Origin of the sequence: Clostridioides sp. ES-S-0010-02 (assembly GCA_020641055.1) — a bacterium.
Classification (GTDB): domain Bacteria; phylum Bacillota; class Clostridia; order Peptostreptococcales; family Peptostreptococcaceae; genus Clostridioides.
Window position 1 is genome coordinate 4,003,426 of the sequence record CP067345.1, and the last position, 115,343, is coordinate 4,118,768.

Sequence of the window (115,343 nt, forward strand, 5' to 3'; positions counted from 1 at the left end):
TTTCCACATTTTTATACAAAACCACATATGAATATATCCAAATATATTTTTTATTTATCATGTTTTTTAAACGTCTTGTATAAAATATCTTTTAATATGAGTACATTATTCTCATTGCTCATCCTGTATTCCTTTTCAAATCTTGAATATAATTCTTCAATAGCTATTTGATACTTTTCTATCCCTTCTATGTCAACATATGTTTCTAAAATAGGATACTTAGAGCTCCATGCTTTTGTCCAGTCAACATCCTTACTAATATTATCAGTTACATCTTTAGAACATAAATTACTTTCATCGATTAAGTAATCATAAGTAATATTAAATAGCTTTGATATATTTTTTATATTTTCTAAGTCTGGCTTAGCTTGCCCTAATTCCCACTTGCTAATAGTTTGTCTAGATACATTTAGTCTTTCAGCCAACAATTCTTGAGAATAATTATATTTCTTTCTTAGTTTTGTAATCTTGTCTCCTAAATTCATATATTAAACTCCTTTCAAGGTAAAAATAATTATATTTCAATTATAAAGTATTAAACTCAATGATTCTACAAAGCAAAGTTTGAAATATGTAAACTTTAATTTACATACATGATGAATCATTCTATATGAACAATACTAATATTAATATTTAATTATAGATTTTTTAATAAAAATTAATTATTTATTCTTAAATAATAAAAAAGGCTTGTGTTGTAGTTAACTCCAAGTAGTATACTCTATTTAAGAATTGAGTAAAACATAATGAGTTTTATGTAGAGATATTGTACAGTTTATAAATCATATCATACTAAAAAGGAAATAAGGGAATTGTTTTCTAAACTTACAGGTGTTAATGTTGATGAAAGCCTATATTTAATACCACCATTTTATACAGATTTTGGAGAAAATATAAGAGTTGGAAAGGATGTATTTATTAACCATGCTTGTACATTCATGGATAGAAGTGGAATTACGATTGCAGATGATGTACTGATTGGACCTTAAGGTAAATCTTATAACAATAAACCCTCCTTTAGAGCCCTCAGAAAGACATTCCACTGTGTCTACACCCATAGTTATAAAGAGGAATGCTTGGTTAAGTGCAGGAGCAATGATTATGCCAGGTATTACAGTAGGTGAAAATACTGTTGTTTCTGCAGGAGCAGTAGTCACAAAGGATGTACCTCCAAATACTGTGGTTGCAGGTGTCCCTGATAAGATAATAAAGACTGTATGTTAGATTCTAAATTGAAGTTTTGTTATTAGTTCAATAGAATATTATTATAGTATTTCAATAAAAAAGACATTCTTAATTTAATTAAGTTTGTCTTTTTTTATTGATTTTTATTATACTCATTTCAAGTTTTATTGTCAAAGTTCTTGACAAGTAAACTTGTCATAAGTATAATAAAAGTACCAAGTAAACTTGGCATCCAAATAGGAGGTATCTTACATGAATAAAGAAGAAATTTTAAGTAAGAGTCGTCAATCTACTAAAGACGAAGGATTAGAGTATATTGAAAATAAAGGCAGAAAAATAGGATATTCAATTTTCATATGTGTCTTCGCTTTCATTGTAATATTTAACGCCTTTATTGGACAAAAGAGTGATGCAGTATCTGCTTTATTTTGGACATTTGGCCTTGCTGAAAATATAGCAAAATACCAATTCACACATGAAAAAAAGAATTTAATTTTGGCTATTGGTTTCTTAATTACAACTATATTCTCATTAGCTAATTTTGTTTTATCATCATTAAGGTAAGCAATATGAATGAAGAATTAATATTAAAAAATCACTTAAAAATAGCAAGAACAGAGAAAAAATTATCTCAAAGTCAGCTAGCTGAAATGGTCGGCGTGTCAAGAAACACTATTAGTTCAATAGAAACAGGTCAGTTTAATCCAACAGCAAAATTAGCACTTATTTTATGTATAGCTCTAGATAAAAAATTTGAAGATTTATTTTACTTTGAATAAAATGTATTGTAGTCATAAAATATAAAAGAAACCATAGTTATTGTATATTTTATTCACTTCTAAAACTCAAAATAAAAAGAGGTAAATAAATAAAACAAAAAGAGTAAATGGTTAGATATTTATTATCTTATCACTTTACTCTTTTATTTATTTTAAAGTCTTATACATCTCTTTAATACCCTACATTCCATATTCATTAAAATAACTCCTATTTTCAAAAACCTCATTTTTAAATCCATATGTTGTCTAAATATAAAATAAATATACAGGTACCTTAATAAATATGTTGCAAAATTATTAAGGTACCTGTATAATATATTTCGTAAGGTGCCTTATCATTATAAATCATATTATTTAGGAGGATAACATGGAAAATGAAAAATCAAACATTAAATATTTAAAAGAAGAACCAATAAAAAAAACTATTCTTTATTTATCTATTCCTATGATGATAGGAATGTCAGCTGGAACTATCTATAATGTAATTAATGCCTACTTTATAGGTTTAGTTCATGACACAGCTATGCTTAGTGCAATAACATTGGGACTCCCTATATTTACAATTCTAATGGCTTTTGGAAATATGTTTGGCGTTGGTGGTAGTACATTCATAACTAGGCTAATTGCACAAAATAATAGTGATGAAGCCAAGAAAATTGCTGGATATACTTTTTATGCAAGTATTATAACAGGTCTATTGATAGGTCTAATTGGCTACTTACTAATGAATCCTATTATTAGATTATTAGGTTCCGATATGACTACATTTGAATATACAAAACAATATGCAATTACACTATTTGTTGGCGGATTTTCTATTATATTGAACTTCTCTCTTGAACAAATTGTAAGGTCTGAAGGTGCATCAAAAGAATCTATGTATGGTATGTTTGTAAGTGTAATAGTTAGTATCATATTAGATGTTTTATTTATACTAGTTCTTAATATGCATGTGTATGGTGCTGCATTATCAATGATACTTTCTAACATTGCATCTAGTGCTTATTATGTTTGGTATTTAAATGTTAAAAGCGAGAACCTTAGAGGGTTTTTACATTACATAAAAATCAGCATAAACAGTCAAGTTGAAATATATAAAGTTGGTGTATCCCAATTAATCCAATGCTCTTTCTTAATTGTGACTACATTATTATCCAATAACTACTCTATGCAATATGGAAATAACATAGTTGCTAGTTTTGGTATAGCACTTAGAATTGCTCAAATTCCAGAATTCTTTGTTATGGGTATTGTTTTAGGTGTAATGCCACTTATAGCATATAATTTTTCTAATAAGAATATACCTCGTTTAAAGGAAAGTATAAAGTATTCTGCTTTATTCATATTTGTAATCGCAGTTGTATTTTCAGGAGTTGTTTATATATTTAGAACCCAAGTAATACAAACATTCTCAGTTGATACGTCAGTTATTGAAATAGGAACGTATGTATTGGTAGCTATGTTAGTATCTGCCTTATTCAATGGAGTTACATCTTTATTTATGACAATATATCAAGCATCAGGAAAAGGCATTGAAACAGGTATAATGTCTATAAGCCAAGGTGGATTGTATATACCTATAGTAATATTGCTTAATTATTTTTATGGACTTGATGGGCTAATATGGTCTATGACAGTAACAGAAATTATAACATTTTTAATAGGTGCAGTTTTATATATACCCTATAGTATAAAACTTAAAAAGGCATCAACTAAAAATAAAGTAAGTCTTATATAAGATTTACTTTATTTTTAATTTTAATGTTAGTCAATACAAATTATTTTATTATATGTAATTATTAATATATTAATCAATTTTATTAAAAATAACAGACTTCTCTTTTAAAGAGATTTTTCCTACTTGATATCCATATTCATTTAATTCTTTTTTATATTTTAAAAACGAATGGTCTATCTCTATTCCTGCAATATCTTTTATTTCTTCAAAAGTTAATTTAAATGATTGATTACCATTTTTCTTGACATATTCCCATAAAGAACTATATTTGCTCATTTTATATCACTCCTTTTAAAATTATATCTTATCTATTAGTTTATATTCTATCACTATTAATTTATAAAGTTATGCTACTTATTATTTATATGAAAAAATATACAAATAATAAGTAGCAATTTTTTATAATTATCATATTTTCTTCATATTTAAGAAAAGTCACTCGTAGTTAAAATATTTTTTTAAAGAAAGTTTACTTCATCAGAAAACAAATTTTAATTGTTCTTATTTTTATTATGTAATTATTCAAGACAATATGTCATTGTTGAAATACAACTCTAATAACTAAATATTTTTATACATTCACTATTTAAAAATCTTTTTTATTGAATTTAAGTTAAATTTATCGACATTTCAGTAATATCGTTTTCTTTATTTTCAATATGAATGTCGATTCTATTATAATTAAAGCTCTACATCAATCTTTTTACCACTCATTGAATAACAACTAACTTTTGCCTTATCAATAGAGAATATTTCAAACTTACCGTCTCCTACAGAGTACATCTGACCTAAACTTGGCATTATTTCAAGTGCCTTAGCTTGTGTTTCTTTTGATGTAACAAATACTGCTTCACCCAAAATACGTAGAGTATTAAGTTTTTGGTCTATACAGCAAAGTTCAACCTTTGGATTAAAAATAAGTTGCTTAAACATATCTTTTTGATTAGATGTGCAAAATGTAAGTTTGCCATCATATTCCATAACAAATCCTAGAGGACGCACATGTGCTTGATTGTTCTCATCAACTGTTGCTAAATAATAAACTCCTGCTTTGTTCAAAAATTCTAATACTTTCATAATTACTACACCCCTTTTAAATACTTGTATTAAGGATTATCCTTTGATATAATTTTAATATAAAATAAGAAAAAAACAAGTATGCAGTTTTTTCTGATAAAGTATAAAAAAGATACTATTGGAATTGAGGAGTGAATTAAAATGAGTTTGGATAATAAAAATAATATAACTGAAAATGCTGAAGGATTAACTTGCCCTATACGTTACGCATTAGATATTGTTGGTGGAAAGTGGAAATTGCCTATTATATGTATGTTAGCAGTTGATAATCCAATTAGGTATAGTAGTATAAAAAGAAAATTAGATGGAATTACAAATACTATGCTAGCTCAATCATTAAAAGATTTAGAGTCTGATGGTATTGTTCATCGTAAACAATACAATGAAATTCCTCCAAAAGTTGAATATACATTAACAGATAAAGGTAAAAGTATTGTACCTATTTTGCGACAGTTTGCTAATTGGGGCGCTATTAATATGCAGGAGAAAAACACATGCGGACTTAATTGTAAAGAATGCAGAAAAATAACTTAATCATATAATATACAATCATTACAAACTTTTTTTTAGTTCTTTAATAATATATAAAAATATTTTTGTTAGTTTTCAATATTTGCTACATATATTTATTTCTATATAAAATTTGTTATTATATATAATTTTAAAATTTAAGATAAGGGGAATTAATATGTCAAATAATATCAAGATAATAAAAAAAGAAATAAACTATTTCTTATTAATAAATTTTTTACTGATTGCTTTTACATCAATATTTTTATTTTGGTCAATATCAAAACCAAATAATAGTGAACTTATATCAAGCTTCTCTGTATTATTTATGTATATTCCTGCATTTTCAGCAATTGTTGTCCTAAAAAAAGTTTCTAATTACAAGTTTGATTCAACAGTGGATAAATTTTTAAAGTTTTTTGCTATAACTACAATTGTGAGAATAGTAATATCTATAGCTGAAACATTTTTAATCCATAGTAGTATTATTTCTTCAACAATAGATACATTAACATCTTTTTATCTTTTAGCGGTTGTTCTTTACAATGAATTTCAATTTGAAGTTTTAAATTTATCTTTAAGTAAAAATTTCAAAAAAGTTTTAGGCATTCTATTAATATTCTTGATATTAATTATAGTTAGAAATATTATTGATAAAGAAAGTTTATCAATTAATGTTGTAAATAAATTTGTCACAGTATTTATAAATATAATTATAAATTTATGTTTTGGTTTTAATTTATTTTTTGGAGAAGAATTTGGATGGAGATACTTTCTTCAACCTAGACTACAAAAGATTTATGGCAAAAAATTTGGTGTATTAATTTTAGGTTTTATATGGGGAATTTGGCATTTGCCTCTTTGTGTCACTTTGTACAGTCCCGAAACCCCATTTTATTGTGTTATTTCTCAGATAGCATATTGTACCTTTATAGGAATATTTTTAGGATATACCTATATTAAGACCAAAAACCTTTGGGCGCCAATATTAATCCACTTAGTAAATAACACTGTTTCTATTATACTTGGAGGAAGTATTGAGTCTATATTTACATTAGAATCACTATTATGGAGTATTCTAGTTGATGCTATATTGTTTTTACCATTCTTATTTACTAGAGAGTACAAAACTAATAACTATGATGAAAGTTCTAACTAGTCTATAAATACATAAATCTCTAGACATAGAGGCTTTTTATATTTGTCCATAATATTGATAAAATACCTGTTTTAATATATAGAAGAATAGTCCTTATGGTATTAAGTAAAATAAAATTACTTTTTATGTAAATTTTAATAATTTACTCATTTTAAAAACCACTTTTCATTAGATGTAAAAAAGTGGTTTTTAAAATAATATTTCTACATTTAATTTTTAGTTCATTCTTATCTAAAACAGATTATTATATATTTATATCAATCTAAAAATATCCATTTTATGTTTTATGGTATAATAAAAATAATACATATCTTACTTTATTTTAAGTAAAATAATTTCTTAGTTTAATTTATATAGAACAGTTAAATTGGCAAAAATCAATCTAATAAAGGACTTCATAAATTTAAATATGGATATAGAAGTAGTTCTTCAAAATCTAGTCGTTATTTTACATTGCTCAAATGATGAAATCTCAATCAACTGGGCAACAAAAGAATTATCTGGATACAATAAAGACGATAGCCTTCCTAAATACAGAACATTATCACTTATTACAAAAACCTGGTACACATATAAAGGCTACAGTAAATATTGATTTAACTGATGTTAATGATATAATATCAAAAGTAAAAGTAAATATTTTAGATATACTATTACTTATTGAAAAAAAATTTGGAAATTTATATGACCTCGATATTGATATATCAGAAACAAATGGAAAAGAGCCAGAAAATATAATTCAATATATTCAAGTTAAGCTATATGATAATAGTATAAGTATAGGAGATAACAATAAAATCAAGAAATCTAATATAACAACCAATGAAGGAAATTCAATATCAATGCTTAAAAAACTAATTCATTTAAAAAAACATACTAAGAATTAATAAAAAGATATAAATTTGTATCAAATCCACATTTTGTGGTGTAATGAAAAGCAAGAAGGACTATACTTTATCGCTGTAGAGTATAGTCCAGAAATTATTGATTATTTTTTTTGAACTTAACTTTTAGTTCAAAACTAAAGCTACTCTTTCGTGAACTGTACCCACTGTTTTATACAGTTAAACCATATAAAAATAGGTTTTGCATTTGGATATAGTTCTATTGCTTTATCAAAAGTTTCGAACACCAAGTTATTGTTATTTGATTTTCCAATAACATATGAAATTATACTTCTATCGCCTAAATCTAGAATTGCACTTAAATAGGCCTTCGTCCCATTGGTTAATTTAAATTCAGTTACATCTGTTAACCATTTTTGATAGGTTTTATCTGCACTAAATTTTCTACTTAATACATTTCCAGCGATTACTTCTGATTTACATTTAACATAACTGAATTTCTTTTTTCTACAAACAGACCTTAAACCTACGCCTCTCATTAGTCTGTACACTCTCTTGTGATTGACATTAAGTTTATACTCTCAGTTTAACTGCATAGTCATCCTTAAAGAGTCAAAAAAAACCATTCTTTTCTTCATATATCTTAGTTATCAAAGCTGCTAATTTAATGTTTTCAAGTTCTAAATTACTTTTATATTGATTGAGCCATTTATAGTATGTTTACAAAAATTTTTAGTTTAAATTATAATTTTATAAAAAACTAAATAATTTCAATATTACAATTAATAGATGATAAAATTAAAACTATATTGCTTAGAAAAATAATTAAGAATTTGAAATGGTGTATCTACCATATTATATTTTAAATATTTTTTAAAAGTTAATATATAAAAACAGGATGAGTATATAAGTCACCCTGTTTTATATATTAAACTCTAAATTTAATAAGCTCAAGTGTGTCATTTAATGCTGACATACTATCTATTTGAATCATTAACCACTTACTTCCATTAAAGAATTTTATCTCATTATACAATTGCTTTATATAATCACAACAAGTATTAATAAATAAGTCAACCTCAACTCTATTACTTTCATTTACAATGACTAAAGCTTTGAAGGAACCTTCTTGAGGATATAAGGTACATAATGACTTTCCTCTTTTTTTGTATTTTACATTCCAACCTCTTTGCATTGAACATTTGCTATACTCGAGTTTTGGTTCCACACTATATGTTGAACTTAATATACTATTTAGCTTGTCCCACAATGGACTATTAATAAATTCTTTGATTTGTTCAAAGGTTGGTTTATTATCTTGAAAAAACATATCTTGCCAATCCATATTCATCACCCTTTCTATTGTTCAATAGACACTGGAATAGTCCAATGTTCCATATATGCCACTTCAGGTGTAGTAGGATAATACATTTCAATCGCAAAATCAGTGGCTATTAAATTATGATTCTTCATCCATCTTTCCATAAACTTATCCGCTTTAAAAACAGCTGAATCAACTAACTCATTAAAATTTTCTGCTTCAAATCCACACACTAAATATTCTTTAGCAGGTAACTCAAAAATACTATATCCTTCCACCAATGTACCTGGCTCCACTTCTATACCTGCCATATACATACAATTACCTTCTTTTGCACTTCCCATATAAAGAGCAGCAAATTCATTTCCACCTGGGATTTTATTTGGTATATTGTGTTTTTGACTTCCAAGTTTCATCCATAATTCCTTTGCTATCGCTATGCCAGTTGTCTCACCACCCATCAACTGGCAAATAGGTATTTCTTTTTCTATTCCAATAAAAGTCCTTGAGTTACTCAATCTTCTGCGAGTTACTTCAATCACTATATCATCGGCAATCAGTGGCACACCTTCATCAACCATAACATAATTTAAAATTAATTCTGGCTTAACAAATTGATTAAGTTTTACTGGATTTGCTCTATATTCCTCTGGAGTTAATCCATATGCTTTTTTAAAAGCACGTGTAAATGTCTCATGGCTATCAAATCCAAAATTTAAAGCTACATCAAGTATACGATTTTTATTTTCTGCTAAGTATTCTGAAGCTTTTGCAAGGCGACGAAGCTTTATATATTCCATTACGGTCTTATTAACTAACCTTTTAAATAATCGTTGATAATAAAATGGTGATAAATTAGCTGCATTTGCTAAATCATCAATAGATATTTCTTCTGATAACCTTTCTTCTATCAAGTCTAGTGTAGTTTGAATGGATTCCCATGCATGCATATTATAATTCCTCCTTATAGTTATCTTAAGCTTCTATATTTATATTATCAAAATCATAAAAATTCTTCTTGATATACAGTGCCTTTTTTAATCTTTACAATACTTACCAACAAGATTATTTAAACTTATTTAACTTGTCTTTAGACAAGTATTCTCCCACTTCTAAGTAATATCATAAGTGGTTATTAGTTCTCTACTCTATGTTAAATATTGTAATATTAATAATAGGCTATATGACAATTACAATATTTTATTGTAAACATAAAGTATTGCAGTAAAAATAAAATATAGCAAATCTTATTTGAAGATTTGCTATATTATATATTTTATTAAATTGTTTTTAAACACTGTATTTATTTCTTTACTAAAAAATTCCTTCATATCATCCAACTGCTCTTTAGTATATACATATTTTCCATATCCAAATTGACCATATTTAAACTTTCTATCATCATTTTCCATTGGCAATAATGTGTCTGGATAAATTTCTAATATTCTATTTTTAGCTTTAGTTGTATATCTATGAGATATAACTTCAAATATAATTTTTCTATCAAAATCTTTTGGAAGAGCTTCTTTTATACTTCTAATCAGACTTCTATACTCCTCTTCCCAACCTTCATATAAAAACACAGGAGCTATTATAAATCCAATCTGATATCCAACTTTTGCAAGCTTTACAGCTGATTCTATTCTTTTCTTTGCAGAAGCTGTATAATGCTCATGTCCATCTATAATTCTAGGTGTATTTATGCTAAATCTTATCTCTGTATGGTTATTATGCTCAGCATCCAACAAGCTATCTACATCACTGTATTTAGTAACAAATCTAAATCTTCCCTTTTCTTCTTTTCCAAAAAACTCTATTGTCTTTTTCAATGAATTAGTATATGGCTCTACTGGAACAGGGTCTGATGTAGCTGCTCCTTCAAATATGGTTACCTGTGGTTTTCTATCTTCAATATACTTCTTTGTTTGTTCAAGTATCTCATCTATATTTACAAACACCCTTATAAAGGGTTTATCACCTAGTTGTGTGTTTAAATAACAATATTCACATCTTCCCATACATCCACTGACAAGTGGTAGTTGATAATTAGCAGAAGGTTTACATGTTTGAAATTTTAAGCTTTTCCTAGTGCTAACTACCATTGTTTGTTTTCCATTTCTATATTGTTCATATAGATTTTCTCCTGGGATATGTTCCTTAACCCTATTTGATGATATCTTAATTATTTCTACATCTTTTTTATCCTTAAATTTATCATATATGTTTTTCCCAATATCAGTATCTAAGCTACCCTTTTCAAATATTATTCTTTTAGGATTAAACATTTATTTCACCTCTACTTAAAGTTTTTAAAATGAAGATTTTTATAAAATATTACTTAGTTAATCTTCCCCTTTTTAAGTTTCTTTATTTATCAGAAAGTAAAATAAACATTTGAGATAAATTTATTTTTTTGCATTAACTAATTACAAGTTTATTTACTTATAACAACTAACACAACCAATTTTTATCTAAAATTTAATTTATAAATTTAATTTACAAAGATTTATAGTATATTTCTCTTATTTGTTCCTTATTAAAAGTCTTTGGATGTCTCTTAATATTTGCAGCAGATATTTTCATACAGTTATCAGTTAACCAATCAATATCTGATTTTACAATACCTAAGTCACTTAGCTTTATATCTAAATCTATCTTTTTAAGGAAATTTTTAACTGCACCTGAACAATCTTCTGCACAAGTTCCACCCAATAGTTTTGATATATTTCCAAACCTTTCAATATCACTATCCCATGAACTTTCTACAATAGTTGGTGTTAAAGCTGCAAGACCTTTTCCATGCATTACATCTCTAAGACCACTTACAGGATGCTCCATTCCATGTTGAAGAGTTGTTCCAGCTGTACCAATTGTCATCCCACCAATAGTGCTTGCAAGTGTTATTTTCTCCCAAGCTTCTAAATCATCAGAATTATTGTATACATTTACTAAGCTTTCTGATATAAGTTCAATCCCATAGATAGCCTGTACATCTGAAAGAGGATTTCTTCCATTAGAAAGATATGCTTCTATGTTGTGAGCAAGTGCATCAAATCCAACTGATGCAATTATATGTTTTGGCATTGTTACCATAAGCTCTGGGTCAATTATTGAGGCTTTTGCATACATGCTATTCTTTTTTATAGATTTTTTATCTTTAGTATCTGAATTTGTAAGCACTGCAAAACAATTCCCTTCACTACCTGTGCCTGATGTTGTTGGAACTAAAACTATAGGTAGGGCCTCTTCACCTTGTTTAATTCCAAATATGTAATCATTTAAATCACCTGGATTTTTATAAGAAAAAGCTATACTTTTAGCTGCATCCATTATACTTCCACCACCAAGACCTAAAACACAATCACAACCAGTTTCTTTTATAGCTTCTACGCCTGCATATATAGTAGTTATAAGAGGATTTTGCTCTACTCTATCAAAAACTTCATATTCTACTTTAGCACCTTTTAGCAAATCTATTGTCTTATCAAGTAACCCTGTTTTCTTTGTACTGTTTTTCCCAGTTACAATTAATACTTTTTTACCATATTTAGATACTTCTATTCCTACATCATTAATTCTTCCTCTTCCAAATAAAATATTTACTGGCAAACTATAATTAAAATTCATGCTAAAACCTCCTATTTTTCTACTTTAGTAATAACTTTATTTTTTAATAAAAGTATAATTATGTATTGAAACATAATTTATAAAATAATCTTTTACTTAATTATATGTATTATTTTATTTCATATCAAGTTAACTCTATTTAATCAAATATATTTCTTGCTGAAGTACCGTTAAATGATTAAAACTTAACTAAAAATTATAAAAATAAAAAAGAGTTATCTAAAGATAATTTCAATCATCTTAAGACAACTCTTTTCATTTTTGTATCATACAAATTTTTTAAACTTTATTTTCCTATATTTTAAGTCTATAACTCTATTAACATATTCATAAGTTTATTACTTCTTTGTACAAATGAATCTAATTCTCCTGGCTTTAATTCTTTATTAGAAAGTAAAGCTAAATCAGCTATTTGATTACATATAAGTGCTACTTTATCTTTCTTTTCTTCATCATCTTTAAGAGAAACTAATTTTTTGATAATCGGGCTGTTTTCATTTATTACAAGAGTCTTTTCTTCCTCAAAGCTCATTCCTAAATCCATTCCAGCAAATCTTGACTGCATTTCTGCCATTCTAATAGATTGTTCAGATACTAAAATCATAGCTGGAGTTTCTTCGTTTTTTAATCCCTCTACAGAATAATTTTTCACTCTTTCTCCGACAGCTTCTTTAAATAACCCTTCTATCTTAGCTATCTCTTCTTTATTTTCTTCACTATCTTTATTTTCATTTTTGTCTTTTAATACATCAGAAAGGTCTGCATCTATTCTGTTGAATTTAACACCATTTTCTTTGTATTCCATAAATGAAATAAAATGAGTATCTATTGATGAATTTAATACCACAGCATTTAGGTCATATTCCTTAAATAATTTTATATATTGTGATTGTTGCTCTTTATCACTTACATAGAATACTTTATTTTCATGTTTTTCTTTACATTTTTCTAAATAATCTTGAAGTGTTATATACTCATCATCAATAGTTTTAAATAATATACATTCTTTCACTTTTTCATAGAAGCTCTCATCTTTTAAACAACCATATTTAATGAATATTTGTATATCATCCCAAAACTTGTTGTATTCTTCCCTTTGATTTTTACAAAGAGATTTTAACTTATCTGCTACTTTTTTAATTATATGTTTAGAAATTTTACTTACATCTCTATCATTTTGTAAGAAGCTTCTTGATACATTTAGTGGTAAATCTGGGCAATCTATTACACCTTTTAATAAAAGTAAAAACTCTGGTATAACTTCTTTTATGTTGTCAGCTACAAAGACCTGATTGTTATATAATTTTACTTTTCCTTCTGTCAATTCAAATTCATTTTTTAATTTAGGGAAATAAAGTATACCCTTTAAATTGAAAGGATAATCAACATTTAGATGTATCCAAAACAAAGGTTCATCAAATACATTGAATACTTTTCTATAAAACTCTTTATACTCATCATCAGTACAATCCTTTGGAGATTTAAGCCATAAAGGATTAGTATCATTTAATGGTTCAATTACCTTTGCATCTATAACTTCTTCTTCTTTTCCATCTTCTTTTTGCTTTTTAGCTTTTTCTTCATCTTCCTTAGCTTCTCTTTCTAATCTTTCAACATCTTCTAAATATATCTCTACTGGTAGGAAAGAACAGTATTTGTTTATTATTCCTCTTACAGTAAATTCATCTAAAAATTCCTTACTATCATCATCAATAAATAGTGTTATCGTAGTTCCTCTGTCATGTCTACTATCTGATTCAGATATTTCATATTCTGTACCACCTTCAGATATCCATCTTACAGGAGTTGCTCCTTCCATATATGAAAGTGTATCTATTTGTACTTTTTTAGACACCATAAATGCAGAATAAAATCCTAACCCAAAATGACCTATTATGTCATTTGACTCTTCCATTTTATCCTTATATTTATTAAAGAAATCTTCTGCACCTGAAAAGGCAACTTGGTTTATGTATTTTTTTATTTCTTCCTCAGTCATACCTATTCCATTATCAATAAATTTAAGTGTACCCTCACCTTTATTTACAGATACAGTAATTTTATAATCTGATGGATTATTTTCTGATATTTCTCCTAATGATATAAGTCTTTTGTGTTTACTTACTGCATCACATGCATTACTGATAAGCTCCCTTATAAATATGTCCTTATCAGAATATAACCATTTTTTAATTATAGGAAAAATATTTTCTGTATGAATTGAAATACTTCCTTTTTCAAACTCCATTTTTATCCCTCCTCATTTTATAATTACTATTTTAAATTTTTTAAAATAGTATGTCAATATATTATAAATAAATTATTTTAAAATAAAATAATTTATTTTTCTTAGTTATTTTTTTATTCCTCTTTTAAAATTTCCTTTACCTTTGAGTTATTATACATACTATTAGGAACCTTATTAGCTAGTTTTTTTAATGTCAATTTAGAGTTTTTTAAATCACCTTTATTATAATACATCATACCTAAATTATAATACGATTCATCAAAATAGGCATCTTCTTCTGAGTAATTTTCTACATACATTTTATAATATTCTTCAGCAGTATTATAGTCTTTTAATTTTTCACTAAGAATAGCTACTTGATAAGTTGCCTCTGATATATTGCCTTTATTTTCACCAGTATCTACTACCTCTTTATATAATTGTATAGACGACTTGGTTTTCTTTTCCTTCTTTAAATTATTCGCTTTAGACATCAATTCATCTTCTGTAAATAAATCAGTATTTTTATCACTTTCATTGTCTACAGTATTTTTTTCAGAATTTACATCTTCTTTGTCATTACCTCTATCATTATTATTTGCATTAGAAGTCTTATCCTTATTTTCTTTATCATTTAAGCTAGAATTTAATTTTTCTTCATTTTTAACACTAGTGTTTTCAGACATCTGATTTTTTAAATTATTCATCTTATAAGAGCTATATATATTTTGTCCTATTAATAATATACCTAATATTATTGCTAAATGTAGATATTTATTTTTTTTAATATTTTTTTTCTCATTAGAAGCTAAGTTTTTCTGTTTTTCTGTTATATTATCTTTCTTAACAACATCTTTAGTTCCATCAAATTTAGAGTGTTTAATATTTTTATGTGAAAATTCACTTTCATAAATATCTACGTCTGCATTACTTTTAATTTTTTTATTATATGTATCTAATATATTATTCTCTTGGTTTAATAAATGATTTTCTTTATCAATTCTTTTTAAAACTTCTAAACATTCATCAAATTTTATGTAATCTTCTTCTTTATCATAAATCAAAGCAAGTAACTCATAAGGCTCTATTAAGTCACTATATTGCTCAGTTATAAATTTAAAACCTTGTATAGCTTCTTTGTACATTCCTTTATTTATGAATCTTATAAGCTGATTATATTTTTCAAAGAAAATTAAAAACTCCTCAGATGTAAGCATATTTATATACTTTTCACACAGAGCAGTTTTTTCGCAAAGGGAACTCTTATAGAAACTTTCTACAGCCTCATCAAAATTACATTTTAGTAGGTTTACAAGACCTATAAGATTTAAAATATCTACATCATTTGGGCTTAAATCTCTTGCTTCTTTTAAAAAGTTTAATCCACTTGATATACAATTATTATTTATATTATCGATAGATTCATTATATAGAACACATGAGTCTTTTTTATTGAGTTTTAATATATCTTTCTTTACATCATTTAAGTTTAAAATAAATACCACCTCATGCCATAAGTATTAATTGATTTTGTTTCTAAACAAGAGATTTTACCATGTCCTCTTCACTTACTATACTTGTTACTTTTACACCAAAGTTTAAGTCTACCACTACCACTTTTCCATAAGCCAGTACTTTATTGTCTATTAGTATTTCTACATCTTGGTCTGCTAAAGTATCAAGTTCAATAAGAGAACCTTTATTTAGATTTAAAATATCTCTCAAACTCATCTTAGTTCTTCCTATAACTACAGATAACTCTAACTTAAGGTCAAGTATTCTATCTATATTATTTCTATTAGTTTCAGAAATTTCTAAAGCTAATTCATCATCTCCACTAATTTCTTTTTCAATTTTATCATTCAGTAACATTTTTGCTTCTTCATCTGAAATAAGATTACTATTATCCATAACTACACCTCTTTTTTGACAGCATCATTTATTTTCACACCCTTTTTACTTGATATAAATCCTGGTGTTGCTGTGTATGATTTTGAATTTTCTACATATACATCTATATAATCATTTATCTTTTTATTTGTTACTATTACATCTCCAACTTCTAGTTTAAGTAAATCCTCAACATTAATTGATACTTTACCTATCTCTGCAATAACTGATAATTCTATATTAGATACACTATCATAGATTTTCTTAGTGAATTCCTCTGAATTATCCCCTGCATCCATATCTAAAAATTCTACTACAGAAATATTTTCCAAAACGGCCTCTAAAGCATTGTATGGGAAACAAAGTGAAACATTACCAATATGCTTATTATCATTTAGCACTTTTAAATCTACAACACATACAGGTGCAGTTGGTGAACACAATTGTGGTAAATTAATATGTGTATGTGTATCTAACACTTGTATGTTTTCAAAGCCTTCAAATAAATGCATATTTCTTACTAAATCCTCCATAAGATGTAAAAGTAATTTCTTATCAAGTTCTGTAAGTTCTCTGTTAGTATCTATTGTAACTCCATTTCCTCCAGATGTTATATCAATCCACATATCAGCTACACTTCTATCTATTCTAAAAGAAAAGTTTTTCATAATAGGTTCCATCGAATTTTGTACTACTAAACACGAAGATGTCACTTTATCTAAAAAAGTTTGATAATTTACTTGGTCTATATTCTCAACCACCATACTAGAATTACACTTAAGTTCATAAACTATATAGTTTTTATATTTTTTACAGAATTCAGCTAATAAAAAATTTAAGCAAGTTAAATTTTCTCTTGAATAACTCTGAGGTTTGCCGAAATCATAATCTTTCATATCATACATGAATATTCCTCACCTTACATAATTATTTAGCTCTTAAATTATTAGCTATTTGCCACATTTCATCAGCTGTCTTTATTCCTTTTGAATTCATTTGAAATGCTCTTTGAGTAGCTATTAAATCAACAAATTCTTCTTGTAAAGAAACATTTGACCTTTCTCTGTAGCCTTGAACTATATCAACTTTTCCAACTTGTTTGACTTCTCCTGCATCAGTTGCAACAAATAGGCTATCTCCTTCAGATATAAAATTTTGAGTTCCTGTAGGCTCATACAAATTTATCGTTCCTATTTTTTTATTATCTACAAATAAATCTCCATTTCTTGAAACGGTTAAGTTTGTATCAGTTATATTTGTATTATTGTAGTTATAACCTGCATCAAATTGGACATCTAGTATATTTCCACTATCATCTACAATCTTACCTAAAGCATCTACATTAAATCCACCATTTCTTGTATATGCATATGTCCCATCATTTCTTATGACTCTAAAGAATCCTTCTCCATCTATTGCCAAATCACTTTTACTATTTGTTGGAGCTAATGCTCCTTGTTCATAATTTCTCATAGGAGCTGAGGCTTTAGAGCCAGTTCCAGTTGATATGTCTTTACCATTTGTCGGGTAAGATGGTCTATTTAGTACTTCATCTACTAAATCAGAATATTCCATATTTAGCTTTTTATATCCTGTGGAATCAGTATTTGCTATATTATTAGATATTATATCTAGTTTACTTTGATTTGCTGATAAAGCTGTTTTACTAGTATAAAACATTGTGTACATAAAAATTCACCTCCTATTATCTATCTTACTGAACCAATCTCGCTTGCTATTTTTGCTAATTTAGAATCCATAGCTTGAATTATTTTTTGATTTGCTTCATATTCTCTTGAAATTGTCATCATATTATTGATTTCAGATACCATATCTACATTAGATGACTCTATAGCATTTTGTATTGTATATGCATTATTTGCTTTTATAGCTCCTTCTCCAGAATACAGGTTATCGCCTTCTTTTTTTAGCTTATTATAGTCATTAAAATCTACCATATTAAATTTGTACATAGCATTTCCGTCCAGTGATATTGTATTATCATTTGCTACTTCAAATTTCTTATTTCCTACATTTATATGACCCACAGCACCAGTTACAGTATTTGTTCCAAGAACATAGTATCCTTCACTAGTTATAAGGTCTCCTTGATTATCTGTCCTAAAATTACCATTTCTAGTATAAAACTGATTCCCAGCTGCATCACTAACCAAAAAGAACCCCTTACCTTGAATAGCTACATCCATTTTATTATCAGTCTGCTTTATAGGACCTTGGTTAAAATTTGTAATAGTTTCATCCATGGAAATACCTGGACTTATTTCACCTATCTCTTGCTTTTGTTTAGTTCCATTTGCGTAGTTATTGTAAGCTTCTAATTTCAATGAATCAAAACTCTTGGTTAAAAGCTGTTTACTTTTATATCCATTAGTGTCCATATTGGCTAGGTTATTGACAACAACATTTTGCTTTTGTTGATTTGTTATCATAGCCGAAACTGCTGTATATAATCCTCTTATCACATTATGACCTCCTTTTTCGTAAATTGTTTAACAAGATTATTTATTCTAAAACTTTCATCTCACTTGAATATTTCATCCCTAATGCTCTGGCCTTTTTTTCTATCTCTGCTTTGCTCATATCATTATTACTAAAAAGCATTATACATAAAGTCGATATTAATATACCAATTCCTATTCCTAAAAGTACTTTTTTATCAAATAATAATATTCTTATATTTTGTAACAACTCTTTATTAATGACAGCTCACCCTTTCCAATATGTAGCATCTTGCATATTTCCACATCATCATAACCAGAATTTATAAGATGTTTCACTTTAAGAGATAGCTCATTTTCTTGTTTTATTTCCTGTCTTGATTCTATAAAGATACTGTCTTTTTTTTCTTCATTAGTTTTTATTAAGTTATAATTTTCATAAACTTTTATATGATTATTACTTCTTATTTCAGCAAGTACTTTATCTAAAAAGAATCTTCTTTTTTCTGCAACTATCAATCTATCATTTGCCTCATATTCCTGTTCAAATATTTTGTCAAAGTACCTGTTATCTTTGTTTTTCGATTCCTTATGTAAATTTGCTATTATAGTTACTATTATCAAAATAGACACTACTATTAATATAATTTGTATCATCACATCAATCACCATCTATATAGAATATTTAAGTTCTTTTATTTTGCTTCTCAAGTTTCTTATTGATTTTCTGTGGAGTTGTGAAACTCTTGATTCTGAAACACCTAGCACTTTTCCTATTTCCTTTAGATTTAAATCTTCATAATAGTACAGTGAAAGTATTAATTTTTCCTTTTCCTTTAAATTACAAATTGCTTGAGATAAAATTTCTAGTTTTTCTTCTTCCTCTATTACATTTGCTGGAATATCTTCATCTCTGTCACTTATTGTATCTTGTACAGTTTCATTTGTATCTTCAAAGATTACATGGTTTAATGATACAATATTTAGCATGTCTATATTATTTTCGATATCATAAAGTTCCTTTTCTGAAATATTTAATTCATTCGCAATTTCATATGAAGTTGGCTCTCTTAATAACTCAGCCTGCAATTTTTCTACTACTCTATTATATTTATTTACTTTAGTTAAATTATGCTTAGAGATTGGACTTTGATTTCTAATTTCATCTAATATAGCTGATTTTATTTTTATATAAGAGTAACTAGAAAATTTTGCTCCTTTTTCAACATCAAACTTATTTATTGCATCAATCAATCCAATAACTCCACTATTTACTAAATCTTGATATTCAAAGCCTTTCCCAGGTATAAAAAATTTTCTTGCTATACTCTTTACAAGAGGCATATTCTCTTTTATTAATTCTTCTCTATTCATTAACTACGCCTCCTTAGCTTTTAAATATACTAAACATTTTTCTTAGTAGACCCTTATTCTCATCAATATCTTCTCTTGACTGACTTACCATTCTCTTTGCTATAGATATAATACACTTTGAAGCGCTACTTGTAGGATATTCCAGAATAAATGGTATCTGCTTTTTTACACATATTCCTACTTTTTTATCATCTATTATATATCCATATAACTCTAAATTAAGATTTAAAAATTTGTCTACAACCATCTTTATTCTGTTGTATGTAGATTTTGCTTCTTCTAAATTTATTACCCTGTTGATTATTATGTTTGCACTTCTCTTTATCCCAAAATTACTTATGGCCTTTAGTAAGCTATATGCATCAGTTAATGATGTTGGTTCTGGAGTTGTTATTAAGAAAAATTCAGTACTACAATATATAAATGACAATAGACTTTTACTCATACCAGCACCTGTGTCAATTATTATAAAATCGACATCATGAATCTGTTCTATGCTATGTATAAACTTATTTCTTTGAGCTTCTGTAAAATCTTCTATATGATTAAGTGCAGAACCTCCAGAAATTATATTCACACCATATTTAGTACGTGAAATTATATCTTCTATATTTTTTTCTCCATTAATTACATCAATTATCGTACCTTTTACATTTACACCCATTATTATATCTATATTTGACATTCCTATATCTGCATCTAATATAAGAACTTTTTTATTAAGCCTAGTCAAACAGATAGACAAATTTGTAGCGAGATTACTCTTTCCAACACCACCTTTCCCAGAAGCTATTGTAATTATCTTAGGTGCATTCCCATTCTCCACTATAAATTCATCAAGTCCTCTTTTTTCTATTGCCATCTTTCTCAAGATTTGAGCTTGGTCAATCATATACTTTCAACTCCTAATAGTAATCTTATAATCTTATCTTCATTAGGTTTTATAATGTCATCAGGAACACTTTGCCCTATTGTAATATACGATATTGGTTTTTGTGCATAATTCACTATGTTAAAGATGGAACCATATGTGATTGTTTCATCCAGCTTTGTAATTATTAAGCTTTTAAAGTTCACATTTCTATATGAATCTATAATTGCTTTTGTATCATTTTCTCTTGTTGTGCAATTCAAAACTAAGTGTATATTATCAGTTTCAGCTTTATCTATGAGATTTTTGATTTCTAATATTTGCATAGAATTTTTATATCCTCTACCTGTAGTATCTATTAATACAACATCACAATCTTTCATCTCATCAAGTGCCAACTCCATCTCATCAGGGCTTATTACTCCTTTAAAAGGAATATTCATTATGTCAGTATATATCTTTAACTGCTCCACAGCGCCAATTCTATAGGTATCTATAGTTATTACACCTACTTTTTTATTTTCCTCAAATACTAATTTTGCGGCTAACTTTGCTATTGTAGTTGTCTTACCTACTCCTGGTGGTCCAACTAGAGCGATTTTCCCATTTATCGTTGGATTTTCTATTTTAATCTTTTTCTTTAGACTTTCCACTAAATTTTTACTTGTATCAATTCCATTGAACTTCATCTCTTGTAAGTCAGTTCTTATGGACTCTACAATTTCTTCATTTAACTCTAGATTTAGTAGGTTCTTACATATTTTATCTATATCATTGTCATTCTTATTATCAAACCCCATATTACTTATAATTGACTTTAATTGTTCTACCTCTCGTTTCAAGTCATTTTGTTCTACATTATCTCTCTTTTCCCATCCGACAGTTAATTCGATATCTCTCTTTGAAAAAATACCTCGTATTCCAGATTTTCTTACTTCTTTTTTATCTATTAATGTAATATTGTCACCCAATTCCATTTTGGCTAGATTCATAGCATCCTGAATTGTATTAGCTGTATACTTTTTCGTCATCATATATGCTCACCACACCTTCTGCTTTGATTTTAACATCATTAGGTATTTCATTTAATGATAGTACAGTCAAATTAGGATATACAATCTCAACTAGTTTTCTAAATGGTGCTCTTATCTTTGGTGATACTACTATTACTGGTATATTATGATTGAAATATACATTACCTATTACATCTTGTATACTCTCAAATATTTTGTTTGTGTTTTCTGGGTCAACAGCTGGATAAGTTCCATTTACAGACCTTTGTAAATTATTAGATACCAATTCCTCTGTTTCTGGAGATAATGTAGCCACTACAATTGACTTATCTTCATCCACCAAATTCGTACAAATACTTCTAGCTAAAGCTATTCTCACATATTCAGTAAGAAGCTCTATGTCTTTTGTGTTTCTGGACTGGTCTGCAAGTGTTTCAAGGATTGTAACCCTATCCTTTATATTTACTTTTTCTCTCAACAGATTTTTAAGTACTTTTTGAACTTCACCAAGTGTCATTAAGTCTGGTATCAACTCATCAACTACAGCACTATAATTTTCTCTTGCTGCATCTATAATAGTCTTAACTTCTTGTCTTCCCAGTAACTCATGTGCATTGGATTTTATTATATCTAGTAAATGGGTTATAAGTATTGTGGATGAATCTACAACTGTATAACCTTTTAACTCTGCATCTTCTACCTTATCACTTTCTATCCAAAGTGCCTCTATTCCAAAAGTAGGCTCAATTGTCTTTATTCCAAATATATTAAAACCTTGATTCATAGGGTCCATACATAAAACCATATTAGGCATTATCTCATATCCACCAACTACATTACCTTTTATCTTTATGTTATATTGGTTTGGATTTAGTTGTAAATTATCTCTTATTCTTATAGGTTGTACAACTATACCCATGTCTATGGCACATTGTCTTCTTATTGATGCTATTCTCTGAAGTAAATCTCCTCCTGCTGATTCATCAGCTAAAGATATTAAGCCATATCCAATTTCTACTTCTATAGCTTCTACATTTATTAAGTTTGTTACATCTTCTACTTCGTTTTTGTCTGGATTTACCATATCAGGTTTTTCAAAATCTAAATCTTCTAAGGTATCCTTCTTTTCTCTTCCTAAGAAGTAACCTGCTGCTATTGCACCTATTCCCAGTGAAAAAAACGCTGGCTTGGGTAATCCAGGCATCATACCAAGTATAATTAAAACACAACCAGTCATCATTACTGCTTTTGGTATTGCTGTTAATTGCTTACCTACTAAGTCACCAAAGTTTTCATCAGTCGAAGCTCTTGTTACGATTATACCAGCTGATGTGGATATTAGTAGAGCTGGTATCTGGCTTACAAGTCCATCACCTATAGTAAGTCTTACATAAGTCTGAGCTGCACCCATAAGAGTCATGTTTAGCATTACAGCTCCTATTACAATTCCTCCTATTATATTTATTGCTGTTACTATAAGACCTGCTATAGCATCTCCTTTTACAAACTTATTTGCACCATCCATAGAACCATAAAAATCAGCTTCTTGTTGGAGTTCTTTTCTTCTTTTTCTAGCAGTTTTGTCATCTATAACTCCTGCATTTAAATCTGCATCTATACTCATCTGCTTCCCTGGCATGGCATCTAACGTAAATCTAGCTGTTACTTCAGATACTCTTCCAGAACCATTAGTTATAACGACAAATTGAACAATTAATATAATTAGGAATATAATTATCCCTACTACGTAATTTCCACCTACAACAAAACTTCCAAATGCCTCTATAACTTCACCTGCGTATCCTTGAGTTAAAATTAATCTAGTTGATGAAAGATTTAATCCCAATCTAAATAGTGTTGTAACAAGTAACACTGTTGGAAATATAGATAAATCAAGTACATTTGTTGTAAATAATGTCATTAATAAAATTAGCACAGATAAACTTATGTTAATTGCCAGTAAAATATCTAATATAAATGTAGGTAATGGCACTATCATCATAAGAACAATTCCTACAACACCAAAAGCCACTATTACGTCCATATGTTCTTTTAGATTAAACTTATTCATTACTTATCCTACCTTTTTGGGACTTTGTATCTATTTTTGATTTTATATACTGCTACTAAGATCTCTGCAAAAGCTTGATACATGTCCTCTGGAATTTCTTGGTCTATTTCTACTTGCTTATATAACAACCTAGCAATGGGTTTATTTTCTATTATTGGGATGTCATTTCCCTTTGCGATTTCCCTTATTTTAAAAGCTAAATAATCTGCACCTTTTGCCACTACTACTGGAGCTTGGTCCTTCCCTTTTTCATATCTCACTGCTATAGATAAGTGAGTTGGATTGGTTACTATTACAGTAGCGCTTGGTACTGCTTGCATAGTCCTTTGAGATGAGATTTGTCTTTGTTTTTGTTTTATCTTAGCTTTTATTTCTGGGTCTCCTTCTGAGTTTTTATATTCATCTTTAACTTCTTGTTTTGTCATTCTTAGTTGTTTTTTATGACTATACCTTTGATAAAAATAATCTGCAACTGCTATAACTATCATAGCTATACAAATTTTACTTAATATGGAATATACTAAGTCTTTAACTGTATACATTAAAGTTGGTAAGTATATATTCCCTAGTTTTAAGATATCTAAATAATTATCTTGAAAAAATTTATATCCTATGTAAGCTAAGACAGATATAATTGCTGTATCCTTTATTAAAGTTGATAAACTTCTCATAGAAAACATGTTTTTGAATCCACTAATTGGATTTAATTTTGATAAATTTGGTTTCAAAGTTTCCCCAGTAAATAATATTCCCACTTGAAATAGGTTAGCTACTACACCTAAGACCAAAAATGGAATAGCTATTGGCAAAAATATCTTGAAAAAATCCATTAATCCTACTATAATTAAGTTTTCTAGGTTTGAATAATTTATGTTCATATAAAAATTCACGCTTAAAAAATGATTGAGTGAAGATTTAAGTGTGTCCACTACATATGAAAATAATGTAGGGACTAACAAAGTGAATGCAAATAAGGTCATTGCAACAGGTAATTCTCTACTTTTTGCTATATTACCTTTTTTTCTTTGTTCTCCCCTTTTCTTTGGAGTAGCGTCTTCTGTTTTGTCTGTTGAACCCATAAAAAACATAGGGGCTAGTGCAAAAGTTCCCTCATACATCTTTGGTATTTGACTCAATAAATGACTTATTTGGTTGACAATTAAAGGTATTGATATGATAAATAATGCTATACCAACCAATATTTTTAATGGCATACCAACTATCATTACGTTTAGTTGAGGTACACTTCTTGATATAAGACCTAATATAAAATCTGCCATAAGCAGACAAAGTACAATAGGTATTGCTATTTTAAACCCAGTTATAAAGCACTGCACAAATATGTTTATTATATAATCTATATTATTATCTACAAATGATTTTCCTATTGGAATTAACTCAAAACTATACCTTATACCTCGAATTAAAATATGGTGACCATCCATGCTAAAAAATATCATAATTGCTGTCCAGTTCATAAGATTATCAATTAGAGTTGTTTGAGTCATTGAATTTGGGTCAAACATATTAATCATTGATAATCCCATCTGTTGGTCCATCATAGAACCTGCCATTCTGATACTGTAAAAACATAGATTCGTTATATATCCAAGAATAATCCCTGTTATAGTCTCATTTATACCATATAAAGTAAACATTACAATATTGTCTATATTTGTTACATATTCAATTTGCATAGTACTTGAAATCAATATTGATATAATGATTGCAAAGAGTGACTTAAATAAAGCAGGTGTACCAGCTGGAAATAGCATTCTCAATGTTCCAAAGAAGGCTACTATTCTAATAAATACAAAAATCATATGTATCCTACTTACTTAGTTATAAGAGACATCATATTGAATATCTCAGAAGTAAAACTAATAAGAGTATGTAACATCCAGCTTCCACCAATAGCTACTACCAAAAGAATTGCTATTAGTTTTGGTACAAATGTCAAAGTTTGCTCTTGGATTTGAGTTGTAGCTTGAAATACACTTATTAAAAGTCCAACTACAAGAGAAACAATAAGTACTGGAGCTGCAATCATAGCTCCTGTAAACATACCATTTTTAAGAACACTCATTATCATAAATTCACTCATATTATTTTTCTCCTATCCAAATCCCAATATCAATGTTTTTACTATCAAGTTCCATCCATCCACCATTACAAATAATAACAACTTAAATGGTAATGATATCATAACTGGAGGTAACATAAACATTCCCATAGACATTAAAACACTTGCTACAACAAGGTCTATTATCAAAAATGGTATGTATATTAAAAAACCTATTTGAAAAGCAGTTTTTAGTTCACTTATCGCAAAAGCTGGAACTACAACAGATAAGGGTATATTTTCACGAGTTAATTTTTTTTCTTTTAACCCTGCTTGTTCTACAAATAAATCTAAGTCAGTTTGTCTAGTTTGCTTTAGTAAAAACTCTTTAATAGGCACTTCTGCTTCTTTCATGGCTTTTTCCATAGTAATATCTTCTTTCATATATGGTTGTAATGCCTTTTCGTTTATTTCATTTAATACTGGTCTCATTATAAATATTGTCAATACTATCGCAAGCCCTACCAAAACTTGACTTGGAATTGCTTGTTGTGCTCCTAATGCTGATTTCAAAAATGATAAACTTATGACTATTCTAACAAAGCTTGTCATCATGAACATTACAAATGGCAAAAACATTAATGCCGTTAGAAATAAAAACAATTGCATTGAACTTGTATATGGTACGTCAGACAAAGGTAATTTTGATAATAGTTCCATTTACTTATCTTCCTTTTTTGTAAATTTTCCAATATATCTACTGAAATCATATTTTGCTTTGATTTTTTCCATTTTAAAATCTTGGATTTTAAAATTTCTCTCTTTAATGTCATCTTCTATTTTTGATATTTCTTCTTTGGTCAAATCTTTTATCTTATTCATACTAGCTGAAGAAGATGCAATAATACATCCTTCTTCACCTACTTTTAAAATTATTATGCTATTGTTTTTATTTATACTTACAATGTCTAGTATTTTTACATATTTGTCATTGTATTTTTTTAATAAAGTTCCCTGGCTAATTTTTAAAGATAAGACTATCAATATTAAAATTATTGGAATACATATTAATATCTTTAATAAATAAAGTATCATGTCTTACCATCCTTTTATTGTACTACTATATTTGTGAAATATATGTTTTGTATTACATTCCCACCTAAATTTGTATTTAAAGTATTTTTTATTTCATCTTTTATATTATTTAGATTTTCAGCAGAAAAATCATCTGCTCTTTTTGCCATAAGGCAATTTATAATATTATCTCTAATTAAAGGTGTATTTTTTTCTATATCTTTATATGAAGCATCATAAGATACAGTTATTGACACCTTTAAATATCTTACACCTTCATCAGCTAGCTTCAATACCATTTCTTCTAAATCAAGATTTTCTGTCTTTATTTCATCTTTAGCTTTTCCTGTTGGAATAAACAAACCTATAATCTTATCAATTTGTCCACTTCCACCTTTACCTAATATAAAAAACCCTGCTCCTGCTGAGAAAACAATCAGTATCAAAATAATTAGAATAATTTTTTTATTTTTGAACAAAACTCTTCCTCCTAGTCGATAGTTATAAGTATATTAACTCTTCTATTTTCAGCTCTTCCCTTTGCTGTATCATTTGAAACTAAAGGTTGATACTCTCCACATCCTGTTGCTGAAAACAATTTAGGGTCCATGCCCTTTTCTTCTACAAAGTATCTTACAACACTTACTGCTCTACTAGAAGATAAATCCCAATTGGACTCATGTGTACTTGATTTTACAGGTACATTATCAGTATGACCTTCTATAACTATCTTATTTTTCATCATTTTTATCATGTCATATACTTTATTTAGAGTAGCTTTACTATCAACTTTTAACTCCGAACTCCCAGAGTCAAATAATATTGAGTCATCTAACTCTAATAAAATCCCTCTACTATCATCCTTAACTGTTACACTATTTTGCAAGTTAGAATTATTAACCTTATCTTTTAAATCTTGTTCTAAATCTGACTTATCATTTTTATCCACTAAACCACTATCTATTGGAGACTTCGCACTTGTACTTGAACCTGTGTTAAACATACTTACTCCAGAAAACTGACCTTTTAATGCATCTGATATATTTTTAAATTTTTCCATATCTACAACTGATGTTGCATATAGAAGTACAAAAAATGTAAGAATTAGAGTTATTGTGTCTGCATAAGTGGCCAACCATGCATCTGGATTTATCTCATCTTTTTTTTTATTTTTTCTACGCGCCATTACTCATTGCTCTTTCTGTATTTTTATTGGATTTCATAAACTGTAATTTTTCAGTTTTTGAAAGGTATGTCGCTAAACGTTCCTCAACTACTATACTGCTTTCACCAGATTGTATGCTTATTATACCTTCCAGCATCATCTCTTTTATGTAAACTTCTTTTTCCGTTTTTTCATCTATGTTATATGCAATTGGATTTAAAGCAATATTTGCAAGTAGAGAACCATAAAATGTTGTAATTAACGCCTTTCCCATACCAGAAGCAATCAAATCTGGTGATGTAAGGTCAGATAGCATTTGTATAAGACCGATTAGAGTCCCCAACATTCCAAATGCAGGTGCGAATGTTCCCCAAGTTTTAAATATCTTTGAATATCTGTTATTTGTATCTTCAACAGAATCTATCTCTAATTCTAATATAGACCTTATTTCATTGACTTCCAGACCATCAATACATAACTCTAATCCTTTTTTCATAAATGGGTCTTGTATTTTCATTACATCACTTTCTATTGACAAAAGACCTTCTCTTCTTGCTTTTTTTGAAAGTGCTTTAAATTGATTCAATAAGTCTAATCTTGATATACTCGTTGTTTTAAATGAGTATTGTAATGCATTTTTTATAAGTTTCATGTCATCAATAGTAAATGTAATCATCAACGCTCCAAATGACCCAAATACTGTTATTAATATTGATGAAAAATCAAAGAAACTTTTTAATCCTGAACTACTTCCTTTTACTGCTCCAAATAAAACTAATACTGTAGATAATATTAGTCCAATGAATGTCAGTGAATCTGTTTTTTTCATTACTTTTCGCTCCTAATATAACCTACATTTATTTTCCTTTTATACTTTATCACTTTATCTACTATCTCATCTACAGACTCTTTTACAAGATTTTTTTCTCCTGTTGTAAGTAATATTCTACTTTCTGGAACGGAGTCAATTCTTACTATAAGGTCTGAGTTTAATATGTAGCTTCTTCCGTTTAAGTCTGTTACTCTTATCATACTATGTACCTACTATCTCTTAAGACTTATTATTTCTTGAAGTATCTCATCTGATGTAGATATTATTTTACTGTTTGCTTGGAAAGACCTACTTGCTATTATCATTTCTGTAAATTCTTCTGCTATGTCTACATTGGAAGCTTCTATTGCTCCTTGTATTATTGTTCCTGTAGCTCCTGCTATTTGTGGGTCTCCTGAGTTTGCTGATGGCTTGTACAAGTTTCCTCCTTCTGCATCTAGTCCTGCTGGATTTTGAAATGCATATGTTTGTACTTTTTGAATCCTTCCATCAGCATCAGTTAAGCCAGATGCATCTCCTACTTTTTTACCATCAGGTATAGGATATACAAACTGAGTTCTTTGACCATCACTTAATAAAAATTCTACTGTTCCATCCTTAGAGATATTGTATTCTAATACATTTTGAACAGTTCCATCCTTAGGACTTACGCTTTGAAGAGGTATTACAAGAGGTTCTTTTCCTTCTGCAGTAGCATTTTTAGTAAATTCACCAGTAGTAGCATTATATGTACCCTTATAAACCTCTCCTTGTAACATATACCCATCTCCATTTACAAGTCTTCCACCTTTGACACCGTTCAGAGGTCCAGCTGTTGCTTTAAATCCTGTATCTAAGTTAAAAGAACCATCTCTTGTATACATAACTGTACCTTGCCTTACTACTGGAAGATACCCATCTCCATCTATCATTAAATCTGATGGTCTATTAGTTGGCTGTACATTTCCTTGTGTCATATCTTTATTTATACTTGATATCTTACTACCTACACCTACTTGTCCTAAGTTTGTTCCCCCTAATGCAGCTGTTGGAGCACTTGCATATAGTACAGTTTGATAAAATGAATCTGTTATTCTAGCTGAACTTTTCTTAAAAGCAGTAGTCCCAGCATTTGCTACATTGTTACCTATTACATCTAGTTTAGTTTGATTTGCTTTCATTCCACTTACACCTGAATACATCGCTTTTATCATGAATTTACCTCTTTTCTAATTTAATATTATTCTTGTTCAGGAGATTCTTGCTCTGGTGGGTTATTTTCTTCTCCTGAAGTTGTATCTACTTCTCCTATTTTAAGTAATTTTTCATATTTAACATCTACAGTTTTATCACTACCATCTACTTTCAGTTCTAAGTGTACCTCTCCATCTTTTATATATGTAGACTTTACTACACCTACAATGTTTTCATCTTCCTTCTCTTCTCCGGATACTTCTACTTCTTTACCAATTAATGACGTTGCCATACTCAAAGCAGAGTTTATTAGAGTAGAGTTACTTAAAGCTAAGAGTATATCTAGCTTGTCGTTCATAGCTGACATCTTTTCTAAAGTTGCAAACTGAGCTAATTGTGATACATACTCTGTTGGGTCTTGTGGATTCATTGGGTCTTGATTACCCATTTGTGCTACAAGTATTTTCATAAACAAGTCTTTATCAGCATCATCACCCTGTCCTATAATTGGAGTTCCATTATCTGTTACTGTCTGATTTCCTTTACTTCTAACTTGTTTATTAGCAATATCATTAATATTTCTTTCAAGTTGGCTCAAGTTATTTGACCTATAGTTTCCTTGAGCCCCTGCTAAAGCTGTTGCCACTCCATACATACAGTATTTCCCCCTTATTAAGCTAATAAATCTACTCTATCATCATCAATATTTTCTTTAATTTCATCTTCTATGACCATATTGCTACGCTTATTATTTGTATCCTGCTTATTCATATTTTCTTGGTTATTTTGTCTATTTTGTTGTTCAAATGCTTTATCAAAAGTATCTGATGTACTTCTATTATCACTATGCATTTGCACGGATACATCTTTTATATTTACATTTGTAAGTTCAAGATGTTGCTTTAAATCTGTTATATTTTTATTTATAGAGTCAAAAACATCTTTATTAAAAACAGTCACAACAGCTTTCATACTTTCGTTATCTTTCAATAATTGTATGTTCATATCTCCCAATTCTTTTGGCCTTAATCTAATTGTTAATTCTTGGATGTCATTTGTTTTCATATGTTTAATAGCTTTGATAGAATCGTCCATAACATTTGATTCTATATATTTTAAGTCAACATTATCATTTTTAACTTTGTTTATATCCATGCTTTTATTTATTACTTGACCAAAGTTTCCACTTTTATTTTCATTAATACCTGCTAGTTTTTCCAAAATATCAGAGTTATCATCTCTTTTCTTATTTGAATTAAGGTTATCCATTCTATTACTATCAAAATTATATAAATCTATGCTTTTATTATCATCCTCTGTAGTTTTACTAATTACTTCAAAGTTTTCATTAACATTATTATCTAAAAACTCTCTTAACTTCATCATGTCTAAATTTTGCATATCATTAGAGTTATTCATGTCAGCCTTATTTAACTCTGCATTTTGCTTTACAATATTATTCAATATATTTTTATTAAGTTTAAGCTCTTGTTTCAACTCATCCGATATATTTAGTTTTTCCATACCATTCAATATAGAATTTATATCTTTATCTTTTTCAGTATTATTTTTTAAAAGATTCAATAATTGTTGTAAAATCTCATTATTCTTACTACAATCTTTTTCATATGTACTTTCATCCTCTAAGTGATTACTTTTATCTACATCTGAATGACACTCATTATCACTATCTTCTGATTTATTTGAACTGATATTTTGATCACTTGTTTCTTTTTTGTCTTTAACTTGTCCATTATCTGTTGCCTTATATAGATTATCCTCAAATTTATTATTTTTCACATCTTTATTCTTAGATGAACTCTTTTTATTCCCAATATCTTTAATAACATTATAAGAATCTGCTTGTATCTTCATACAATAATATCCTCACTTCCTACTCTTCTTATAGAACTTGTCTTTTTCTCAAATAACTCATGCTTGCAAACTCATCATTAGTTTTTTGTTCTTTTAAATTTTCTTCTTTATAATATTGACCATATTTTTTTTCTTTTAGTTTTTCTAATGATTTTCTTTCTATCTGCTTATCTATGAGTTGTTTTCTAGCCTTTTCAAGTTCATTTGTTGACTTGTCCAATTCCTCTGATAAATCTTTTATAGAGTTATTTAAAGCTAACAAATAGTTAATAGTTATTTTTTGATTTTGAATACTATCATTATTTTTACTTATTGAATACTTGTTATAATTACTTTCCAGGTTTTCTAAATTATTTTCTATATCTATTTTTTTTTGTTGAATCTTAGCAAATTCCATTTTTATCTTCTCTTCATCTTTCATTTTTAAGTCTAAAACCTTCTGTAATCTAAACTTAAAGTTCTTATCCAACTCTATCACAACCTATTCAAATATTTTTTTAATTATTTATTCAAATATTCTTTTCAAACTACTTATAGTTTCGTTAAAAGAACTCTTTTCATTTATCCCTTGTTTTAAAAAATTGATAATATGCTCATGATAATAGATTGCTTCATCTATTTTTTTATTGGTCCCTGAAGCATATGCACCTATATTTATCAAATCTTCTGCCTCCCTATATTCAGAGAGCATATCTCTTGCAAAAGATGCTACTTTTATATCTTCTTTTGAAGCAATTTCATTCATAAGTCTACTTAAACTATTTAAAACATCTATAGAAGGATAATGATTCTTGTTAGCTAAATCTCTAGATAGAACTATATGACCATCAAGTATTCCTCTTGTAGTATCTGCTATTGGCTCATTAAAATCATCTCCATCAACTAATACTGTATAAAAAGCGGTTATAGAGCCTTTATCTGATGTCCCTGTTCTCTCCATGAGTTTTGGTAAAATTGCAAATACAGATGGTGTGTATCCTTTTTGTGCTGGTGGCTCTCCTATAGCTATTCCAACTTCTCTTTGCGCCATAGCAAATCTAGTCACAGAATCCATCATAAGTATTACCTTTTTCCCTTGGTCTCTAAAGTATTCGGCTATTGCAGTGGCTGTAAGGGCACCTTTAAGTCTAACTAATGGTGCTTTATCTGATGTTGCGCATACAACAACAGATTTTTTCATTCCCTCTTCACCTAAGTCTTTATCAATAAAGTCTAATACTTCTCTTCCTCTTTCTCCAACAAGGGCAATTACATTTACATCTGCTTTTGCATTTCTAGCAATCATACCTAGCGTTGTACTCTTACCTACTCCACTTCCTGCAAATATTCCTATTCTCTGTCCTTCACCACAAGTAGTAAATGCGTCTATTGCTCTTACACCTGTTTCCATTATATTTCGTATCTTTTTTCTCTTCATTGGGTCAGGAGGTTCATTATTCAAGTTGTATCTATCTCCTAAAACAATTTCTGAGTTATCTATAGGATTTCCAAGACCATCAAGTACTTTACCTAGTAAATTATCACTACACATAACACTTAGAGGTATCCCCTTAGAAATAACTTTACAACCAGGTGATATTAATGTTAACTCTCCTAATGCCATTAATATTACTTCTTTATCTTTAAATCCTACTACCTCACAATTCACTGGCTTATTGACTTGATTATATATAACACATAACTCGCCAACAAAAGCTTTTATTCCTTCAACTTCTACAGTAAGTCCTATTATCTTTTTAACTCTACCTTCTGATATAGTGAGTTCTAAATTTTCTATTTTCTTATTTATTTTGTCAAAATCTATAGAGATATCAGTTTTATACATATTTTATTCACCAAGCAATTCTTCTTTTAGTTTTTCCATAGCACAATCAATACCAACTATTATTCTTCCATTTTCCTTTTGTATAATAGCATTTCCTTTATCTATACTATCATCTGCGATAACAAATACACTTGATTTTAATGATGTTTCTTCTTTAAATAATTCAAACTCTTTCTCTATATTGTCTTTATAGAAAGAATTACATCTTACTATGAATGAACTACTTCCTTCATAATCTTGAATAATTTGTTTTAACAAATCGCTCATAGAGTCTTCATCTTCAAAGTGATTTTTTAGCACAGAACTAGCCATATTAATAGCAAGTCTTATAATCTCTTTATTTTTTTCTTTTATGTACTCAGTCATTTTCTCATTAGCTTGTAATAAGATTAAATTTGCCTGATTTCTTATAGAATCTGCTTCATCTTTAGCTTTTTGGGTATACTCATTATACGACTCTTTATATCCATCCTCATATCCATTTTTCTGGCCTTGACTATATCCTTTTTCATATGCTTGCTTTTCTATATTTTGTGCGTTTATTTTTGCTTCTTCCAATATCTCATTCTTTTTTATCTCAGCAGATTCTATAGCTTCTTTTATTACTTCATCTCTAAATCTACAATCATTATCCTCGTTTATATTTGATTCTCCCAATCTAGCTTTATCTATTATAGATAAGTCCAGAACTCCTTTATATGATGCTTTTTTACTTTTAATAATTTTATTATTCAACAAAGTCATCACCAAAATTCCTTACAATAGTTATGGCACCTTCTCTTTCAAGTTTCCTTACAATACTTACTATTTTTTGTTGAGCACCTTCAACCTGAGTAACCTTTATGACACCAACCATTTCCATTTCTTCTTTAAGTGCTTCTGCTGCTCTAGAAGATTGGTTTCTATATATAGCATCTGATATTTCATCATCCACACCTTTTAAAGCATATACTAAATCCTTCATAGTTACTTCTTTCAGTACTTTCTGTATGCTTATATCATCTAACTTGACAATATCTTCAAATACAAATATATTAGATTTAATTTGAGCTGCTAAGGCTGGGTCTTTTTCTTCAATAGTATTCAAAATATTCTTTTCTGTTTTTCTATCAGAATTAAGTAATATTTGAACTAAGGTAGCTATTCCTCCATAGTCTTTAAAATCTTCACCACTTATTGAATGCAATTTATCCTCTAATGAGCTTTCAATTACACTTATAACATCTGGAGATATTGAACCCATTGAACTTATTCTCATAGCTACTTCATTTTGTAAATCAAAATCTAAATAAGCTAAAACTTCTGCACCATTTTCAGGTTCCATATGTGCAAGTAAAATGGCTATAGTCTGTGCACTTTCATTTCTAAGTATTTCTAATATCTTCTTTACATCTAGTTTTATAATATGTTTAAAAGGTTTTGTACTTGTATCTATTGATATACCTTCAAGTAATTTACTTGCTTTGGCATTTCCCAGAGCATTACTTAACAATTCTTTGGCATATTCAAGCCCGCCTTCTATAACATAATCTTTCGCTTTATTTATTTCTACAAACTCTTTTAATATTTCTCTTCTTTCTTTTGAAGCTATTGAAGAAATATTTGCAATTTCCAAACCTATTTTTTGAACTTGTTTATCTGGTAGACTTTTTATTATATCACTAGCCACAGTTGGACCTAATGTCATTAACAGTACAGCGGCTTTTTTTAAACCTTCACCTTCTACCTTCTCTTTCTTATCATTTTCACTTATATCACTTAAATCAAACGCATTAACATTTGTAATTTCCGCGGACACTTTCTATCCCCCTTACTCATTTAACCAAGTTTTTATTATCTCTGTGACTTGGTCTGGTTTTTCTTCTGCATACATTTTAACAGCTTCCTCTAATGTCAATTCTGGGTCATCCCCTAATAGAGGATTGTCTTTCTTATCAATAGAATTAGAATTAGTACTATAAACTTCATCTTCATAATCCATATCTTCTTGTTCACTTCTCTTTTTATATATTAAGTATCCAATAACACCTACTGCAACAACTGCTACTACTCCAACAACCGCTTTTATTATATTGTTTTTGAATCCTTCTTTTTCAATATCTTCCATTTCTTGTTTAGCTTCTGCCTTACCTTTAGGGTCAAATACCATTGAAACAACGCTAAGAGTATCTCCCCTAGCTCCATCCATGCCTATAGCATTATTAACAATATCTTCCACATCAGCTTGAACACCTTTAGCTATTTTTCCATCTATAGCAACAGAAGCTGTCAATCTTTTAAGTTCTCCAGGCGCAACTATAGTGTGAGTTTCAATCTTACCTGTTTCATATTCAAAACTCTCATCTAAACTATCTTCTGTATTAGTACCATTTTTATTTCCTTGGTTATTCATATTAGCATCTACACCTTGGACATTATTTGTTGCAGATTTAGATGAATTTTTTGACCTTGTTTCCTTTATAGCAACTTTATCAGGGTCAATTTTTATTTCAGTTTTTTCAGCTGTATCAAAACTCAAATCAGCATTTACTGTAGCTTTTACTTTTCCTGTACCAAATATTGGTTCTAACATATCTAAAATAGATTTTTCTAATTGTTTATTCAACGCCTGCTCAGATGCCTTATTTTTATCAATACTAATAGCACCATTTATCGGTTGATTGTTTTCATCAACTTCTTCATCATCTAAGATGCCTTCAGATAATAAGTTCATTTTGTTATCAATAACTTGAACATTTTTCTCTGGTATATTTGTAACACTTCCTGATACAAGTGCCATAACAGATTTTATTTGATTTTTCTCTAAAGTAGTTCCTGGCTTTAGCATCAAATAAACTGCTGCACTTCCTGGAACAGCTTCCTTCTCAAATACAGAAGACTCACCAAATGTTATATGTACTCTAGTATCTTCCACCTGAGGAAAACTCTTGATTGTTTTTTCTATTTCTCCTTGTATCATTCGTTGCTTCTTAATTTGAAACTCTTCATCAGTAAGACCTATTGATGAACTATCATCCATAAGTGCAAATCCTTTAGAACCACTTGTCAAACTTGGAGCTAACTCTAATCTCAACTTATCAACTTCTGTTCTAGGAACATAAATTGTACTTCCTTTTACCTTGGTATCTATCTTTCTAGACTCTAATTCTGCTGATATATCTGCAGCATCTTGAACATCTAGTTCTGAAAATAAGACTGCATACTTATTTTTGCTTGCAGATATTGCTGTAAATACTAGCGCTAAACATATAGCAACAATCCCTATACCTAATGCTATCTTAGTTCCCTTTTTTAGAGAACTTATTTTTGTCCTAGATTTAGCAACTTGCTCCTTAATCTTATTTTTAAAACTGGCTATCATTGATTATTACTCCTGTTCAAAAGGCTAAATTTGTACTTTATTCATTTCTTGATATGCATCATGAATCTTATTTCTAACTTCTATTAAATATTGCATAGATAGTTGTGCTTCTTGACCTTTTAACATAACTTCATGCATAGAAACATCTTCGCCTTTTATAAATTTTTCTTTCATATTATCTGCTGTAACTTGCTGAAAATTGACTTTATCTATAGTATCCATTATTACATCTTCGAAATTCTTTTTTTCTTCTTTATTATTAAAATTTAATGGTTTTGTTTCTCCAATTAAATTATCTAACTTTGCACCTTGCATTAAATTGTTAATTTGTGTAATTGGCATAATTTATCCCTACTTTCCTATTTCCAGTGCTTTTGCTATCATAGACTTCTGAGCATTTAATGTATCTATATTAGACTCATATGCTCGTGAAGCTGTTATTAAATCTGTCATTTCAACCAATATATTTACATTTGGATATTCTACGTATCCATTTGGCTTTGCATCTGGATGAGATGGGTCATATACTTCTTTAAGAGGTGATTTATCATCTTCAACAGATGTGACTTTTACTCCTAGCATACCTAATTTGTTATCATAGTTTTCTTCAAAGGAAACAATTTTTCTTCTGTATGCTTCTCCATTTGGACCTCTTGTAGCGTTTATGTTAGCTACATTAGATGATATGATATCCATTTTCAAGCTTTCTGCTGTTAAACCACTAGCAGAGATCTCCATTCCACTGAACACACTCATCTTCTAATTACCTCCCACTTATTATTGATTTAGTCATTGCTATTTTACCATTTGCAAAACCTATCAAAGCATTGTATTGTAACGTTGTCATTGCTTGATTTACCTTTTCTTCTTCTATATCTACATTATTACCATCCACTCTTAATCCCTTGGAATTGTCTGTTTTTTCTTCTATTTTAGGCATGGCATCATTTAATGTTTCTTCAAAAGTTACATAGTGTTTCTTATAGCCCTCAGTATTTATATTTGCTATATTATTTGCTATTGTCTGACTTCTTAAATTAGTTGCATCTAATCCCATTTTTATAATGTCATATGTATTCATACTCACTCCTCCTTAAAATATTTTCATCTACTCTATTTATTAATTAAAAACAGAGTTGCTATATTACAAAAAAATGACTTCTTTATTTATTCAAATTAATTACATTTCTATTACATTAATATAATAATGTATCATTTTAGTAAGAAAACAAATTTTTTCTCAGTAAACTCCAGTGAAAATAAAAAAAAAATTTAATATATATTTAATTTTTTCTACGCAAAGTTGCCTTTTTTTGTAAAATAGTCACTTTTTTATACGCTTTATCTTTATTTTAAATTATAAATCGGTAAAATTTGTTATTATATATACTTTCTACTGTAATAAAGTAATATTTTCATAATAAAATGACCGCCAAAAAGGCAGTCAATTCGACTAATCCTACGCATACAGTATACTTAGGACTCTTTTTGGCAACTGGCTAGCATAGTTTGTTATACAAACCTTAGCCCCTATAGCTTTGCGTCGCTAGATTTCTCTAGTTTTGCCTATTTAGTTTTAACTTAAGTATACAATAAATAACAATTTTTTTAAACATTTTTTACTTATATTTTTAATATTTCAATTAATATTCGATATTTATAGCTAAATATCCAGCATAAATTAAGAATTTGTTATTACAAAAAATAAAACAGCTTAAAATATTCATTCTAAGCTGTTTTTATTTTTTATATAAATATCTATAATGTAACTAGATGAGATTCTTCTTTATCCCATTCAGGAGAAAACTTATTTCCTATTTGTATGAAAGAAGACTTTTTATTCCAATTAGCAAATGAAGATTGATAGCACACCTTACATGAATCATTCATATTTACAGTATTAATATTTTTTCTAAACTTTTTATATTCCAAAGAATTCCACATTTCTTCAAAAGTTTTATATTTGTCAATATGAAACAACTTTATAGGTGTAGACATACATGAACGTACAAATCCATCTGACCCTAAAAAAAAGTCTCTCCATGCTGTAAAACAATCCTTATGTAGTTTTTCACATGCACTATCTTCACCTTGTATATGAGGTAACTTAAGAATAATATTTAACTCATCTGCTAAAACCTCTGCTTCCTCAAATACTTTTTTAACCTCATCTTGGCAATCATATAAACTTTCATCATGCATATTTTCATCAAATACAGTTAGATACACTACCTTAAGCTCTTGTAAACCTATTTTTTCAGCTAATCTAACCATTTTTGGTATCTCATACAAATTAGACTTCATTGCTGTGAAAACAAAATTCATATATGGCCAATTTATACCTCTTTTACTCTTTTCATCTGCTATATGTTTAATGTTTTTTATGATATGATTAAAATCAGCTCCTGATCTTATATTATCATTAATCTCTTTAGATGCCCCATCTAAACTTATAGCTATAATGTCAGTTTCTGTATTGAAGATATCATCAAATAATTTATCCAATTTCATACCGTTTGTACAAAAATATTTTCTAAGACCATTTTTTTTTGCCCAATATAAGAAATCAACAAAATTTGGATGTACTGTTGGTTCTCCCCAGCCCATTAAGGTTACTTCTTCTACTTCATTTAATATATTCTCAAATTTTTCAGTCCATTTAAAATCAAAAATTGTTGCTTTGAATTCTGCTGAATTTCTTCCACACATAATGCAATTTAAATTGCAAGCATTCGTAAGTTCAAATACTAATCTTCTGGGTTTCGCTTCTAGAATGATAGTCTGATTATATGACTCACTTTCATTCAAATTGCTATTCTTTTGTTGTAACTCTGTCAAAGAGTTAGTTTGTTTTAAATCAATTGTTTTAGCTCTCAATATACTCATATTGATATCCCTCTTATTTCTATGTATTTTACCATATTTTCCAAAAAGCTTTATTTTCTTTCCAAAGAGAATTAAGATTGTTCATATCTCTTTCATTGTCCATACATGCCCATAAACCTTCATGCTTATATACTGCTATTTCTCCTTTTTTAGCTAGATTTTCAAATAGACCATATTCCAAATCACACTCATTATCTTCTGTGAGATATCTTAATAGTTTTTTATTAAATACCATATACCCACCATTTATTAACCCCTTTGATGTTTGTGATTTTTCTTCAAATGATTTAAGTACCTCACCATCTGCAATAAGTTCTCCAAATCTAGCAGGAGGTCTTACACCAGATATTGTAAGTAACTTACCAACTTTATTATGAAAGTGTATTAATTTATTTATATTTATATTTGCTAATCCGTCTCCATATGTTAATAAATTTATATCTTCTTCAAGATATTTCTCTATTTTCTTTAATCGCGCTCCTTTTTGAGACTCTATACCTGTATCAACTAATGTTACTTTCCATTCACTTTCATCATGATTATTATGAAATTCTATTGAATTACTTCCTATATTAATCGTAAAATCATTATTTTTACTATCGTAATGCAGAAAATAATCTTTTATAACATTTGCTTTGTATCCAAGGCATATGATAAATTCTTTTACTCCATAATAAGAATATATTTTCATTATATGCCATAATATTGGCTTCCCTCCTATTTCAACCATAGGCTTGGGAACTATACTAGTAATATCTCCAAGTCTACTTCCATATCCTCCTGCTAAAATCACTACTTTCATATTAAAATGCCTCACTTAATTATAGTATATAAAAATTTAAGAATAGAATTTTTTATCAAAGATAGATATCATAGATAAGTAGAATTTCTCTATGATAATGTTAAAACTTGTATTTTTGTTCTCCATTTATTAGACTTACTTTAATCTTATGTTTGTCCAACAAATCCTTTATTTCATCCTCATAGTTCCAATTCATTACTATAATCTTATCGATTCCTCTCATACATATATCTTTAAAAGAAACTATCTCATGTCCAGTTCCTGGTATAAATTTATTTTGTTTATTTTCATTTATATCAATCACACAATCAATAAATTTATGTTGTGGATCTATATTATTCAAAAATGTAACTCCCTTAGCTCCTGCACCCCATATTGCTATCTTACTCTTTTCTGATTCTAAGTAATGTTTCCATCTTTCTGCCTGTATTCTTATATTTTCAGCATAATCAATAACTATATTTAAAATACTTTTTTTTATATTCTCGCCATTTACCTTGCATATAGCATATAAATATTGTCCTTTAAAGGTATGGTTTATCTCTAATATATCAAATCCACATTCCTGTAATAACAAATTTAGTGACTTTTTATTAAAATATGAGCAATGCTCATAAAAAAAGTCATACATTATATTATTCTTTAGTATCCACTCTACACATGGTGTTTCAATATAAAGTATAGAGTTTGGAGAGTTTACTAGCGCCTTCTTTATTGATTTCATTATATCTTTAGGGTTTTGCATATGCTCTATGACATGTCTTATAAAAACGCAATCTGCAGATATATCTGTACATGTATCATCATAGTATTTTTTTTCAAATAGTAAGCTTCCATCTAACATGACAGTTTCTCCTACATAACTTGGGTCAAATCCATATCCTTTTCCTTTGGACCTTTGTATGAAAGTTTTGAGAAACTCTCCTTTCCCACATCCAACTTCTACAACGACTTTTTTACTTAAATTATATTCTTTAATTAAATATGATATTATTTCATTAATATGACTTTGAAATCTAAATGAATGATTCTGTGTATTATCATAAAAATCATCATATTGTATTTTACTTGTGTCAAAACTAGTATTAAAAATAAACTCACAATGACTACATAAACCTACTATTAAATCACCCTTTACATCATTTATAGCAACTTCTCTGTTACTAAATATAAAATTTTGATGTATAGGAACATTTTTTCTACTAAGAAAAATATTAATATTTTCTGATCCACATATAGGACATCTCATAACAATTTACCCCACTAAAGTTTTGTATACTACCTAGATTATTATACTTATTTATACTTATTTTTCATATTCATATAAAATTACATTACTCATTAATTGGATAATGCAATATATTCATCAAATGTTTGAAGTTCATTATCTTTGCTGGATATAATTGGACTAATTTTATTCCAATTTATATCCATAGAGTCCCATTTTATTCCACCTTCATTATTTGGAGAATACGGAGATGATAATTTATAAATAACTATTGTATTCTCTTCTAGAGCTTGATATCCATGAGCAAACCCATTAGGTATATATGCTATATTTCTTTTTCTAGAATCTATATTAAAACAAACATGTTCACCATAGGTAGGAGAATCTTTTCTGATATCAACTGCTACATCTAAGATACTTCCTGAAACACAATAGATAAGTTTGCTCTGTACAAAAGGTTCTTTTTGAAAGTGTAACCCTCTTATAGTACCTTTCTTGGATGTTACAAATAAATCTTCATTAAAGAATTCATCTATCCCTAGTTTTTTAAAAGTTGGATAATGATATGGTTTTATTGTTATCCCCCTACTATCTTCAAATATATTTGGTACTATTTCAACACAATCCTTTAGTTTAGTTTTTATGATGTTATACATAATTAAACCTCCTAATAATCAGTTCTTTCTACTTCTAACATACTCTTTATTCCTTCATATAATCCTATTATATCTTCATTTTCTAAAATATTTTCATCATTAATATGAACTTTCATCATCTCTCGTTTTCTATATGGTCTTTTTCCCCAATTTATATCCAATTTTTCACCCACAACACACTGAAATATGTCCACAACTTCTCTTAATGAATATATCTCTTTTGGTAGTGCAAAAAAAGTTCTACATTCTTTGGGACTCATCTTTTGTATTTTTTCCATTGCAATTAGATATGCTTTTATAACATCTTCTATGTAAAGTAAACCCAATTCTTGCTCTCCATTAGACATATCTAGTGTTTTGTTATTGAAGTATATATCCTTTAGTAAATTCATAATTTTAGGTCTTGGATCATAAGGTCCATATGTGTCAATCAATTTTATTGTTATAATACTCATGTTCGTTGCCTCAGCATAATACTTGCATATATCTTGAAAGGCTTCTTTAGTTGCTGCATATAAATTTACAGGATTATAATTTTCCCCATTATAATTTTGCCAGTGTGTTCCTGTGTTTATAAAATACTTCACATTTGCTTTTGAAGCTACATCCAATACTTGAGTGGAAAATAGAATATTACTATTTATAATTTCATCTAATTGTGAAGGTAAGTGCTCACCTAAGAATAATGATGCTAGATGTATAACTATATCCGGTTTTATATTATTTATAATTTCAGATAAATTGGATATTCCTCCCTTGAATCTATATATATTTATATAATCGTTAAATTCATCTATCAAATTTAGATCAGAATCTACTCTTACTATAACATGAACATCATACCCTAATTCATATAGTTTTTTTGCTAGACAGGACCCAATATATCCACTAGCACCTGTCAAAAAAATTTTCTTCAATTCGTTGCTCATAACTGACTATATCCTTTTTCAAATTTATTAATATCAATAATAAGTTAAATAAAGTATAAATTTTTATTTAATATTATTTTATTTAGATATCTTTTTTATCTTTAATATATATTCACTAATATATAGTTTATCTCTTTGGTCTGTTGAGATATTACTGTCATCTAGTAATTCTTTAACTTTTTCTTCTATATCATTATTAAAATTATATGAGTTAAAGTTTATACTTTCTATATACAGACCACAATTATTTAATTTATTATTAAATATTTCTATATTAATATTTTTCATATCCTCATTCCATGAGTTAGAAATGACATTTTTAATTCTTAAAAATTCATTTATATCACAATTATTCTTTAACTTCAGAATAATCGTTCCTTTATCATTTAATACTTCATACAGGTTATTAAGCAAGTCATACATATCTTTGTATGAGTTTAATACTTTTCCTACTACAATATAATCAAAATTTTTACGTCTATAGTGTTTATGAAAATATTCTATACGATCAACAACTACATTTTCACATATAGTTTTTAAATCTAGCCAATACTTCGCCTCTTCTGAAAAAGCTGCTAGACTTACATTAGAAGCTCCTTTTTCCAATAATTTATTCTTTATTTGTAATATAGTTACTCCACAACTCGTATCTATCCCTAAAACACTATATTTTTTATTGACTATTGTATCTGATTTAACCATTGAAACCATTGCATAATCAAAGCTAATAGCATCTACTATATCAATGTGATATTTCTCCTTAAAAAACTTTGGACCTTTTATTCTAGATATATTATCAAAATCACTACCTTTATCTGCTTTTTCCCCAATATTGCATACAAATGTATCTGTGCAAGCAATTACTTTATAACCACCTCTTCTTGCCCTAAATGAAATATCAACATCTGATGTGTGATGAACATATCCATAATCATATATACCAATAATATCCAAGCATTCTCTTTTAAATAATGTTGCTACTGTATATAAATCAAATATTTCATACCATTTCCTAGGATTAGAAATATTATATAACTCTGCTTTACTTTGCATATCATCCAAGTCTTTATACTCTACTTCCATTTTATACTCTAAAGGTGCATGATTACAAGCAGGATGAACTATTCCTATTTTAGAATCCGATTCTGCACATTTTATCATATTTGAAAGCCAATTTGTTGTGACAACTACATCATTACACACAAAAACAATATATCTGCCATTCATCTCTCTAAATGCTGTTGAAAAAGAATATCCAACTCCAAAATTCTTAATGACCTTAATTATTTTTTTTCTAGGATAATTTATTGACTTAAAATATTCATATGTTCCATCGCTAGAACCATTATCAAACAATATTAGTTCATAATCTATATCATTAGTATATTTCAAAATGCTTTCAACACATCTTTTAGTATATTTTTCTAGATTATTATATCCCAATACCCATATACTTACTAGTGGGTTATCTCCTTCCTTTAATTTGTTTATATTTTCTCTAACTTCATACATACTATCAAAATCTTCTAATTTTTTTGGTAGTTTTTTATGAAAATTATCATCCAATATTACTTTTCCATATTTATCTTCAATAAATATGTTATCTTTTTTATAGCTTTTTTCAAATTCTATATTTCTGGAATTATATACTTCAGTTATTAAATCTTTTATATGTGACTCTTCATCTCTATCAATAATGTCCAAAAGATGATTGTACTCATCAATTGATTTGTCCCAATCATGATTTTTATAATATGCATATGCTAAATTATAATATATGTCTATATTATCTTCTTTTACCATTGATTTTGCATATTCTAATAAATTTATAGCTATATTGTATTCATTCATTTGCATAGCCAGTATAGACTTCATATTAATAAACTCTATATTATTACAAAATCTATCATTATAATAATATAGTAAATCTAATGCTTCTTCCAGCGAATTATTTTCTATTAATTCCTCTATACTACTTAGTACATCTACATCACTCTTAGAATATTTTATTAACATATTTCTAATGTCAAGCATAAAATTTTCGATATCTATTTTTGATTTATTTATAATATTTATAGTTAATTCATTTTCTCCATACTCATATGTAAAGTTATTTATTTTTTCTTCCAAAGTACTATTATAATCATAACTTTGAAGACTCCTCTCAAATATAGAAACAATTATAGTTTTTTTTATTTCTAACTCTGAAATTAGTAGTTTTGATAACACCTTTAAATTTTCGTCTTTTACTATGAACAAAATATCTGCAAACCCAATACTATTTATTATGTTTTTATACTCTCTAATTAAATCAAGCTTGCTATTTAATAAATAATGCTCAGCTTCTAAAAACTCTTCCTTACAACTCAAACTTGTATTATCACAAACTTGTAAAATACGAATATTATTACCACTTGTTTTTAAATCTCTATTAATTTGTTTTACAATATCATTAAAAATATCATTTTTAGATAATTCTCCTATTACTATATCTATAACCATATAGTTTAATTCTCCTAACATTATAATTTAATCAAGTATTTTTATTATATCTCCCAAATTAGATGTATATTTTTAGAGATTCTATTTAAAGTAATGTCTCTAAGGAATGATAAAGTAATAATCTATACCAATTGTAAAGTATATTTTTATCTTCCTTTATTATATACTCATATTTATTAGTCATTATTATAAATGCTTGTATAGCTTTTTGAGGTTGTTTTGAAATGCTGTCATTTTGAACATATGTTTTAACTAAAATTTTATCTACAAATGACACTTTATAATTTATAGCCATTCTTATCATTAAATCCCAATCTTGAAATCTAGGCAAATGTTCATCAAATTTTTGTCTTTCAAAACACTCTCTTCTTCCAAATATTGTAGATGTGCCAATAAAATTACCACACATAAGTTCATATAACATCATGTCTTTATTTATATCTCTTCCAGGAAATACGCCTGATAACTCATTATTATCAATATAGGAAGAACATCCTATTATATCCACACCTAAGTTCTCTAGATACTTAATTTGTGTTTCAAGTTTATCCAGCATCCATTCGTCATCACTATCCTGGAATGCAATATATTTACCCATACTATTTGAAATACCTGTGTTCCTAGCTATATTGGCGCCTAAATTTTTATTATGTTTTATGTATCTTATCCTTTTATCATCTATATATTCTATTATTTTTTGTGTATTGTCCGAAGAATTATCATCAACTATAATTACTTCTATATTTTTATATGTCTGATTCAAAACACTATTTACAGAACGATAAATTGTTTGTTCTCTATTGTAAGTTGGTATTATTACTGAAATTAATGAATGATGATATTGTTCACTTTCAATAAAAACATCATCAGAATTATTATTTTTTTCTAATAATAGATTTATTTTATTTATCAATTCATCTTTTTCTCTATTACTTGAAAGATGTATGATTTTTTCATATATTTTTATAGCATTATCAATTCTATTAACTTGTTCATATACATATACTAAGTTATAGTATATATCTAAACTTTCTTCATCAGAAATCTGTAATGCATATTCCAAATTGCTTATTGCTATATCGTACTCTTTCATCTTAATAGCTAAAATTGATTTCAAATTTATAAATTCTATATCATTTTTAAATCTATCATCATAATACTGAATAACTTCAAGTGCATGTTCTATATTATCCTCATGTAATAAACTTTTTATTTTTTTCATTATTACACCTTTTTTATCAGAGAATTTTAGAACAATACTTTCAAACTTATCAACAACATTTTTTACTTTGAACTTATTAACTGAATTTACACATACATCCTTTGATGGTATCTTTATTCTTCCTTGTTGTAAGTCATTCAATATACTATATAGTTCACTATAATTATCTTTATCAAATAACCATCCATTAATTCCATCTTTAATTATATCTTTTGGACCATCACATTTACTAGAAATTACAGGTATGCCTCTTCCCAATGCCTCTACTAAGACTAAACCAAACCCTTCTTCATTTGATGTTAAAACCAATGCTGTCACTGAGTCTATATAATCCCAAGGCTTATCTAACCATCCGCACCATTCTATACAATCATCTATATTTAAATCTTTGCATAACTGTTTCAATTTCTTTTCATCTGGTCCATTTCCTATAATTTTCAGCGTCCATGACTTGTCTAACAATGAAAGAGCCCTAAATAATATATCAATTCTTTTTTGATTATTTTCAAGCCTACCTATATACACTAATTCTAATTTTTCTTTATTTGAGCTAATTACATTAAAAGTATCTATATTAACTGGATTTCCTACATAATACACTTGACCTGTAACATAATTTTTTATTTTCTCTTCTATGTATTCAGAAATGGCAAGATGAGCATTACTATAATTAAGATTTTCTCCTCCACCATAATATTCTGGTGCCCCATGAATCCAAGATATAATAGATGGTTTACTATCTCCCAAATGCATTACTGCTATATTACTTATTAAACTTAATACTGGAGCATGAGTTGCAATTATAACATCAGGAATTCCTATACTATCAATTATACGTCTATACCCTAATGCTAAACTAAATTCATCATCTTCTTCTATATTGTTATTAATACCATAAATATACATTTCTGGTATAGTCTTTTTCCATTCTATATATTTGGGTTCATAAGCTTGAAACACTCTTACTCTATATCCCTTATTTATTAACTCATTGCTGATAGATGTTATAACTTCTTCCAATCCACCTCTTCCATTTGCATAAGCTAAAACTATATCTATAATCATATTCTAGTACTCCTTATCAGGTTAATTATAAGTCAAAGGTTTCTTCCATTTTATCCAAAATAATATTTGTAGAATAGCAATAAACTGATTTTATAGCATTCTTTTGCATTTCACATAATTCATAATAAGATAAATTTAATAATTGTGTAATTTCTTTATAAAGTGACTCTGAGTTACACTCCCTTGCTAAATATCCATTGCATCCACATTCTATAATTTCTCCTATGCCTCCACAATCAGTGGCTACAACTGGTATCCCTCTATTTAATGCTTCTAAAATAACCATTGGAAATGCCTCGTATTCTGAACTAAGTAATAATGCTTTTTTATAATTTATATACTTCCATGGATTTCTTACATATCCTTTCATCTTCACTTTATCATTAAGGTTTAATTCGTTTATTATACATTCTATATATTTTTTATCTGGCCCATCTCCATAAACATCTAAAGTCCATTCAGCCCCTAATTTAGAAAGAGAAGTAAATAGTATGTCAAATCTCTTTGTATAATTTTCTAGCCTTCCGATATACACAAAATTATTTTCAAGTGATATATCAAGCATATCTACATTTATATCTATGGGATTTGGAATAGAATAAATATCTTTCTTGTTAATTAGTCTTTCTAATTCATATGTTAAATTAGTGGAAATAGACCAATGTATGTCTGCATACTTTAAATATTTAGAAGAATCTCCGAACAATTCCAAGGAACTATGCATCCAAGAAATTACTTTTATATCTTCATACCCAACAGTCAATCTAGAATATAAAACAGTTATTGGCATGTGAGTTCCTATTATTATATCTGGTTTACCTAAATCTATTAAGATTCTGTTTATTCCTTTTACTTTTGACAATATTAAATCAAAGCCATTCATACTCTTACAGTCTTCATAATTATTATAATAATAGACATTATGTAAATTAAGTTCCCATGTATAATCATCGCTTCTATTGGGTAGCAAAACTATTACGATATACCCTCTTTTTTCTAATTCATTCACAACTTTAGTTACTACTGTTTCAACTCCTCCTTGGCCACTTAAATGCTCAAGAACGAAAAATATTTTTTTTATCTTAGATAAACTATACATATTCCCTCCAAATACACTAAAATATATGCTTCTATTTTTATATATATTAATTTATAATTAACCTTATTAAAGTTAGAAAGTGCAATTAAATTTTTTAATACTTATAATGTAAATATTATTTTTCATAACTACTCACTTCTTTTAAATACTTTATATTATACATAATATCACCATTACTTATATCTAATGAAAGTGCTTTTTTCAAATAAAAATCTGCCTCTGCATACTCTCCAGACATTATATGTATTATTCCCTTTATATTTAATATTTCAGAGTCCTCTCTAAATGACTTCAAATACTTGTCAATTAAATCTCTCGCATCACTTATATTTCCTTTTTCTATAACTTGCTTTATACTATCTATAAAATTTACTCTTAGTACATTAAGTTCTATATTTTGATTCAATTCATATTCAAAATCTTTTATTATAAGTTTTATAATTCTATGGTAATATGGATATTCATTTAATAGTTCTTTTAACTTTCTTAAATAAATTATTTTATCGCTATCCTTATAGTCCATAATACTATTAAATTTTATAACAAATTTATCCATTTCATTAGACATATATGTTAATAAATCTGTATAGTCCAAATTTGCATATATATTTTTTATATATATACTAGAATACATAATATAGATATAAAACAACTCTTTATATTTATCATCATTTAAAATGTTATTTTCTAAAATTATTTTAGTAAATACTCTGTATACTTTTACCTCATGTATCTCAAAAGTATTCTTTTGTCTTAAAATATACTTATATAATTTCAAACTAAATTCTCTATCATACATAACACAGTATCTTACATATCTCTCAATCCATGAGTAATCCATATTCAAAAATATATCCAATAAATCTATATTATTTAAGTATGCAATATTTATAATAGGTGCATATATATCATTTTTTTCTTTTTTTAAAATATCTTTACATTCATCTGAAGATATTTGATTTAATAATCTTATATTATTAAATCTTCCATATACCCCTTTTATAGAACTTAGTATTTTATAAATATCACTTTTTTCATCTTCTCTTATATTATTCAAAAAAAGTTCTAAACTATTATAAAAACTATTTTTTTCAATTGCTGATTTTTTTAGCTTATCATGATACTCATTTATTAAACTAAATTTATTTAGTTTATACAATGACATAAACAAGCTAAAATAGACATCTTTCCTTTTTTCGTAATCTATAATATTTTCAAACTCTTTTATAACTAAATCATATTTCTCCAGCTTATAGTAGATTTTTATTAGGGTTACAGTTGCACTATCTTTCAAACTTACAGTATCTGTATCTGAGAATAGACTATTAGCTTGAGTGCTCATTTCATAATTGTCAATTAAGTAAATATATCTTTTATATGAATCTAAAGCATACTCATACTTCCCTAAACTAACTTGGGTTTGAGCTAAGTAGTAATATATATCTATATTATTTAAATCTTTCTCTATATATTTTAAACATAATTTTTCACACTTTTTATTCTTTCCCAAAAACAAATATACTTTTGCCAAATTGGTTATTAAATAACCTGGCATTAATCCTATTTTTTTATACAAAATAATACTTTTTTCCAAATAAAATAATGCATCCTGATACTTTTCCAATATAATAAAATTCTTACCAAGCTGATAATTAGTATATGGATTTTCATTATTTTCACTTAATTGTTGAAATAGAAGTTTTTCATTTCTTTTAACTTTATATAATCTAACTTCTTCATCTTCAAACATATACCCATAGTGATCAAATTGAGCTACATTATGAAATACAGGTTCTTTATATAATGGTTGTTCATGAACTTTACCAATAAATTTAAAACCATTATTTTTAAATAGCCTTAATACAGATCCATATCCATAAGAATCTTTTTCTATAGAGTATATATTTTTTAATTGTATTGATGCTGAATTAAAAGTTTTATGTAAATCACTATCAAAAAACTCAATTAGTTTTGTACAATCTGTTAGTATTTCATCAGCATCTAATACAAAGACCCAATCCCCTTTAGAATATGATATAGACTTATTCCTCATACTAGAAAAATCATCATCCCATTTGTGAAAATAAACATTTTTAGTATAATTTTTTGCTATATTGATAGTATTATCAGCTGACCCAGTATCTATTATTATAAGTTCACTATCTATTGAATCCATTAGTACTTTTAGAGATTCTAACATCTTTACTAATATCTTTTCTTCATTTTTGACAATCATTACTATACTCAACAACATAATTATTTTCCTTTCAGTATACCTTTATTATAAAATTATAAAAAGCAAAGCAGTGCTTTGCTCTTTATAATTAAAATATTTATAAACTTTATCCTAATAATTGTAATACTCCTTGTGGTTGCTGATTAGCTTGAGCAAGCATTGATTGTGATGCTTGTACCAATATATTCATTTTAGATAGTGTAACCATTTCTGAAGCAACATCTGTATCTCTTATTCTTGACTCTGCTGCTGTGACATTTTCTATAGTATTATTTAAGTTATTTTGAGTTGATTCTAATCTATTTTGTTGTGCTCCTAACTTTGCTCTTGATGTATTTACTTCTTTTAATGCTACATCTAAACTAGATGCCATTTGTTTAGCTGCATCTGTCCCTGATGAACCAGCAGTCTTCATGTTGCCAATTGTTGTACTTGTTATATTTGCCTTACTCATTACATTAGAAGTGTTGACTAACTCTACAGTTATTTCATTGTTATTGTTACTTGTTCCAGCTACATTTGTTCCATAATTAGCTCCAACTTGTAATCTTACGTTTGAAGAACTTCCATCTAATAATTTCTTTCCATTAAACTCAGTTGAACTTGAAATTCTTTCAATCTCATCTTTTAATTGAGATAACTCATCTGCTATCTTTTGTCTTTCTTCATTAGTGTTAGTTTCATTTGCAGATTGTATTGATAAAGTTCTCATTCTTTGTAATATATTTCCAGTTTCTTCTAGAGCACCTTCTGCTGTTTGTACAACAGATATACCATCTTGAACGTTTCTACCAGCTTGGTCTAAACCTTTAATTTGTGCTCTCATTTTTTCAGATATTGCAAGACCAGCAGCATCATCAGCAGCTCTCTTTATTCTAACCCCAGAAGATAACTTCTCCATAGATTTACTTTGAGCACTTACGTTTCTTCCCATTTGATTATTTGCTATTAAAGCACTTACATTTGTATTAACTCTCATTAATTTACCCTCCTTAGTATGGTTGACATCCTTGTCATTTCTACTTTTAATTTTTATATTAATCCTTCATCTATATAATCGGACAAGTTAATCTATAACTTTATACTTTTTTACTAAAAATATTTACTTTTTCTCTATTTAACTTAGAGTACATTGTATTTACTTGTTTTGTTAACTTATATTCGTGTAGCTCTTTTTTAACTTCTAATAAGTTTTTTTGTAAAGTATTTTGTATTTTACTATCAATATCAATTAACTTCATATCACTATAAATACTTATGAAACTTTCTTTATCTTTTTCATCTACGCTATTTATAATTTCTTGTCTATCATCTAGCTTATCGCTTATGTATTTATACTCTTCTTTATCAATAAGGTTTATAATCTGTAGAGATATCTCTTTATATAAATCTAATTTATCTTCTAATATTCCCATTATTAGTTACCTTGTGAAAAATAATTCATTTGAGAACTATATTGATTTAACAAAGATTCTAAAGCTGAATATTTTGCATAAAGTCTTTTCTCTTTATCATTCATTTTTTCAACCAATCTATTTATATTTTTTTCTTGCTCTGCAATTTGTTTAGAATATATATTTTCACTTGCAGAAGCTGTTTTTTCTATACCAGCCTTCTCTGCAAATTTAGAACCTGAACTCCCTGAATATTCATATATTATATCTTTTAGTTTTTCAAGCATACCTTTATCATCACTATTTGAAGAATATCCAGCTAAAATTTTATAAACTTTATCACTATCTTCTATAATAGCCTTTGAAAAAACATCTTCCTTAAATGCTATTTGTCCTTTTTTATTATAATTCTCAGATTCATTAATACCTAGCTTTTTTAAAGTCTCAATACTTTCTGCATCTCCAAAAAACATAGATTGAATATCTTCAACAAATGATCTTAATTCATCATCATTTCTAAGTATACCTTCTTTGGCTTTTTTATCCCATTTTTCTATTTCCTCAGTTGTCATATCTTCTTTTTGAGCTTCTGTAAGAGGTGGATAATCTTTTTGCTTTTTAGTAGTTACTAATCCGTAAACTTTATCCATCAATTTATTATAATCCTCTACAAATGCTTTCATATTTTTAGTAGCTTCTTCGGTATCAGTGACAGAAACTAATTTAGCTGTTCCCTTTGAATTAACATTATAGGAAATATTATCTATTACAAACGAGTTTGATTCTTTATTTATATGTACTGTTCTTCCATTTTCATCAGTTATATCAGCTTCTAAATTTTTCCCATGCGTTGATGCAACTTTATTACCAGCAGTATCAGTTGTAAATGTAATGCCATTATCATTAGCAATTTGCGCAGCTAAATTATCATTACCACTTACTTTTAAATTAAGTTCTGATGATGTTCCAGTTTGCTTTCTAGAAATCATTAATTCACCTGTTAGCTCACTATATGAAGCTCTTATATCCTTATCTTCACAAAGAGCATTTATTTTACTAACAATAGTACTTGTAGTATCCTGTTCAGAAATTGGTATGTTTACATCACCAATAGTCAATGAACTTGCACCACTAGCATTTGGTGGAAATTGTTTAACAATAGGAGTACTTGCATTTAACTTAATTGTTACTTTTGCTGGTTCTGCCATTTGTGATACAGCAAACTGATAGTTTATTTTATTTGCACCAGCTGATCCACTTGCAACTATAACACTCTCATCAGAACTTTTTATATTTAAAGATGAATATGCATTTTTACTTATTATATTGCTTTTAGAATCAAGTCCAAAATATTTATCATACATATCTTTTGATTCTTTAATAATATCTCTGTATATTTCTTGTTTCCATTTTACTATTTGTTGAGCTTGCTTAGCTTTGTCGACCTTTTCTTTGTCTTTGGTCATACTAGCCTCTATTATCCCTTCCATATCAAAATTTCCTGAAAGACCTGTAACTCTTATAGGACTTATATTTGACATAATCATTCCTCCTGTCTGTTATTTATTGATTTATTATTAGCTTCATACCACACGGTTCTAATTTGTTGTATTATTGGCAGTACTTCATCTATTATTTTTATATCATTTGTTATATTTGCTTTTGATAATTCATATCTTATAAAATCATAGACATTATACATATCTTTTGCCCATTTACCTGCATTTTGATCTAGTGTAAGCATTAATTCTGTAAATATATCTTGTACTCTTATAAGTTCTTTGTGCGATTTTTGCATATCTCCATCTATGATTGCTATTTTTGATATCTTCGTGGATTCTACAGCTCCATCCAAAAGTACCAACAACAATTCCTCTTGAGAAAGTTTATTTAATTCATCTAAATTTAATTTCATTGCTTATCCCCTATTTCTTTCTTCTTTACTTTTTTTATCAGCTTCATGCCATGTATCTTTAATTTGCTCTATTATAGGTAACACATTATCTATTATTTGTACATCTTTTCTTATATTTGCTCTTGATAATTCATATCTCACAAAATCATAAACTCTATACATATCTTTTGCCCATTGACCTGCATTTTGATCCAATGTGACCATCAATTCTGTAAATATATCTTGTACTCTTATAAGCTCTTTATGTGCTCTTTGCATATTCTTATCTATAATAGATAATCTAGCTATCTTTGTATATTTTACTGCTCCATCTACAAGCATTAATAACAATTGTTCTTTTGATGCCATAAATACTGAATTTTGCTTATAAGAATTATAAGGATTTTCTCCATACATCTATTGTTTCCTCCATACACTTTTATTTTAAATTACTCAAAATATCTATATTTTTATTTGTTGCTTTTATATTTTCTTCTTTTATCTTTTCATAAATTTCTTTTCTTAATATTCCTATATTATTTGGAGCTGACATAGCTAATTTAACATTATTTCCATCAACACCTACTACCTTGACTTCAATATTTTCTCCTATAAGTATTGACTCTCCCTTTTTTCTAGAAATAACTAACATCCATCATCACCTCTCAATAATGGATGTCTTATACTGTATTTTTCTTCTTGTAAGATTATTTGCATTCCATAATTATTTTTTATATTTATTACTATAGGAGCTTTCATGTTTACAGTTGATTCTTCTAAAGTTTGGCCAAGAGTTATTATATTAAATATCATAATATCATTAGGAGACTCTATTTCAAGATTTTCTATTATATCTTTATTCAGAACAATTTCATATTCCTTAATTATCTCAAATGGTGATACAATAATAAATCCTATACAATCCTCTTCAGTAGAATTAAATTCTTTTAAAGTATCATTATTTTCTATATCTAAAAGTTCATATTCTCTTAGATTTTCAAATCCTAGTATACCTTTTTTCAATGTAACCTTCATAATATGTGCGTTATTTTACTATATGTAATCTAATATAGATACATTAAATAACTTTCCTCCTGTTTGTAGAGAAGCTTGATAAGTTAATTCTGCAGCCTTTAATTGAACAAGTTTTTCTCCATAATCTATCTCTTCATTTTGTGATAGAACATCCTTTAACTGTATCAAACTATCATCGTTTTTTTCCTTCATAGCATCTACTGTATTTGCTTTTGTCCCATATATAGACCTAACATTTACTGTATTTTCTATTAGTTTATCCATATCTCCTAAGCAAGTTGTCGTCAATTCTTTTATAGCCGCATCAGTTGGATTTGCTAGTTTCTTTGATATATTATTTAGCTCCTCAAATGAATCAGTCTTTGTTGGGTCAAATCCAAGACTACTCAACTTAACATTATAATCTACACTTATTCCTTGAGCTACATCCATACTCAAAGAATCCTTTAATTTGTTAAGATTTAAACTAGAATTAAACTTTAAGCTTACTGAGCCATCAGCATTCTCTATACAATCAACAGGTGGTATACCTGTATTTGAACCTGAAAATATATACTTACCTTCATGCGTTGCATTTAAAGCATTTGCGATTTCTTTCATTTTTTCATTAGTTGAGTTGCTGAGAGTCTTTAGCTCATCCTCTGAATATGCTCCATCACCACTTGCCACTAAATTTTTCTTTATATCTGACAACAACTTTCCAAGCTGATCTAATGAAGTATCAGTAGTCTCTAACCAATTTGCTGTATCATTACAGTTTTCAATATAAGTCTCCATAGTTTTTATTTCACTTTTTGAATTCAATATCTTTATTGCTTTATATGGATTATCAGATAATTTATTTATTTCTTTCGTTGTATTAACTTGTCTATTAACCTTGTCTAATCTTTGTAGATTATCTTGCAATGAATTTAGATAACTACTAGACATCATGCCTGTACTAACTCTCATTATAAATTCCTCCTTCTGTTAAATTATTCCATTTATTACAACATCCAATAGTTGCACAGCTGTGGACATAACTTTTGCACTGGCTTGATATGAACGTTGTACTTTTATAAGCTCTGTCATTTCTTCATCTAAAGATACACCTGAAACACTCATTCGTGAACTATCAATATTATTTATAATTTTACGTTGATTCACTTCATCTTGATTTACCTTTTTAGAATCTAAACCTACTGCTTCTGCAAAAGCTTTATAGTGGTCACTTATTGTACTTACTTTTCCACCAACTGCTCCAATATCTATTTTTTCATCTTTTAGCTTAGCAATCTTCGAAGCCTCATCAGCAGTAAGCTTTAATTCATTTGGATTACTCTTTATAGCTGGATTTACCTTTATGATATCTTCACCATCTACATTTGAAGTTATAAAAAAATCTGTTACTGTTATTCCAGCAGATGTATTATAAACATCATTTATCTGTTTAGCTAATCCATCAGATACGTCTTTTAAATCGCTTTTATATGTATCAATCTTACCATGCATTTCAAACAGCCCTTGTAAAGTTCCTGATACACCTGTTTTCCAAGTCCCATCTGGATTTTTTAGTTCATTAAGTTCTAATTTACCATCTGCAAGCATATTTTTAACATCGCCATTTTCAAGGTCTAGCTTAAAACTTAAATCATCTAAGATTCTATCTCTTTCGTCAAGTAAATCATTTGGCGTCGAACCAGAGCCAGATATAACATCAATAGATTTATTCAAATCTTCAAGGCTCTTTAACATGTCATTTATCTGTTTTATCTCAGAATCTATATTATCATCTATATCTCCTTTTAACTTATCAAGTTTCTTATAACTCTCACTTATTAGAGTTGCTAAATTTGATGCATTTTCTACTACTAAACTTTTTTTGCTATCACTATTTATATCCTTTGCTAATGATTCCCATCCTTTGAAAAAATCATCTATCCCTGCAGATATACCATAGTCTGATGGTTCATTTATTATAGTTTCTATAGTATTATAATAATCATACTTTGAAACTGTATTACCATATTTATGAGCCTCTGCTCTAAATTGGTAATCATAAAAACTATTTCTAGCTCTTGTTACATCTGTTACATGTACACCAGTTCCTAATTGACCTCTTCCAATTGCATTGTTTAAGCTAGGCATATACATTGGGCTATTTGTAGCAAATTCTGTTCTCTGCCTAGAATAACCTTCTGTATCTAGATTACTTATATTATGAGAAATTGTCTGTATTGCTTTTTGATGTGCATTCATGCCTGAATTAGCTGTATTTAAAATGGAAAATAATCCTGCCATATTTCTCCTCCCAATATCTATTTTCTAATATTTCCATAAGAATTATAAGTTGTAGTTTGTTTATCCGCTGGTTTTATAAAATTAATCATTTTTTTCGTAAAAATAAGTTCTTTCTTTATTAGAGAATCATTTGATTCTTGTTGATTTTTAGCTAAAGCAATAATGTGCTTTAAGTCTGTATATATTTCTTTTAAATATTCATCATTACTATTTTCAACAACTTCACTCATTGAAATATCACCACTAAAAAGCTGTCTTCTCTTTATCTCTATAGATGCAAGTTCTCTACTAATATCTTCTAATTTAGGATTTAATCCATTTAAATTTTCTATATCTTTTACAACTATATAATCAAATTGTTCTTTTAATAATTCCATCATATTACTAAGTATCTTTTTTTCTTCATATATTATAACTTTTAAGTCTGTAATCATGACTTTATCCTCGCATATCCTCTATCATTTTTTTCGCAATTTCTTCTGGTTTTATTTTGTAAGTTCCACTTTCCAATGCATTTTTTATTTCATCGATTTTTTTATTTCTAATAGTCTCATCACTCATATTTGATACACTTGCCATTTCCTTTGCAAATTTAGATAGCTCTATCTTGTCTGTTTTACTAGTTTTTTGAACTTCTTCCACTTTTTTTACACCTGATGTATTCTTTAAATAATTATTCACTACAATATTTGAACTTACATTTTTAATATCCATAGTTTCACCTCCAAAATTACATACTTATAATTTAGTTATCGCTCAGAAAATAAAAACATTTATATGATTCAAACATATTTTAAATTTTTTATAAAAATATCCCCTTAGCTAAACTCATACGGAATAGCCTAAAGGGATACTATTTAAAATGCTAATTTATATCTGAATCTTCTATTTTAGATAATCTTACAGATAATTTCTCATTTGTAATAATACTTTCTCCATAAGCAAATAATCTATCATTTGCATATATATCTAATTTTTCATCCACATTCTTATTTAGTTTTATTATAGAGCCTTCTTTTAAATCTAATATATTTTTTATTGTTTCTGTTGTGTTTCCTATAGAAACAGCTACATTTACTTTTGCATTAAAAACATTTTGATTTTCTTCTATAACACCAGTCTTTTCTTCTATTAGTTGCCCAAAATTCAATTCATATATATCCTCTTTTTTGCTATTCATAAAACTTTTCTCCTTGTATAACCTTATCTATACATATCTATCAACAAGCCTTGTATCATATCAACAGTAGAAACAATATCTATGTTTTCTTTTTCTTCACTAAGTAACTTACTAGTCATATCCTCAAGTTTATTGTCAACAATCTTTACATTCTTATAATACTGATGCTCCCAAAAGCTACTATTTTTATCAAGTGAATACATGTTATCTACAACAGATTTTAGGTATTCTTTTACTGCATTTTTATATATACTAATATCGCCATAGTTTTGAGTAAGTACAAGCCTCTCTCCTGCCTTTTTTACACTTTCCAGATTTCGTTTTATATCTTCCATTGAAGAAGATTGTTTTACAGAGTTTAAGCTGTCAGAAAATTTATTATTTTCCTTTGTTTTTTTCACCTCTATATTTCTACTTGGACTTATGTTTAGCTTATCTATATTTATACCCATAATAAAGCCTACCCTCTATAATATTTCATAACCTTAGGAATATAATTTTGTGTTTCTTTTGGCATTTTATACAAGTCAGAAATTGATTCTACCCCTCTACTTTTCATCCTTCCAGGACCACCATTATATGCCATCAATCCCATTTCTATGCTCCCTCCAAACATATCAATGTATTCCTTAATGTGTCTAGTTCCAGCATCTATATTCTGCTCTATATTAAAAGGGTCTGCGACACCCAAATCTCTGCAATTTTCTGGCATAAGTTGCATAAGGCCTTTAGCCCCAGCAGAAGATACAGTATTTGGATTAAAATCCGATTCAACTTTAATTATTGCTTTTATAAGATTCGCATCTACATTATATTGTTTTGATGCTTGCTCTACAGCATTTTCAATTCTTGACTTTACATTTTTATCTTTTGTATCAACTTCTATAAATTTACCAACTGTATTATTTGCTACACTATCAAGTTCATTAAATAGTTGTTCAGAATTAGACGATAAATTATATCCATTAGAAGTTTGTTGATTGTTTTGTGATAATGCTTTTAATAAGGTCATCATAATCATATCAAATCCAGATGAATTATTATATCCACAATTACACTGATTTGTAGAATTACTGCCAGATAATTGCGTCAATGCTAATATATTAATTAGTGAACCTATTTCATTCAATATAAGACTCCCCTTTCAAAATTTTATAAACTTTAAAGTTAACCCTCATAGAACTCTAAGTACCTGAGTTCCTATAATATGTAAAATCCTCCTTCTTATAGTTTTCTATAAAGAATCTTTTGTTATAGATATTATAAGTATATACCTATCAACATAAGAATCGACATAGAATGATATATTATTAATTTATTATATATTGCAAATATTTACTTTGATATACATTTTGTCATATAATATAGTCTTATCATAAACCATTTTACTAAAATAATCCCTTTCAAATTTATTAAATCTTTAAATTTGATTTTGCCATATTATGATTATCGGATAAATAAAAAAAATATTTATACTCAAATTATTTACTAATTATTTTTTTAATTGACTACTATACCTTGTTATTAATATTTTCATTGATTGTTTTTACCCTCCAATAAATATTCAATTCTGCTTAATAATTAATTATAACATAGCTTATATTTTGACTTGAGTAGAATATATTATTTTTATATAAATAAAAAAGAGATGTAATATTAAATGATTATCATCACATTATTACATCCCTTTAAATCTAAATATATAAAATATATTGTAATTACCAATTAATTACCAGAATCCTATCTAAAATACTTAACTCCAGATTCAAATATCTTTTGGTCTTTTTCACCTATGATATTCTTAAATACTTCCTCACCAATTCTCTCAGAATGTCCCATTTTACCAAACACTCTACCATCAGCACTAGTTATACCTTCAACAGCATAGAATGAACCATTTGGATTAAATTCAATATCATAAGTAGCTTCATTATTAAAATCAACATATTGAGTTGCTACTTGTCCATTAGCAATTAATTCTCTCATAACATCTTCACTAGCAACAAATTTACCTTCTCCATGAGAAATAGCTATATTGTGAATATCTCCAACATTAGTTTGAGCTAACCAAGGAGATTTATTAGATGAAATTCTAGTTCTAGCAATCTTAGCTTGATGACGTCCAATATTATTGTAAGTAAGTGTTGGTGCACTTTCACTTGGAACTCTTATTTCTCCATATGGAACTAAACCTAACTTAATTAATACTTGGAATCCATTACAGATACCTAACATCAAACCATCTTTTTGAGTTAAAAACTCATTTATAGCTTCTTGAACTCTAGGGTTTCTAAATACAGTAGCTATAAATTTACCAGAACCATCTGGCTCATCACCAGCACTAAATCCTCCTGGTAACATTATTATTTGAGAAGATTTTATTTCATTCACTATTGTATCTATAGAATCTTCTATGTCTTTATAAGTTAAATTCTTAAATACTCTTATATTTGCATTAGCCCCTGCTCTTTCAAATGCTCTTGCAGAGTCATATTCACAGTTTGTTCCAGGGAATGCTGGTATAAATACTCTTGGAGTAGCTATACTTAATGATGATTTTTTAGCCTCTCCTTGTGATATATAGCTTATAGTCTCTATTTTTGATTTTACTTCTTCTGTTTTAGTTGGGAATATAGGCTCTAAAGTACTACAATGCGCTTTATATAATTCATCTAATGAAAGTTCTTCACCTTTAATGAATATACTAGCATCTTTAACTGTACTTCCAAGCACTATGTAATTATATCCATCTAACATGCTTAAATCATCATTTGCTAATTCAAGTACTATATTTCCATAACTAGCTTCAAATAATTTATCATCTGTATATACTTTTTCAGCTTCTTCATTAAACTTAAATCCTATTTTGTTACCAAAAGCCATTTTACTTATTGCTTCACCTACACCTGCAAATCCCAATGCATATGTTGATAAAACTTTATTTTCATGTATAAGTTCTCTTACTTTATCTAAGTTTTTCTTTAGTTCTTCAAAGTCTATAACATTATTTTCTGCTTTATTTACACATAACATTACTACTTTTGAATCTGCTTTTTTAAATTCTGGAGATACTACTTTTCTAGCATCTACTGTATCAACAGCAAATGAAACTAATGTTGGTGGAACTTCAATATCTTTAAATGTACCAGACATACTGTCTTTTCCACCTATAGCAGGTATTTCAAACTTACTTTGTGCATAAAATGCTCCTAAAAGTGCTGAGAATGGTTTGCCCCATTTTTCTGGATTGTTACCAAGTTTTTCAAAGTACTCTTGGAATGTAAGTCTTGTTGTACTGTAATTTCCTCCAATAGCAACTAATTTACATACAGATTCTACTACTGCATATAAAGCTCCATGGAATGGACTCCATTTCCCTACTTTTGGATTATATCCATAAGTCATTATTGTAGAAGTATTAGTTTCTCCACCAAGAACTGGTATCTTAGCAACCATACCTTGAGTTGGAGTGGCTTGATACTTTCCACCAAATGGCATAAGTACTGTATTTCCACCAATTGTATTATCAAACATCTCTACTAATCCTTTTTGAGAACAAACATTAAGGTCAGATAATACTTTTGTAAATTTATCTTTCATACTTGCACACTTAACATCTTTTACTATTTCATTAGAGCTAAAGAATGTGTTTTCTTCATCTACTTTAGTAACATGGACATCAGTAGTTTGTTTCACTCCATTTGTATCTAAAAACTCTCTATTTATATCTACAATTGCTTTTCCATTCCAGAACATTCTTAAATATCCTGTATCAGTTACTGTAGCTACATGTGTAGCTTCTAAGTTTTCTTCTACTGCTAATTGTATAAATTTATCTTTATTTTCTTTTTTTATAGCTACTGCCATACGCTCTTGTGATTCTGAAATTGAAAGTTCAGTTCCATCAAGCCCATCGTATTTTTTAGGCACTAAATCTAAGTTTATGTCCAAACTATCAGCAATCTCACCTATAGCAACACAAACTCCACCTGCTCCAAAGTCATTACATCTTTTTATCATTTGAGCAACTTCTTTATTTCTAAAGAATCTTTGTATTTTTCTTTCGTTAGGAGCATCTCCTTTTTGAACTTCTGCACTACAAGTTAATATTGATTCTTCACTATGTTCTTTAGATGAACCAGTTGCTCCTCCACAACCATCTCTTCCTGTTTTTCCTCCAAGAAGAACTATTACATCTCCTACTTCTGGTCTTTCTCTTACTACATTTTCTTTTGGTGCTGCTGCTATAACTGCACCTATTTCCATTCTTTTTGCAACAAAGTTTTCGTCATATACTTCTGCAACTTGTCCAGTTGTAAGACCTATTTGGTTCCCATATGAGCTATATCCATGAGCTGCTTCTGTAGTTATTTTTCTTTGCATAAGCTTTCCAGGTAAAGTGTCCTCTAAAGTGGTTCTTGGGTCAGCACTTCCTGTAACACGCATTGCTTGGTAAACATAACTTCTTCCTGATAATGGGTCTCTTATAGCTCCACCTAAACAAGTAGCTGCTCCACCAAACGGCTCTATTTCAGTTGGATGGTTATGAGTTTCATTTTTAAACATTACTAAATATTTTTCCATCTTTCCATCAACTTCAACATCCACATTTATACTACATGCATTTATTTCTTCACTTTCATCTAGGTCATTTAACTTACCATTTTTCTTTAATTCTTTTACTGCAACTGTAGCTATATCCATTAAGCATATATCTTTATGTCTATTTACATATACATTGTCTCTTGAGTTAAGATACATTTGATATGCTTCTTTTACTATATCATTAAATTTACCATCTTCTATTTTCACATTTTCTATTTCAGTCATAAAAGTAGTATGTCTACAATGATCAGACCAATAAGTATCTAGAACTTTTATTTCTGTTATAGTTGGGTTTCTCTTTTCTGTATCTTTGAAATATTTTTGAACATGTTGTAAGTCTCCTAAAGTCATTGCTAATCCTTTGTCACTTACAAATGATTTTAATCCGTCTTCATTTAAATCTATAAATCCATCTAATATTTCAACTGCTGTTGGTATCTCAGTTTCCATTTTTAATGTTTCTGGTTTTTCTAAAGATGCTTCTCTACTATCCACTGGATTTATGCAGTAATCCTTTATTTTGCTAAATTCTTCATCAGTTATTTTACCTGATAATATATAAACCTTTGCTGTATTAATAGCAGGTCTTATACCTTGATTTACTATTTGGACACATTGAGCTGCCCAGTCACCCCTTTGGTCATATTGACCAGGTAGGAACTCTATTGCAAATACTTTTTCTCCATTTAATTCTGGTATTTCCTCATAGTATACTACATCTAGATTTGGCTCAGAAAAGATTGTCTTTGCTGCATTTTCATAAACATCTTCTGATATTCCTTCTACATCATATCTATTTAATATTCTTAAATCTTCTATACTACTTATGTGCAAACTTTCCACTAAATCCTTTTTTAAAGCTTTAGCCTCAAGGTCAAAACCTTCTCTTTTTTCAACTAGTACTCTTCTAACCATTGAGTCTTTATTTCCAGTATTCAACATACCTTATCCTCCATTTTAGAAAAATTATCTACCTATGTCTGTTCTATAATGCATTCCTTCAAAATTTATTTTTTTTATATTTTCATAAACTTTTTCTGCTGCATCTTTAACTGTATCTGATTTTGTAGTTATACCAATTACTCTTCCCCCATTAGTAACTAAATTGCCGTCAAGAATCTTAGTACCACTGTGGAATACTACTATATCATCATCTAAATTTTCAAGACCAGTTATAACTTTTCCTTTTTCATAACTGTCTGGATACCCTCCTGATGTAAGCATAACACATACAGCTTCATCATCACTATAATTTATTTCTATGTCTTTTAACTTATTGTCAAGTATAGCTTCCATTATTTCATGTAAATCTGTTTCTAATCTAAATAAAACAGATTGTGTTTCAGGGTCTCCAAATCTTACATTATATTCAAGTACTTTCTCTCCATCATCAGTTATCATAAGACCAACAAATAAAATACCTTTAAAGTTAAGTCCATCTTTTTTGAATCCTTCTAATGTTTTTTCTAGTACTGTTTCTTTTACTTTATTTGCTAATTCTTCTGTATAGATTTCACTAGGTGAAAAAGTTCCCATTCCACCTGTATTCGGTCCTTGTTCATAATTGTTTACCTTTTTATGGTCTTTTGCACTTGCCATAGGAACTATTGTATTATTGTCTACAAATGCCAAGATAGAAGTTTCTATACCTTTTAAAAATTCTTCAATTACTATTTTATCTCCAGCAGTTCCAAATTTCTTATCTGACATCATTTCTTTTAAAGTTGCTATAGCATCTTCTCTATTTTCAGGTATTACAACACCTTTTCCAGCAGCTAATCCGTCCGCTTTTATTACTACTGGATACCCAAAGCTATCTATTTCTGATATAGCTTCTTCTAAGTTTGTATATTCTTTATATTTTGCAGTAGGTATGTTATGCTTTATCATAAAATCTTTTGAAAAAGCTTTACTTCCTTCAAGTTGAGCACATTTTTTATTAGGTCCAAATACTCTTAAACCTTCTTTTTCAAATTCATCTACTATTCCCATAACTAGTGGTACTTCTGGACCTACTATTGTTAGACCTATTTTGTTATCCTTGGCAAATTTTAAAAGCCCTTCTACATCAGTATCACCTATATTTACACATTCTGCTACATTTGCGATTCCTGCATTACCTGGCGCACAATAAACTTTTTCTACATTTTTTTCATTGCTTAATTTCCAGCATATAGCATGTTCTCTTCCGCCACCGCCTACAACCAATATCTTCATAATATCCTCCTTAGTGTTTGAAGTGTCTTATTCCTGTAAATACCATAACCATATCATACTTATCACAAGCTTCTATTGAATCTTTATCTTTTATAGAACCACCTGGCTGAACTACTGCTGATATTCCATATTCATGAGCTAATGTTACACAATCATCAAATGGGAAAAATGCATCTGATGCTAAAACAGCTCCTGTAAAATCTTTATCTTTATTATTTTCAAGAGCATTTTTTAATGCCCAAATTCTTGATGTTTGTCCACAACCTAGAGCTAGAGTTTGACCATTTTTTACTATTGCAATTGCATTTGACTTCATATTTTTTACCACTCTCATACCAAATTCCATGTCTTTAAGTTGCTCATCTGTTGGTTTTGCTTTTGTTACATTTTCACTTTTTTCTGCTAATGTATTGTTTCTATCTTGTATCAATAATTTTCCATCTAAGTATTTCATTTCATATGGTTGTAAACTATTTTCTATCTTAGCTAATTTTAAGATTCTTAGATTTTTCTTTTGTTTAAGTATCTCTAATGCTTCTGGTTCAAAATCGTATGCTACTACTATTTCTAAGAATATTTCATTTAATTTCTCTGCTGTAGCTTTGTCTACAGTAGAAGTTATTCCTACTATTCCACCAAAGATTGATACTTTATCTGCTTCATAACATTTTGTATATGCTTCAAAAGCATCTTTTCCTAATCCTACACCACATGAATTAGCATGTTTTATAGCTACTGAAACTACTTCTTCACTGTCTTTAAATTCTCTCATAACTTCTAAGCAACCATGTAAATCATTTAAGTTGTTGAAAGAAAGTTCTTTACCACCTAGTTGTTCATAATTTAAGATTGGATTTTTTGCATTTGATTGTGAATATAAGAAACCATTTTGATGTGGATTTTCTCCATATCTTAAAGTTTGTTCTTTTTGGAAAGTTAAATTTAATATGTCAGGATATGTATCTCCTACTTCTCCAGCAAAATAGCTAGATATTAAAGCATCATATCTTCCTGTAGTTGAGAAAGCTTTATATGATAATTTTTTTCTATCTTCTAATGTCATTGTGTCTGTTTTTAATTTTTCTATTATAGAATCATAATCTTTTATATCTACTACTACTATTACATCTTTATAGTTTTTAGCAGCAGAACGTATCATAGATGGTCCACCGATATCTATATTTTCTATCATTTCATCGTGGCTTTTTCCAGCTTTTAAAGTTCCTTCAAAATCGTATAGATTTACAGCTACTAAATCTATTGAATGTATTTTATGTTCATTCACAGTTTCTACATGAGATTCTTTGTCTCTTTTATAAAGTATTCCACCATGTATATATGGATTTAATGTTTTTACTCTTCCATCCAATATTTCTGGGAAGTTTGTAACATCTTCAACTTGCATTACATTAACTCCATTTTCTTTTAATGTCTTAAAAGTATTTCCTGTAGATATAATTTCATAGTCTAACTTATTTAATTCTTTAGCAAATTCAACTACACCTGTTTTGTCAGTTACACTTATTAAAGCTCTCTTACTCATTTATAAACACTCTCCTACCTTGAAGTTTTAATTTATTTTCACAAAAAAGACTTAAACTCTCTTCCAAAATCCTATGTTCAACTTCTAACACTCTTTTTGCAAGTGTTTTTGCATCATCATCTTGATTTACCTTAACTACATCTTGCATTATTATTGGTCCAGTATCAGCACCTTCATCCACAAAATGAACTGTAGCACCAGTTACTTTAGCCCCATAATCTATTACTCCCTGATGGACTCTTTCTCCATAGAATCCAGCCCCACAAAATGAAGGAATTAATGATGGATGTATGTTTATCATTTTGTTTCTAAACTCATTAACCAGCTTTGGGCTGATTATTTTTAAATAACCAGCCAAAACTACTAAATCTATTTTATTTTCTTTAAGAATTTCTATTATCTTGTCTTCATTAGTTTCACAAATTGCCTTTATGTTATGATTTTTAGCTCTCTCTAAACCATAAGCATCTTGCTTACTTGAGATAACTACTTTAACCTGACCTTTTATTTTTCCAGACTCAGTACCATCTATAACTGCTTGTAAATTTGTTCCTCCGCCAGATATCAAAACTCCTATATTTAGCATAATTCTACACCTTCATGACTATCTACTACTTCACCAATTATATATGCTTTATCTTCTAATAATTCGCTATACTTTTTATCTACATAAGCAGCATTGTCATTTTCTCTATTATTTATAAAGTTTACAACATCATTGGCATTTTCTTTATCTACTATTAAAACTAGTCCAATACCCATGTTAAAACTCTTATGAAGTTCTCTCTCATCTACAGCATTAAAACCTTCTATCATTTTAAATATAGGAGGCTTCTCCCAAGATTTTTTATTGATGTCTAATCCTAATCCTTTAGGTATAACTCTTGTTATATTTTCTATAAGCCCTCCACCAGTTATGTGAGCTATAGCTTTTATATCATGTTTAGCTAATACATCTAAAGCTAACTTAACATATATTTTAGTTGGTGTTAAAAGTGCTTCCCCAACTGTCATTCCTAGTTCTTCTACATATTGTTCCATCTTATAATCATACGTTTCTAAAAATATCTTTCTTATAAAAGAAAATCCATTACTGTGTACTCCACTTGAAGATATTCCAACTAATACATCTCCTGATTTAACATCATTTCCAGAAACAATCTTTTCTTTGTCTGCTATACCTACAGAGAATCCTGCTAAATCATAATCATCATCTCCATACATTCCAGGCATTTCAGCAGTTTCTCCACCAATTAGTGCACAACCAGACATCTTACAGCCATCTGCTATTCCGCCAACTACTTTTTCTATATGCTCAGGAACTAATTTTCCAAGAGCTATATAATCAAGGAAAAATAATGGCTTAGCACCTTGACATATTAAATCATTTACGCACATTGCAACTAAATCTATTCCAACAGTATCATGCTTGTCCATCATTTGAGCTATTTTTAACTTAGTCCCAACACCATCTGTAGATGCAAGCAAAACTGGTTCTTTCATTCCTACAAAATCTTTTAAACTGTATAATCCACTAAAGTTTCCTAAATCTCCAACTACATTTCCATCATAAGTTCCTTTAATTTTCCCTTTTATAAGGTCTACTGCTCTATTTCCTTCATCTATATCTACACCTGATTCTTTATATGTTAACATGAAAGTAGTTCCTCCTTATCAATTTTTTTAACTGGGTATTCTCCATCAAAACAAGCTTTACAGAAAGTAGACTTATGTTCTGCTGCATCTAACATTCCTTCTATATCTAGGAATTTTAAACTATCACATCCAATATATTCTCTCATTTCTTCTACGTTGTTACTTGATGCAATTAACTTAGAGCGATTTGGAGTATCTATTCCATAATAACAAGAGTAAGCTACTGGAGGAGATGTTATTCTAAGATGAATTTCTTTTGCTCCTGCTTCTCTTAAAGATTTTACTAACTGTTTAGATGTAGTTCCTCTTACTATTGAATCATCTACTAAAATTATAGATTTTCCTTTTATTACTGTTGAAAGAGGATTTAATTTTATTTTTACAGCTATTTCTCTTTCCTCTTGTGTAGGTTTTATAAATGTTCTTCCTACATATCTATTTTTAACTAGACCTTCACTTATTTTTAATCCACTAGCATTTGCATAACCAATAGCTCCTGGCCAACCTGAATCAGGAACTGGAACTACTACATCTGCTTTTACATTTTCATCTTGAGCTAATCTTTCCCCACATTTAATTCTGAACTCATATGCATTTACATTATCTATAGTTGCATCATTTCTTGCAAAGTATATGTGTTCAAATATACAACTTTTCTTAACTGGTTTATAATTTTCTGAATAAAAATATGATTTTAATTCACCATCTTTAACTACTATTATTTCTCCTGGCTCTACATCTCTTATAACTTCTCCGCCAAGTATGTCTATTGCACAATTTTCTGATGCAAATATATATTCATCACCCTTTTTACCAAGTACAAGAGGTCTGAATCCATGTGGATCTCTAACTGCAACCAATTCATCTTGACTCATTATTACAAGGGCATATGCACCTTTGATATAGTCCATTGTTACTTTTAAACTTTCTACTATATCACCTTTGTAATATCTTGCAAGTATATATAAAATTACTTCTGTATCTGAATTAGTTTGGAACATATATCCATCTTCTTCTAGCATATCTTTTAAATAATTTGCATTTACTAGATTTCCATTATGAGCTATAGCTAATTGTCTTTTTCTGCAACTTCCAACTAAAGGCTGACAGTTAGAAACATGACTTCCTCCAGCTGTTGAATATCTAACATGTCCAATACCTATATTTCCTTTTAACTTAGATAATTCACTTTCCTTAAAAACATCTCCAACTAATCCCATATCTTTTTTGTACTTAATTTCTCCATCATCTAAAAGAGCTAAACCACAGCTTTCCTGCCCTCTGTGTTGCATAGAATATAAAGAATAATATAGTTCTTTAGTTACATCTTTATTAGAGTAAATCCCTAAAACTCCACACATACATTTGCCTCCTATTTATTATTCATTCTCGAAAGTACTTCCATATAACCTTCTACAAGATCTCCAAGGTCTCTTCTAAATCTGTCTTTGTCTAATTTTTCATTTGTGTTTACATCCCAAAGTCTACAAGTGTCTGGTGATACTTCATCTGCCAATATTATGTTTCCTTCTGAATCTTTACCAAATTCTATTTTAAAGTCAACTAACTTTAGGTTTAATTTTAAGAAGAATGTTTTTAGCAATTCATTTATTTTTAGAGTTTCTTCTCTTAAGAATTTCAATTCTTCTCTAGTTGCTAATTTCATTGCCACTGCATAATCGTCATTTAGCATTGGGTCACCATAATCATCGTTTTTATAGCTTATTTCAAAGATTGGCTCATCGAAAACTACACCTTCTTCAAGACCAACTCTTTTGCAGATAGAACCAGCAGCAATATTTCTTACTATCACTTCTAATGGTAAAATTTCTACTTTCTTAACTAGCATTTCTCTGTCTGATAAACTTTTTATAAAGTGTGTATTTATATTATTTTCTTTTAACATTTCAAAGATTATTGTTGATATTTTATTATTTAGTATACCTTTTGAAGATATTTCTGCTTTTTTTTCTCCATTAAATGCTGTTGCATCATCTTTATAATAAACAACATATTCGTTTTCATTATCTGTAGAATATACTTGTTTTGCTTTTCCTTCATATAATAACATTTCTGTTACCCCCTTAAGTTCTTGTCGTCTTCTAGCACCTTTTGTGCCATTTCTTCTCTATATGATTTCAAATCTTCTTTTAATTTTGGGTATTTTAGAGTCATTATTTGTAATGCCAATAAAGCTGCATTTAAACCTAAATCTATTGTAACTGTTGCAACTGGTATTCCTTTTGGCATTTGAACTATTGATAAAAGTGAGTCTAATCCATCCATAGTTGATGATTTAATAGGCAATCCTATTACTGGAATTAGAGTTTGTGAAGCTATTACACCTGGTAGATGTGCTGCTTTTCCTGCTGCTGCTATTATTACATCTGTATCATCTTCTATTTCTTTTAGGAATGTTGAAAGTTGTTCTGGTGTTCTATGAGCAGATAATGCTCTTGCTACAACTTCTATTCCATATTTTTCAAGCAGTTTTATCCCTTCTTCTAATTTTGGATAATCTGATTTTGAACCCATAACTACTGCTACTTTCATTAGACTTCCCCTCTCCGTTTATAAGTTATTTTACATTTTAAATCATTCGTATCATTATACGAATTATACACCTTAAATTTTATATTAATATACATATATTATCAACTCTTTTTTGAAATTTTTTAAAAAAAATATTACTTGTATTTTTTTTATTCTCCCCATATCGAACTTTATTCGCTTTTTTTGATACCTAATAAAATTACTTTTCATTTATTTATTATTTTTTGATAAATAAATATATTTTATATAATTTTAAAGTAAACTTGCATAGTATTTTTTAAATTATAAGATTTATAATTCAGTAAGATACTCATTTCTATACATACTTGTATCAGAGTCTATACTAAAAAAGGAAGTTAATTATTATAAATCATCTTCCTTTTCATTAGTGTATAATTTTATAGTTGTTAATTTAAAAATATAAAGTGCCGTTTTTAATTCTGTATTTTATCAATAAATTCATATCTTGCCAATAGTTAATCATCCTTAAATAATCTTTTATATAACAATTTCATTTCTTGATAATCTAAAATTACAAAATCAGGCTCATAAATCAAATCTTCTAAACTATTCCCCCTATGATTCATCCAGATACTCTTCCATCCAGCTTTTTTAGCACCTACTACATCATTTTTATAAGAGTCACCTATATAATATGTATTTGCCCTATCTAAACCCATAAATTTCTCAGCTAATCTAAAAATATTAATGTCTGGCTTAGAAAAGCCAACTTCACTAGAAATAAAAATATTCTCTTCATCAACCCACTTTTCAATATTTAATTGCTTTAATTTCATTCTTTGATGAGAAGATGGTCCATTAGTTATAATTCCAATATTAATATTTTTTTCTTTAGCAAAATTCAAAACTTGCTCCATCTCTGGTATTAGAGTTATTTGTGATTGTTGATATATATACTCATCTTGAAAATTTTGAGCATCTTTTTCTGTAATGGGGTTTCCTAACTCTTCAAAAGCTTTCATTATTCTATACACATGCATTTTTTCAATTGGCATCTCTCCACTCTCAGTCAAATGAAATACCTCATCACTATACTTTCTGCTACTGATATATAAATCTTTAACAGAAATATTCTTTATTGAAGAAAATACTTTATCATATGCGATATAAAAAGGTGTTAACTGATTGTATAAAGTATCATCTACATCAAAAATTAAATTAATCAAAATATTAGTCCTCCAAAATTTAATAGTGGTAAATATAATTATAACTATAAATACCTAGTATAACAATACCTACCACTATAAGTCCTATTATTTATTTAAAATTCTAGTAGTTACACCTTTTAGATTATAACATTCTGCATAATCACGTAAAGGACGCTTAATATGGTCTACAACAAATCTTTGACCATTGATGTTATTTTTTCTTAAATTACTATAAAGCATTTCTATCTCTCTTTTAACATCATCATTATTGAATGTATAGTGACCTGCAATATCTAATATTTCATTAGATAAAACTTCATCCTTAAAGATTTCTTCAGTAGTTAGATTTTTCTGTTCTCCTATCACCCATTTTCTCCAACGTCCACATTCAATAGCATCTACAAGAAGAACATGTCTAATATTTGAAGTCTTTTCAATTAATCCTTCTTCCTTTAGTTTTCTTTCAACTTCTGCTAGCTTTAAGTATGCTCTAGTCTCTTCAGTACCATATTGAGGAGCAACATTTGTCGCAATAATTTGAGATGGTATATGTTCTAATAAAGTCACATCATCCAAATAATCTCCATTATGTTCCTTTAACCCAACTCCATACTTTTTAGCCATTTGAGCTAAATCATAAGCATTCTTAAAGTTAAAAGTGCCTACCTGTTCTGTTTTTCTAGTTAGAGTACCTGTCTGACCAACTATAAATGTCGGCATTGGCAAATCTCTCTTTTCAAGTTCAACTTTTAATCTAGTTATAAATGTTTCATATGTCTCAGTTGAAGTTAAGCCTCCATTTGTTTCCTCTGTCCCAACTTCATATCCTATCTCTGGCAAATTAAGTCTTTTTCTTTCTTTTTCGCAATATTCAATTAATTCTACAGTTCGTTCTAACACTATATCCAATGGAATCACTTTTCCCATTTCAAATGGGTCTTTTGTAGGGTCAATCATTAATAAATCAAAACCTGCCTCAATATCAGCTAAATAAGATTTTTTTCCTAATTCCATAGCTTTGTCAACAGGTAAATGGTCATTTCTCTCTTTATCTCTTTGCCATGGTCCTCCATGGTCTCTGCATAAGTAATATAAACCATCAAATCCCACTTCATCAGCTATTTTCTTAATATCTCTTGTAAATGTTTCTTGATTCCAACCATTTACATAACCTCCTCCTAGCTCATCTGCATCTACTTGATTTCTACTTGCAATAAACATTAAAGGAAAATCATCATCCTTTGCTAATTCAAAACTCGCTTGTAACAAATTAGGTGACATAGGACCAATCCCTAAAAGTGTTGCACTTTTCCCCTCTTTTTGTAAGTCTAGTAATCGTTGTACGACAGTTTTTATTGGTAATTTTTTCATTACTATATCTCCTTTTATTCTATTTTTTAAGATGTTTTCAAAGATGCTTTTAATAAAATCTTCAATAAAAACATCTTTATGTTATATGTAAAATAAATCAAACTTTATTGAAAAGTATCTTTTATTTTCTTAATTAATGCATCAGATTTTTTAATAATATCAGACACACTCATTCTTACTACTTTCTTGCCTTTAAAACGCTCCATATTTCTAATCTCAACATCATTAGTTAATATTACACAAGTTGCTTCTTCAATTTCTTTAATTGACAACTCATTATCTATTCCAGAGCTTCCTTGAGTTTCAACCTTTATTTCTATACCAAATTTTTTTGCTGATAATTCAAGTGATTCAGCTGACATATAAGTATGGGCCACTCCACTAGGACAAGATGTTACTGCTACAATTTTCATATCTTTATCTCCTTTAAATTTATAGTTCTATATAATTTTCTTACAATTTTATATAAATTAATTTATTATTTTATATATCTATAATTCTTCAAATATTAGTTCAATAGAATCATCTATATCTTCTTCAATTTCTTCATCTTCTTTTACATCTTTCTTTACTAATTTCATCAATATTGCGACAACAACTGCTCCAGTTAGTACAGATGCTATATAACCCAACCTGTTATCAACAACTGGAAGTACTATCAATCCTCCCCAAGGAGCATGATTCAAACATCCCAGTAAAAAAGCCATAATATTTCCAATAATTGAACCAGCCATAATACAAGGAATTACTCTAACAGGGTCCGCTGTTGCAAATGGAATAGCTCCTTCCGTGATTCCAACACATCCCATTAGAAGTGATGCTTTTCCTGAATCTCTTTCTTCTTTACTAAATTTTTTTGGGAATAATAATGTTGCTAACCCTAATCCAATTGGAGGTATACAAATCGCAACTCCAACCCCTCCCATTAAGTATGGAAGTGTATCAACTTGTGTTTGAGCAAAAGTCGCAGCAACTTTATTTATAGGACCACCCATATCAGAAGCTATCATTCCTCCCAAAATACCCCCTAAAGGAATCTTTGAAACACCAGACATTCCATTTAACCAGTTCGTCATCCATGCCATAAAAGAAGCTATAGGTTCTCCAATTAAAAATACAATTATACCACCTGTAATCAATGTACCAAGCAAAGGATAAATAAATATGGAACCTAGAGTTCTCATTGTAGGAGCTAATTTTATTTTCTTCAGTTGTAATACAACAAATCCTGCTATGAACCCTGCTATAATACCACCTATAAAACCAGCATTTACTTCTTTTGCTAAATATGCACCTATCATACCTGGTGCTAGCCCTGGCTTATCTGCCATACTAAATGCTATATATCCGCCTAATATTGGAATGAATAAAGCTAGACCTGCAGCACCAATTTGATTTAGTTTAGCTAACCATCCAGTTTCAGGAACAGCAGCTTGTCCACTTAATGTTACTGATAAAGCAAATAATATTCCCCCAGCAACTACAAATGGAATCATATATGATGTTGCTGTCATAAGATGTTTTTGTAAAAACTTTAAAATCCTCATTTTAATCTTCCTCCCCTATCTTTCCTTTTATAAGATTATAAACTGTTTGTTCATCTGCCCCTCTAATTTGATTTCTAAAACTCTCATGCATCAATAAACGTGCTAGTTTTGATAAAATCTTTAAATGAAGATTATTTTCATTATCTTTTGTTACTGATATTAAAAATATCAAGTCTACTTTTTCACCTTCTTCTGTCCATTCAATAGGAACATCAAGCTTTCCAATTGTAATACAAGAATCTTTGACCCCTATACTTTGACTATGAGGTAGACCTATACCATGCCCAATATATGTTGATAATGTCTCCTCTCTCTTTAAAACATCTTCTAAAAATTGATTTTTATCTCTTAAATACCCCTCTTTTGATACTACATCCACTAATGATGTAATAGCTTCTTCTTTTGAATCTGCTTTCATTTTGAATGAGCATTTTACATTGACTAATTTACTCATACAGTGACCTCCTCCTCATATTTATGAATTAAACCTTCTGCTTCTTCTTTTGTCCTTGCACTTTCTAACATACTAATAAAATTAGTCTTATAAACCATTTTAGTTAAATTAATTATTGCTGGAATTTGCTCTTTCTTATCTCTACTTGCTAAACAAAATATAACTTTAACCTTTTTATCACCAAAACTAATTGGCTCTTTACATATTAGTAAGCTTATTGAACTTACTTTAACTAATGAACTGTCATTTCCATGCAATAAAGCAAACTCTTCATCTTTTACAGCATAGAAACCTACATTATTTAAAATATCTATAATATTCTCAGCATATTGTGTTGATACAAAATCACAATTAGCAAGTATATTTGAACTAATTTTAACAGCATCTTCCCACTTAACTTCTCTATCAATTATACTAATAGTATCAGCACCTATTAAATCACTTAATTTAAGCTGTCTAGATAATATTCTCTCATCACTATATCCAAGCTCCTGCCATATGATACTCAATACTCTTTTTTGAGCATCTTCTTCTAAGAAATCCAGCCTTTTTTTGATTGATATATAGTTAGTCAAGACATTCTTTCTTTTTATTCCTTTTTCTTCGAGTTTTAAATAATCGTTTTCCTGCAAAAATGGATTAATCTCAATAACTACTTTAGGCAAAGTTACAACTATCTTTGATGTTGTTATAATAAAATCTATATTTTCCCATTCCTTATAATCTTGTAATTTATATGCTGGAATACTATCCACTATATTTATTTGATAATCATTTATTAGAGTATCTTTTAACATAGCAATTACACCATATCCAAATCCACAAACTAATAATATGTTTTTATAATTATTTCTCTCATTTCTTTGTACACTTCCTAAAAAGTGTATTGCTAAAAGTATTATTTCATTTTCATTTTTTATTTGATTTAACATCCTATTTTTTTGTATAGAAACCTTAGTAGCTTCAAGTACATATTGATACTTATCTGGTATTACATGAAATAGTTCTTCATAAATCTGTATGTTTTGCTTGATTCTTTCTATTAATGGGGCAATATGATTAAGCAATCCTTTATAAAGAATCATATCTTCTTTAAAATCAACACTCAATATTTCTGACATATTGTAAATTAAATCTTGAACTATTATTTCTGTACTAATCAAATCCATATCTTCATTTAAACTTGCATATTTATTTGTAAAAAACACAAAACTTTTTAGCAATAAAATTTGTTCTTTAGTCAATTTCTTTTGAATGATTTGTTCAAATTCTTGGTCAAATTTATTTTCAAAATATGGTTCACTTAATGAGGAAGATTCCAAAGGATGTTTTTCATCTGAATGTATGTACCATGTAAAAAGAAAAATATTTGAAACATACCATGTGAAAGATTCATCATTTAAAATCCAATCCATTTTGGAAAGTAAATCTATTGACCAATTATATATATTATTCAAGGAAATCCCCTTGAATATTTGTTCAATAATTTTCACTAAGTACTGCTCAAACACACTTAAATCAGACTTTTCTTTACCAAATAGGTAAGAATATAATTTTAATATACTTAGTCTTTGTTTATATATAGTGTTTTCATCTCCACTTATTTTGAAAGTCTTATCATATGTAATAGTTATTTGGTTTCTTTCTAATTCACTTGATAAAACATTAAGGTCGTTTTTAATTGAACTTCTAGAAACCTGGAATTCTTTGCTCAACTTTTCTAAATTTAGCTTATCTATTTTAAACATTGATATAATCTTCATAATAGATACTCTCTCAGTTAAAGAAAATACATATTCATTATTATCTATATATACTACTTGGAAATTCTTAGGAATAATTAGTACACCTTTATTTATTTTTTGTATTAATGGTTTATTTAATGACTGTAAAACTATATTTAAATTATTTATGTCATATCTAACTTTTCTTTCTTCTATACTTAATTGTTGGCTAATTTCCTTATAACTTGTCTTCTCTTTTCCTTTTAGAAAATTCATAATGAGTAACATTCTTCCACTTATCATATTTTCCCTCCTTTCAAAATAATTAGAGTTATTAATACTGCAAATTTTATGTTATTCTGTATATTTAAGTTTTTTTATGTCTAAAAATAGTAACTATCTTTCTATATTCAGAATAATACAATAAAGCTTTAACTACAACTTACAATATTTGAAAATTGTTTTTACAAAATCTGTAGACATATTTTTATTAAAAAATATAATATTTATATTTAAAACTTTATATCACCTACTAATTACAATATATTTTAACATTACATAGTATTTTCAACGCTTTACTAATAACTGCTACATATCTTTAACTATATGGGTAACAACAAAATAGTTAAAAGTTTTACTTAAAAGTAAAACTATATCTGTAGATTTAAACATACAAATAAAAAAAGCAAGCTATATATTTAAATTATATAACTTGCCTAAATATTTAATTTTATAAACCTAATCATTAGGTATTGTTAAATTTTTTACTTTATCACCATTATATGCGAATTCTTCAAATTCATGTATTGATAATGGTTTAGAAAAAACATAACCTTGAATATAATCACATCCAATACTTTTTAAGAAATATACTTGTTCAACTTCTTCAATACCTTCAGCAATTACTTTCATACCAAGTCTCCTGCTAAGTTCAATAATAGATTCCACAACAACTTTACCACGTTCTATATTATTTTTACTAACAAAAAATGAACGATCTAATTTAATTATATCGACTTTAAACTCCTTTAATATCCCTAATGATGAATATCCAAATCCAAAATCATCTATAGAACATTTAAAGCCTTTACTGTGGATATCATCTATTACACAAATTGCTTCTGGATTTTCTAAAAAAATAGATTCTGTAAGTTCTAAGTCTATTAAAGATGTAGGTACATTATATTTAATACATATCATCTCATATTTTTCTAAGAATGATTTATCCTTTAAATGTTGTCTTGATACATTAACAGAAATTATTAATAACTCCTTACATTCTTTTATCCATTTAGAAATCAATTTACATGTTTCTTCAAGAACATATAGGTCTAACTCACATATAAATCCACTTTTTTCAAAAATTGGAACAAAATCACTAGGATAAATCATCCCCTTCTCTGGGCTATTCCAACGAACAAGAGATTCTGCACCACTAACCTTTCCAGTTTTTATATCAATCTTTGGTTGTAAGCATATAAAAAATTCTTTATCATCAAGAGCTTTTTCCATTAAATTTGACAATTCCTTTTCAAATATCAATCGTTTTTTTTCTATATCACTATAAAAATTAAAATCACTTTTATGTGCTTTATTAAAACTTTTTCTTGCTGTATTCACATGGTCTTGTATTGTAATTAAATCTTCGTCATGATTTTCAATTGCGTAAATACCTACTGATATTCTTAAAAAGTATGGGTTTTCTTTTCCTTTGTTAAAATAATTAATCTCATCTTCTATTTTATACAGTAATTCTAAAACTTCTAATACTGGTCTATTCTTCATAAATAGATAGAACAGGTCTGCATCATGCCGACATACAAACTCCTCATCATTAGCAATATTTTTTTCTAAAACATTATAAATATATTTAAGTGTATTATTTCCTTTTTCACTACCAAAACAGTCATTTATTAGCTTAAAATCCTTTATATTTATTGCTATCATCATATAAGTATTATCAGGAGATTTTGAAATTAAAGGTTTTATTAACATACTAAATTTTGTTGAATTAATACCATTTGTTATATTATCTAAATAAGCAATATCTTCAATTTGTTTTATGTATTTTCTTCTAATAGTATATAAAATCCATGTTATAATTCCAATAATAAAAATAATTATAAAGGTCATTATTATTGTAAAAATGTTTAATTTATTCAATTCACCTAAAACAGCTTCTTCAGGCACTATAAGAATGAAATACCAATCATTTAAATCTTTTGTTACTGGATGATACGTTAGCAGACACTTTACATTTTTTGACGAAGTTATTGTAATTTCTCCTGATTCTTCATTCTTAAAGTCATCCATTATTTTGGGAACCCAATGCTCATTTGTAGCACCTTTATATTTATGACTAAGGTCCTTTATCAACTCACTATTTTTACCTATAAAGAGAGGTTTCCCCTTAGTATTAACAATTTCAATAGTTCCTTCTCCATTAAAACTGTCAATACTAAGAATATTATTCACACTTTCTTTTTGAGAAACACCTACTAAAATACTAGATACCTCATGTTTATAATCAAATATAGGTACACTGTAGAGTACAACATCTATTGACTCTATAAGTTCTGTGTATTCCTTTCCTTCTATCCCCTTTTTATATGAAATAGTATTCTTTAAATCCGCTTCTTTTCCACTTAAAAACTTTGTTTTACCTTTTAAATCTATTATTCCAATATCAGAATATTTATAACTAGTTTTTCTTTTTGCTAAGTAATCATATCGACTATCACCTTCATATTGTTTAATAAAATCTGCCATTAGCCTTAAATCAGATAAAATAAACTTAATTTGATTATCAACATTTGTTACAACTTGTGTAGATACATCATTTAGATAGTTTTTAGTTTGCTTATTAGATATGTTGTACAGTTTTACAGTAGTAAAAACAGTAATTACAAGAATTGAAATAATAAGTGCACATAAAACCACAGACAAAACCATATTGTTTTTTTCGTACCTTGATAATTTCATTTTTTGTCCTCCAAACTATAAGTCCATTTTTAGCATAAATACTAACTCTACAAATTTCATTACCAAAAAACTATTCACACTATATTATAATATTCTACTTATCAATATTCAACAAAACTCCTTTATATTTCAATAATAATTCATTAATAAGCATTTTATTGATTTTATTTATGTAATATTTTTCCTTAAACTGCTGTAGAATATTGTTTAAAAACAAATTCCATAATCTAAGTTTATGTTTCTATTTATTCAAGACTAACAAATTCTATATACTTATATCAAAAAAGCTATCCCATATTTTAAGATAGCTCTTTATTTTAATGAGACACTTAATATCTCTAATATCTCATAACTAAATATATTATTAAACATTCACTTATTTTCTTTAATAACACAACAAGGATTCCCATAAGCTATAGTATTAGATGGAATTGACTTTGTTACAACACTACCTGCACCAATAGTTACATTGTCTCCTATTGTTACTCCTGGTAAAATAATACTCCCTCCACCAATCCAAACATCATTACCAATTTTCACTGGTGCAGTTATAGTTTTGCAAAAACTAAATCCATCATCAGTTCTTTCCTCAAATCTATCTTTAGCATTAGTTGGATGAAATGCTGTATATATTTGTACATTAGGGGCAATCAATGCATTGTCACCTATTATGATTTCATTATCATCTAAAAATGTACAATTCATATTTACTTCGCAATTATTACCAAAATAAATATTATTTCCATAATCAACATAAAAAGGTGCAGTAATCCATATATTTTTTCCCTTTCCACCTAAGAGTTCTGTTAAGATACGTTCCTTGTTAATACTATCATCTGATTTCAAACTATTATACTCTTTTGTTAAATCCTTGGCTTTGTGCCATTGACATAATAATTCCTTATCTCCACAGTCATACAATTCTCCTGCCAACATCTTTTCACGTTCTGTCATCCCAACCTCCTAAAATATATTAGTATATTAACTAAAAATAATATTTGTTATTAATATTGTTCCATATTTATATTGTAATATAAAAAATTAAATACTCAATGAAACTATCTTATTGAATATTTAATTTACTTACATCTTGCAAATACAAAGTTAGTATATAATTATAGGTTCTACTTAAATTAAATCTAGACTATAGATATTTTCATTATTCATTGAATCAAAAATGCTAAATTTAAAATCTACTTTTTTCAATAAATTATTTGAAGCCAGATTATCTGATAAAACACTTGCTAATACTTGTATAAACTTTTGTTCATTATTTCAGTAAGACATAAAAGAATCAATATAGCTTTCTTGAAATCTTCTGATTTTATATCTTTCAGTTGGCATATGCAGTCTCTTTTTATAATGATTTTTTTTAACAAGTATGTAGTTACTATATCTTCAATACACCAAGCATAACACAAACCATATTTGTATGACAATTCATAATTATATTATTTATTTAGTCATTTTTAAATAATTGATATGAATTTGTATCATATGAATTTAAAAATCATTATTTGATAGAATCGCTGTAACTCTTTTTTTATTTAACTTATCAAAATAAATAGAGATTATAGCAAGTGTACTACCTAAATAATGAATGTAATACATCTGGTAACCATGCAATAATATTTGAAGCACCTGCTAATATCAAAAATACTAATTCTATCTTTCTTAAATAGAAAGAACAGTTATAGCAAAATGATATTCCATAAAGCTCTAGCAGTAAAGTAAATAGGGTGAAAAATGAAATTGAAGTTAACAAAATATATACTAGTTGTAATTGATTATGTGCAACTCCAAATGAAATACTAAAAGCATAATACAAAATGATACCTAGAATTGTTAGAAAATTTGTTTTTTGTTCTACTGTATCTATATCACGAAATATGTATGAACCAATGACTGGAACGATAATTAAAAGCATTGTTAAGTCTGAACCTATCAATATAGGTGCCTTGAAATATGAGTCATATTGATAAATACCTGTACCATACATCTCAATAACCTGCCCCTATAGGTTTATTGCTTCATATTTATTATCTATAGAAAATGAAAATATTCCACAAACTGTAATGATTAGCAATAATATGAATATAATGGTTACTGAAATATTTAGCCAGGTCATTTGTTTTTTCTTTATCATTTAATTTCCTCCCTAAGGTAAAGTGTTTAAAGACTCTAAATGTTATCAGTTAGTATAACTGAAAAATCTTTTGTATAAATCCATAGTAATAAGTTACTATTTACACTATAGCAACTTATTACTATAATGTAAATAGTAGATTTCACATGAAAGGAGTATCTTATGCAAATTAAAAACATGATTAGAAATTTTAGTGGTGAAAGAAATAATGAAGTTCGTGGTATTTTTGCAAGCATATTTATTTTACAAAACCGATTACAAACTATTTTTGATAAAGCAGATGAACATCTTACTTTAAAACAATTTATGCTTCTTACAATGGTAAAGCATGCTGATGAAAAAACTACTTTTACTTATCTTGGGAAACTCTTAGGGTCTTCACGTCAAAATATAAAAAAACTAGCTGTTTCTCTTGAAAACAAAGGTTTTATAACTATTGAACATGAACCCAATAATAAAAGAAATACTTCTATTGTACTAACAAAAAAAGCAGATGAATATTCACAAAAAGTACAGGAACTCCATACTGAGAAATTAAACAATATATTTCAGGATTATTCAAATGAAGAAATCAGCCTGTTTTATCAAATGATTACAAAACTATATACAGGAGTTGAAAGAGAAGAAAAATACTATGAGTAAAATAATTATTTATAGCACAAAATTTAACTCAACTAATATGTATTATGACTTTGAATTTTATGCATTCCATTGAAAACATAAATATAGTCCAAAAGAATAGTTACACAGCACGATATGTATTAAAACAAGTAAAAAATAGACCGAAAAAGAGCTAGAAATACCCTATTTAAAGGCTTTCTAGCTCATTATTAATTATTCCCATTCTATTGGGTAAGTTTTGTCTCTAGTGTTTCCAAGTGTTTCATATTATCTGTATTATTTGTATTCTCTCTATTCTCAATTTCATTTTTAATTTTTTCAACAAAAATAGTATCATTTTAGTATCATAAATTAATTTTATTTATCATCTTCCCAAGATTTAATCCAATCGTCTAAATCTTTTATTTTATCTTCTGGCAAATCTTCTTCTTCATGTAATGCTGTTAATAAACTTTTTAAAGAATTATTATGTAAAAAGCTAAAGAATTTTTTTGTTTCAAATTTTAAATAATCTTTTTCTTTAACAGCTATCATATAATAAGTACATTTATTTGTTTTTTGTGCATATAAAAAATTTTTTTTAACTAGTTTTGATAAAACTGTTAGTGTTGTATTTTTATTCCAATCATATATTTGTTTCATAGCTTCTACAACTTCTCCAGAAGCTATCTTTTCTTCTTCTAATCCCCAAATAAATTTCATGACTTTCAACTCTGATTCAGGAAGTTTTTTAATTAACATAATATGCACCCCCTTTTTTATCAATTTTTGCATATTAAATCATATGTAATATTATAACAAATATTTTTTATAATAAATTAGAAAATCTAAATTATATTTTTCCAATTTATTCCATATAATTTATAACTATATTCTATTGTCAGTGTTGTCAATATTGTCAATTTAATATATAATAAAGATGTAAAATCGTATCAAAAACAAAAAAAGAAACTACAATCTATTAGCCTAGAGCGAAGTTTCAAATTCAAAATAATTTAAGTAATGATTTATTCATTGAAATCGTCTTGATTGCCGTCAGGACGATTTCTTAGTTTATGTAAAGATTCTTTTAATTTACTTATAGAATCTAATAATCTTGTTATAGACTTTACTATTGTTGTAATAGATTTTATTATAATAGTAATATAATACGCTATAACAAGTATAAACATAAGTGTTTTCATATACTCACCCCCTTTCATACGAAGGTGATTTCTGAAAACTTTCGCCCTTAGATTGTAGCCTCTTGCATTTTAATTATAACATAATTTTACAACTATCAAATATCTATTCTATGTCTTTTTTTATTTCTATAATATCGTTTGGAGTACATTCAAAAGCTAAACATATTTTTTCAATCACTGCTAATGCAACATATTCATTCTTACTTAATTTTGAAAGAGTTCCATTACTTATATTTGCTCTTTCTTTAAATTCCATTTTTTTAATATTTTTATCAAACATCATTCTCCATAAAGGTTTATATGAAATCATTTTATCACCTCTCTTGAGTAAATGATAACATCAATTTTCTATAATATCAAAATAAACTTCTATTTTATTAGAATTTTATATTGACATACACTTTAAGACATATTATATTTATAATAAGTTAGAAATTATTTCTATAAAATTAGAAATAATTCTAACAATAAAATTAAAGGAGTAATATAAATGTGTTTCAATACTTACATACTTATAAGACTTGTAAATAACAAGCAACTAGAATTAACTCGTAGTTTTGACTTAGATAATCTAATTTGTACTGCAACAGAAATATTGAAAGATAATAAGATTGATTTGATAATTATTGATGAAGTAAACAACATTGTTTGGAGAAATGAAAAAAGCACTCCCCCTCAAGAGAATGCTTAGTTACAGATATAGAAGTGTATTGGTAGTACACTTCTATTTTTTTATTATATTATATGATTTAGGTTGTTAAAAAGACCTATTTAAATCAATTTTAAGGTGTGTCGAGTAATGTTCTTGATGTTTTATTTGAATACTCAGAATATCTGTTTTTTATTTCATTAAATCCATCTTCAATGCTTATTTTTCCATTAATAATATTTGGGACAACTTCCCTTTGTGATTGTTGATAATTAACATAATCATTAAATAATATAAATTCGTTTTTGTTTGCATATCCTGATTTATCTGGATATAAGACATTTGGATTTTTTAAGTTATAAAAATCTCTACACTTATCAAGAATCTCCTTATCAACATAACTAACAAATGGATACATCCCAAATAGTCTACCATCAGCACCTTTATTAGCAAATTCCTTACTAAAAAAATGATTTAATATTTTTAGTGCATTCTCTTTATTAGGAGCATTAGCAGGTATTGATATATCTGTAGTATTTAGATAAATTTTATCTTCAAACCCTTTATAAGAAGGAGTTTCAAAAACTTTATAGTTACCCATAGAATCTTTATAGTTCATTATTTCAATTCCTTGAATAAATTTCATAGCTATCTTGTCATCAATAAACATATCAGATGTATTTATTGTTTTATGTACACCATAATCTTTATACAAATTCATAAAAAATGAAAATACATTCATCCATTTATCATCACCATAAATAGTTCCTTCTGATTTTACAGATAAATTAAATGGTGTTGTTAGAACTTCAAAATCCTGAAAAAAGCTTTCTGTACCATTCATACCTAATGACAAAGGATAAATATCACTAATATTATTATCTTTTATTGAACTTTTAATATCCTTTAATATTTTTAAAACATCTTGCCAAGATTTTATTTCGTTTGGAATAGGTATATTTAATTTTTCAAAGAGATTTTCATTTATCATAATAAAATTTGATGAAAAATATGGTGAAATAAAATACATACTACCATTACCTATTTCCTTGGATTTTTCTATTATTGCAGGATAAATGTTGCGTGTATCTATATAATTATCTAACTTTAATAATTTTTCATCTTTCATAGAATCTCTTAAATATTCATTTGGAATATCTAATAGTAGATCAATGTTATTATTATTTAATTTGTTTATTAATTGAACTTTAGGATATTCCCAAAAATCATGTTCTTCTGAAATTTCATTATCATCTACAACATAGTCTACTTGTAGATTTATATTTAATTCTTTTTTTAAATAATTTTTTAAAGTATCATAACTAGAAACTTCACTTTTATACAAAACTAATCCATTTATACTTTCTCTATTTTGAGAAAATATTAATACTGAACATATGAGTAATGCTCCCAATAATATAGTCAATTTTTTCATATTCATGCCCCTATTTTAAAAAATAATCCTTAATTTAAGCATATATATTTTTCTGAATTTTATAAATTAGTATATATTCAGTACAAATAATATCAATAATTATGCATATAACACTTATCCCAATACTTAGTGACACTATTAAAAGTGTTTACATTAATAATTTATCTCAGCTTCAATATACTTATTATTAATTTGTTTAGATAATAAATTTTAAATAAATAATAATGCTATACTTCGAATAAAGAGGCTTCCTTATATTTGGATAAGCCTCTTTATTATTAAATATTTTATTGTATTTTAGTAAAGATAGTTAAATTGACCTGATGCAGATTGTACTGGTGCATTTGGATCATCAAATGATAAATTATAATAGTTAGCTAATCTAAGTCTACGATCAGAACCAATTGTATTATTGTGAGTTAAATCTACAGAAAGATTTCCATTATAAACTCCTGTTCTACTTACATATTTTAGTTTCGAACCTTGTTTTGTTACTATTTGATATTGTACTCCTGTTGCAGCTGTAGCTGTCTTTGTACGTTGATAGCCATCTATTATTTTTTGGCGTCCTGTTGATACAAATACACCTGATTGAGTATAATTCTTAAATTCCCCTGAATACTTATAAGTATATGTTCTAGATTCTGCGCTACGTGATGTTGGGCTTACATTTAATTCTAAACCTTGATAAGGTAATTCTCCCGTTTCTGGAGAGTATGTATTTGCTTCATCTGCATGCCCAATTAAAATACTTCCCCCAACCATTGATATCATTGCTGCTAATGTAATTATCTTTTTTGCTTTTTTAAACATAATAATATGTCCCCTTTCTCCTCTTTTAATTATAATCTTCTTCATTATATCATTTAATTTCTTTTTTTCAAATTCTATATTTAGACATATTTTTATCTTTTTTTCATTCTATAACAATAAAATAAATTAACAAAATATCTATATTATAAATACTACAATTGTACAGTCTAAAAACATATTTTATCAATGAAACTGTATTCTACTTGCGTAAAATATAATTTTTTTTTACAATTTTTAATAAATAAAATAATTTATAAATTATTTTATTTAAAATATTTATTCATGTTAATAATCCTTATCTTCAAATTCATTTTTCATATTTTTCAACAATGATTTTTTCTCAGTTTTTTATTTCTGATTTCTTATTTGATAAAATCTAATACTTTGTAAAGTGTATCAAATCTATCGTTACCCTTTATCATAGTATATTTTTCTTTAGTAATAGAACTTATCTTTTCACATGCTCCACCACCAATAACATATAAATTCTCCGTCTGACCTGGTACATAATCTTTTATATCACATATTAATATTTTTCCATCATTATAGCCCCAGCCGACTACTGTTGCAGGTATCTTGTCAACTTCTCCATCATAAACTATTGTGTGTTTATACATTTTACCCACCTCTACATTATTTATAGTTTTATTCAATACGCCTTCTACAATTAATTTGGCCATACCTTCATATCCAAGTTTCTTAGCCTTCTCATAATCTTCTTTATTATCACAAAAGAAACTTTCAATTAATATGGCTGTAGGCTTTGAACTATTTAAGATATACAAACTTTTATCTAATTTAGCACCTCTATTTTTAAATACTGTGCCTAGTTTCTTACATATTCTAGTTGCATACTCTAGACCTTTATTACTATAATATAGCACCTCTGAGCCTTTTCCTTGACCATCACTTGCATTTAAATGTAACTCTATGAGTAAGTCATATCCTCCGCCGTTAACTCTAGGTATTTTATATGACTTTTCTTCTGTTTTAGTTTTAAACTGCTTTTCGGGGCATATTATTACATCTACCTTATGACCTTCTTTTCTGAATGTATCTGCTAATACTGGTGCAAGAGATTTATTATATTTATACTCGTTAACCACTCCATCAGCAGAAGTACATGCACCACTTTTTAAAATACTGTGTCCTACTGTAATACATATTTTCATTACTTTTCACCATCCTTTAGCTGTTTATAAGTTTGATTTATACCTATTGATATACCCCAACAAATTACACCTTGTAAGACTGCACTAGGATTTAACCCTAACATCCATACTGAAAAACCTATCCCAAGTGCTAGTAACACTACTGGAATATATTTATTATCTAATTGTTTATATTTCTTACAACCTGCTCCTATAACATAAAGAGCAGCAACTAAAATTAGTAACTGCTCTGGTATAAAACTTATTAAATTATCCATTTATTTTCCTCCTAATTTAAAATATTCCTCTCTGAATAGCAAATATAAAGAATCCTACTAGTGTTGTAATCATTGTTCCAATCAACCACTTGAGCATACTTGTAAGTGAGTTTAAGTTCTCGCATAGTGCTTTTAATTCTGCTTTAGATTCTATATTTGCTACTTTTAATTCATCTATTTCATCATTATGTTTATTTATTGTTGCTTCATGTCGTTTCAAATTGTCTTTGAAAAGTTCTTCATTCATGAAAACCTCCTAATTAATTGAAATAAAAAAGAACCTTCTATATCGTTGGTTCTGTTCCTTCTACTACTCCACTATGTTCAATTATATAATCCTCTACTGCTTTTCTGTACTCTGTATTAGTTACGTCATCTAATTGAAATTCTCGATTTTTTAAAGGATTTAATCCTCTATTTAAAATTCTTTCTGCTAATATTCTTACTACAATGTTATTTATATTCATTATAATAATCCTCCTACTTTTTCATTTTCTGCAATTAGTAATTGATTTTCTAACTCTTGTATTCTCTTTTCTTCTTCTGTTAACTCTACTTTTATTTCTTCCAAAATTGGTTCTTTTGTTTCTACATTTATACCTATTAGCCTATTTCTAGTATAATCTATACTTCCATATGGGACATCAGTATAAAACAATTCAGTTATTTCATCATGTTCTAATACATCCCCTGTAGCTTCTCCTGTCTGCAACAATATTTTACCTGTTTGGTTATATATTATTCTATTTGCTCTATCCATTTTTTTGTCACCTCAATCACATATATTTAAATAAATTTGACAGCACACCATCTATATTGAATGTCAGCATTAATCGCAGGCAAAACAGGTAGTTGAACACCATTACTGTTAATAAATGAGCTTTCAACATTAACATTATAAATTTTACCATTAGCACTCCACGAAGCATAATTGTCAATATTTTCATAAATAGCATTAATTACAAAATCTTTGCTTTCACTGAAAATAGATATATTATTACATGCAAAAGTAATATTTTTACAGGTTCTTGTATGACTTAAATCATAATATTCACACTCTGCAACGAAGATATTAGGGACAAAATTAAGCCCTTCAACTAATAGCCACCATTCCGGGTAATTTTTAGTATTGTTTTTATAGATAGTAGTAAATTGAGAACCGTTGTTTTGTCTAGCAACAGTAAAACCATCAGCGTATTTATATCTTGTATTTAATTGACTTATTATGTTATCCTTTTCTGTTAATACAGTTGTTATCCTAGATGGAATTATACTTAATTTATCATTTACATCTGCTGTGTTCCCTATTGCATTTATTATATTATTTTTACTCGTTTGAAAATCAGTTTGAATACCTTGTAATGCTGTCATAAGTTCTCTTAAACTAGCATTATCATTCAACTTAGTTGTCATATTTTCACCTCGCTTATATCATATCTATCAAACTATTTGCTATTGAAATACCCTTAGCTCTCTGTCCATTTACTTCTGTTTCTAAATTATTCTGTTTTTCTGATAATGTATTATAATTTTTTGCTAGTTGATTTAATGCTTCCTCTACATTGTCACTTTCAAATAAGTTATCTGTATCTTTTATACTTGTTTTATCTGCTGTTGTTTCTATACTATCTACACTAGTTTTTACCTCATTTAATGCACTAACTATATTTGTTTTATCTGTTGTTTCAAGTAGTGTTGTATCCCCTATTTTTCCATTTAAATCTGTCTTAGTAGTTTCTATGTTGCTTGTTAACTCTGTTTTAGTTGTATCTATTTTTGTATCAACGGTATCTATTTTAGCCTCTAAATCTTGTAAATCTTTTAATGTAGCAAAAATTATCGTAGGGTCAATTTTAAGCTCTATATTATTAACATTAGATACAACAAAAATAGTTTTTACCTTCATGTCAATAACTGCTCCATCTTCCACTTTAGGTTTATATGCTGACCTATACTTTGATATAGCAAGTAAATTACCTTCGGTATCTAAATAACCTATCTCTCTAACTACAAATCCACCAGCGCTAGCAGGTATTAGACTCTCTAAAATCAAGCAATTTGTCATGCTTTCATCAGTCTTGACATTCCCTACTTTACCTTCCCAAACTACATTTTTTAATACTGTTTGTTCCTCTGTAGGATTATACTCATTTCCTCCGCCATCTCCAAGTTGAATCTTGACAAAATCAACTTTTTCTCCTACTAAACTTGCATTTGCTATTTTAGCCTTACCTATGTTTGTTAATATCGTGTAATAACTTTTATCTGTAGCCAAACTACCACCTCCTATCTAATAAATTGTAATCTCTTGGTATCCAAATCCATTGCCACTAAGTATATTAATCTCTCCTTGTGTTTCAATATCACTAGGTGACCAAGGGTAAATTGTAATCTCATGTCCTGTTATTGTAGTTGCACCAAAATACATACCATTATCTTTGCTAACTAAAACTCTAGTATAATCTAAAGTTAGGTTACAAGGTTTAATGTTACTTACAAATGAATGAACTTCCTCAAACCAGTCTTGATTCCTCGCATCACTCTCTAAATGAATGTTATAAGTAGCATTATTTATAGTTAATTCATAGTTTCCTTCTCCAACTATACTATCTAGCCAGTTTCTTAAAAATCGTTCTGAGTAAGGTAATTTACTTATATATTTACTAAAAATCCTAAATCTTCTATCTTCTAGACTCTCATTTGATTTAGGAACTATAGACATTATTTTTTCCCATCTTTTAACTCCACTTATAGTCAAATCCTCTAAAAACTGGTCATTTAAGACATCATCTAATTTATCATGTAGTGTTTTAATTTCTTTGTTGTCTGCATTAAATGCTTTTATATATTCTTCTTTATCTTGCAGAATTTGTGGTAAGTAACTTATTAGATTTATCTCTTTATCCAACTACCTCACCTCTTACTACTATACTATTACTATCTATTGTTAGATTAGATTTGGCATCATTTATCATTGTGTTTGCAATGTCTAATACTCCATCTATACTAAGTAATCTTGTTTCTATCTGAGATATGCGAACAATTAAATTTTCTTCGTCTTCCCAGCTCATATTGAGTTCATTCAAATAGTCGTCAACTGTTTCCTCTGCTACAGACTTTATATTCTCCCATGTGTATCCGTTTTTGTATGTTATCTCTGCTGATATGTTTATAGTTGTACTCACGACTCCTGTAACAGTAACTTTATGTCCTATAGGTGCTAATCCAATACCTTCTCCTTGATTTTGTATAGGGTCAATTTCTTCTTGTACTAGATTAACTAAATCACTAGATGGTACTTTAAAATTAGAGTTAATTATTACTAACTTAACAGTTCCTCCACCATTCCAGACAGGATAAACCTTAACTCCTCCGACATCTTGTATCTTATTAACTTCATCCTTATAGTTTTGTATATTACCACCAAAACTTTGTGAGTTTAAACTATCATAGTATCTTTGTCTCAAACTATCTTCACTTTCTTCATCTTCTCCATTAATTAGTATTTCTGTTAACTCAGCAGTTTCAAGACCATCTATATATTCAATTGGAATCAACTGACCAAGTTCAAAAATAGGTCCAGCAGTTTCACATTTCATTTTATATGTTTTTTCAGATATTCTCTCAATTGCAATATAATTGTGTTCTCCTAAGTTGAATCTTGAATCAAGAGGAATATCTATGTTGAAAACTCCTTTTGCAATGGTATTAGTGGCTTCAAGCGGTGTAATTCCTCGCTCTTTGCATCTTTTCTCTAAATAATAATAACTGGCAGTATCAACAAATGTTTGGTCTAACATTTCATCCATGGCAATGTATGTTTCTGTAAGTTCTATAGCGACTGGTGCCAAGGCATTGTATATTATAGAACCTTCTCGTTTGTCAAACGTGTCAGGTACACTATCTAACATTCTTTTAATTATATTTTCAAATGTCATTAATTCAAACAATTATACACTCACCACCTTCTCTGCATTTAAATTCCCATACTTTGTATGAACTATAAACTTACAATGTACTTTACCTTTTATATTTTCAAACTGAAAATTGTCTGCATTTTCAATCCTATCATCCTGTACCAACGCTTCTGTTATTCTTCTCTCTAACTCGGGTATTACATATGAGACAGGTTCTCCAATAAGGTCGTTCAACTCGACTCCATAATTCCAACTATATATTAGATGTTGGTATCTCTCTGTGTTTAGAATCAAAAAGATGGTCTGTTTTAATGCCTCAACATCATCACAAATACTATCTACTTTATTTTTTTCTATATTTAATTTAAAAGTCTTACTAGGTTCTTGTCTTACATCAAAATTTATAATTGATACATCTTCTATATCATAGTCAATATTATCTGTTGGTAACACTTTATCACATCCTATCTAAAATTAAATACTGTTGTCCTCCTTGCATACGAATTAAAACTAATTTATCTCCTATCTTTTTATCTGTACATCTTTTAAATGTATCTGTTTGTATTAAAAAAAATTCACCAATAGATAGTTTCTGTTCTATCTTAACTTTTAGAGGATTAATGCTTTCTATTGTTCCAAATACAACCCTAATTGGATTACTTGTTTCTACTGCATCCATTGCTGCTTTCTTGATTATTTGTAATAAATCTTGTGACACTTTATCACCTCACTTATATAAATCTTCTCACATGTGTGTATGCTTTTCCTTTTCTATATGAATCAACTGACTGTATTTTTACTACATCACCAGTCTGTGGTGAATGAATCATTTGACCATTTCCAAGATATATCATTACGTGATTGCTACTTCCTCCGCCAACTCTACACAATAAGTCTCCTGCTTGCCACTTGTTTCTATCTTTTAAATCCACAGCCTTTCCTGCTTTACTTTGTGTTGCAACTGTTCTAGGGATGCTTATTCCTATTTGTTTATAACACCATTGAGTAAACCCAGAACAATCAAAAGTGTTAGGTCCTTCTGCTCCTCGAGCATATTTACAACCTAATTTACTTTTTGCTACACTAATTAGTTTATCTGCTTTAGAGCTATTGTTTGTAGATGTATTAGCATTGTTATTATTTTGAACTTGATAAGTTGTATCTTTTAAATTCTTTTCTGCTTCTTCATTACTTCCAACTCCTGTACCTGAATTATTAGGACTATAGCTACTTCCTGCTATTTGTTTATAGAACTTGCTTACCCCTGGTACCCAATCTTTATTAAGAGGGCTATCATAAAGAGGTGCATATTTGTCTCTAATACGCTCTAATGTTTTTCTTCCAATATGAATATAATTTCTTGATAAATTGCTAATACCTCTTTTTATCCCATCATCTACAGAACTAAAAGACATACCTTTCATTCCAAAGAAATTGTTTTTATTTTTACAAAGCGAGGAACTACCATTACCAGTTTCATGTATAGAAATAGCAGCCATTAAAGCTGCATTGACTTTGTAAGCATTAGAATATTTAACAAATATATTTCCTGTATTTGATAATTTTCCTTTAAATACTTTATTCAATTTATTTATCATGTCATTATCTTCTTTACTTGTAGTACTTTGTGCAGGACCATTTTTCTTTTCATCTTTATTATTTGTGTTTCCACTTGAATAGGAACTTGAAGAATAAGAAGCAAATTCGTCTCCATCAACTAAAGTTAGGTCCATGAAATGCGAATTGTTTTCAAAATTATGCTTTACTTTCTCAACTAGCATATAATTTTGAACTTCTATATCTCCTAAATCTAAAAAAACAGGTACTAAACAACCTGCTCTCACCCTCACATCACCAAGCACATTTTTTAAACTTAATGACTTAGTTTTCTTATTATATAGTTTTAAAAGTATATCACATTTTTGTTTTATTTCTGCTTCACTCATGTTCTTGTCCACAGTATCAAACATTTGAAGTATTCCCCAACTCCTCATATGCGTAGAATCTTGTGCAATATAAACATCTCTTTTACCTGACTCCTCATTGTCTTTGACAAGTTTAATTTTTGTATAAGTATCACTATCTATTGATGAATTATAGTCAAAGTCTTCTATTACATCATTATTCATAACAGTATCTAGTTTCATAGAAGCAACATTTTTTAATGTTATCCTTCCAAAATCATCATACAAGGTAAACATTTCTTTTTTTTCTCTTAAAGTATCATCAAGTGCAGTTAAAACCATATCAAAGAGTGTTTTATTTTCTTCAACTCTAGATATTTTATATTTTGTATCTTCTATGACATTGTATTTCAGCTTAAAATCTTTAGCGAGCATTTTTATAAGTTCGCTTGCTGTTTTATTACTATATACATAAGTATCTTTATTTTTAAAATATCTTAACTGGTCATATGCAATAATTTTAATATGATTTTCTTTGTCTCTTTTCTTTTGAAAAATATATCCATAGAAGATACCTATTCCTTTATAATACAGCCTTACAGAATTTCCTTCGCAAAATTGCAGTATATCATCCATAACTATTGTAAATTCTAACTTGCTTGGTGTTCCTCGCCTTTCAATTTCCCATGTAATTCCATCTAAAACGGCAGGTTCATAGAAATCTTCCCAATGTGCAATAACCAATCTTACATCTCTATCATTCGCCAAAACTAAATCATCAGCCAAGCCTCAACACCTGCCCTTTGTAAATAGTATACTTAGATAGATTCTTACCTTTATTTGCTTTATCCATCATAGATTTATTTAGTTCATATACTTTTTTATATAATGACCCATTTCCTAACTGCTTTTGACAGATTGACCAAAGAGAATCACCCGATTTGACTGTGTATGTTTTACCACTTGGGGCATTAACAGAATCGACCCTCTTAGGTTCTATCTTTACGTTCGGTCTCCCAGTATCACTAGTATTTTTAGGTGTAGCAGGAACTAATTTTTTAGTTGAATAATCTCTATATTGTTTTAATTTAATAGAAACTTTTGTATCTGAGCCATTGTCTGCATCTTCCAAAATTGTGTATTCTTCTAATGACACTTTTATATTAGTGTTAAATAAGACCTTGTTACCTAACTCACGAGATACAATAAATTGAAATGGCTTACAATCGGTTTTTAGTAGTTCTAGTTTACTTAAAAAGAATTGAACATCTTTAAATTGACCGTGATAAAAAGGTAGTTTATTGTGTGTAAATTCTGCTTCAAAACTTATTTCAGATAGCCCTTCCTTTTTTAATATGTTTACTTCTCCAGTATTTATTAGGTCTACTGTCTTATTCTTATTTGTTACTTTAATCTCTAACTTTGGAGGAGGTATTGGTAATTGTACTCCATCTAAATAAAAGTTATAAGCCATTTTCTCACTCTCCTTCCTAAACTATTCCCTCAGCAGATACAATCATGGCATCGTTTAATTTTTCTGTTAGTACATTAACTATTCCATCTACATCTGCATCTTTACTTATGTTGTTTGTATTATTCATGTCAATTTTAATGTTTACTCCTGTAAAACGATTGATAGTCTCTTGTTCTGCAATGTCTCTAAGATATTTAAGGTCTTCTTGACTTTTATCCATTGTTTTAGCCATCTTTGCAGTATTTCCCGCAGTATCTTTTGCACTTTTCCCTAAATCACTTGAACCTATGCCATTATCTAACCCATACTTATTTTTATCCCATAAGTCTTTTAATCCCAGCTTATCTTTTGCATCTTCTAGCATCTTGTTAATGTCAAAAGTATCTTTTAATTTATTAGATATAGCATTTTGCCACTTAGTTCCTAGAGCATTTCCCTTTTGAAATTCCGCTCCAATATCTTTGTATCCCATTCTATCCAGTTTTATTTTTTCTGGTGCATCTCCTACCCATTTATTTAAATCTGCAATTTGTTTTTTAATTGTGCTATTATCTGCCTTGACTGGTGTAAATGTTGCTTCTCCAACTTTTCCAATATCTACTCCAGGTATTTTATTTAACAAGTCAACAAGCTTATTCACACCTCGTATTGCGATATTTGCCCCATCAACAAAAGCTTTCCCAAGTGCATTCCCTGCTGAATTTACAGAATCATTTAGAGATGCCATTTTTTCTATTATAAAGATTACACCTTTTGCAATAGCCTGTTTCATTAGATATACACATTGATTCCAACCATTTATAATTCCTTCATTTACAGTTATGCAACCATTTAATAACCAAATCATAACATTTTGTATTGCTGCAACTGCTGCAAATACTGCACCTACTATTACCCCTAATGCGGTTAAACTCGTTCCTGCAAACTTGTTTACTGCTGCTACTGCAACAAAAATTACTACTACAAATGCTAGAATGCCTAATACTACCCATGTGATTGGACAAGCTAATAAAGCTGCATTTAGACCCCAAGTAGCTATTGTTGCTGACAAAGTAGCTCCATTCGAACGCATTAATGCTGCTGCTTGTATATTAGTCATAAACGCTGATAGTGAAGATGAAGCCGCATGAGCAATATTCGCAATTACATTACCTATTGTAGCTATTTTAGTTGCCAACAAAATCCCTCTGAACAATATAAAAACAGAAGCTGCCCCAAGCAAAATAGGTTTTATTATACTCCAGTTCTGTGCAAAAACATTAACAACACTAAGTGCAGCATTAGTAATTCCTCCAAGCCCTTGTATTATTAATACTGCACTTAGTGTAATTCCTTGAACAAAATCTGAAAAAAAATCACTATTTAATATATTTTTTATAATATTTAATGTATCGTAAATATTTGAAGATATTGCAATCATAACATTCCGCATAGATACAACAATCTCACTAAATCTAACGCTTTGCAAAGCCCTGCTTATCTTTCCGAGTGTCTGACCAAAAATCATGTAGGCGTCATTTTTCATCATAGTAAGTGCTTGACTAAAAGTGATTGGCATACTTGCGAATTTCTTTTCTATCTCATCAGAAGCTTTAAATAGTGCATTTCTTATAACATCTGCTGTTATTGCTCCACTACTTGACAATTCCTTTAATTGTTCTTTAGTTTTCCCCATTGCATCAGCTATTTTAGCAGCTAGCAATGGTGCATTTTCCATTATAGAACGAAATTCATCACCTTGAAGTTTCCCTGCACCCATAGCTTGAGTAAGCTGATACATAGCCGCACTAGCTTCGTTTGCTGATGTTCCTCCAATTACAAAAGCTTTATTCATAAGTTCTGTAAACTTTATCACCTCTGCCGAACTTCCAAAAGCATCTCCTGCTAATATTCCAAGTTTAGCGACTTGTGCTGCCGTATCTGCATAACTCGCTCTTGCGCTTTGAGCAGACAAATAAATCATCTTGTTTAATTGTTCTGTTGTCTGTAATCCGTCGTTCATTAGATTTAAACGTGCCTTTGTACTTGCAATTGTATCTGCCGCTTTTGTAATGCTTTCTATTCCTTTTATTCCAATGTATATCCCAGCGATACTTTTTAATTTAGACACTAATAGAGAGCCTGCTTCACTTCCTTGTCTTATTTTATTATTAAAGTTTTCTTGCTCATTTGTGTTTCTTCCAATTTTCTGTTCTATCCTTGTGAGAATACTTTCTATATTATTTAAACTTTGTTGAGATGCTTGTATTCCGCCAGCATTTATAGGGTTGTGTAATCTTTGTTGCAATCTTTCTAAGCTATTAATTGTTGTATTAATAGATGTAGTCATGTTGCGAAATGCAGGTGTCATTCCATCGAAAATCTTTATTGAAGTTTGTATCGTTGCCATTTTTTCACTCTCCTTTCTTTTTAGGAATAATAAAAGCACTTACTTAAAAATAAGTAAGTGCTTATGTATTATAAATTCAATAGTTCCTTTTTCTTAGTGTCAAATTCTTCTTGTGTGATAGCTTCATTATCCAAAAGATTTTTATATTTTAATATTTCATCAGCTACAGAACTAGAATTTATATTATCTGCAACTTTAATACTTTGTGTAATAGCAGATAATGTTGATAAGATTTTATGTGCATCTTTGTATGCTTTCTCATAAACGCTAGAATTGGTTTTAGTCTTTTTATTAATCAATTCAATATACTCAACAGGATTATCAATATTGTTAATTGTTATTTTAATTTTAAATGAATTAACAACCTTTCTTGCCGTTTTTTTGCCTGTTACTCCACCAACTATAGCTCCAGTAGCACCAAACAAAGCTCCTCCAACTATAGCTCTTCCTAATCCTCCACTAACTATAGAGTCACCATCTTCTAAAAGTTCAAATTCCACAATATTTTCATAAGAATGAATTATAGGAGCTTTTTTATCGTTTACACTTCTTTTAGGTACAAGCCATTTTTTATTATCTTCGTCAAATTCTATATAGTTTTCTATATTATTAGTTGGATTAAATATTTTTTGGAGTTCATTATTTTTTTTAGTTGATGATATAGTTTTTTCAATATCTAATTTTCTTAAAATTTTAGGTGCTTTAGTCATAGAAAGTGAATCACAGTATTCTTTAAAACAAGAATTGCATATCCAACCATCTTCAATATTTAGTACACCCATCTCATCATTACAAATACAACATATGTCAGCTTTTTTCTTTCCAAATAACCCCATAACATTACCCCCATATGATTTTATAAGATTATTATACTATACCAGTAATTTTTTTACATTAGATATTATCTCCTTCTACTTCTTCTAGCTTCTTTAGCATTCTTTTTTTCTTCTTTTATTTCTTCTTCTACTTTAATATCTATAGAAGCAGCAACAAATGCTCTCTCGTAGTCTGGCAAATCCGTATATTCATGTGGTTTCCATTTGAATTTATGAAGGCAATAATGAGCTGCACTAGCATCATAATCGCCTTCTTCAATTAGTTTTTTGCTTCTTCTACTTTATCCTCAAAAGTCCTATCAAAACCATTTACCTCTCCTACTTCACTTGAAAGGTCTGTATATTCGCCAGGAGTTAACATTGTTGTTAACAGTTCCTCTGCTCCCATTACACCATAGCTATTTTGAAGTTCTGCATCATGTAAATCTGGAAATACTACAGTTTCTACACACAATTTCAAAGTATAAGTATTAAAATCTGTTTCACTAGTGTATTGCCCTGTTGCTTTTCCTTTTTTCCCTATAACAGGAACTCTTATGGCTGAATTTTTTCTCAACTGTCTATCTCTATCTGAATCTATTGCTTTTAATTCCCACTCTATTGGTTTCCCTTCACCATCTATAAACCTTTCACTTGCCACATACTTTCTATTCTCTACTTTTATTGCATTTTGACTTAAAAAAGCATTTAAATCTCCCATATTATTCTACCTCCATAATTAAGTATTTTGTTTCTTTTTCTATTGTTATAAGCTTATCTTCATCTAATTTAATCTTCAATGTCAAAGGTGCTAATGATGAACCTTCAATTGTATCGCTTGCTAGTTTATCTGAAATATCTATAAGAAATTTTCCTGCTTTCTTATACACCTCACTTACACGTTCCTCCAAAGGTATCTTTTCATTGTAATTAAAAGAAATTGAATCTTTCATCTCATATTTATTTTTAATTTTAATCATCTCCTATTCTTATAAATAAAAAATACACATCTATAAATTATAAATGTGTATCTTATTCCATACCATTTGCTATATTGAATTTCTCAACTATTCTCCAATTCTCAAAAGTAAAATCTACATCCTCATCCAAATACTCACCATCAGCATCAAATTTAGCAATTATTCCACTATCAAGGTTGCAATCTTCAAGTATTATAGTTTGGCGACCTACTGAGCTTGTTGGGTCTTCGTTAGTAATTTGCATATCAAAGTAAACGTCCTCACCAGTCTCTTTGTATTCATATAACAACTCTCTAAATATAGAAGTATTATAATAAAATGTTGCACTCCCTGAAAATTTACTTCCTGTACTTTTATTTCCTTTTGTAATGCTACCTAGTATTGGCATCTCACTTTTATTTTTTTCCATTTTTGCTTCTAAATTAATAGCTTGCATAAAATTATATCTTTTACCTTTTATTGTTACAAAACATTCAGCTTTAGAACCACTTATTGCATCTCTAACATTCATAGTAATATTTTTAGACACCTACATCACTCTCCTTTTTAGCTTACTGAAACAGTCATATAAAGTTTACTCATGGCATTAATGACTTTTACAGCATCACTTACTACAACAGTTTTTTTGTCGTTCCCAGGTTCTACAGAAACGTCATCAGCTTTAAAATCTTCTATTGCTCTTATATTCTGTAGTTGTTCATGATGCTTTACTACATCATTCCAAAATGAAATACGACCAGATTTATCGTTTGGCACTGCACCTTGATATTTTGTATTAAATAAAGTTGCAATATCATTAGCAATTTGGTCTAATACTCTAACACTTTGATTACTTGAGAAATCATCATTCTTATCATCTGTAAAACTAACAAAAGTGTTTATATCCTCTAATACATGAACTTCATCACCAACTTTATGAAATATAAACTTACCAGTTTTTAAAGCTTCCTCTAACTGTATTTGAGTATAATTAACATCAACATCAAACTCACCAGCATACTTTTTGTTAGTATTAGATTTATTTATGTCACATCCAGCTATAGCTCCAGTAGTCCAATAAATTAAACTAGACTCTAATAGTCCAGCATCTTTTATTTTATTTTCTACAGATACTACACCTTCGTAATCTGAATCACTTTTCTTATATAATACAGTTTGAAACTTAGCTCCTACCTTATCTCTCATTCTTTTTGTAAACTCTACAAATAAACTTTTAATCTCTGTTGTTGTTGCCAAGCATCCTAAAGCATTAAAACTATAACTTTCTATTTTATCTAAGAAAGCTTGATATTCTGTCCCTGTAATTGCTTCTCCATTAGTTCCGTTACTAAATACCAAACCTGCACTTGCTTCTAGTGTTGCATCCTTCTTCCAAGTGATATAGTCATTGTCAATTAAATCTGTAATGACTTTAACTATTTGTGTATCTACATTCTTATTATCTAAAAGTGTTACAACCTCAAACTTAGTGTTATCATCTATATTTGTTGTAACTATTACTTTTAAGTCATTACCTCTTATTCCGCTATATTTAGCTATAGCAATAGTGCAACTAGCTTTAACACCTTTATTTAATTTATAGAAGTATCCTAATCTTATATTCTTAAATAAATCTCTCAAGCCTTTTAACTTTTCATGAGTGTAATCATATCCAAAATACTTAGTTGAATATTTCTCAAAATCATCGCTAGTCACTTGAAATACTTCTTCATCAATACCCCAATCAAGTTCAAGTGGCATTGCTACAATACCTCTATCACTAAGAGAACTTGTTGCCCTCTTAGCTGAAATAAAGTTTATATAAGCACCAGGTAGTACCTTATTTTGTGTTATAAATGTTCCTCCACCTAAAGCCAAATTAACTCACTCCTTTCATAAATTTATCTATTCTATTGTCTACCTCTGAGAAGGAATACAATCCATCTTCTTTTAAAATTGCATTTAATAAATCTTTTCTATTTACATACTTTTTAGAATTAACTATCTGCTCTTTGCTAAATTTGTAGTTATCTTCTTTACTTAATGTTTTACTCAAGCTTATCACCTCTCTTTAATCCACCAAACAATTCAACATCACTCATTTTTTCTGTATTATTACTTTTCATAGTGAAATAGTTATAATCAACAAAGAAATGAAGTACATTATCTATAATTTCAAAGTTCATATTCGTACCTCTAACTAAATCTCCATCAATTTCTATATACTCTAATTCCTCCAACAACATTTCAGCTATCTCATTTATCTCAAATGATTTATCATTGCTTTTCGGAAAATAATGTACATCAAATGAGTTCTTATTTAATGTCCTGCCACTTGGATATGGTATCTTGCTTGGATTTAAAGGAACAATAAAAAAACAAGGTTCATTTATACCTTGCTCCACATCTTCACTATAAATTGTAAAATTTTCTCCAAATGTGCCATCTAATTTCACTGATATTCCATCTATAATATTATTAAGCATCAAACACTCCTTTCAACAAGATTAATAACTTTTTCTCTATAATCTTATCAACTTGACTTTGTAGTTCCATTTCTGAAATAGTTAAGAAATGTTGTCCTTTAACCCATCCCTTACCATCTTTAGTTCTATGCCCGAAATTTACATAACTTGCATATTCAGTTGGATTAACAACTTCTATAATATAATTATTACCTTGTTTGTAAACAGGAAGCGACCTAGCGTAAGCTACTCCACTCCAGCCTTCTCTTAGAAATCCTGTATCAACTGGTGTTCTTCTAATTACTTTTCCTAGTAACCTTGTTGCTAATTCTCTTGCTGCATCTTTACAAAATTTATCTAAATCAATCTTTGTAAATTTCTCCATCCTTTTACAAGCTCTTTTAAACTCTCTAAAATCAACACTACCCCATCTAGCCATTATGCTTTATCCTTAAACATTTCCAATATTACCTCTTGATGATTTGGATATATCGCAGATTCACCACTTCTTACATACTCTTTTGTAACATTATTTTGATTAGTTATAATAAGCTTAGAACCTGCTTTAATGCTTATATTTGGAGATATAAAGAGTTTAATTGTTTGCTCTAGCTTAGCTACTTTCCCTTCTGTAGCAGAAACTATATTTTTATATGAAAGCTTACATGGTTGATTTTCTAATGCAACTACTTCTTTATTATTAGTTCGTTTTGTAATAGGGTCTTTAATTGATTGATATTCTACTATAGTGCATTTATCTCTATATAACATTTCTATTACTTTCCTTGATTTGTTTACCATCTCAAACACCTAAAGGTTAATATTTTATCTTTACCATAAGTAGTAAGGTATGCTATAAGACTGTCAAATCGTTGTTCGGGTGTTTGTGAGCCACTCCCTATAGCAAAATCTACCTTTGTATCACCTTCTGATATAGACTTTTCTACAGCTTCAAAATTAAGGTTTTCTATATCTAGTTGCCCCATATTCTTCTTAGTAAATAGAAATTCTCCAACTATCATATCTACTTCAATTTCTTTTAATTCAACAGGAATAACATTTATATTACAATCTAGTTTAATGATATTCTCTATCTTTTCTTTAACAAAATCTATTAACCACTTGTCTCCATCTTTTAATACATATCCAAAACCTTCAAGTCTTTTTTCTATATTGTCAATCATGTTATCAGCTTCTTTTTTCATAACATACACCTACTTTTTGTTAGACTTATTTTTTTCTGTAGGTTCTGCTTTTTCTATAGATTGGATATCTTTTTCCTCTAAAGTTTTTACTTTATCTTTAAGCTGCTTATTTTCTTCTTCTAAAGATTCTACTTTATTTCTTAAAATATTATTTTCAGCTACCAAATCTTTTATATTTAATGACTTACCATACTTTATTGCCTTACCAGTTTCATCTATTAAGTCATATCCAATCTCCAAGAAATCATCTATTCTACATTCTTCTATAGTTAGTATTCTATTTAGTTTTTTTACTTGTGGCACTATATATCACTCCTTTTCTACGCTTCAACAACAAATTGTATTGCATCAGCTTTTTTATTTAATATAAATACATCCTCAAAGCTTTCTTCAAAGTACAAGTATTTTCCTTCTGTAACTGCTCTTGGTTCGTCTAAAGTAGCGAACTGATAAGAAACTGGTGTAATTACTGCGGATGGATGTATTAAAGACATATTTATTTGTTTAGCTCCTGCTCCTGCTTTCCATCCAGTTGTAAAATCATATGCAGTTTTCATAAGTGCTGATGGAATTTTAATTATCTTTACTGTATCTATATCAGTTGTTTGACGATTAAGAGAAGTCCCTCCATCTTTTATATTTACTGTTCTTTGTATCTCTTTAGCATTTTTAATAAGAGTGTTTATTACTGGTGTAACATACAATATTCTTCCATTTTCCGGAACCCTAGCTTCTGTCATTCTTTCCATCATCATATCAAATACTTCTAAAACATTTGCAGTTGTAATAACTGTTGTATCTGCTACTTTGCCTAGTGATGTCCAATCAGCATATATTTTAGATATACAATAAGCGTCCATTTCAGGGAACTTTTGTTCTTCATTATATACTTGAGTTATATTACCTATTGAAGCTACATGGTTAGTTTGGTCAATATCTGCTGGATGAACTAAAGTTGACCATTTCCTTTGGTTAGTTAATACTTTAGGTTCCCAAGCATTATCATAGTTTCTTTGAGCTACTGCTATTGTATCCCTATTTGAATCAACTCTCCCAGTTGTAGATATAGTTGGTATTTCTATTGTTTTAGAACCAGTCCATCTATATCTTCCATTATTTTCTGTAGCATACAAATCCCCAAAATTTAAAGTATAAGGATATGCTTGTGCTAAAACATTTGAATATTCTTTTGCATAATTTAGTGCTGCCATTTTATTTCCTCCTATTTATTATTATTTTCATGAGGTCTTACCCCAGTAAAATTAAAACCAAAATCAGTTATTTTAGGTTCTTGACCTGGTGTTATAGTATTTATTTTAGGTTCTTCTCCTTCTAGTGTTGCATTAAATAAATAATCTTTATCCACTTTTAAAGGGTTTATTTGCTCTTCAAAAGCTTTTTGTCTATCTTTACTATTTCTTAGTGCTTCCATGTCTAAATGAGCTTTTAATGCTATTTCATCTCTACATTTAACAGATTTAAAAGCATCACCTAACCAGTAATTAAAGTCTTTTTCTTCAATTTCTTTTTTGTAAGTTTCTTCTAAAGTTTTCTTATCAGTTTCATAAGTTGTTTTTAGACTCTCTACATCTTCTTTTGTCATACCTCCTTCAAACTTTTTAATAGTTTCATTAGCTGTATTAAGTTGTGTTTTAAGATTTACATAATCTTCTTTAGTAGCTGTAGTCTCTTTTATTTTTTCTTCTATAGATTTTTGAAGAGAAGCTACATCAATCTTGTTATCCTCTATTTTTATTCCTTCTAGTAATTCTTTTATCCAATCCATTTTTAATATCTCCTTTCGTTTTTACAAAATAAAAAAGCCCTATCTAGGACTTACTAAAACCAATATTATTATTCTCATCACAATTATTTATTGATATAGCTTCTATTTGTGATAAATCTATTATTGTTGTTCCATCTTCATCTAAATACCCTTTCAAATCCCTACCTGAGTCAGCTTCAATAAAATCTTGCATTAACTTATCAGCAACATCTTCATCTACTATTCCAGATATGCTATTACCACTTTTAAACCAAATTATATATTCTTTCAATAATACACCCTCCTTCTATTTCTTACAAAATAAAAAAACTCTTAAAGACTTTCATCTAATGATTTATTTAATTCTTCTCTTACTCTCTTTAAAATTTCATCAGAAATTTTATTTATATTAGACTCATATTCTTTTCTTAAACTTTTAAGATAGATTTTAAAGACTATATTGCCTGTAACATACATAAATACTGTAATACTTAAACATATACTTATTATTTGCAACAACAGATAAAGCATTTATTCATCCTCCTTAATTCCTATAAGTTCAAATGTAAATTTTGCGTTCTTTAATGGTATTCTTCTCAAATATTCAAATTCTTCATTATGAATCTTTGTCATTAATCTTAGTTTTTCATCCTCTAAATCCTCATAATACTTTTCAAATTCACCACACGTACAAGAATAAATTTTGCCTTCACTATCTTTTATAATAAAATCTCCATTAGTTGCCCTAATAACTCCATTTCTATATTTTATACAGATAGTTTTCTTTACTTCACCTTTACGATTCATAGAATTTAAAGATTCATCAAGCCATATAGTTCCTTTTTCAAAAGCTTGATAAAACCATCTGGGAGTGTTTGTACTTCCTAATATCCATTTGAAGGCTTCTACTTCCTCGGATTTCCTTTTAAATTTAGACATATTATTTATCACCCTCTCAATAAATTTTCACATAATAAAAGCACCTACTAATTTACCATTTAAGTAAGTGCTTTTACATATTTACTATTTGTATATCTTTCCATAAATCCTTTAGTAATTTACCATCAATATTACAATTATCAACCATATCTTTACCATTTTTATAATACTTTGTATCTCCATCAGGACAAAGAGTAATAAATCTTGTATCATCATCTCCAATAGATATATTATATGGTTTACTATATAAGTCAAATTCTATATCTAATCCTAAATCAATAGAATTAATTAAATGTTGTAAATTCTTAAATTTATTATCCATTTCATTCTCCTTTCAAAATATCTTTGTTAGCTATTTTGTGAGCCTTTGTAAGCTCCATATCCTTCTCTCTTTTTACCTTATCATGGTTATTTTCATCAGATAACCAATCATGTTTATGAGGTACAATTTTGTGTTGCTTTGGGTTTCTATGGTCAGTTAAATCTAAATCAAGTCTAGGTTTTCCTGTATTACCATAGTATCTCCTTTGAATTAATTTACCATCTTTATAATTATCAAATACACTATTTGGTTTTGATTCAAATGGCACTGAATGAACACTTCCACTAGTTAAATTCCTCTGATTTTTAACTTGCCAATTTACATCTTTATAAAGCTTTTTAACTTCTTCATACCTTGTAATATCATTATACTTCATATGTTGGTATTCATCAAATTTAGAAGGTATTTCATTTCCTAATACTTTTTTATATTCCTTAAATTGTTTTCTATCTTTACTCTCATTTAGTTGCATTTTTCTAAGAGTATCAGCTTTTTCTTTTCCAAGTCTATCCTCAATATGTTTCTTATACCATTCTTTGTACTTCATATCTGATGGAACATAATAAGTTTTACCATCTTCTCCTCTTGCTGCTCTATAACCTTCTTCATCACTAAAAAATGGAGCTGTTGTTGTCCGACAATGACAATGAAACGGTGGAGCTGTAACTCCAACTTGATAATCTTTCATATTAAATATTTTACCATCTAATTCTCTACATATATTTGAAGTTCTTAAATCTAGTGTAGCAACTATCTCATATTTCTCTACATCTAAGTCATTAAAACAATCTTTTCTTGAAGCTGATGCAAAAAAAGCTGATTCAGTCATTATTAAATTCTTAGCTTGGGATTTAGATACATTAAACATCTTAGCAAAGTCATTTACTAGATTTTTAGGATTTTCACCTCTAATAATTGATTGAGTTAATTTAGTGTGTAACTCATTGATTAAAGCAGACCTATGCTTACCCCAAATTCTTTCTGAGAAATTTAACCCATCACTGGTCCATGGCTTAGAAATAACTTTATTTATTTTATTAGTATCTAAAGACATTAAGCTCCAACCAACATTTATTCCTTGTTGAACATTAAAAGCTGTGTGATAATATTCACTTGTATAAATATCTCTCATTAACCTATCAATGCTATCAAGTTCATTTCCATAAAGCACTTCTACTTGTTGTTGTATTTGTAGTTTTAAAGCTTCAAGCCTCGTTATATGAACCCTTGCACTAGCATTCTCTAACTCTTTCATCCACTTTTGATTTATAGCATTTTCTTTACCATACTTAATATATTCTTCAACACTCCATTTAAACTCTTCTAGTTCTCTTTTATTTAACAGTTTCTTAACTTCTAATAAAGAAATCCCCTCATTTTGAGCAAATCTATTGTACCATACAAGTATATCTTTTTCTATACTAGTCATAGCTAGTTTATATTGTTTTTCTAATTCAAGATAGTATTTTACACTTTTATTATTCTGAGCTTCTTCTAATTGTTCAAATCTCTTCCTCCAATAATCTTTATGTTTCATCTATAACACCATCTTCATTATTAGGAATTAAATCATCATATTCTTTTTGAGTCTCTTCCTGTTTTTTAAGTCTCTCGAGTTCGTCGTTTACATCTTCAACCCATGGATGATTACTAACAATAGTTTCATCTGATATAATTCCAGTTGATTTAGCTGCCATATCTATCTTTTCAGCTTCATTTATTATCATAGAGTGATTAAATGTTATTTGAACTGACTTATAATCATAGCTCTTACTGCTACTTATCTTTAAATACTGACATACAAACCACAAAAGTTCTCTAATTGCTTTTTTAAACTTCTTTTCAGTCTTGGAACATTTTAAATCAAGTAGTGAATATAAAAATTTAAGTGCTACACCCGATTTGTCACCTGTGTTTTGAGATTCGGGATTAACCCCTTGACCAAAAATAATTATATTCTTTTCTAATCTATCAAGAAGCTCCTTTTTAGCTTCAACTGGTATACTTATCTCTAGTTTATCAACTCCACCTCCACCATCTACTTTAATTGATTTATAGTATCTTATATTATCTATAAACTCTTGTAGACTTGTTCCTGGATATTCTTTTAATACGTAAATAACCTCTTGTATTTCATCTAAATTGTCTGCAAGTGTAGAAATGTTATTATCATATATATCAATTAAAGACTTATAGAAAGTTAAATCTGAGACACACTTTTCATTATTTTTAAAAGGTATAAATGGAACTTTACCCCACCCCTGTTCTTTGTTATTTATTCTAAAATGACCTTCTTGTATATCAGTCATTTTTCCATATTCATCATATAAAAACTCTTGAACAAAACTATTACCTCTTTCAATAAAGTAAGTTACGTCATTTTCTGTATAATATTCAACTCTTTTTATTTTATTTCCATCTATATCTTCAATGTAGTAGAATCTAATAAATGCAACTAATTCCTTCTGTCTTTTACTATCCCAAATAGGAATAGATTCTTCTGCTGGTATTATCACATATTTAAACTCACCTTTTCTATTAACATATGGATGTAACCATTCAATACCTTTATTACTAGCATTAAGGTATAGTTCTGTTATTGTATCGTCAAATTCTTCTCCCAGTAAGTCATTTAAAAGCTTAGTAAGCTTATCATCATCTGCATTAAATACAATAGGATTCCCAACACTATAACCCACTTTTTGGTCAACTAAAAGCTTATGATAATTATTGACTGCTTTATTATTAACTTTAGTAAAATCATCAACCTTAGCTCCATCTAAGAGATAATATCTTCTCTTATTGTTTACATCAGTATTACCATAATAGTATTCTTCTCCTTGTTTATACTGCTCTGGTCTGTGTTTTAAAATGTAATGTTCTATAACATTAATTAAATTAAAAGTACTCTCTTTTTTTAGTTGAGCTTTTATTAAGTCTGTTTCACTTATATAAATTTTTAACACCTCCTTTATTTCAAGAAGCTTATTCCACTATTTTTAAGTTTATTATCTATAGAATATCTAAGAGCTGCCATTGCATCATCCATAAATTCAACTGGTTCATCAAGATATAACCCTGTTCTTTCATCTTGTTTCCATTTCCATTGTTGAATTTCTTTTATTGTATTGGTGCAACTAGGATGTACATGTATTCTTAACTGTTTTAAATAATCTATTTGAGCTTTAACACTTCCAGATCCTTTTTTAACTCCTTTAGCTTTATATCCCGCACTTTTCCACATTTTAATTCTATCTGGTTCAGCACTATCACAATACATAAATAAATTCTTTTCTAACCCTTTACTATTTGCAATTCTTATTATTTCTGATGTATCCATTTCATGTACATATATTTCATTACATATATATAGTTCGCCATCCTTAAAACCAATTCTAAGTATTACATTTGCATGGTTAAATCCAAAGTCTTGTGACAGTCTCATATTATCAAAATACTCAAATTCTGTAGGAAATTCATGTATAACATAATTTTTAAGTATTGCTCCACCAGTTTCTCCCCATTCTCCAAGTCCATATACTCTATAACCTTCGGGGTCTTGCTCTTTTCTCATTTGCATTCTTCTATAGTAAGCTTCATCAATGAATCTATTTTGTAAATAAGTGCTATGATGAGTGAATATATCATCATTTTTATAATCAAAATATTTTCTTTTTATCCAATGAGTGGCTGAAACCGGATTAAATGTAAATGTCATTTGATAGTATAAATTAGGGTTAGTTAAAATACCTCTTAAACGGTCGTCTAGTATATCTATATCACTTTCCATAAGTTCTGTAGCTTCTTCACACCAAACCCATGTTAGCTTACCTTTCGAGAAGTTAATTGATTTTAATTTTTCTCTTTGTTTTGCATCATTAACCCCTCTGAAAATTATAGAATTACCAGTAACTTTGTTCTTAATTTCTAAAGGATTTAAAGTTGTTTTCCAATATTTATCAGCTTGTTTACCATAAATACGATTTATAGCTCCTGTAAGTTCTGCATAGGTTGAATACTTGTGTGTAGCTTCTGATTTTCTAACTACTAATAAGTTAGCTCCTTGATACTTTTTATCACCTAGCTTTAGGATATAATCCTGTGCTACATTAACAGATTTTCCACTCCCTGCTGAACCTTTCATAGCTCTGTATCTTTTTTTAGTAAAGTTAGCTTCTCTAAAAGATGGATTAAATTGTACTCTAGTTATCATTAGAATCACCATAATCTATTACTATTTTTAATTCATCATTTTCGTCATCAGTTCTATTAAGTTCTCTTACTTCACATTTTAACTTCTCAACTCTATTTTTCTGCTCCTCTGTAGCCAAATTCCAATCCTTATGAATCATTTCATCATACTGCTTTATAAGGCTCCTTAACTCACTCATTGCCCTACTCTGTGCATTAAGAAAAGATGCTTGCCTATCCCATGCAAATTGGAATTCATATTCTATCTTCTCGCCATTTTCTGTACTTTCATGTTTTTTGAGTTCCTTAATCATTTCTTCTTTATCTTTAACATACATTATCTTTTGTGCTCTTATTATTGCTGCATATTGAATTGTTATCTGTTCCCAAAGAATATCAAATTTATCTTTATTATTTATCTCATTAATTAGGTCTTGAGTTTCTTCGGGTAAGTATTTTGAGAAGAAACCGAATTTTTCAGCGTTCTTATTTCCAGGTGGACCAGTAGCATTTTTATTACCTATGGGTGCACCCCTTTTACTTTTAGGTGCACTCTTCTTTTTCTCACTAGACCAATTGTATCTCTTTATCCATGACTTTAAAGTGTTTAAACTAATGTCATACTTTGCTGATATTTCCTTTTGTTTCATACCTTTTAGGTAATCTTGTTTTACATTTTCTTTGACATCTTGCACATCACCACCTCGTTTGTTTGTCGTTTTGGGAATAAAAAAAGAACTCTGGTTAGAGTTCTTTAACTAATATACATTCTTAAAATATACCAGTATTCTTTTTCTCATTAATTCATCAGTAACAGTTTCATTTATAAGCATTTCTAATGTTTTTTTAAATTCAGTAAATCGCTCTTCTTCTTTTATATTTGTTGAATTCATAACTAATATACTTTCTAAGGTCATTATTTTTAACTCATTAAATATAATCTTATCATTTTCATTTAAAATACAATCCTTCTCTTCTTCATTGATTTTATTACTGTAATTATTAATAATTCTAAAAATAGAAATACAATTACCTATTAATCCAACTGAGTAAAAAATTGTAAATACTACTAAGTATGATAGTATGAAAACTACTATTATAGAAAATAATACGTTCAATTTCACGTTCAGAAATGATATTATATATAGCACAAATAATACTACTATCAATAATCCAATTAACAATCCTTCAAAGTAAAACCCTAGAAATATTTTATTAATACTTTTTTCTTTTTTTCTCTGAGTAATAATATTCATTACTGTACTGCTTATTCCAGATAATAAAATAGCTAGTCCTGTAATCAGGAATCCCATTAATCCAAATAAAGCAATAGCTACATCCTTACTTAGTGACCTCAATAAGGAATTTATATCATCTATAGACGAATATTTGAATATACATCTGCATAATACTGTTATAACTATTGCTGATATAATTGCTATTATTGCTTCTAACGATTTAAAATTATACAGTTCTTTAAATTTCTTACTTTTAATAAATTCATTAAATATAGGGTCTTTAATAAACATAATTTATACCACCCTTTTATTTTTTACTTGAAATAAACAATTGAGCCTGTTTATTAAACTCATTCTCATCATATCCTTCTTCAATTGTTGTAATTACTGCTGCATCTTTATTGGTTCTTAAAACTTCATATGTATCATCTTTTGTTTTCCCATGTACATTTAAATCTCCATAACCATAAGATGCAGATTTTATTAATCTTTGCATAGCCAAAGCTTGCATATCTAAACCTTCACTAGATTGTGGTGATGATTCATATTCTAGCTTAGCCTTTTTTATATTAGCTGCTTTATATTCATAAGAGTCATTTATTAAATCATCAACATCATTATTATTTGCATTTGGGGGTATTATTGTTGCTACAACTTTATCCACCCTCTTAAACCTACTAAGCTTTTCTTCTAGTACACTCTTATCTTTCTTTAAAAATACTTCAAATCCATATTTCTTGAGATTTAATTCTAATAAATTTTTAAATGCCTCATTAAATTGACTATGACCAAACTTATTTCTAGTACAAAAAGTTATCAGTTCATTATACAAGTCAAAATAAAAATATATATTAGTAGACTCTTCCCTTTTATTTAAAACATTTTTTTTAATTTCTCTATTATATTCTTCTACAAACTTAGGTTTTATTCGAACAATATTACCTGTTATTATTTTATTCTGTTTATCTTTATCTAATTCAGTAAATATATATTCCTCTTTTACTTCTCTTTTCTTTTCTTGTCCTAATAAATCTTCATATGTAGAAACTGTATCTTTTATATATGAGTGCTCATCACTAATATTATCAAATAATTCATCTAATATTGATTGTAATTTTATTTTTTTATCATGTACTTCATATATTTTTGAATTTAAATTTACTTTTGACATATACATATATGGCATTTATTATCCCCCCCATTATTGGATTATTATACCATTTCCAAAACTATTTAACAATATTTTACAAATAGTTACTACTTCCTAATTATTAAACTAGTTTTTAGTTTTATCAAAATTAAAATTTTTATACATTTGCTTATCTATCTATCTTAGACTCTTACTCTCTAAATCGTATATTATCTTAACAACTTCATGTGTATCTTTCTACTTCTTATCCATTAATCCAACCTTTCTTACTTTATTTTTCTATTAAAAATTGACTTAAGTCTTCATTCTAAAGATAATTCTATCTCTTTAAAATCATTTCCAGATGTACAATCTATTATTTTTATCCCATCTACATATTTATGATTTAACTTATCATCATATATTTCTTTATAATATCTAAGTTTATTATCTAAGTTTGTATTTTGAATAATTATTACTTCTTCACTTGGATATCCTGTTATAGCTATTTTTAAACCGATATATTTTTTATCTAATAACTTTGCTTCAAAAAAAGATTTTCTCTAGATTAATCATATCCATTTTTTATTCTCCTTTGTTTTAAATCTAAAA

General features: G+C 28.2%; 129 protein-coding genes, 2 pseudogenes and 1 riboswitch. Of the genes and pseudogenes, 10 read left to right on the forward strand and 121 right to left on the reverse strand.

Going from position 1 to position 115,343, the window contains the following annotated elements; translation table 11 throughout:
* Positions 1 to 50: 50 nt before the first annotated feature.
* Complete coding sequence (locus JJC01_18555) at positions 51 to 485, reverse strand: helix-turn-helix transcriptional regulator (GenBank protein ID UDN58131.1); 435 nt, start codon at positions 483 to 485, stop codon at positions 51 to 53.
* 327 nt (positions 486 to 812) lie between these two features.
* On the opposite strand from JJC01_18555, the gene JJC01_18560 reads away from it, so the two are divergent.
* From JJC01_18560 to JJC01_18580, 5 genes are all read left to right on the forward strand, one after another.
* A complete protein-coding gene (locus JJC01_18560) occupies positions 813 to 989 on the forward strand; it encodes a hypothetical protein (protein ID UDN58132.1) in 177 nt (58 codons plus the stop codon).
* Positions 990 to 1,044: 55 nt separating this feature from the next.
* Complete coding sequence (locus JJC01_18565) at positions 1,045 to 1,224, forward strand: hypothetical protein (protein UDN58133.1); 180 nt, start codon at positions 1,045 to 1,047, stop codon at positions 1,222 to 1,224.
* A gap of 213 nt (positions 1,225 to 1,437) precedes the next feature.
* Positions 1,438 to 1,749: a hypothetical protein gene (locus tag JJC01_18570; GenBank protein UDN58134.1), complete on the forward strand. Its 312-nt coding sequence runs from the start codon at positions 1,438 to 1,440 to the stop codon at positions 1,747 to 1,749.
* A 5-nt stretch (positions 1,750 to 1,754) separates the two neighbouring features.
* A complete protein-coding gene (locus JJC01_18575) occupies positions 1,755 to 1,964 on the forward strand; it encodes a helix-turn-helix transcriptional regulator (GenBank protein UDN58135.1) in 210 nt (69 codons plus the stop codon).
* 367 nt (positions 1,965 to 2,331) lie between these two features.
* Positions 2,332 to 3,702, forward strand: a complete 1,371-nt coding sequence (locus JJC01_18580; GenBank protein UDN58136.1) for an MATE family efflux transporter — start codon at positions 2,332 to 2,334, stop codon at positions 3,700 to 3,702.
* Positions 3,703 to 3,771: 69 nt separating this feature from the next.
* On the opposite strand, the gene JJC01_18585 is transcribed toward JJC01_18580, so the two are convergent.
* The gene (locus tag JJC01_18585; protein UDN58137.1) at positions 3,772 to 3,978 is read right to left on the reverse strand and encodes a hypothetical protein; all 207 of its coding nucleotides are present in this window, start codon (positions 3,976 to 3,978) and stop codon (positions 3,772 to 3,774) included.
* Positions 3,979 to 4,383: 405 nt separating this feature from the next.
* Positions 4,384 to 4,779 carry a pyridoxamine 5'-phosphate oxidase family protein gene (locus JJC01_18590; GenBank protein ID UDN58138.1) on the reverse strand — a complete coding sequence of 132 codons (396 nt, stop codon included), beginning with the start codon at positions 4,777 to 4,779 and terminating at the stop codon, positions 4,384 to 4,386.
* 141 nt (positions 4,780 to 4,920) lie between these two features.
* Here JJC01_18590 and JJC01_18595 point away from each other — a divergent pair, with 141 nt between their 5' ends.
* The 3 genes from JJC01_18595 (at position 4,921) to JJC01_18605 (ending at position 7,043) form a co-directional block, all read left to right on the forward strand.
* Positions 4,921 to 5,313, forward strand: a complete 393-nt coding sequence (locus JJC01_18595) for a helix-turn-helix transcriptional regulator (GenBank protein UDN58139.1) — start codon at positions 4,921 to 4,923, stop codon at positions 5,311 to 5,313.
* 154 nt (positions 5,314 to 5,467) lie between these two features.
* Entirely contained in the window at positions 5,468 to 6,448 is a 981-nt protein-coding gene (locus JJC01_18600; GenBank protein UDN58140.1) for a CPBP family intramembrane metalloprotease, read from the forward strand.
* 367 nt (positions 6,449 to 6,815) lie between these two features.
* Positions 6,816 to 7,043 (forward strand): hypothetical protein, encoded by a 228-nt coding sequence (locus JJC01_18605; protein ID UDN58141.1) that lies wholly within the window; start codon positions 6,816 to 6,818, stop codon positions 7,041 to 7,043.
* 432 nt (positions 7,044 to 7,475) lie between these two features.
* Here JJC01_18605 and JJC01_18610 read toward each other — a convergent pair whose 3' ends face one another.
* The 75 genes and pseudogenes from JJC01_18610 to JJC01_18980 all read right to left on the reverse strand — a co-directional run bounded on the left by JJC01_18610 (position 7,476) and on the right by JJC01_18980 (position 83,741).
* A complete protein-coding gene (locus JJC01_18610; GenBank protein ID UDN58142.1) occupies positions 7,476 to 7,832 on the reverse strand; it encodes a hypothetical protein in 357 nt (118 codons plus the stop codon).
* 389 nt (positions 7,833 to 8,221) lie between these two features.
* The gene (locus JJC01_18615) at positions 8,222 to 8,638 is read right to left on the reverse strand and encodes a DUF3788 domain-containing protein (GenBank protein ID UDN58143.1); all 417 of its coding nucleotides are present in this window, start codon (positions 8,636 to 8,638) and stop codon (positions 8,222 to 8,224) included.
* 14 nt (positions 8,639 to 8,652) lie between these two features.
* Positions 8,653 to 9,564, reverse strand: a complete 912-nt coding sequence (locus JJC01_18620; protein ID UDN58144.1) for an AraC family transcriptional regulator — start codon at positions 9,562 to 9,564, stop codon at positions 8,653 to 8,655.
* A 312-nt stretch (positions 9,565 to 9,876) separates the two neighbouring features.
* Entirely contained in the window at positions 9,877 to 10,899 is a 1,023-nt protein-coding gene (splB, locus tag JJC01_18625; protein ID UDN58145.1) for a spore photoproduct lyase, read from the reverse strand.
* A gap of 211 nt (positions 10,900 to 11,110) precedes the next feature.
* Complete coding sequence (locus tag JJC01_18630; GenBank protein UDN58146.1) at positions 11,111 to 12,241, reverse strand: iron-containing alcohol dehydrogenase; 1,131 nt, start codon at positions 12,239 to 12,241, stop codon at positions 11,111 to 11,113.
* Between the two features lie 307 nt (positions 12,242 to 12,548).
* The gene (gene htpG, locus JJC01_18635; protein UDN58147.1) at positions 12,549 to 14,489 is read right to left on the reverse strand and encodes a molecular chaperone HtpG; all 1,941 of its coding nucleotides are present in this window, start codon (positions 14,487 to 14,489) and stop codon (positions 12,549 to 12,551) included.
* A 113-nt stretch (positions 14,490 to 14,602) separates the two neighbouring features.
* Positions 14,603 to 15,973: a tetratricopeptide repeat protein gene (locus JJC01_18640; protein UDN58148.1), complete on the reverse strand. Its 1,371-nt coding sequence runs from the start codon at positions 15,971 to 15,973 to the stop codon at positions 14,603 to 14,605.
* A gap of 31 nt (positions 15,974 to 16,004) precedes the next feature.
* A complete protein-coding gene (locus JJC01_18645) occupies positions 16,005 to 16,379 on the reverse strand; it encodes a FliM/FliN family flagellar motor switch protein (GenBank protein UDN58149.1) in 375 nt (124 codons plus the stop codon).
* 2 nt (positions 16,380 to 16,381) lie between these two features.
* On the reverse strand, positions 16,382 to 17,263 hold the full coding sequence (locus JJC01_18650; GenBank protein UDN58150.1) for a FliM/FliN family flagellar motor switch protein: 882 nt from the start codon (positions 17,261 to 17,263) through the stop codon (positions 16,382 to 16,384).
* Positions 17,264 to 17,285: 22 nt separating this feature from the next.
* Positions 17,286 to 18,047 (reverse strand): flagellar basal body rod protein FlgG, encoded by a 762-nt coding sequence (gene flgG, locus JJC01_18655; GenBank protein UDN58151.1) that lies wholly within the window; start codon positions 18,045 to 18,047, stop codon positions 17,286 to 17,288.
* A 20-nt stretch (positions 18,048 to 18,067) separates the two neighbouring features.
* The gene (gene flgG, locus JJC01_18660; protein ID UDN58152.1) at positions 18,068 to 18,841 is read right to left on the reverse strand and encodes a flagellar basal body rod protein FlgG; all 774 of its coding nucleotides are present in this window, start codon (positions 18,839 to 18,841) and stop codon (positions 18,068 to 18,070) included.
* Between the two features lie 40 nt (positions 18,842 to 18,881).
* The gene (locus tag JJC01_18665; GenBank protein UDN58153.1) at positions 18,882 to 19,067 is read right to left on the reverse strand and encodes a flagellar protein; all 186 of its coding nucleotides are present in this window, start codon (positions 19,065 to 19,067) and stop codon (positions 18,882 to 18,884) included.
* Positions 19,052 to 19,474, reverse strand: coding sequence for a flagellar protein (locus JJC01_18670; GenBank protein ID UDN58154.1), 423 nt, complete (start codon positions 19,472 to 19,474; stop codon positions 19,052 to 19,054). The genes JJC01_18665 and JJC01_18670 overlap by 16 nt, the downstream gene beginning before the upstream one ends.
* A 15-nt stretch (positions 19,475 to 19,489) precedes the next feature.
* Entirely contained in the window at positions 19,490 to 20,191 is a 702-nt protein-coding gene (locus tag JJC01_18675) for a FliA/WhiG family RNA polymerase sigma factor (protein ID UDN58155.1), read from the reverse strand.
* Positions 20,192 to 20,204: 13 nt separating this feature from the next.
* On the reverse strand, positions 20,205 to 21,083 hold the full coding sequence (locus JJC01_18680) for a MinD/ParA family protein (GenBank protein UDN58156.1): 879 nt from the start codon (positions 21,081 to 21,083) through the stop codon (positions 20,205 to 20,207).
* Positions 21,080 to 22,096 (reverse strand): flagellar biosynthesis protein FlhF, encoded by a 1,017-nt coding sequence (flhF, locus tag JJC01_18685; GenBank protein UDN58157.1) that lies wholly within the window; start codon positions 22,094 to 22,096, stop codon positions 21,080 to 21,082. The genes JJC01_18680 and flhF overlap by 4 nt, the downstream gene beginning before the upstream one ends.
* A complete protein-coding gene (flhA, locus tag JJC01_18690; GenBank protein UDN58158.1) occupies positions 22,071 to 24,146 on the reverse strand; it encodes a flagellar biosynthesis protein FlhA in 2,076 nt (691 codons plus the stop codon). Before flhA ends, flhF begins: the two co-directional genes overlap by 26 nt.
* A gap of 8 nt (positions 24,147 to 24,154) precedes the next feature.
* Positions 24,155 to 25,969: a fused FliR family export protein/FlhB family type III secretion system protein gene (locus JJC01_18695; GenBank protein UDN58159.1), complete on the reverse strand. Its 1,815-nt coding sequence runs from the start codon at positions 25,967 to 25,969 to the stop codon at positions 24,155 to 24,157.
* Between the two features lie 11 nt (positions 25,970 to 25,980).
* A complete protein-coding gene (gene fliQ, locus JJC01_18700) occupies positions 25,981 to 26,250 on the reverse strand; it encodes a flagellar biosynthesis protein FliQ (GenBank protein ID UDN58160.1) in 270 nt (89 codons plus the stop codon).
* 12 nt (positions 26,251 to 26,262) lie between these two features.
* Complete coding sequence (fliP, locus tag JJC01_18705) at positions 26,263 to 26,928, reverse strand: flagellar type III secretion system pore protein FliP (GenBank protein UDN58161.1); 666 nt, start codon at positions 26,926 to 26,928, stop codon at positions 26,263 to 26,265.
* Positions 26,929 to 27,303, reverse strand: coding sequence for a FliO/MopB family protein (locus JJC01_18710; protein ID UDN58162.1), 375 nt, complete (start codon positions 27,301 to 27,303; stop codon positions 26,929 to 26,931).
* Positions 27,304 to 27,317: 14 nt separating this feature from the next.
* Positions 27,318 to 27,761, reverse strand: coding sequence for a flagellar basal body-associated FliL family protein (locus tag JJC01_18715; GenBank protein ID UDN58163.1), 444 nt, complete (start codon positions 27,759 to 27,761; stop codon positions 27,318 to 27,320).
* Positions 27,762 to 27,772: 11 nt separating this feature from the next.
* A complete protein-coding gene (locus JJC01_18720; protein UDN58164.1) occupies positions 27,773 to 28,468 on the reverse strand; it encodes an OmpA family protein in 696 nt (231 codons plus the stop codon).
* Complete coding sequence (locus tag JJC01_18725; GenBank protein ID UDN58165.1) at positions 28,458 to 29,276, reverse strand: MotA/TolQ/ExbB proton channel family protein; 819 nt, start codon at positions 29,274 to 29,276, stop codon at positions 28,458 to 28,460. Before JJC01_18725 ends, JJC01_18720 begins: the two co-directional genes overlap by 11 nt.
* Entirely contained in the window at positions 29,276 to 29,479 is a 204-nt protein-coding gene (locus JJC01_18730; protein ID UDN58166.1) for a flagellar FlbD family protein, read from the reverse strand. The genes JJC01_18725 and JJC01_18730 overlap by 1 nt, the downstream gene beginning before the upstream one ends.
* 12 nt (positions 29,480 to 29,491) lie before the next feature.
* Positions 29,492 to 30,472 carry a flagellar hook-basal body complex protein gene (locus JJC01_18735; GenBank protein ID UDN58167.1) on the reverse strand — a complete coding sequence of 327 codons (981 nt, stop codon included), beginning with the start codon at positions 30,470 to 30,472 and terminating at the stop codon, positions 29,492 to 29,494.
* 26 nt (positions 30,473 to 30,498) lie between these two features.
* On the reverse strand, positions 30,499 to 31,107 hold the full coding sequence (locus JJC01_18740; protein UDN58168.1) for a flagellar biosynthesis protein FlgD: 609 nt from the start codon (positions 31,105 to 31,107) through the stop codon (positions 30,499 to 30,501).
* Positions 31,108 to 31,124: 17 nt separating this feature from the next.
* A complete protein-coding gene (locus JJC01_18745; GenBank protein ID UDN58169.1) occupies positions 31,125 to 32,327 on the reverse strand; it encodes a flagellar hook-length control protein FliK in 1,203 nt (400 codons plus the stop codon).
* A gap of 28 nt (positions 32,328 to 32,355) precedes the next feature.
* The gene (gene fliJ / locus JJC01_18750; GenBank protein ID UDN60217.1) at positions 32,356 to 32,802 is read right to left on the reverse strand and encodes a flagellar export protein FliJ; all 447 of its coding nucleotides are present in this window, start codon (positions 32,800 to 32,802) and stop codon (positions 32,356 to 32,358) included.
* Between the two features lie 30 nt (positions 32,803 to 32,832).
* Positions 32,833 to 34,152: a flagellar protein export ATPase FliI gene (gene fliI, locus JJC01_18755; protein ID UDN58170.1), complete on the reverse strand. Its 1,320-nt coding sequence runs from the start codon at positions 34,150 to 34,152 to the stop codon at positions 32,833 to 32,835.
* Between the two features lie 3 nt (positions 34,153 to 34,155).
* A complete protein-coding gene (locus JJC01_18760; GenBank protein ID UDN58171.1) occupies positions 34,156 to 34,896 on the reverse strand; it encodes a flagellar assembly protein FliH in 741 nt (246 codons plus the stop codon).
* The gene (gene fliG, locus JJC01_18765) at positions 34,880 to 35,950 is read right to left on the reverse strand and encodes a flagellar motor switch protein FliG (protein ID UDN58172.1); all 1,071 of its coding nucleotides are present in this window, start codon (positions 35,948 to 35,950) and stop codon (positions 34,880 to 34,882) included. The genes JJC01_18760 and fliG overlap by 17 nt, the downstream gene beginning before the upstream one ends.
* A gap of 12 nt (positions 35,951 to 35,962) precedes the next feature.
* Positions 35,963 to 37,513 carry a flagellar M-ring protein FliF gene (gene fliF / locus JJC01_18770; GenBank protein ID UDN58173.1) on the reverse strand — a complete coding sequence of 517 codons (1,551 nt, stop codon included), beginning with the start codon at positions 37,511 to 37,513 and terminating at the stop codon, positions 35,963 to 35,965.
* A 24-nt stretch (positions 37,514 to 37,537) separates the two neighbouring features.
* On the reverse strand, positions 37,538 to 37,855 hold the full coding sequence (gene fliE / locus JJC01_18775) for a flagellar hook-basal body complex protein FliE (protein UDN58174.1): 318 nt from the start codon (positions 37,853 to 37,855) through the stop codon (positions 37,538 to 37,540).
* Between the two features lie 9 nt (positions 37,856 to 37,864).
* On the reverse strand, positions 37,865 to 38,269 hold the full coding sequence (flgC, locus tag JJC01_18780) for a flagellar basal body rod protein FlgC (protein UDN58175.1): 405 nt from the start codon (positions 38,267 to 38,269) through the stop codon (positions 37,865 to 37,867).
* A 7-nt stretch (positions 38,270 to 38,276) separates the two neighbouring features.
* The gene (gene flgB, locus JJC01_18785) at positions 38,277 to 38,594 is read right to left on the reverse strand and encodes a flagellar basal body rod protein FlgB (protein ID UDN58176.1); all 318 of its coding nucleotides are present in this window, start codon (positions 38,592 to 38,594) and stop codon (positions 38,277 to 38,279) included.
* A gap of 406 nt (positions 38,595 to 39,000) precedes the next feature.
* Positions 39,001 to 39,090: riboswitch (cyclic di-GMP riboswitch) on the reverse strand.
* A gap of 181 nt (positions 39,091 to 39,271) precedes the next feature.
* Positions 39,272 to 40,399 (reverse strand): radical SAM protein, encoded by a 1,128-nt coding sequence (locus tag JJC01_18790; protein UDN58177.1) that lies wholly within the window; start codon positions 40,397 to 40,399, stop codon positions 39,272 to 39,274.
* A gap of 28 nt (positions 40,400 to 40,427) precedes the next feature.
* The gene (rfbF, locus tag JJC01_18795) at positions 40,428 to 41,201 is read right to left on the reverse strand and encodes a glucose-1-phosphate cytidylyltransferase (GenBank protein ID UDN58178.1); all 774 of its coding nucleotides are present in this window, start codon (positions 41,199 to 41,201) and stop codon (positions 40,428 to 40,430) included.
* Positions 41,202 to 41,301: 100 nt separating this feature from the next.
* Positions 41,302 to 42,450, reverse strand: a complete 1,149-nt coding sequence (locus tag JJC01_18800; GenBank protein ID UDN58179.1) for a methyltransferase domain-containing protein — start codon at positions 42,448 to 42,450, stop codon at positions 41,302 to 41,304.
* A gap of 92 nt (positions 42,451 to 42,542) precedes the next feature.
* Positions 42,543 to 43,085 (reverse strand): dTDP-4-dehydrorhamnose 3,5-epimerase, encoded by a 543-nt coding sequence (gene rfbC / locus JJC01_18805; GenBank protein ID UDN58180.1) that lies wholly within the window; start codon positions 43,083 to 43,085, stop codon positions 42,543 to 42,545.
* Between the two features lie 11 nt (positions 43,086 to 43,096).
* Positions 43,097 to 44,014, reverse strand: a complete 918-nt coding sequence (locus JJC01_18810; protein ID UDN58181.1) for an NAD-dependent epimerase/dehydratase family protein — start codon at positions 44,012 to 44,014, stop codon at positions 43,097 to 43,099.
* Positions 44,015 to 44,092: 78 nt separating this feature from the next.
* The gene (locus JJC01_18815; GenBank protein UDN58182.1) at positions 44,093 to 46,516 is read right to left on the reverse strand and encodes a glycosyltransferase; all 2,424 of its coding nucleotides are present in this window, start codon (positions 46,514 to 46,516) and stop codon (positions 44,093 to 44,095) included.
* 85 nt (positions 46,517 to 46,601) lie between these two features.
* On the reverse strand, positions 46,602 to 48,803 hold the full coding sequence (locus tag JJC01_18820; protein UDN58183.1) for a glycosyltransferase: 2,202 nt from the start codon (positions 48,801 to 48,803) through the stop codon (positions 46,602 to 46,604).
* Between the two features lie 25 nt (positions 48,804 to 48,828).
* Positions 48,829 to 49,902 carry a glycosyltransferase gene (locus JJC01_18825; GenBank protein ID UDN58184.1) on the reverse strand — a complete coding sequence of 358 codons (1,074 nt, stop codon included), beginning with the start codon at positions 49,900 to 49,902 and terminating at the stop codon, positions 48,829 to 48,831.
* Between the two features lie 115 nt (positions 49,903 to 50,017).
* Positions 50,018 to 52,156, reverse strand: a complete 2,139-nt coding sequence (locus JJC01_18830; protein UDN58185.1) for a glycosyltransferase — start codon at positions 52,154 to 52,156, stop codon at positions 50,018 to 50,020.
* 88 nt (positions 52,157 to 52,244) lie between these two features.
* On the reverse strand, positions 52,245 to 53,117 hold the full coding sequence (locus tag JJC01_18835) for a flagellin (protein UDN58186.1): 873 nt from the start codon (positions 53,115 to 53,117) through the stop codon (positions 52,245 to 52,247).
* Between the two features lie 100 nt (positions 53,118 to 53,217).
* Complete coding sequence (gene fliT / locus JJC01_18840; GenBank protein UDN58187.1) at positions 53,218 to 53,553, reverse strand: flagellar protein FliT; 336 nt, start codon at positions 53,551 to 53,553, stop codon at positions 53,218 to 53,220.
* A 2-nt stretch (positions 53,554 to 53,555) separates the two neighbouring features.
* A complete protein-coding gene (gene fliD, locus JJC01_18845) occupies positions 53,556 to 55,073 on the reverse strand; it encodes a flagellar filament capping protein FliD (GenBank protein ID UDN58188.1) in 1,518 nt (505 codons plus the stop codon).
* Between the two features lie 2 nt (positions 55,074 to 55,075).
* Positions 55,076 to 55,447, reverse strand: coding sequence for a flagellar export chaperone FliS (gene fliS, locus JJC01_18850; protein UDN58189.1), 372 nt, complete (start codon positions 55,445 to 55,447; stop codon positions 55,076 to 55,078).
* A 3-nt stretch (positions 55,448 to 55,450) separates the two neighbouring features.
* Entirely contained in the window at positions 55,451 to 55,843 is a 393-nt protein-coding gene (gene fliS, locus JJC01_18855) for a flagellar export chaperone FliS (GenBank protein UDN58190.1), read from the reverse strand.
* Between the two features lie 22 nt (positions 55,844 to 55,865).
* Positions 55,866 to 56,078, reverse strand: a complete 213-nt coding sequence (gene csrA / locus JJC01_18860) for a carbon storage regulator CsrA (protein UDN58191.1) — start codon at positions 56,076 to 56,078, stop codon at positions 55,866 to 55,868.
* Positions 56,072 to 56,461: a flagellar assembly protein FliW gene (locus JJC01_18865; protein ID UDN58192.1), complete on the reverse strand. Its 390-nt coding sequence runs from the start codon at positions 56,459 to 56,461 to the stop codon at positions 56,072 to 56,074. The genes csrA and JJC01_18865 overlap by 7 nt, the downstream gene beginning before the upstream one ends.
* An 18-nt stretch (positions 56,462 to 56,479) precedes the next feature.
* Complete coding sequence (flgL, locus tag JJC01_18870) at positions 56,480 to 57,412, reverse strand: flagellar hook-associated protein FlgL (GenBank protein UDN58193.1); 933 nt, start codon at positions 57,410 to 57,412, stop codon at positions 56,480 to 56,482.
* Between the two features lie 18 nt (positions 57,413 to 57,430).
* Positions 57,431 to 58,741 carry a flagellar hook-associated protein FlgK gene (gene flgK, locus JJC01_18875; GenBank protein UDN58194.1) on the reverse strand — a complete coding sequence of 437 codons (1,311 nt, stop codon included), beginning with the start codon at positions 58,739 to 58,741 and terminating at the stop codon, positions 57,431 to 57,433.
* 17 nt (positions 58,742 to 58,758) lie between these two features.
* Positions 58,759 to 59,175, reverse strand: a complete 417-nt coding sequence (locus tag JJC01_18880; protein UDN58195.1) for a flagellar protein FlgN — start codon at positions 59,173 to 59,175, stop codon at positions 58,759 to 58,761.
* 4 nt (positions 59,176 to 59,179) lie between these two features.
* Complete coding sequence (flgM, locus tag JJC01_18885; GenBank protein ID UDN58196.1) at positions 59,180 to 59,455, reverse strand: flagellar biosynthesis anti-sigma factor FlgM; 276 nt, start codon at positions 59,453 to 59,455, stop codon at positions 59,180 to 59,182.
* A 151-nt stretch (positions 59,456 to 59,606) separates the two neighbouring features.
* Entirely contained in the window at positions 59,607 to 59,921 is a 315-nt protein-coding gene (locus JJC01_18890) for a FliM/FliN family flagellar motor switch protein (GenBank protein UDN58197.1), read from the reverse strand.
* 23 nt (positions 59,922 to 59,944) lie between these two features.
* Positions 59,945 to 60,373, reverse strand: coding sequence for a YaaR family protein (locus tag JJC01_18895; protein UDN58198.1), 429 nt, complete (start codon positions 60,371 to 60,373; stop codon positions 59,945 to 59,947).
* An 8-nt stretch (positions 60,374 to 60,381) separates the two neighbouring features.
* Positions 60,382 to 61,050, reverse strand: coding sequence for a lytic transglycosylase domain-containing protein (locus JJC01_18900; protein UDN58199.1), 669 nt, complete (start codon positions 61,048 to 61,050; stop codon positions 60,382 to 60,384).
* A 611-nt stretch (positions 61,051 to 61,661) separates the two neighbouring features.
* Positions 61,662 to 66,743: pseudogene (locus JJC01_18905) on the reverse strand (phosphoribosylformylglycinamidine synthase).
* 10 nt (positions 66,744 to 66,753) lie between these two features.
* Complete coding sequence (purH, locus tag JJC01_18910; protein ID UDN58200.1) at positions 66,754 to 68,286, reverse strand: bifunctional phosphoribosylaminoimidazolecarboxamide formyltransferase/IMP cyclohydrolase; 1,533 nt, start codon at positions 68,284 to 68,286, stop codon at positions 66,754 to 66,756.
* A complete protein-coding gene (locus tag JJC01_18915) occupies positions 68,279 to 68,872 on the reverse strand; it encodes a phosphoribosylglycinamide formyltransferase (GenBank protein ID UDN58201.1) in 594 nt (197 codons plus the stop codon). The genes purH and JJC01_18915 overlap by 8 nt, the downstream gene beginning before the upstream one ends.
* Positions 68,866 to 69,942 (reverse strand): phosphoribosylformylglycinamidine cyclo-ligase, encoded by a 1,077-nt coding sequence (locus tag JJC01_18920; GenBank protein UDN58202.1) that lies wholly within the window; start codon positions 69,940 to 69,942, stop codon positions 68,866 to 68,868. Before JJC01_18920 ends, JJC01_18915 begins: the two co-directional genes overlap by 7 nt.
* Positions 69,936 to 71,303, reverse strand: coding sequence for an amidophosphoribosyltransferase (purF, locus tag JJC01_18925; protein UDN58203.1), 1,368 nt, complete (start codon positions 71,301 to 71,303; stop codon positions 69,936 to 69,938). Before purF ends, JJC01_18920 begins: the two co-directional genes overlap by 7 nt.
* 11 nt (positions 71,304 to 71,314) lie before the next feature.
* Positions 71,315 to 72,013, reverse strand: a complete 699-nt coding sequence (locus JJC01_18930; protein ID UDN58204.1) for a phosphoribosylaminoimidazolesuccinocarboxamide synthase — start codon at positions 72,011 to 72,013, stop codon at positions 71,315 to 71,317.
* Positions 72,014 to 72,018: 5 nt separating this feature from the next.
* The gene (gene purE, locus JJC01_18935; GenBank protein ID UDN58205.1) at positions 72,019 to 72,495 is read right to left on the reverse strand and encodes a 5-(carboxyamino)imidazole ribonucleotide mutase; all 477 of its coding nucleotides are present in this window, start codon (positions 72,493 to 72,495) and stop codon (positions 72,019 to 72,021) included.
* A 476-nt stretch (positions 72,496 to 72,971) separates the two neighbouring features.
* Positions 72,972 to 73,682, reverse strand: coding sequence for an HAD family hydrolase (locus JJC01_18940; GenBank protein ID UDN58206.1), 711 nt, complete (start codon positions 73,680 to 73,682; stop codon positions 72,972 to 72,974).
* Positions 73,683 to 73,769: 87 nt separating this feature from the next.
* A complete protein-coding gene (locus tag JJC01_18945) occupies positions 73,770 to 75,035 on the reverse strand; it encodes a class II D-tagatose-bisphosphate aldolase, non-catalytic subunit (protein ID UDN58207.1) in 1,266 nt (421 codons plus the stop codon).
* Positions 75,036 to 75,139: 104 nt separating this feature from the next.
* Positions 75,140 to 75,448, reverse strand: a complete 309-nt coding sequence (locus JJC01_18950) for a PTS fructose-like transporter subunit IIB (GenBank protein ID UDN58208.1) — start codon at positions 75,446 to 75,448, stop codon at positions 75,140 to 75,142.
* A gap of 78 nt (positions 75,449 to 75,526) precedes the next feature.
* Positions 75,527 to 76,582: a PTS fructose transporter subunit EIIC gene (locus JJC01_18955; GenBank protein ID UDN58209.1), complete on the reverse strand. Its 1,056-nt coding sequence runs from the start codon at positions 76,580 to 76,582 to the stop codon at positions 75,527 to 75,529.
* A 1-nt stretch (position 76,583) separates the two neighbouring features.
* Positions 76,584 to 77,036, reverse strand: a complete 453-nt coding sequence (locus JJC01_18960; GenBank protein UDN58210.1) for a PTS sugar transporter subunit IIA — start codon at positions 77,034 to 77,036, stop codon at positions 76,584 to 76,586.
* Entirely contained in the window at positions 77,033 to 79,063 is a 2,031-nt protein-coding gene (locus JJC01_18965; protein UDN58211.1) for a PTS sugar transporter subunit IIA, read from the reverse strand. The genes JJC01_18960 and JJC01_18965 overlap by 4 nt, the downstream gene beginning before the upstream one ends.
* Positions 79,064 to 79,498: 435 nt before the next feature.
* The gene (locus JJC01_18970; GenBank protein UDN58212.1) at positions 79,499 to 81,742 is read right to left on the reverse strand and encodes an EAL domain-containing protein; all 2,244 of its coding nucleotides are present in this window, start codon (positions 81,740 to 81,742) and stop codon (positions 79,499 to 79,501) included.
* 372 nt (positions 81,743 to 82,114) lie between these two features.
* Positions 82,115 to 82,696, reverse strand: a complete 582-nt coding sequence (locus tag JJC01_18975) for a sugar O-acetyltransferase (GenBank protein ID UDN58213.1) — start codon at positions 82,694 to 82,696, stop codon at positions 82,115 to 82,117.
* A gap of 631 nt (positions 82,697 to 83,327) precedes the next feature.
* Complete coding sequence (locus tag JJC01_18980; GenBank protein UDN58214.1) at positions 83,328 to 83,741, reverse strand: hypothetical protein; 414 nt, start codon at positions 83,739 to 83,741, stop codon at positions 83,328 to 83,330.
* 309 nt (positions 83,742 to 84,050) lie between these two features.
* Between JJC01_18980 and JJC01_18985 the strand changes: the two genes are divergently transcribed.
* Positions 84,051 to 84,530, forward strand: a complete 480-nt coding sequence (locus JJC01_18985) for a MarR family transcriptional regulator (protein UDN58215.1) — start codon at positions 84,051 to 84,053, stop codon at positions 84,528 to 84,530.
* Positions 84,531 to 84,866: 336 nt separating this feature from the next.
* Here the strand turns inward: JJC01_18985 and JJC01_18990 are convergent, their stop codons facing one another.
* From JJC01_18990 to JJC01_19000, 3 genes are all read right to left on the reverse strand, one after another.
* Entirely contained in the window at positions 84,867 to 85,250 is a 384-nt protein-coding gene (locus JJC01_18990) for a BlaI/MecI/CopY family transcriptional regulator (protein ID UDN58216.1), read from the reverse strand.
* A 266-nt stretch (positions 85,251 to 85,516) separates the two neighbouring features.
* On the reverse strand, positions 85,517 to 85,693 hold the full coding sequence (locus JJC01_18995; GenBank protein UDN58217.1) for a hypothetical protein: 177 nt from the start codon (positions 85,691 to 85,693) through the stop codon (positions 85,517 to 85,519).
* A 103-nt stretch (positions 85,694 to 85,796) separates the two neighbouring features.
* The gene (locus JJC01_19000) at positions 85,797 to 86,003 is read right to left on the reverse strand and encodes a helix-turn-helix transcriptional regulator (protein UDN58218.1); all 207 of its coding nucleotides are present in this window, start codon (positions 86,001 to 86,003) and stop codon (positions 85,797 to 85,799) included.
* 180 nt (positions 86,004 to 86,183) lie between these two features.
* Between JJC01_19000 and JJC01_19005 the strand changes: the two genes are divergently transcribed.
* Positions 86,184 to 86,384 carry a hypothetical protein gene (locus tag JJC01_19005; protein ID UDN58219.1) on the forward strand — a complete coding sequence of 67 codons (201 nt, stop codon included), beginning with the start codon at positions 86,184 to 86,186 and terminating at the stop codon, positions 86,382 to 86,384.
* 91 nt (positions 86,385 to 86,475) lie between these two features.
* On the opposite strand, the gene JJC01_19010 is transcribed toward JJC01_19005, so the two are convergent.
* From JJC01_19010 to JJC01_19205, 40 genes and pseudogenes are all read right to left on the reverse strand, one after another.
* Positions 86,476 to 87,777 (reverse strand): extracellular solute-binding protein, encoded by a 1,302-nt coding sequence (locus tag JJC01_19010; protein ID UDN58220.1) that lies wholly within the window; start codon positions 87,775 to 87,777, stop codon positions 86,476 to 86,478.
* A 297-nt stretch (positions 87,778 to 88,074) separates the two neighbouring features.
* The gene (locus JJC01_19015; GenBank protein ID UDN58221.1) at positions 88,075 to 88,590 is read right to left on the reverse strand and encodes a hypothetical protein; all 516 of its coding nucleotides are present in this window, start codon (positions 88,588 to 88,590) and stop codon (positions 88,075 to 88,077) included.
* Between the two features lie 362 nt (positions 88,591 to 88,952).
* Positions 88,953 to 89,762 (reverse strand): N-acetylmuramoyl-L-alanine amidase, encoded by an 810-nt coding sequence (locus JJC01_19020; GenBank protein ID UDN58222.1) that lies wholly within the window; start codon positions 89,760 to 89,762, stop codon positions 88,953 to 88,955.
* Positions 89,762 to 90,019, reverse strand: coding sequence for a phage holin family protein (locus tag JJC01_19025; protein ID UDN58223.1), 258 nt, complete (start codon positions 90,017 to 90,019; stop codon positions 89,762 to 89,764). The genes JJC01_19020 and JJC01_19025 overlap by 1 nt, the downstream gene beginning before the upstream one ends.
* Before the next feature lie 16 nt (positions 90,020 to 90,035).
* Positions 90,036 to 90,266, reverse strand: a complete 231-nt coding sequence (locus JJC01_19030) for a hemolysin XhlA family protein (protein ID UDN58224.1) — start codon at positions 90,264 to 90,266, stop codon at positions 90,036 to 90,038.
* A gap of 37 nt (positions 90,267 to 90,303) precedes the next feature.
* Positions 90,304 to 90,486, reverse strand: coding sequence for a hypothetical protein (locus JJC01_19035; protein UDN58225.1), 183 nt, complete (start codon positions 90,484 to 90,486; stop codon positions 90,304 to 90,306).
* A complete protein-coding gene (locus JJC01_19040; GenBank protein UDN58226.1) occupies positions 90,486 to 90,779 on the reverse strand; it encodes a hypothetical protein in 294 nt (97 codons plus the stop codon). Before JJC01_19040 ends, JJC01_19035 begins: the two co-directional genes overlap by 1 nt.
* Before the next feature lie 26 nt (positions 90,780 to 90,805).
* Positions 90,806 to 91,432 carry a hypothetical protein gene (locus JJC01_19045; protein UDN58227.1) on the reverse strand — a complete coding sequence of 209 codons (627 nt, stop codon included), beginning with the start codon at positions 91,430 to 91,432 and terminating at the stop codon, positions 90,806 to 90,808.
* 13 nt (positions 91,433 to 91,445) lie between these two features.
* On the reverse strand, positions 91,446 to 92,294 hold the full coding sequence (locus tag JJC01_19050; GenBank protein ID UDN58228.1) for a phage tail protein: 849 nt from the start codon (positions 92,292 to 92,294) through the stop codon (positions 91,446 to 91,448).
* A 15-nt stretch (positions 92,295 to 92,309) separates the two neighbouring features.
* Entirely contained in the window at positions 92,310 to 92,927 is a 618-nt protein-coding gene (locus JJC01_19055; GenBank protein UDN58229.1) for a YmfQ family protein, read from the reverse strand.
* Positions 92,920 to 93,969, reverse strand: a complete 1,050-nt coding sequence (locus JJC01_19060) for a baseplate J/gp47 family protein (GenBank protein ID UDN58230.1) — start codon at positions 93,967 to 93,969, stop codon at positions 92,920 to 92,922. Before JJC01_19060 ends, JJC01_19055 begins: the two co-directional genes overlap by 8 nt.
* Entirely contained in the window at positions 93,970 to 94,389 is a 420-nt protein-coding gene (locus JJC01_19065; protein ID UDN58231.1) for a DUF2634 domain-containing protein, read from the reverse strand. It lies immediately after the preceding gene.
* A gap of 4 nt (positions 94,390 to 94,393) precedes the next feature.
* Entirely contained in the window at positions 94,394 to 94,654 is a 261-nt protein-coding gene (locus JJC01_19070; GenBank protein UDN58232.1) for a DUF2577 domain-containing protein, read from the reverse strand.
* Positions 94,655 to 94,667: 13 nt separating this feature from the next.
* Entirely contained in the window at positions 94,668 to 96,626 is a 1,959-nt protein-coding gene (locus tag JJC01_19075) for a C40 family peptidase (protein ID UDN58233.1), read from the reverse strand.
* Positions 96,619 to 97,314 carry a LysM peptidoglycan-binding domain-containing protein gene (locus JJC01_19080; GenBank protein UDN58234.1) on the reverse strand — a complete coding sequence of 232 codons (696 nt, stop codon included), beginning with the start codon at positions 97,312 to 97,314 and terminating at the stop codon, positions 96,619 to 96,621. The genes JJC01_19075 and JJC01_19080 overlap by 8 nt, the downstream gene beginning before the upstream one ends.
* A 16-nt stretch (positions 97,315 to 97,330) precedes the next feature.
* Positions 97,331 to 99,703 carry a tape measure protein gene (locus JJC01_19085; protein UDN58235.1) on the reverse strand — a complete coding sequence of 791 codons (2,373 nt, stop codon included), beginning with the start codon at positions 99,701 to 99,703 and terminating at the stop codon, positions 97,331 to 97,333.
* 68 nt (positions 99,704 to 99,771) lie between these two features.
* On the reverse strand, positions 99,772 to 100,539 hold the full coding sequence (locus JJC01_19090) for a DUF4428 domain-containing protein (protein ID UDN58236.1): 768 nt from the start codon (positions 100,537 to 100,539) through the stop codon (positions 99,772 to 99,774).
* Between the two features lie 65 nt (positions 100,540 to 100,604).
* The gene (locus JJC01_19095; GenBank protein ID UDN60218.1) at positions 100,605 to 100,799 is read right to left on the reverse strand and encodes a hypothetical protein; all 195 of its coding nucleotides are present in this window, start codon (positions 100,797 to 100,799) and stop codon (positions 100,605 to 100,607) included.
* Entirely contained in the window at positions 100,799 to 101,239 is a 441-nt protein-coding gene (locus tag JJC01_19100) for a phage portal protein (GenBank protein UDN58237.1), read from the reverse strand. Before JJC01_19100 ends, JJC01_19095 begins: the two co-directional genes overlap by 1 nt.
* 1 nt (position 101,240) lies before the next feature.
* On the reverse strand, positions 101,241 to 101,498 hold the full coding sequence (locus JJC01_19105) for a hypothetical protein (protein UDN58238.1): 258 nt from the start codon (positions 101,496 to 101,498) through the stop codon (positions 101,241 to 101,243).
* 52 nt (positions 101,499 to 101,550) lie between these two features.
* A complete protein-coding gene (locus tag JJC01_19110) occupies positions 101,551 to 102,009 on the reverse strand; it encodes a phage tail tube protein (GenBank protein UDN60219.1) in 459 nt (152 codons plus the stop codon).
* Between the two features lie 35 nt (positions 102,010 to 102,044).
* A complete protein-coding gene (locus JJC01_19115) occupies positions 102,045 to 103,355 on the reverse strand; it encodes a phage tail sheath family protein (protein UDN58239.1) in 1,311 nt (436 codons plus the stop codon).
* Between the two features lies 1 nt (position 103,356).
* Positions 103,357 to 103,533, reverse strand: a complete 177-nt coding sequence (locus JJC01_19120; GenBank protein UDN58240.1) for a hypothetical protein — start codon at positions 103,531 to 103,533, stop codon at positions 103,357 to 103,359.
* The gene (locus JJC01_19125) at positions 103,526 to 103,963 is read right to left on the reverse strand and encodes a hypothetical protein (protein UDN58241.1); all 438 of its coding nucleotides are present in this window, start codon (positions 103,961 to 103,963) and stop codon (positions 103,526 to 103,528) included. Before JJC01_19125 ends, JJC01_19120 begins: the two co-directional genes overlap by 8 nt.
* On the reverse strand, positions 103,956 to 104,381 hold the full coding sequence (locus tag JJC01_19130; GenBank protein UDN58242.1) for an HK97 gp10 family phage protein: 426 nt from the start codon (positions 104,379 to 104,381) through the stop codon (positions 103,956 to 103,958). The genes JJC01_19125 and JJC01_19130 overlap by 8 nt, the downstream gene beginning before the upstream one ends.
* Positions 104,381 to 104,743 carry a hypothetical protein gene (locus JJC01_19135; protein UDN58243.1) on the reverse strand — a complete coding sequence of 121 codons (363 nt, stop codon included), beginning with the start codon at positions 104,741 to 104,743 and terminating at the stop codon, positions 104,381 to 104,383. Before JJC01_19135 ends, JJC01_19130 begins: the two co-directional genes overlap by 1 nt.
* Entirely contained in the window at positions 104,737 to 105,147 is a 411-nt protein-coding gene (locus tag JJC01_19140) for a hypothetical protein (protein ID UDN58244.1), read from the reverse strand. Before JJC01_19140 ends, JJC01_19135 begins: the two co-directional genes overlap by 7 nt.
* A 72-nt stretch (positions 105,148 to 105,219) precedes the next feature.
* Positions 105,220 to 105,450 (reverse strand): annotated as a pseudogene (locus JJC01_19145) (hypothetical protein).
* Between the two features lie 17 nt (positions 105,451 to 105,467).
* A complete protein-coding gene (locus JJC01_19150) occupies positions 105,468 to 106,358 on the reverse strand; it encodes a capsid protein (protein ID UDN58245.1) in 891 nt (296 codons plus the stop codon).
* 11 nt (positions 106,359 to 106,369) lie between these two features.
* Positions 106,370 to 106,933 (reverse strand): phage scaffolding protein, encoded by a 564-nt coding sequence (locus JJC01_19155; protein UDN58246.1) that lies wholly within the window; start codon positions 106,931 to 106,933, stop codon positions 106,370 to 106,372.
* Between the two features lie 43 nt (positions 106,934 to 106,976).
* Positions 106,977 to 107,204, reverse strand: coding sequence for a hypothetical protein (locus tag JJC01_19160; protein UDN58247.1), 228 nt, complete (start codon positions 107,202 to 107,204; stop codon positions 106,977 to 106,979).
* A gap of 41 nt (positions 107,205 to 107,245) precedes the next feature.
* On the reverse strand, positions 107,246 to 107,443 hold the full coding sequence (locus JJC01_19165; GenBank protein UDN58248.1) for a hypothetical protein: 198 nt from the start codon (positions 107,441 to 107,443) through the stop codon (positions 107,246 to 107,248).
* Complete coding sequence (locus JJC01_19170; protein UDN58249.1) at positions 107,444 to 107,851, reverse strand: hypothetical protein; 408 nt, start codon at positions 107,849 to 107,851, stop codon at positions 107,444 to 107,446.
* Between the two features lie 73 nt (positions 107,852 to 107,924).
* Positions 107,925 to 108,173, reverse strand: a complete 249-nt coding sequence (locus JJC01_19175; GenBank protein ID UDN58250.1) for a hypothetical protein — start codon at positions 108,171 to 108,173, stop codon at positions 107,925 to 107,927.
* A 1-nt stretch (position 108,174) separates the two neighbouring features.
* Positions 108,175 to 109,710 (reverse strand): minor capsid protein, encoded by a 1,536-nt coding sequence (locus JJC01_19180; GenBank protein UDN58251.1) that lies wholly within the window; start codon positions 109,708 to 109,710, stop codon positions 108,175 to 108,177.
* On the reverse strand, positions 109,700 to 111,139 hold the full coding sequence (locus tag JJC01_19185) for a phage portal protein (protein UDN58252.1): 1,440 nt from the start codon (positions 111,137 to 111,139) through the stop codon (positions 109,700 to 109,702). Before JJC01_19185 ends, JJC01_19180 begins: the two co-directional genes overlap by 11 nt.
* Positions 111,140 to 111,144: 5 nt before the next feature.
* Positions 111,145 to 112,398: a PBSX family phage terminase large subunit gene (locus JJC01_19190; GenBank protein ID UDN58253.1), complete on the reverse strand. Its 1,254-nt coding sequence runs from the start codon at positions 112,396 to 112,398 to the stop codon at positions 111,145 to 111,147.
* Positions 112,376 to 113,059: a helix-turn-helix domain-containing protein gene (locus tag JJC01_19195; GenBank protein ID UDN58254.1), complete on the reverse strand. Its 684-nt coding sequence runs from the start codon at positions 113,057 to 113,059 to the stop codon at positions 112,376 to 112,378. Before JJC01_19195 ends, JJC01_19190 begins: the two co-directional genes overlap by 23 nt.
* Positions 113,060 to 113,122: 63 nt before the next feature.
* A complete protein-coding gene (locus JJC01_19200; protein UDN58255.1) occupies positions 113,123 to 113,893 on the reverse strand; it encodes a hypothetical protein in 771 nt (256 codons plus the stop codon).
* A gap of 16 nt (positions 113,894 to 113,909) precedes the next feature.
* The gene (locus tag JJC01_19205) at positions 113,910 to 114,788 is read right to left on the reverse strand and encodes a hypothetical protein (GenBank protein ID UDN58256.1); all 879 of its coding nucleotides are present in this window, start codon (positions 114,786 to 114,788) and stop codon (positions 113,910 to 113,912) included.
* Positions 114,789 to 115,343 lie beyond the last annotated feature (555 nt).

Coding starts and splice junctions, on each gene's coding strand:
- JJC01_18810 (UDN58181.1), bottom strand. CDS start 44,014: ATGAGCAACGAATTGAAGAAAATTTTTTTGACAGGTGCTAGTGGATAT.
- JJC01_18570 (UDN58134.1), top strand. CDS start 1,438: ATGAATAAAGAAGAAATTTTAAGTAAGAGTCGTCAATCTACTAAAGAC.
- JJC01_18920 (UDN58202.1), bottom strand. CDS start 69,942: ATGTTAACATATAAAGAATCAGGTGTAGATATAGATGAAGGAAATAGA.
- flhF (UDN58157.1), bottom strand. CDS start 22,096: ATGATGACGAAAAAGTATACAGCTAATACAATTCAGGATGCTATGAAT.
- JJC01_19105 (UDN58238.1), bottom strand. CDS start 101,498: ATGATTAAAATTAAAAATAAATATGAGATGAAAGATTCAATTTCTTTT.
- fliP (UDN58161.1), bottom strand. CDS start 26,928: ATGGAACTATTATCAAAATTACCTTTGTCTGACGTACCATATACAAGT.
- JJC01_18980 (UDN58214.1), bottom strand. CDS start 83,741: ATGTATGGTACAGGTATTTATCAATATGACTCATATTTCAAGGCACCT.
- JJC01_18830 (UDN58185.1), bottom strand. CDS start 52,156: ATGTTGTTGAGTATAGTAATGATTGTCAAAAATGAAGAAAAGATATTA.
- JJC01_19135 (UDN58243.1), bottom strand. CDS start 104,743: ATGGTAAACAAATCAAGGAAAGTAATAGAAATGTTATATAGAGATAAA.
- JJC01_18835 (UDN58186.1), bottom strand. CDS start 53,117: ATGAGAGTTAATACAAATGTAAGTGCTTTAATAGCAAATAATCAAATG.
- JJC01_19110 (UDN60219.1), bottom strand. CDS start 102,009: ATGAATGTTAGAGATGCAATAAGTGGTTCTAAAGCTGAATGTTTTGTA.
- JJC01_18930 (UDN58204.1), bottom strand. CDS start 72,013: ATGTTATTATATGAAGGAAAAGCAAAACAAGTATATTCTACAGATAAT.
- JJC01_19090 (UDN58236.1), bottom strand. CDS start 100,539: ATGGGGTTATTTGGAAAGAAAAAAGCTGACATATGTTGTATTTGTAAT.
- JJC01_18620 (UDN58144.1), bottom strand. CDS start 9,564: ATGCATGCATGGGAATCCATTCAAACTACACTAGACTTGATAGAAGAA.
- fliD (UDN58188.1), bottom strand. CDS start 55,073: ATGTCAAATATAAGTCCTATAAGAGTTACAGGTCTTTCAGGAAATTTT.
- JJC01_18720 (UDN58164.1), bottom strand. CDS start 28,468: ATGGCGCGTAGAAAAAATAAAAAAAAAGATGAGATAAATCCAGATGCA.
- JJC01_18995 (UDN58217.1), bottom strand. CDS start 85,693: ATGAAAACACTTATGTTTATACTTGTTATAGCGTATTATATTACTATT.
- JJC01_19130 (UDN58242.1), bottom strand. CDS start 104,381: ATGGCTAGATGGGGTAGTGTTGATTTTAGAGAGTTTAAAAGAGCTTGT.
- JJC01_18600 (UDN58140.1), top strand. CDS start 5,468: ATGTCAAATAATATCAAGATAATAAAAAAAGAAATAAACTATTTCTTA.
- JJC01_18990 (UDN58216.1), bottom strand. CDS start 85,250: ATGTTAATTAAAAAACTTCCTGAATCAGAGTTGAAAGTCATGAAATTT.
- JJC01_18615 (UDN58143.1), bottom strand. CDS start 8,638: ATGGATTGGCAAGATATGTTTTTTCAAGATAATAAACCAACCTTTGAA.
- JJC01_18800 (UDN58179.1), bottom strand. CDS start 42,450: ATGAGATGTCCTATATGTGGATCAGAAAATATTAATATTTTTCTTAGT.
- JJC01_19030 (UDN58224.1), bottom strand. CDS start 90,266: ATGAATGAAGAACTTTTCAAAGACAATTTGAAACGACATGAAGCAACA.
- htpG (UDN58147.1), bottom strand. CDS start 14,489: ATGGAGTTTGAAAAAGGAAGTATTTCAATTCATACAGAAAATATTTTT.
- JJC01_18880 (UDN58195.1), bottom strand. CDS start 59,175: ATGATTACAGACTTAAAAGTTATAATATATGAAGAAAAAAAGATACTT.
- JJC01_18975 (UDN58213.1), bottom strand. CDS start 82,696: ATGACAGAACGTGAAAAGATGTTGGCAGGAGAATTGTATGACTGTGGA.
- JJC01_18575 (UDN58135.1), top strand. CDS start 1,755: ATGAATGAAGAATTAATATTAAAAAATCACTTAAAAATAGCAAGAACA.
- flgB (UDN58176.1), bottom strand. CDS start 38,594: ATGAATACATATGACATTATAAAAATGGGATTAGATGCAACTAATTTA.
- flgK (UDN58194.1), bottom strand. CDS start 58,741: ATGGCAGGATTATTTTCCATTTTAAATACAGCTAATTCAGGCATGAAT.
- JJC01_18580 (UDN58136.1), top strand. CDS start 2,332: ATGGAAAATGAAAAATCAAACATTAAATATTTAAAAGAAGAACCAATA.
- JJC01_18890 (UDN58197.1), bottom strand. CDS start 59,921: ATGAATAGCAAAAAAGAGGATATATATGAATTGAATTTTGGGCAACTA.
- JJC01_19000 (UDN58218.1), bottom strand. CDS start 86,003: ATGATTTCATATAAACCTTTATGGAGAATGATGTTTGATAAAAATATT.
- rfbC (UDN58180.1), bottom strand. CDS start 43,085: ATGTATAACATCATAAAAACTAAACTAAAGGATTGTGTTGAAATAGTA.
- JJC01_18650 (UDN58150.1), bottom strand. CDS start 17,263: ATGTATGATATGAAAGATTATGATTTCGGCAAACCTCAGAGTTATTCA.
- JJC01_18760 (UDN58171.1), bottom strand. CDS start 34,896: ATGACTTTGTTGAATAATAAAATTATTAAAAGTAAAAAAGCATCATAT.
- JJC01_18735 (UDN58167.1), bottom strand. CDS start 30,472: ATGATAAAAGCGATGTATTCAGGTGTAAGTGGAATGAAAGCAAATCAA.
- JJC01_19175 (UDN58250.1), bottom strand. CDS start 108,173: ATGGATAATAAATTTAAGAATTTACAACATTTAATTAATTCTATTGAT.
- purF (UDN58203.1), bottom strand. CDS start 71,303: ATGTGTGGAGTTTTAGGGATTTACTCTAATAAAGATGTAACTAAAGAA.
- JJC01_18965 (UDN58211.1), bottom strand. CDS start 79,063: ATGATAAGTGGAAGAATGTTACTCATTATGAATTTTCTAAAAGGAAAA.
- JJC01_18895 (UDN58198.1), bottom strand. CDS start 60,373: ATGGGTATAAATATAGATAAGCTAAACATAAGTCCAAGTAGAAATATA.
- JJC01_19015 (UDN58221.1), bottom strand. CDS start 88,590: ATGTTTAAAAAAGCAAAAAAGATAATTACATTAGCAGCAATGATATCA.
- JJC01_18695 (UDN58159.1), bottom strand. CDS start 25,969: ATGATTTTTGTATTTATTAGAATAGTAGCCTTCTTTGGAACATTGAGA.
- JJC01_18865 (UDN58192.1), bottom strand. CDS start 56,461: ATGAAGGTTACATTGAAAAAAGGTATACTAGGATTTGAAAATCTAAGA.
- JJC01_19180 (UDN58251.1), bottom strand. CDS start 109,710: ATGAAACATAAAGATTATTGGAGGAAGAGATTTGAACAATTAGAAGAA.
- JJC01_19190 (UDN58253.1), bottom strand. CDS start 112,398: ATGGTGATTCTAATGATAACTAGAGTACAATTTAATCCATCTTTTAGA.
- JJC01_18555 (UDN58131.1), bottom strand. CDS start 485: ATGAATTTAGGAGACAAGATTACAAAACTAAGAAAGAAATATAATTAT.
- JJC01_18820 (UDN58183.1), bottom strand. CDS start 48,803: ATGATTATAGATATAGTTTTAGCTTATGCAAATGGAAGAGGTGGATTG.
- JJC01_19100 (UDN58237.1), bottom strand. CDS start 101,239: ATGGGAGATTTAAATGCTTTTTTAAGTCAAAATGCAATAAAAGTAGAG.
- JJC01_18680 (UDN58156.1), bottom strand. CDS start 21,083: ATGATTGACCAAGCTCAAATCTTGAGAAAGATGGCAATAGAAAAAAGA.
- JJC01_19005 (UDN58219.1), top strand. CDS start 86,184: ATGTGTTTCAATACTTACATACTTATAAGACTTGTAAATAACAAGCAA.
- JJC01_19035 (UDN58225.1), bottom strand. CDS start 90,486: ATGAATATAAATAACATTGTAGTAAGAATATTAGCAGAAAGAATTTTA.
- JJC01_18945 (UDN58207.1), bottom strand. CDS start 75,035: ATGAAAAAATTACCAATAAAAACTGTCGTACAACGATTACTAGACTTA.
- JJC01_18960 (UDN58210.1), bottom strand. CDS start 77,036: ATGAGTAAATTAGTCAATGTAAAATGCTCATTCAAAATGAAAGCAGAT.
- JJC01_18970 (UDN58212.1), bottom strand. CDS start 81,742: ATGAAATTATCAAGGTACGAAAAAAACAATATGGTTTTGTCTGTGGTT.
- JJC01_18585 (UDN58137.1), bottom strand. CDS start 3,978: ATGAGCAAATATAGTTCTTTATGGGAATATGTCAAGAAAAATGGTAAT.
- JJC01_18710 (UDN58162.1), bottom strand. CDS start 27,303: ATGATACTTTATTTATTAAAGATATTAATATGTATTCCAATAATTTTA.
- JJC01_19155 (UDN58246.1), bottom strand. CDS start 106,933: ATGGATTGGATAAAAGAATTACTAGAAGGAATAAAAATAGAGGATAAC.
- JJC01_18745 (UDN58169.1), bottom strand. CDS start 32,327: ATGAAGATACAAGCAGATTCTTATAATGTTATTAAAGATATTGGGAAT.
- flgG (UDN58151.1), bottom strand. CDS start 18,047: ATGTACACAATGTTTTATACTAGTAAAACAGCTTTATCAGCAAATCAA.
- JJC01_19020 (UDN58222.1), bottom strand. CDS start 89,762: ATGAAAATATGTATTACAGTAGGACACAGTATTTTAAAAAGTGGTGCA.
- JJC01_18815 (UDN58182.1), bottom strand. CDS start 46,516: ATGGTTATAGATATAGTAATAGGAGAATTATCTAAAAATGATATTTTT.
- JJC01_18610 (UDN58142.1), bottom strand. CDS start 7,832: ATGAGAGGCGTAGGTTTAAGGTCTGTTTGTAGAAAAAAGAAATTCAGT.
- JJC01_19150 (UDN58245.1), bottom strand. CDS start 106,358: ATGGCAGCACTAAATTATGCAAAAGAATATTCAAATGTTTTAGCACAA.
- JJC01_19025 (UDN58223.1), bottom strand. CDS start 90,019: ATGGATAATTTAATAAGTTTTATACCAGAGCAGTTACTAATTTTAGTT.
- JJC01_18740 (UDN58168.1), bottom strand. CDS start 31,107: ATGTATGGAGTGGCAACAGCTTTAGCAGGGGCTCAAGGAAACTATAGG.
- JJC01_18725 (UDN58165.1), bottom strand. CDS start 29,276: ATGAAAAAAACAGATTCACTGACATTCATTGGACTAATATTATCTACA.
- JJC01_19010 (UDN58220.1), bottom strand. CDS start 87,777: ATGAAAAAATTGACTATATTATTGGGAGCATTACTCATATGTTCAGTA.
- JJC01_19080 (UDN58234.1), bottom strand. CDS start 97,314: ATGGCTTATAACTTTTATTTAGATGGAGTACAATTACCAATACCTCCT.
- JJC01_18675 (UDN58155.1), bottom strand. CDS start 20,191: ATGAATAGAGAAGAATTAATAAAAGAGAATATGCCTCTTGTAAAGAGT.
- JJC01_18825 (UDN58184.1), bottom strand. CDS start 49,902: ATGTATAGTTTATCTAAGATAAAAAAAATATTTTTCGTTCTTGAGCAT.
- JJC01_18590 (UDN58138.1), bottom strand. CDS start 4,779: ATGAAAGTATTAGAATTTTTGAACAAAGCAGGAGTTTATTATTTAGCA.
- fliT (UDN58187.1), bottom strand. CDS start 53,553: ATGGGAATATTAGAAGATAAATTAGATTTATATAAAGAGATATCTCTA.
- csrA (UDN58191.1), bottom strand. CDS start 56,078: ATGTTAGTTATTTCTAGAAAAAAGGGAGAGTCAATACTTATAGGAGAA.
- fliQ (UDN58160.1), bottom strand. CDS start 26,250: ATGAGTGAATTTATGATAATGAGTGTTCTTAAAAATGGTATGTTTACA.
- fliE (UDN58174.1), bottom strand. CDS start 37,855: ATGCCAATTACACAAATTAACAATTTAATGCAAGGTGCAAAGTTAGAT.
- JJC01_19165 (UDN58248.1), bottom strand. CDS start 107,443: ATGCTTTATCTGTTGTTGCAAATAATAAGTATATGTTTAAGTATTACA.
- JJC01_18915 (UDN58201.1), bottom strand. CDS start 68,872: ATGCTAAATATAGGAGTTTTGATATCTGGCGGAGGAACAAATTTACAA.
- JJC01_19205 (UDN58256.1), bottom strand. CDS start 114,788: ATGCCATATATGTATATGTCAAAAGTAAATTTAAATTCAAAAATATAT.
- splB (UDN58145.1), bottom strand. CDS start 10,899: ATGTTTAATCCTAAAAGAATAATATTTGAAAAGGGTAGCTTAGATACT.
- fliF (UDN58173.1), bottom strand. CDS start 37,513: ATGATAGCCAGTTTTAAAAATAAGATTAAGGAGCAAGTTGCTAAATCT.
- JJC01_18790 (UDN58177.1), bottom strand. CDS start 40,399: ATGAGTATATTGAGAGCTAAAACAATTGATTTAAAACAAACTAACTCT.
- flhA (UDN58158.1), bottom strand. CDS start 24,146: ATGAATAAGTTTAATCTAAAAGAACATATGGACGTAATAGTGGCTTTT.
- JJC01_18595 (UDN58139.1), top strand. CDS start 4,921: ATGAGTTTGGATAATAAAAATAATATAACTGAAAATGCTGAAGGATTA.
- JJC01_19085 (UDN58235.1), bottom strand. CDS start 99,703: ATGGCAACGATACAAACTTCAATAAAGATTTTCGATGGAATGACACCT.
- JJC01_18985 (UDN58215.1), top strand. CDS start 84,051: ATGCAAATTAAAAACATGATTAGAAATTTTAGTGGTGAAAGAAATAAT.
- purH (UDN58200.1), bottom strand. CDS start 68,286: ATGAGTAAGAGAGCTTTAATAAGTGTAACTGACAAAACAGGTGTAGTT.
- flgL (UDN58193.1), bottom strand. CDS start 57,412: ATGAGAGTTAGTACAGGCATGATGTCTAGTAGTTATCTAAATTCATTG.
- fliI (UDN58170.1), bottom strand. CDS start 34,152: ATGTATAAAACTGATATCTCTATAGATTTTGACAAAATAAATAAGAAA.
- JJC01_18950 (UDN58208.1), bottom strand. CDS start 75,448: ATGAAAATTGTAGCAGTAACATCTTGTCCTAGTGGAGTGGCCCATACT.
- JJC01_19045 (UDN58227.1), bottom strand. CDS start 91,432: ATGACAACTAAGTTGAATGATAATGCTAGTTTAAGAGAACTTATGACA.
- JJC01_19200 (UDN58255.1), bottom strand. CDS start 113,893: ATGTTTATTAAAGACCCTATATTTAATGAATTTATTAAAAGTAAGAAA.
- JJC01_19125 (UDN58241.1), bottom strand. CDS start 103,963: ATGCTTAATAATATTATAGATGGAATATCAGTGAAATTAGATGGCACA.
- fliS (UDN58190.1), bottom strand. CDS start 55,843: ATGTATGGAGAAAATCCTTATAATTCTTATAAGCAAAATTCAGTATTT.
- JJC01_18730 (UDN58166.1), bottom strand. CDS start 29,479: ATGATAAGAGTAACAGACTTAAACGGAAGAAGCTACATATTAAACTCA.
- JJC01_19040 (UDN58226.1), bottom strand. CDS start 90,779: ATGGATAGAGCAAATAGAATAATATATAACCAAACAGGTAAAATATTG.
- rfbF (UDN58178.1), bottom strand. CDS start 41,201: ATGAAAGTAGTGATTTTAGCAGGAGGATATGGAAGTAGACTTGGAGAT.
- flgC (UDN58175.1), bottom strand. CDS start 38,269: ATGAGTGTGTTCAGTGGAATGGAGATCTCTGCTAGTGGTTTAACAGCA.
- JJC01_18645 (UDN58149.1), bottom strand. CDS start 16,379: ATGGATAATAGTAATCTTATTTCAGATGAAGAAGCAAAAATGTTACTG.
- fliS (UDN58189.1), bottom strand. CDS start 55,447: ATGAAATTAAATTTAGATGAATTAAATAAACTTTCTCAAGAGGAATTG.
- JJC01_19170 (UDN58249.1), bottom strand. CDS start 107,851: ATGTCTAAATTTAAAAGGAAATCCGAGGAAGTAGAAGCCTTCAAATGG.
- flgM (UDN58196.1), bottom strand. CDS start 59,455: ATGGATATTAAAAATGTAAGTTCAAATATTGTAGTGAATAATTATTTA.
- JJC01_18955 (UDN58209.1), bottom strand. CDS start 76,582: ATGAGGATTTTAAAGTTTTTACAAAAACATCTTATGACAGCAACATCA.
- JJC01_19140 (UDN58244.1), bottom strand. CDS start 105,147: ATGAAAAAAGAAGCTGATAACATGATTGACAATATAGAAAAAAGACTT.
- JJC01_18670 (UDN58154.1), bottom strand. CDS start 19,474: ATGATACAAATTATATTAATAGTAGTGTCTATTTTGATAATAGTAACT.
- purE (UDN58205.1), bottom strand. CDS start 72,495: ATGAAAGTAGCAGTAGTTATGGGTTCAAAATCAGATTATCCAAAATTA.
- JJC01_18630 (UDN58146.1), bottom strand. CDS start 12,241: ATGAATTTTAATTATAGTTTGCCAGTAAATATTTTATTTGGAAGAGGA.